This is a genomic window from Pseudomonas paracarnis, from assembly GCF_904063055.1.
Lineage (GTDB): Bacteria > Pseudomonadota > Gammaproteobacteria > Pseudomonadales > Pseudomonadaceae > Aquipseudomonas > Aquipseudomonas paracarnis.
This window is the reverse complement of sequence record NZ_CAJFCN010000010.1, coordinates 1-113,941: the sequence shown is the minus strand read 5'-3', so window position 1 is coordinate 113,941 and position 113,941 is coordinate 1. Positions and strand designations below refer to the sequence as shown.

Genomic DNA, 113,941 nt, shown 5'->3' with positions numbered 1-113,941 from the left:
CTCGCGAAACAGAGGTATTGTCCTGGACCAGCCTGGGCAAGACCTATAACGAAATAGCGCTCTTGGTCTCCATGAGCCCGCGTACGGTAAAGTTTCATATGAAGAATATCTTCAGCAAGTTGAATGTCACCAACGGCAAGTCCGCAATCCGTAAAGCCTTGCAACTGGGCTACATCCGCGAACAGGCCTGATCCGCAGGCCCCCCTCGTAAAAATACCGCGCTCGCCGATGATTTTTCATCGGCGAGCGCGCGCGTGCGCGCGTGATTTGGCGCTACCTGTCTAAAAGGGCAGCTTGTTCACTGTTAAGCGGTGCTTTAGTTTTTTTGCAGCCGATGAGTCTAGCTCAGGCAAAAAAACAATAGGCGCAGCACTCAAAAAATCATCTTCGCCCTGCGCGGATCGAGTGCTGCAGCGCGCCGCTTAATTATGGAGTGATTATGCTGGTCGATAAAAACAAAGAACCTGCTAGCGAATACGCTGCCGGTATTTCCCGGGAAACATTCGGGATGCTTAAACACTTGTGTAAAAAAGATAACTATCACTGGGCCATCGCACTGGGTAAGGACTATGCAATTATTGCGTTTGCCATTTACCTGTCGTTGGGCATCAGCTATTGGTTCTACCCGGTTTCGCTGTTTCTAATCGGCACCACCCAACGTGCTTTGACTAACGTACTACATGAGTCAACCCACAAGGTGTTGGCAAAAAACCGTGCGATCAACTGGTTTGCCGGTACGTTTCTTTCTGGGTATCTGGTCTTCCACTTGTACCAGTCCTACAGCACTTCGCACATCAAGAACCACCACGTGCACTTGGGGCATCCAGAAAAAGACCCTGACTACAATTTCCATCTCAAGTGCGGCCTGTATGACCTTCAACAAAGCGAGCGCGAGTTCTTCTTGAAGAACGTCGTGATGGCGCTATCCGGCTACAGAACCCTTCAGTACATCAAGTATGTGGTCAAGGACCGTGTCCAGGGGCAAGACCCGCGCATCCGCAAGGAACGCATGATGATGTGGGCTTATTGGGCGGTAATTTTTGCTGTGGTCGCCTGGTTTGGGGTGGTCGCTGAATGGGTGTTGTTCTGGCTGGTGCCGCTGTTTACCACCGCCGTGGCCGTAGGCTGGATCATCGAGTTGGCCGAGCATTATCCGATGCCGGCGGTTGAGACCGACAAGTTGTTGCTGACCCGCAACCGTAAAGGCAATGTTTTGGAGAACTTCTTTTTCGGTCGCCACGACGACAATTACCACCTCGTGCACCACCTACATCCGTCCATTCCCCACTGGAATATGCGCAAGGCTCATAAGCTGCTGATGACTCACCCTGAGTACGCGCGCTGGGACAACCTGTGGGCCGGGATCTTTACCCGTGATCGGCAGAGCCGCCACAAGGAAACGTTGCTCAGTTACGCGTCCAAGTTCCGCGCTCACAAGATTGCCAACCACACCGACGATTCGAGTTTCGCACGTCGTATGCTCAACCAGTCCTACGGGGTTTAATGCCATGAACACGACCGACAACAGTCTGCTGGCAACCCTGGCCCTGAAGAAACTGGCGGCGAACAAAACCTATCGCGATTTGTTCCTGCAGAGCGAGACGCTGCGCGATTTCCTGCGGCCCGCCGCTCTTCGTTACATCATCTCCGAAGATCGCCTGGAGATGCTTGATAAGCTTGGGGCCCTGCTGGAGAAAGGCTATCGCACCGGTGTCGAGTTCGTTGGCGAGGAAGCGACGACATTAGCCGAGGTCACCACGGCTACCGATGAGTACCTGAAACTCATCGACTTGATTGCACAGCATCCCAAGCTTGAAGAACCCCCGCAGCTGGGGTTCGACCTGTCCAACGTCGGCACCATCATTTCCCGCGAACTGGCGATTGAGAACTGCTCGAAGATCCTCACCCATGCAGCCGATAAGGATATCGGTGTGATCATCAGTATGGAGCGTTCTCAATGGACGGATTCGATCCTCGATATCTTCCTGCAACTGAGCGGGGGCTTTCCCAACGTGGGTATCACCTTGCAGGCGCAATTGAATCGAACCCCGGATGACCTCGGGGCGGTCCTGGAAACTGGCTGCAAAGTACGCTTGGTCAAAGGCGTCTATGCTGAGCCTGCCGCGATTGCTTTACCGCGTGGCAATGCGCTCAACGAGCGTTACCTGGGGTTGCTGGACCGAATCAATGGCGGCCGTGGCCCGTTCGCTTTCGCGACCCAGGACCCACAGCTGGTTGAAGAAATCCTCACCAGCCGCATCGCCGACCGAGGCGAGCTGGAGATGCTTCACGGTGTGCGCCCTGAATTGATTCAGAAGGTGAAAAACCAGGGTCAGGTCAAGGCCCGCGTGTCGGCGGTGTATGGCATCAATTGGTACCTGCACCTGTTGCACCGTGTGGCTGAGTTTCCGCAGAACATTTTCCTGGCGCTGGATGACGTGGCTTCGCCACGGGCCTCTGAAACCGCCACTCATTACTGAAAAAGGACATTCTTATGAAGCAGTACGTCGCATTGGTGGATGTCTACTCGAGCGGTAATTTCCTGCCGCAATATTTTCGGGATGCGGGCTTCAGCCTGATCCATGTACAGAGTACCCCAGAGTTGATGCCGAGCATGCTCGGGCCGAATCTGTCGGAGTTCGAACACAATTTGGCGTTCAACGACAACGCTGAAGAGATCGTGCAACGCCTGCGCGAATTCAACGTAGTCGCCGTCATTGCTGGCCAGGAGCCAGGCGTGCCATTTGCCGACTACTTGAGCGAACAACTGCAGTTGTCCACTTCCAACGGCAGCGCGGGGTCACGTGCGCGCCGCGACAAGTTTGAGATGATCAATAAAGTCGCGGCCGCGGGCCTGTTGACCGCCCGCCAGATCAAATCCTCGGACCCCCAGCAACTGCTGGCTTGGGTAGAGGCCGGCCATGTGTTTCCGTGCGTGATCAAACCGCTGAGCTCGGCTTCGACAGACGGCGTCTCGATCTGCCACAACGTCGAGGACGTCAAGCGCGCCTGTGAGGAAGTCATATCCAACCTGGATATCTTCGGCCTGGCCAACACCGAAATTCTTTGCCAGTCCTACCTCAAGGGCCCGGAGTATATCGTCGATACCGTCAGCCGTGATGGGCAGGCCTACGTCTGTGGGATCTGGCGTTATGTGAAGCGTGAAATCAGTGGCGGCAAGAACATCTATGACCGTGACGTTCTGATTGCGCCGGACAGTGCCGAGGCCAACGTACTGGTCGATTACATCGTGCAGGCGCTCAAGGCGTTGGGTATCAATAACGGCCCAGCCCATTCGGAAGTGATCCTCACTGAAGCCGGCCCTGCGCTGGTAGAAGTCGGTGCTCGCTTGAACGGCAACATGGAGCCCCGATTCCACGACATCAGCCTGGGCGGCAACCAGGCGCAGCTCACCTATCTGGCGTACTGCGATGGTGAGGCGTTCAAGGCAAACTATGCCGGCAAGCGCTATCAAAAGCTCAAGGAAGCCTGTGTCATCAACACCGATACTACGCTGCAAGGTGAGGTCACTGGCTTCAACGACTCAGCTATCCAACTGATCGAGGCGCTGCCCTCGGTGCATAAGCTGAGCGTCAAATACAAGGCCGGCAAGTTGATGAAAAAGACCGTGGACCTGCTCAGCAGCCCTCTGCGGGTGTTTCTGGTATCGGAGAGCCAGCGCAGTATCGACGAGGATTACGAGCAGATTCGCCAGAACAAAGACCACGTCTATGTGATCCGCTGATGATGGGCACCTATCGCGCTTTACGTGGGCTCAATGCCCGCTTGCAGTTGCTGTTCCTGATCACCTTGGTGTTCCGCATGGGCACCATGGCGTTCCCTTTCTATGCGGCGTACCTGATTCATCAGCACGCCGTATCGGCGGGCACCGCAGGTTTGCTGGTGGGCGTGTATGGCGCGGGTGCGTTGTTTGTGGACTTGATCATCGGCGGGGTGATCAAGCGTTTTTCTGCCAATCGGGTGATCCTCGGTTCGTTACTGCTCAATGCGGTGCTGCTGCTGATCATTCCGTCGGTGGATAACACCGTGGTGTTGTTTGTGCTGTCGTTTCTATGGGGGGGCTGCTACGAAGCATTCACCCCCGCCACGTTCTCCGAAACAGTGGCTCACAGCAGTAGCGAATCGCGCAAAGTGGCGTTCTCCTGCAACCGCCTGGCGATCAACATCGGCATGGCAATCGGGCCGCTCTTGGGCAGCCTGATTTTCCTGAGTAACGCCGATGCGGTGTTCTACCTCAACGCAGCGTTGTCCCTTGTCGCCTTTATCGCCTGCCTGTGGTTTGGGCGTACGGTGCCGGTGACACAAGGGGCTGGCGTTGCCAGTAAAGGCAATGGGCTGCCGGAAAGCGCAATGCACGAGCGTTCGCGCTTGCTGGTGATTCTGCTGGCAGCGTTGCCGGTGCACATCGCCTATGCGCTGCCGCCAACGTTTCTGTCGGCCTACATCATCAACTACACCGAGTTGCCGGCCTACTACGTCGGCATCATCTTTTTTATCAATGCACTGCTGGTGATTCTATTCGAAGTACCGATTAACCAACGCATGTCGCACCTGTCGAGCAGTCGCTCACTGGTGGCGGGTTTCCTGATGGCCGGCGTAGGGTTTTTCCTGATGGGCTTCAGCCATATCGGTGCATTGTTGCTGGCCGCCACCGTGCTCTGGAGCCTGGGGGAGATGGTTGTGTTCCCCGGTATCACCCACTACGTCAGCAGTATCTCCAGCCGTCACACCGTTGACCGCAACCTCGGCTATTACTCGGCGGGGGTGAATATCGGCGTGATGATCACACCGCCGCTGGCGTTCATGCTGATGTCACAGCCATCCCTGCCTTCGCCGTGGCTGCTGGCGGCTACGGTATTGCTGTTGTTCGCAGTGGCAGTGGGCGTGATGAAAGGATCGGCTGTTTTGTGGAACAAGGAAGCATGAAATGAATAGGGTGCATTTGAACACCGCCGGTGCGGGCCTGATGTCGTCGGCCACGCTCAATGCTATACAGCGTTTTACCTCCATTGAAGCGCAGATAGGCAGCTATGAAGCCGAGCTTGCCTATGAAGAGTTGCTCAACGTCGACTTGTACCGAGTGATGGCCGGTCTGTTGAATGCTCAGCCTTCACAGATTGGTTTTTTCAGCAGTGCCACCGAAGCCTGGACCAGCATCCTCGGCAAACTGCAATTTCCCCGGGGCAAGCGGGTCTGGGTATCAACTTCTGAGTACGCGGCCAACCTGATCTTCTTCAACTACCTCAAGTTATCGAGTGACATTCGCGTCGAAGTGATCCCCACCACGGCCACCAGCCCGCTGGATCTGGAGTGGGTGCGGCGTCATTTGGACGATGATGTGTTCCTGGTCAGTGTGTCGCACCTGCCTTCGTGCTGTGGGGTGATCAATCCGGTGGAAGCGCTGGGCGCGTTGCTCAAGGACGCGAATGCGTTGTATGTGGTGGATGCCTGCCAGTCGTTGGGGCAGTTACCGCTGGATGTGCGGGATATCCATTGTGATTTGTTGACAGGTGCGGGCCGCAAGTTTCTCTGCGGGCCCCGTGGCAGTGGGGTTGCTTACGTGTCGCCACGCTTGCTTGGCCAATTGCAGCTCAATTTTGCCGACTTGCACGCCGCCAGCACCGATGGCCAGGTCAACCGGCTGGACGTGGCCAGTGCGCGGGTGCTGGAAATTGCTGAAAAAAGCCTCTCGGCTCAGGTGGGCATGCATACGGCGCTGCAGGAGTATGTGCAGGTCGGCGGCGGGCAGGTGAGTACAGAGCCCTATGCGCTGCTGGCGAAGGAATTGCGGCGCCTGCCGCAGTTGACGCTAATGTGCGACCAGTTCGAGCAGACTGGAATTGTCTCGTTTGTGCCGCACAACCTGCCGGCCAAGGCATTTGTCGGCCAAGCCCGCGAGCTGGGGCTCAACTTGTGGGCAGGCACCACCGCTCACACTCCGTTGTTGCTTAAGGACCTGGGCGTCACACACTTTGTGCGTGCCTCGGTGGGCCGGCATATCACTCTCGCCCAGGTCGAGCAGGCTCTGTTGACCCTGCGAAGTTTGTAGTGTTGGGCACTTACTGGGCGGCGATGGCGTAGCCGTCAAAGGCGCTTTGCTGTTGCAGCGCGGTCACGATGCTCTTGCGCGTGACCGGCTGCTCGGCGCCGCTGTTGTCGATGAAGGTTTCGCTCGCAAGCTCCGCCTCGCTGCCTTCGCCTACAAAGGTGAAGCCCAGGAACTCCAGTGCTTCGCGGTCCACATTGAGCTTGGAGCGCGGCGTGCGCAGCGGCAGGGTGACGCTGATGCCATCTTTGCTGATCACAAACACTTCGCTGTCTTTCTTGGCGCGTGCAGCTTTGCCCTTGCCGGCGCTCGGGTTGCTGATGGCCTGGTGCGACTGGTTAAGTACCTTGAGGGCCAGGCCATAGACCAGTTCCTGGAACTCGGGATCGTCCTTGAAGCTGGACAGGATGCGGCTGATCGAGAACTGACTGCTCAGGTGTTCCAGGGCGGCGTTGTCTGCGGCTTCGGCGTCTTTCAATTGCTTGAGCTGGCCCATCAGCTCATAGGCTTTGTCATCATCGAAGGCATCGTGGGCCTGGCGGATGGCAACGCGCAGCTCGCGGATCTGGTCGCTTTCCTTGGAGGTGTGAAACGCGTCCAGCACCATCTCGCTGATGATCTTGGCGGCTGGCACATGCTGTGAAAGATTGATGGCGTTTTCGTATTCGGCTTTGGCGTGCAGGGCGACTACGGATTCTTCGGCGGATTTTTCGGTGTAGGAATCAGACATTAAAATTTCACTGCGTAGTATGCGGAGAGACAAAAAACGTCGGGCATTTTCAGCGGGTGGGGGGATCAGGTCAAGGTGGCTGGGGCGTCAGAATAATTTCAGTAGTGGTAGCGGCACATCAATATTTGTACTTCATCATCCTCGATGCCATAAACCAAACGATGCTCCGCGGTGATTCGTCGAGACCAGAAACCACTCAGGTTATGTTTGAGGGGTTCAGGCTTCCCCACGCCGCCGAACGGGTCTCTTTGTATGGCCTTGATCAAGAGATTGATGCGCTTGAGCCCGGCTTTGTCGTTCTGTTGAAACCAGAGGTAGTCGTCCCAGCCTTCAGGGGTAAAGAGTATTTTCATTCTTCAATCAACCGCCTTGGCTTGGCTTTGCCTGCTCGTAAGCTGTTGACTGAGTTAATGAGACGTTCGGCATTTTTAGGCGAGCGCAGCAGGTAAGCCGTCTCTTCCAGAGCATTGAACTCTGATAACGAGATCATCACCACGGGCTCGCCTTTTTGTCGAGTCAGTAGAAGTGGGACGTGATCATCGTTGACGCGGTCCATCGTTTCGGACAGATGGGCTCGGGCGTTGGTGTAGTTGATAGTTTCCATGGGGACTCCTTGTTGGGTGGGGTTAACGTACAGAAATACGTACATATCCACAACGGGAATCTTATCAACGGTCATCCACCTCGCCCGGACTTCACGAACAAGCTCAACGACTGAGTGGAGCAGCGTCAAACCTGTTGATACATGTTACTCGTCCAGTTCTTCGAGGCACGCCTGGAGAATATCCAGACCTTCCTCCAACACCTCAGGCTCAATGGTCAGCGGGGCCAGCAAGCGCACGATGTGCCGCGACTTGCCGCTGGGCATCAGCAACAAGCCAGCCTCTCGCGCCAGCTCCAGCAGTTGCGCCAGTTGCTTGGGGGCGGGTGTGCCGTCGGCATGGGCCAGTTCAATGCCCCGCATCGCGCCGACACCGGTGAGGCGGCCCAGGTAGGGCGACAGTTGCTGTGCGCGCCAGGCTTCATAGCGGCCCACAATCGCGGCCGCCTGCGCGACGCCCCAGGCGTGCAGGTTTGTGTCGCTCATCACCTCAAGGGTCGCCAGCGCCGCCGCACAGGCGATGGGATTACCCGAGTAGGTACCGCCCAGGCCGCCTTTGGGCAGGTTGTCCATCAGCGCCTTGCGCCCGACCACCGCCCCCAGCGGCATGCCGCCGGCGATGCTTTTGCCGAGCAGCAGCAGGTCCGGCTCGATGCCCAGGCGCGAGAAGGCGAAACGCTGGCCGGTGCGACCAAAACCCGACTGGATTTCATCAATGATCAGCAGGATGTTGTGCTGGTCGCAGAAGCGCCGCAGCGCCTGGGCGAACTCAGTGTCCAGGGCGAGAAAACCGCCTTCGCCCTGTACCGGCTCGATGATGAAGCAGACCACATCGGTTACGTCGATCTCCACGCTGAACAGACGCTCCATGGCCTTCAGCGCTTCGGCGCAGGACACGCCGTTATCGGTACTGGGGTAGGGCAGGTGATACACAGGGCCGGGCAGTACACCGACCTTCTGCTTGTAGGGCGCGACCTTGCCGTTGAGGTTGAGGGTCGCCAGGGTGCGCCCGTGGAAGGCGCCGTCAAAGGCGATCACCGCCGTGCGCCCGGTGGCACCACGGGCGATCTTCAGGGCGTTTTCCGCCGCCTCGGCACCGCTATTGGTGAGCATGCCGCTGACGGGGTAGCTCACCGGGATAAAGGCGCAGAGGCGTTGCATCAACTCGATGTAGGGCGTATGCGGTGCGGCGTTGAACGCGTAATGGGTTAGCCGGGTGGCTTGCTCGCAAATGGCCGCCACCACGGCCGGGTGGCAATGGCCCAGGTTGAGTACGCCGATACCGCCGACAAAGTCGATGTAACGCTTGCCCGCCGTGTCCCAGACTTCGGCGTTTTTACCGTGGCTCAGGCTGATGGGGTGAACGATGGAAATCGACTGGCTGATGCTAGCGTGGCTCATGACTCGGAGACTCGGCAGTGGTGGGCGCAGCGCTATCTAAGCCGCGCGCCTGGCCTTGCCGCAAACGAAATAAAGTTGCCGGGTCATTCCACCTTGGAAGGAGCTGCGGCCTATTCCGACACCCCATCCTTGCCCGCCGCCTTGGATCGGTACAAGGCTTGATCGGCCCGCGCCATCAGCGCCGCCGGAGATTCCCCCATGCGCCGCTCTACTACGCCCAGGCTCAGGGTAACGTTCAACGCGCCCAAGGGGGCCGCCGCCTTGATTTTATGGCGAATCCTTTCGGCCAACTCTTTGGCCGTGTCCAGGCTGCTTTTGGGCAGCACCACCATAAACTCGTCGCCGCCCCAACGCGCCAGCAAGTCGCTTTTACGTACGCAGGCTTCCAGGTGTTCCACTACCCGTATCAGCGTCTGGTCGCCGACGCCGTGGCCGTATTGGTCATTGATCGGCTTGAAGTCATCGACATCCATGGCCACCAGTGCCAAGGGCAGGCGGAAGCGCTCGGCGCGGTCGCATTCCTCCAGCAGCACCTTTTCCAGGCGGTACCGATTGGCGATGCGCGTCAGGGCGTCCCGCTCGGCCAAAGAGCGGTTTTCGTCCAGTTGCAATTGCAGTTGCTGGTTGACGCGCGACAACTCGAGGGTGCGCTCCGTAACCAGTGCTTCCAGGGACTGGTTGCGCTTTTGCAACTGTTCGATGGAGCATTTGCGCGTATGAATATCGCGGTGTGCGCCGACCATGCGCGCCACGGAACCGTCGGGGTTGCGGGCAATGACGTAGCCGCGGTCCTCGATCCAGAGGTACGTACCGTCTTCTTTTCGGCAACGGTATTCGGCCCGGTAATGAGCGGCGCGTTGGCTGATGTAGTCATCGAACACCGCCATCACGCGAGGGTAATCCTCGGGGTGGATCACGTTCTCCCAGGTGAAGACGCTGTTTTCCAGGGAGTGGTGGGAGTAGCCAAGCATTTCGTACCAGCCGGGATTGCGGTAGACGAAGCCGGTATTGGCGTTCCAGTCCCAGATGCCATCACTGACCAGTTCCATGATGGCGTGCAACAGGTCGACGTTAAGGTCGGACACTTCATTGCGTAGCGGTTCTTTGCCGGATGTATCGTCCATCTGCGCGCTTCCTGCGGAGGGCTGGCGCCCAAGGCCAGTCATGGTTGACGCCGATACTCCGTGGCTGGCGCTACTGTACATCGGCGCTTGCGCGCTTTGAATAGGGCAGGTGTGCTGCTTATGACGAGTGGCGAAACGCTATTTTTCTGGCGCCATCATCTGTGTCCGAGGCCTTCCATCCGCGTTGTGCTGGTAAATGGCCTGCGGTTGGCCCTGCTCATTGAAAAACACCTGGCCAATGCCCGCCGAGTTCCACAACCGCTCACCCGCTTCGGCATGCTCTGGGATATAAGGCATCACCTGCATGGTGCGGCGGCGGGTAAACCAGTTGAGGGGCGAGCGCGGGGAGTAGAGCCAGCGGTTGAGGCGATCGAACCATTCCAGCAGGCGCGGCGGGAACTCGTTCTTGATGCCACTGCTGGTGATTTGCCAGATCTTGGGGCCGCCGTTGCGGTGGCGGATCAGCACTTGGTAGACAAACGAGTAATGCACGTCACCGGAAAGGATCACGTAGTTACCTGGCGTGCGTGAGTGGCGGAAGATATTCAAAATCACTTGGGCGGCGCCGCGGTGGGCCATCCAGTTCTCGGCGTCCACCAGCAGGGGAAAACCGCACCAGCTGAAGACCTTTTGCACCGTCTCGATCAGCTTGACGCCAAAGACCGGCGCGGCCGAGACGATGATGGCGGATGGATGGTCCAGCAGCGCTTGTTGCAGTTCGCTCAAGGCTTCCCAGTCCAGCAGGCCGGAAGGTTGCTTGAGGGTGAACTCGCTGCGCCAGCGTCGGGTGCGGGTGTCGAGTACCACCAGCGCCGGGGTGGTGGGCAATACGTAGTGCCACTGCTGGAATTTCAGCAAGGCCTCCAGCAACGCGTCTTGCGCCGTCGCCTCGAGATGATTGGCCTGTACCCGGCCGGTCAGTGCCTGGGTCTGGTCCAGCAGTTCGCCAAACACCTGGGGCTGGTTGCCCCAGCCCTGGCATAACAGATACGCCAGCAAGGCATTGCCGATGATGCGCTTGGAGAAGGGGTGGCCGTAGGCGGTTTCTTCCCACTGGGCGCTGAGGTTCCAATCGTCAGTGATGTCGTGATCGTCGAACATCATCAGCGTCGACAGGTGCGCGAACACCCGCGCTACCCCAGGCAGGCCGTCGCGGAACTGATCGATATGAACCTGTTCGCGGGCATAGCGTTGTTGTTCTTGCGCACTCAGCGGCGGCGGTTCTGGTGCGATCAGCGTCCAGGGTACCGGCGACCAGGCCAGCAGGTACATGGCGATCACTTCGGCAAAGGTCACCAGGTGATTATCGGCGGTGCTGCTGGTGAAGATGGGTTTCTTCACACCGCCGAAAAAGCGTTCGCGCAAGGTCTCGTTACTGTCCAGCGCAGGGAGCAGGTCGGCCCGGTGGTAATAGCTGGCGCGATGCCCATAAAGGCTGGCGCTGTCGCTCACCACCGCACCCTCTAGAAACTCATCGAACAGGCCCAGGCGCGCAATCAGCCCGTGAATGGCTCGCAGCATGGGCCCTGCGACGTCGTCGGCGTAGATCTGGTCGCCATTCATCATCAGCAAGGCTGGGCGTTCGAGCGGTGTGCGGGCGTCCCCCAACAGACGGTCGACACACAGCAAGCCTTCGTCGGCACGATGGTGGGGTTTGCGGCACGAGCCATGCACCAAGTGATGGATGCGGCTATGCAGCACGAAGCTTGGCGTAGTCGCGTCGCCATACAGCAAGTGCGGTGCCCATTGTGCAATGCCGAGGCCGTCGATCAACAGGTCGTAACCGATGATTTCATCCTGTGGCAGGGCGTGGCTCAGGGCTATGTCGATCAGGTGGATAACGGCATGGCGGCCGACGGGCACGACTTGGCAGTGCGTTGCATCGAGCGGGATATCCAGCGCCTCGCCCGAGGGTAATTGCAGCCGCAAGCACAGGGGCAGGGCACGACTGCCCACCAACCAGATAACCAGGCGCTGTGGTTCCAGGCGTCTTAGCAAGGGGCCGGCGATCACGGCAGGCAGGATTTCAGGTTGACCCATGAAGAATGCAGCTCATACCAAGTGGGACTGGAAAGGATAACGCAGAGGATGTCAGTGTTTTGTTAACGCAAGTGCAGCGCGTTGCGTTGCACTCGTTGCCGGTGACTCCTAACGGTTTAAAGCAGTTTGCCTCCTCCGAGAGAGGTCATACCCGAATCTTTGGGTTTTGGTCGCGTGTCCTGCCCCTGTGGGGGGCTGCCAATCGGCGAAGAGGTGGGGGCGGGATTGGCTGAAGGCTGGTTAGCTTTCATGCCTTGCTGGATGTTATAGCTCAAGCTGTCAAACGAATTGCCAATGATCATCGGTAAACCCCTTACTCAATTGGAGGACTGTTGTCGCACCAATACTCCCTTTGAGTGCGCACCGTTTCAGTGGCATTGGCCGGGTTGTTCGTTCCCGGCCAAAGGTATCCGCATGTTGGGTTTAGAAAATGGGCGCGTTTCAGGCAGGCTTTGGCACCGTAAACCTGAACTCACTACCGCACCCCAACTCACTTTCGGCCTCGATGCGCCCACCATGAGCCTGGACAATCCCCTGGGTGATATACAGCCCCAACCCGCTGCCGGTGGGGTTGTTTTCAGTCTGGGTCCAATAGCGATCGAACACATGGGGCAAATCGTCCGGTGCAATGCCTTCACCGGAGTCTCGCACCGAAAATACAATCTCCTCACCGTTGCTCATGGCGCTGATGCCGATGTTGCCTTGGCGTGGGGTGAACTTGATCGCATTGCCGATCAGGTTCGACAGCACCTGGAACAGGCGCTCCGGGTCGGCCTTGATCTGCAGGCCGGGCTCGACATTGAACGACAGGTCGATGCCTTTTTCCGAGGCCAGGGGGGCCAGCAACGAATACGCTTCTTCAAAGATCTGGCTGACGTCCAGCGCCACCGGCTTGACCACATAGCGCCCGGCCTCGATCTTCGAGGTGTCGAGCAAATCTTCCAGCAACACATTCATGCGCCCGGCGGCCTGTTGCATGGTGTCGATCGCGGAAGAGATACGGCGTGAGGTGTGTGGACCATCGGAGCTGAAGGCTTTTTGCATCATGCCGCAGAGCATGGAGATGACGGTCATGGGGTTGCGCAGGTCGTGGGAAACCACCGCGACCAGCTCGTCCCGCGCACGCACCGCTTGTTGCTCGCGCAGCACTTGGCGGGACAGGTCGTTCTCCAGGGCCGAGCGGCGCAAATCGTTGGCGGCAAACAGGTCGCCATGGCTCCATTTGGTGGAGATGCCGGCCATCTCCACCTTCCAGATTTCAAACGAGGTGCGTGGGCGAAGGCGCATGCCCGCGTCGCAGGTTTCCAGATTCAGCGGCTTCTGCGGGTCGCCACTCCAGTGGATGTTCTCTTTGACTTCCGGGCGAAACCACAACACACCGTTATCCACAGGCTTGGGCAAGCTCATGGCGAGCACGCCGCTGGCCACGCTCTGGAACTCAGCGGCAGGCGGGTAAACCGAGGCCAGGTTATGGCTGGAAAATACCGGTTCACCGTTGGCCTGCAACCACTTGTGCAGCGCGCGTATCTGCGCCGGTTCCGGGCAATTGCCGTAGCGGTGCAGTTGTTTATCTTCGATGATCGCCACGCCGCCGGAGAGGGTCAGGTCCATCAGCATTCGGCCTTGTTGGGCCAGGCCGTCGAAGACGTTATTGGCAGAGGCTTTCATCGCCAGGTCCAGCAGCGCCAGCGCTTGGACTTTCTCGTCGCGCTGGCGGGTCAGCTCCAGGGCCTCCATGGCACTGATCTGCAATGACAGCACCTGGCCGATGGTCTGGCAGGCCATGCGCAGGTCATTAGGTACCAGCAGCGGCTCACGGTTGCCGCAGCTGATCAGGCCCCAGAGTTTGTCGCCCTTCATCAACGAAATACTCATGGACGACAACACGCCCATGTTCTGCATGTACTGGCAGTGAATCGGCGACACGCTGCGCAGGGTGGCGAAGCTCAGGTCCAGGGGCTGCCCGGTGTCCGGGCGCAATTTGGGCACCAGCGGTACCGGTTCGTAGGACGCATTCGGGATGATCCGTAGCCAGTTGGTGCGATACAGCTCCCGAGCCTGCTCGGGGATGTCGGACGCGGGGAAGAACAGCCCGTTGAACAATTCCATTGACGGCGCCGAGGCCTCCGCGATCACCTGGCCATGGCCTTCCTCTTCGAAGCGATAGATGAGCACCCGGTCATAACCGGTCATGGCCTGGATTTCGTTGACGGTGATGGCGTAGAGCGCCTCCAAGGTCTTTGCCGATTGCAGGCGGTGCAGCATCTTGCCCAGATCGCTGGTGCGGCCATTGTGCGCTCGGGGTTTGAAATCCTTGAGCCGTGGTTCGAATTCCAGCACTAACACGCCCTGGTGGCGATGCAACAGGCCTTCGAACTGCTCACCCTTGAAGGTGATCAGCAGGGGCGGCGAGTCCAGGAATGCGCTGTCCTCGGCCATGGTTCGCACGGCCTGGGCGTACTCCTCGCCAATCAATCTGTGCAACGGTTGATCCAACAGCGCCTCGGGGGCGTGGCCGAACAACGTACCGACGTTGGCACTTACCTGAATAATGTTCAGGCCAGGTTCCGACAAAGTCAGCAGCACGCCGTGGGGCTGGATGGCCCCCGGAAAACGAATGGGTTCGTCGGCGCAGTTGGCAAGCAGCTCTTCAAAATCTTCGGGTTTCATAGCAATACCTCCTGGCTGTCGAGCCATTGCTCAAAGCCGCTGAATGTCGAACGGGCCGCCATCACCGCGCGCGCGGCGGCATCTGTATCCAGTGGCTGGCGGCTCAGATAATCGAGGAAATCTTTCCAGCGCCGTCCGGTCTCGGCGCCGTATACATTGAGAAAGGCACCGCCGTTGTCGGCGTTCACATCCAGGCGCAGGGCCATTTCCCGGCGCAGCACTTGGCCACCCAGGGTGGCGCCTTCCAGCACATACAGGGCGCCGAGACACGCAGCCGGCGTGTCTAATACGGGGAGTTGGGCACAGCGAGGCAGGGCATGGATGGCGTGGTCAGTCAGGCCGAGTGCGTCCAGGTCATGGACCAGTGTTGGCGTTTTCACACGCAACACAGGCTCATATCCATCGGGAATCAAACCGCTGTCATACAGCGCCGCTTCCATCGGCTGATAAAAGCCGTAGTACGCTTGCAGCAGGCGCCGATACCACTGGGCATCCAGGCGCTCGGAAAAAAACGGCAGGCGCTGTTCCAACGCCACATGCAGCAGGCCCGTGCCCGTGCGCAACGTTTCCAACAAGGAGGGCGCACTAACGTCATGGGCCTGTGAATGCATTCAATGAGCTCGAACTGTGGGCCTGTCGGCCATGAATGACGCGTGAAAATGGGCGACGATTCTACACAACTCATTGTCGTCAGCTGAACGCAGAAGCGAAAAGGCTGACCAGTGGATCAGAAAAGTCGCTCCCTGCACCTTACATGACCGCAGAACTGGCCCTCAAGTTCGGTTGAAATGATATCGCGCTGCTATCAACGCAGGGGCAGGCCCTAGTGCGTCAATGCTGTCTGCACGCACTCAAGCAAGTGGTCGGTACTCCAGGGCTTGGGCAGAAACCGCACGGAACTGCCCAACTCGGCGGCGATTTTCGTATTACCTGAGGTCAGCACTACTTGTACTTCAGGCCAGCGGTGGGCGACCACACGGCTCAAGTCATAACCATTGAGCAAGCCGGGCATTTGAATATCACTGACAATCAAATCCACCGGGTCATCGCCGCGCTCCAGGTAAATCATCCCTTCGTCTGCCGATGCAAACGATGTCACCACCGCACCAAAGTCTTCCAGCACATCTACCATCAACGCCCGAATGATCTCGTCGTCTTCCAATACCAAAATCGATGGCTGAGCCATGATCCTTACTCCACCATCAGGGGGTTCAGTAAGGTGGAGTGGACGGTGGCCGGATAGGTTCGATTGGATGTTTTTTAATCGATGGGTGGTCGTTTGACTGCTTGTGAGCCATGGGCACGACAATCCGTTAAGGTGAACGCCACCCCGCCGTCCCAAGGAATGCCATGTTTAACCGTAACCCGCTCGTGCCGGAACTGATCGTCACTCGCCTCAGTGTCAGCCTGGCGTTCTGGGTAGAACAGTTAGGCTTCACCATCGCCTACCAGCGCGCTGAAGAAGGCTTTGCCTACCTCGACCTGCACGGCGCGCAAATCATGCTCGAACAATACGACCCCGACGCCGGCCAGTGGCTGACCGCACCGTTGCAGCCACCGTTCGGGCGCGGCATCAACCTGCAAATCGATGTGCCCGCCGTGGCGCCTATCCTGCAACGGTTGGCGCACATTGGCTGGCCATTGTTCCGCGATGTTGAAGATGCCTGGTACCGAGCCGGTGACGTGGAGGCCGGGCAGCGCCAGTTCATCGTGCAAGACCCGGACGGTTATCTGGTGCGTCTGGTGCAGCGGCTGGGAGAAAGGCCGGTCGAACAGGCATAATCCACGGCAACAGCCGATAGGGATACGTGAATGAAGTATGTGTTATTGACCCTCGTCCTGACCGTTATCGCCGCACCAGCGTTCGCTGCGGGCGACGCCGACGCGGGCGGCAAACTCTTCACCAAGACCTGCGGTGGCTGCCACAGCATTGGTGAAGGCGCGCGGGGTGGTTTTGGCCCGGAACTGAACGGCATCATTGGCCGGCCTGCCGGTACTACCACGGACTATCAGTATTCGGATGCGATGAAGAACTCAGGCGTGGTGTGGACACGGGAAAAACTGGCGGCCTACATTGAAGATCCGAAGTCGGTGGTGAGTGGCACGCGGATGATCTTCTGGGGGATCAGTGACCAAGAGAAGATTGAAAATATCCTGGCGTACTTAGCGACATTCCAGCCCAAGTGAGGCGCCCAGGCTGACGGGCATCAGTAGCGAACCCGCGACGCAAGGTCAGGGTAATGGGTCGCGAGCTCAGCCAAGCACTGCCGCAGCATCTTGGCATCGTGAGGTAGGCACTCTGAAAAAATATCCCAACCAGAAAACTCAAGCGTCTCGGGCATTTCTACCAAGCCGGTGATGGCGTCCCAAAAAGCATCCCAGTTCTGGCCATACCAGGTGGGGAAGTTGAGTGAAGTGCCCAGCGTGGCGTGAAGCTCTTTGGGGTTCTGAATGCGGGTCAGGTCTATTTTTATGATGGATGTTCGGGTCACTTGTGCACCATTTGCTTTTTCATCTACTACAGCTCAGGCTGAATTCTTTGAGTCTGCATTACTCGTTTGCAACTTCGTAATCAAATGCGATGAAGTAGTCACTTTCTGAAAGAGCAATTTCATGAAAAAAGTGTGGCTGTATCACTGATAGCCATTCCCTGCGCAATTCAAACATGCCGTTATTGACGTCCACTGCGCTCAACAACCCGAGCGTGGAAATCACCGAGTAGTCATCTCCGCAGTCCGCTGAACTCTCCGTTCCGTTTAGCCTCTCTGTAGTTCTGTCGAACCATTCCAACCTTATTTTTAGTCCCATGTAGCCCTCACAGATATTTTTTGATGTTTCGTTTTCTGATTGGCCCTTTTAGCTGCTCGCCGCTTATGTGGTTGAACGCACCTATATGGCTCCCATCACTCGCTAGATAAACCTCCAGCTCTCCGTGCTGAGAGTCCCATTCATAGATCTTCCGACCTTTTTCCTCAATCCAGCGTTCTCTCAGCCCGGCGCCTCCTTGTCTGGGAGTCTTGGGTTTTGCTTTTATCAGTTTTTCAAAGCCAGTTATTTGTTCAGTGTCAGGCGCTTTGTGGTACTTGTGATCCCCAGACTTGGCACCTACCACCACATACAGCGGCCGAACCCCCGACCCCGCCGGAAACACCAGAATAAAATCCCGATAGGCCGGTGGGTAAATAGGGTTAACCAGAATCTGCGCCGCCGTCTCAGTCGGTGGGTAGATCCAGATCACGGGTGCGTGCGGCGCAGCCTCCAATGCCGGAACACCTAAGGTGTCATTTGGATCAACGGAGGGCGTCCAGATCAGCTCTACGCCATTATTCAAATCTGCTATTAACTGGCCGCTGCGGTTTTGAAACTGCACCACGTCAATCATCTGCCAATCGGCATTGTTACCTGTGTAAAACCCATACCCCTTAAGCGTGCCGTCGTCGCGTTGCTCGATATGCAGCCGCATTTGCGAACGCGCTCGTTGCAGCGAACGCAACTGTTCCTCGTTGTAGAGCGCGCTATCATTTAGATCCGACGGCCAAGCCAGCGCTACCAATCCTGTCAACAGGCTACCAGCGACGGATGCGCTGACTGTCGCCGCCGACTCCAAAAACGCTGAACGCAATGCCAACTGCCCTAAGCCGGCTGGCAGTGCGCTGCCACTGATCTTGCGCAAGGCAACCGCGCCCCGGGCGTCCACTTCGCGCCCGCCCAACAGACTTACATGGCCGTACTCCTTGATCAGTTCCAGTGGGACAAAACCGGTGGGGCTCGAGTAATGAGCGATACCGTCAGGCAGTTGGCATGGTTTTATGAAAACGCAGCTTGGAGGTTGGGCTGGTGTAGGTGGCTGGGCAGGGGATGGCTCGAAAAAATCGATAGTAGGCGAATACGGCACACGCGACGGTTGCCGGGTGAGGATTCGTCGCTTGAGTAACGCTTGTTCGGTGGGTGGATAAAAGCGTTCTGACATGACCGATTCACTTCCTTGTGCGAGGGAGTGAGCCTATGAGGGGGAGTCAGAAACCGATATCAGCTCAATTTGTCAGTTGATGTGGGAAAAGTTGACTGGTACGTGAGTCGCCAGCATTGTTTCGAATATTGCGATTTTCGTTTGTTTCGTTTAGCGTTGACCTCAACTGAATTGCGTAAGGCCGGAGTTGCATCATGACCATCAACAATCTTCCCAAAACGATCCTTCCGCTGGAAAAAGAAGTCGAGGCGGCAGTGCAAGGTCAGCGTGAATTAGCGTCCCTATTGTCGACCAAATTTGAAACCCAGCGCATCGATATCTTCGACAAAGAAGACAAGCCACACAGGCTTGTCCTACCAACCTCCGCACTGCGTCTGCTGGTCGATATTCTGGGCGAATTGGCGCTGGGCAATGCCGTCAAGGTAGTGCCGGTTCATGCCGAGTTGACCTCGCAGGAGGCTGCCGACCTGCTTAATGTGTCACGCCCGCATTTGGTCAAGATGCTGGAGGAAGGAGCCATCCCCTTTACAAAAACGGGCCGACATCGGCGAGTCCGTTTTTCGGATTTGATGGCGTTCAAGCAACGGCGTGACGAGCAAAGCCAAGAGGCAATGAAAGCGCTGGTTCAACAGGCCCAAGAGTTGGGAATGGGGTATGACGGATGAGGTGTTCGCCCTTTACTGCGGTGTACGATGCTTGTGTTCTCTATCCTGCGGCACTTAGGGACTTACTCATGTGGCTTGGTTTGTCTGGTTTGTATCGAGCGCGATGGACTGGCCAGATTCAGGATGAGTGGAAGCGCAACGTACTTAAGAACCGACCCGATCTTACGGCGGCTCAGGTGGACTGCACGTCGGCGCTAATGGACATTGCTATACCTGACGCGTTGGTGACGAGATATGAGGATCTGTGTTCGAGTTTGGATTTACCAGACCCGGATGACCGGCATGTGTTGGCGGCGGCAATTCGGAGTAAAGCTGAGGTCATCGTGACCTTCAATTTGAAAGACTTTCCACCTCATATATTGGCTGCCTATGACATTGAACCGATGCATCCGGATGACTTTATTTCGGATCTCTGGGATTTGGATCAGGCGGCAGTGTGGGGAGCGGCGCAGAAGCAGAGGAGGGCGTTGAAGAAGCCCGCGATGGAGGCGGGAAGTTATCTTGAGATGTTGATGCGGCAGGGCTTGGTGCAGACTAGCAAGGCAATGGGACCCTATGAAATGATGCTGTGAGCAGGATGAGCCCGGTGTACGTCAGCTGAACCGCAATAAAAAAGACCTTGAAACACCAAGGTCTTTTGGGTGCCTGCGGATCAACTCAGCAGATGCTTGGAAATCAGCCGGGAGATTTCCACGATCGAAGTCTTGCCAGTGAATTCGAATTTCACCTTCCCCAACGACGAAAAATAAATCTCCAACTCCGAATCCAAGTCAAACGTCCCGGACGTTTCCACCGAGTACGCCACGATGTTTTTGTACGGCAATGAGGTGAAGTCCTTCTTGCTGCCGGTAATCCCTTGCACGTTCACCGCGATGATGCGTTTGGTGGTGAACACGACGCCGTCGCGCATGGCCTTGTACGCGTCGACCACTTCTTCGCCGTCCAGCAGCAGGGCCGCTACGCGTTCGGCGTATTCGTTGTTTTGCTTGAGCTTGAAGAAACCTTTGTTGTTGAAGTCGATCATGTGCCTGTCCTGGGTAAGTGGTGCCGTCGGTGTATGACGTTTTGCCTGCGGATCTGTATCTAACGCCCTGGCCTGCAAGCCCCTAGCATGACGCTCAACACGACCGCGTCGGCGAAGGATTTCACGCTGGCAGCCTAAAAAACCAGGAGCCAATCCATGCCTGATATGTCCAGCTTGCTCGCCTACGGCCTGATTTCACTCGGCATGGTACTGACTCCCGGGCCGAACATGATCTACCTGATTTCCCGCTCCATCTGCCAGGGGCGCACGGCCGGGTTGATTTCCCTGGGCGGGGTGGCGCTGGGGTTTGTGGTGTACATGGTGTGCGCGGCGCTGGGTATCACGGCGTTGGTGATGGCTGTGCCGTTTGCCTACGACGCGCTGCGGCTCGGCGGGGCGTTGTATCTGGTGTATCTGGCCTGGCAGGCGGTCAAGCCGGGTGGGCGCTCGCCATTCCAGGTGCGCGACTTGCCCAAGGACAGCCCGCGCAAGTTGGTGACCATGGGCTTGGTCACCAACTTGCTCAATCCCAAAGTGGCGGTGATGTATTTGTCGTTGCTGCCCCAGTTCATCGACCCGAACGGTCATGGCAGTGTGCTGGTGCAATCCCTGGCGCTGGGCTCCCTGCAGATTCTTATCAGCGTGAGCGTCAACGCGGTGATTGCCTGCATGGCGGGTTCCATCGCGGTGTTCTTCGTCACCCGGCCTGGTTGGCAGGTGCTGCAGCGCTGGCTGATGGGGTCGGTGTTGATGGGTTTGGCGGTGCGGATGGCGGTAGAGGGGCGCAAGTAAGGCTGCTTTCAGCGCGCCATGACGTTGACAATCACATGCAGGATGAATGCTGGCCCGTAGCAAGGCTGCCCATGTTCATCTTCGATACGCCAGATTGAGGTGACGGTACTGGTCTCCCTCGGGGCTCCGAACTCCACGGTGATATGCACTGGCTGGCCGGGCAAAGTATCTGCTATCGGAATATCGTTATTCAGGCTTCGCAGATGGCTATCCATCACCACTTCCAATGGCTCCCCCGAAGCGGTTCGACGGGCGATCACGTACTCACCGTCCACTCTCACCAATCGCCGCCCGCGCCAGGGGCGAATCCCGAGGTTCTGGATCTCCCAGGTTTTCTGAAAGGTTTCACCGGGCAGCACTACGGTCTGGTCAGGCGTGGTCACGTCTGCATTGAATACGGCAATGTCAGATGGGTCGTGCAAGCCAATGGCCCGGTTGGTGATAGCCATTGAGTAAGCATCAGTTGGAGCACCGGTCAGGTCGGCAAAGTAGCGAAACAGCAGCAGCGGGGAGACACGTAGCGCTTTGGCTAATTTGATCAGGGTACGTACGGACGGATCTTTTGAAGCACCGTCCGCCAATGCATAAAGGTAGGTTCTGGAGATGCCAGCCTCCTTAGCCAGGTTAGTCAGGGGTTTTCCCAGTTCTCGGCTGCGTCGTACAACAAGCGCTCGAAGAGTATCGCCAGTTTTGATGCTCATATTTTGCAAACCCGTTTCCAGTGGAAGTCGTCATCTTGTAAGCCAAAAAGGACAACCTGCCCGCCGTCACGGTTACATAGCGATTCAGACTTTGGTCTTGCTGGCGACGTTGTGAAAGACATGGATAGGTCCCGGTTTGGTTGGCATATCCAGTGTCGCGGTTTCTCACATGCTTGCGAACCTTGTGTGTGTTGCATTCCTTTACATCTATCTGTGGATATAGCTATGAGTCCAATGAAAGCGTGCTGTGAATCCAGTGCCCGATCAGGCTTTGGCATCCTGCAAATTCCTGATGCGATGTTGCAGGACTACAAAAAGATCATTGATGGCTATTCGGCCATTCCCCAGGCCATCAAGGATGAGTTTTCCTTTGCCCAGGACACGGATGGTTTTTTCCCTTTTGGCGCCGAGTACTCCCTTGCCGAGGAGCACCCGGACCTGTGCGAGCGGTTTTGTTACTGGCCCGCGCACGCTTCAAAAAGAACCGCTTTCGAATTCACCCGAAGTACTTTCGTTGTCGCAGTCGGCAGTTTTGAACGACAGATGAGCGAGTTGGCCCAGGGAGTTATGGATGGCATTTGCGAGGAATTTGGCGTTGCCCCCTTGGCCCCCTTTCGCGCGGCATCGTACATCCAGCTGTGTGTCTATGGTCCACAGGCGAAAGACCATTCTCGTCAATATGCCCAGGATCCTCATGAAGACGGGCATATGCTTTCGTTTATCAAGCCTACCCGCGAAGGGCTGGTTTTGATGAAAGGACGATCGTTGGAGCCGGTACGCCTTCTGGAGAACGAGGTCGCGGTGCTGGCGGGTTCCTTGCTGACAGAGCTCTCCGATCATGCCGTGCCTGCCGCCTACCATGCTGTACTTGCGCCCAGCAAACCGGTCGCCAGAAGCTCATTGATCTACTTTGCAAATCCCAATCCGGATCAGTTGCTGACGACCTTTTACCGCCAGAAATCCATTGACCTGGGCAGTACTGTGAATGCTCGTCATACCGGTTTCGGTAATCAACCGATTCAACTGCGCTAAATAGTCCTGGAGGGCTCGAACAGTCCATGTTTCCTCACTTCAATGTCCTTTACATCGAAGGTTTGCTCTTGGGTATCGGACTGTTCGCCGCCCCTGGCCCGAAAGACACCTTGGTGATCCGCCAAGGTGTCGGTCGCGGGCCGATCTGGGGCGTTGTCGCTATTTGCGTAATGGCCGATATTTTCCTGATCGCTTTCGGGGTCACGGGTTTAGGTTCGTTGTTGGGAAGCCGGCCTGAGGTGATGGCACTATTGCTGTTGTCCGGCGCTGCGTATCTGCTTTGGTTTGGTGGCCAACGTCTGTTGGCCTGCATCCGGGATCAGTCCATGCCGGACGCTCAAGGCGGCAACTCGCAAAGAGGGCTGTTGCGCTCGGCGGTCATACTCGGCTTTGCCAACCCTTACGCCTGGCTCGATACCGTGGTGTTGATTGGTTCCATCGGTGCCACGAAACCTGCGGGCCAACAGGCGCTGTTCGCGACAGGCGCCATGACGGCATCACTCGTGTGGTTCGTGGTGTTGGCGCTGTGCTGTCAGCGATTGACGGTATTGTTTCGCAAGCCTGCGGTCTGGCGCTGGCTGGATGCAGGGGTGGCGGTGTTGATGGTTTACCTGGCCGTTACCCTGATTACCGATTCATTGCACATCTTTCAGATAGCTCTTTAGTACGGTCAGCGGGCAGGTCAACTCATCAAGACGAGCGATGTTTTGCACATCGGTGGATAGCCTTTGCAATTCACGCCCGAGAACGCTGTCCGCTCCACCCAATGCAATCAACGCCTGGGTGATGCACTCATCGAGCTTCAACTGGATCTCGGCCAGGTTTCCCTGGCGCACCAACAACCCAAACACCTCGCGATCATAGCCTTCCATCACGGGATCATCGCGCAGCAACGGGCTGCCGTGGTCAGTCTCATACACCAACTTCAGCGCGAACAACGCAACCGCTTCAAGCGTCAACTCCATGGTCCCGCTCCCTCCACTGCCACGCCTGGCACTTTTTTGCAGGCGAAAAAAAAGACCTTGAATTTCAAGGTCTTTCTTTAAGATGGTGCCCCGAGGGAGACTCGAACTCCCACTCCTTTCGAAAACGGATTTTGAATCCGCCGCGTCTACCAATTCCGCCATCAGGGCTCAATGGCGGCGAAGTATAGAGATGAGATTACCGTTGGTCAATCACGTTTCATGGTCTATTTTCACTATTTCCGCTAGACTTCCCGGCCCTGCTAGACGAACCCCATCATGCGCGTTGCTGACTTTACTTTTGAGCTCCCTGATTCGCTGATCGCTCGCCACCCTTTGGCCGAGCGTCGCGCCAGTCGACTGCTGACCCTGGACGGGCCCAGCGGTGCCCTCGCACACCGTCAATTCACTGATTTGCTTGAGCATTTGCGCCCAGGCGATTTGATGGTTTTCAACAATACCCGGGTGATTCCGGCGCGGCTGTTTGGCCAGAAAGCGTCCGGCGGCAAGCTGGAAATCCTGGTGGAGCGGGTGCTGGACAGCCACCGCGTGCTGGCCCATGTGCGCTCCAGCAAGTCGCCCAAACCGGGGTCGAGCATCTTGATCGAGGGCGGTGGCGAAGCCGAGATGGTGGCGCGCCACGATGCCTTGTTCGAGCTCAAGTTTGCCGAAGAAGTGTTGCCGCTGTTGGAGCGCGTCGGCCATATGCCGTTGCCTCCTTATATAGACCGCCCCGACGAAGACGCGGACCGCGAGCGCTATCAGACCGTGTACTCACAGCGCCTCGGCGCCGTCGCCGCACCGACTGCCGGGCTGCATTTCGACCAGCCACTGCTGGATGCGATTGCCGCCAAGGGCGTCGACACCGCCTATGTAACCCTGCACGTGGGGGCCGGGACGTTTCAGCCGGTGCGTGTGGATAACATCGAAGACCACCATATGCACAGCGAATGGCTGGAGGTCAGCCAGGACGTGGTGGATGCGGTGGCGGCGTGCAAGGCGCGTGGCGGTCGAGTGGTTGCCGTGGGCACCACCAGTGTGCGTTCGCTGGAGAGTGCAGCGCGTGATGGCGTGCTCAAGCCGTTCAGTGGCGACACCGATATTTTCATTTTTCCAGGGCGACCCTTTCATGTGGTCGATTGCCTGGTCACCAACTTCCATTTGCCCGAATCCACGCTGTTGATGCTGGTGTCGGCGTTTGCCGGTTACCCGGAAACCATGGCTGCCTACCAGGCCGCCATCGCTAACGAGTACCGTTTTTTCAGCTACGGTGATGCGATGTTTATCACCCGTAACCCGGCGCCGCGCGGCCCTGAGGACAACTTATGAGTCGTATGTCGTTTGAATTGCTCGCTACGGACGGCAAAGCCCGTCGCGGCCGCCTGACCTTCCCGCGCGGCACTGTGGAGACCCCGGCCTTCATGCCGGTCGGCACCTACGGCACCGTCAAAGGCATGTTGCCCCGCGACATCGTCGCCACCGGTGCCGAGATTATCCTCGGCAATACCTTCCACCTGTGGCTGCGCCCGGGCACGGAAGTGATCAAGAAGCACGGCGACCTGCATGACTTCATGAAGTGGCAAGGGCCGATCCTTACCGACTCCGGTGGTTTCCAGGTGTTCAGCTTGGGCGCCATGCGCAAGATCAAGGAAGAGGGCGTGACCTTTGCCTCGCCGGTCGACGGCGCCAAGGTGTTCATGGGCCCGGAAGAGTCGATGCAGGTACAGCGCGATCTGGGTTCGGACATCGTGATGATTTTCGACGAGTGCACGCCGTACCCGGCCGATGAAGACGTGGCGCGTATCTCCATGGAGTTGTCGCTGCGTTGGGCCCAGCGTTCGAAGAATGCCCATGGCGATAACACCGCGGCGTTGTTCGGTATTGTCCAGGGCGGCATGCATGAAAACCTGCGCAAACGCTCGCTGGAAGGCCTCGACAAGATCGGCTTCGACGGCCTGGCCATCGGCGGTTTGTCGGTGGGCGAGCCCAAGCATGAAATGATCAAGGTGCTGGATTACCTGCCGGGCCTGATGCCCGCAGACAAACCTCGTTACCTTATGGGCGTTGGCAAACCGGAAGATCTCGTAGAGGGTGTGCGCCGCGGTGTGGACATGTTCGATTGCGTGATGCCAACCCGTAATGCCCGCAATGGGCATCTGTTCATCGATACAGGCGTGCTGAAGATCCGTAACGCGTTCCATCGCCATGATGATTCGCCGCTGGATCCTACCTGTGACTGCTACACCTGCCAGAACTTCTCCCGTGCTTATCTGCACCATCTGGACAAGTGCGGGGAAATGCTGGGTAGCATGTTGAATACCATCCACAATTTGCGTCATTACCAAGTCCTGATGGCTGGTTTGCGCGAGGCTATTCAACAGGGTACATTGGCCGCCTTCGTCGATGCCTTCTATGCCAAGCGTGGCCTCCCTGTGCCGCCCTTGGACTGAGTTTTCCGACCCTAAGATTCACTATTTGCAACTGGAGTGCTAAATGAGCTTTTTTATCTCTAACGCCATGGCTGACGCCGCTGCGCCTGCTGCTGCCGGCCCTATGGGCGGTGGTTTCGAGTGGATTTTCCTGGTCGGCTTCCTGGTCATCTTCTACCTGATGATCTGGCGTCCACAGGCCAAGCGCGCCAAAGAGCAGAAAAACCTGCTGGGCAGCCTGCAAAAAGGCGACGAAGTCGTGACCACTGGCGGTATCGCCGGCAAGATCACCAAGGTTTCCGATGCTTTCGTGGTACTGGAAGTCTCCGACACCGTGGAAATGAAGTTCCAGAAGGGCGCCATCGCCGCCACGCTGCCTAAAGGCACGCTCAAAGCGATCTGAGTAACAACCTTTACCAATCGACGGGGCGCGCAAGGCGCCCCGCGTTATAAGCGGGCGGCGTGATGCTGAACAAATACCCTCTGTGGAAATACGTACTGATCCTGGCGGTGCTGGCGATCGGTTTTATTTATTCCGCTCCCAATCTCTATCCTGATGACCCGGCGATCCAGATCTCTGGCGCCAGCACTTCGCTGCAGGTCAATCAGGCTGACCTGGACCGTGCGAGCAAAGCGCTCACCGACGCGGGTATCCAGGTTAAAGCGGCAACCTTGGCGGCTGGATCCAAAGGCGGCTTGTTGCGCCTGACCAAGCAAGAAGACCAATTGCCGGCCAAAGATGTCGTACGCAAGGCCATGGGTGACGACTACGTTGTCGCGCTCAACCTGGCCCAGACCACGCCACAATGGCTGCGCAGCATTGGCGCGCACCCGATGAAGCTGGGTCTGGACTTGTCCGGCGGTGTGCACTTCCTGCTGGAAGTCGACATGGACAAGGCCCTGGATGCACGTCTGAAGGTCTACGAAGGCGACGTGAAGAGCCTGCTGCGCAAAGAGAAGCTGCGCTATCGCAGCCTGCCGCAGCTCAACGGTGCCATTCAGCTGGGCTTTGCTGATGAAGCTTCCCGCGAACAGGCCCGTGCGCTGATCCGCAAGAACTTCAATGACTTCGACATCGTGCCTGCCGACCTGAATGGCCAAGCGGTACTGCGTCTGGCGATGAGCCCGGCCAAGATCGCTGAAATCCGCGAATACTCCATCAAGCAGAACCTGACCACGGTCCGTAACCGCGTCAACGAGCTGGGTGTGGCAGAGCCGATCGTGCAGCGCCAGGGTGCCAACCGCATCGTGGTTGAGCTGCCAGGCGTACAGGACACTGCTGAAGCCAAGCGTATCCTCGGCAAGACCGCCAACCTGGAGTTCCGTCTTGCGGCAGACCCAGGCGCTACGCGTGCAACTTCCGAAGAATTCGAATTCCGTGAAGGCAACCGTCCTCCTGCGCTGATCGAGCGTGGCTTGATCATCACCGGTGACCAGGTGACCGACGCCAAGGCCGGTTTCGGCGAGCACGGCACGCCTGAAGTGAACATCCGTCTGGATGGTCATGGTGGCGAACTGATGAGCCGCGCCACGCGCAGCAACGTTGGTCGCAGCATGGCGGTGATCTTCATCGAGCAGCGCCCGGTGACCACCTACACCAAGCAAATGGTCAATGGCGTCGAGAAAGACGTGCCGGTGCAGACCTTCAAGGAAGAGAAGAAGATCATCAGCCTGGCGACCATCCAGTCGCCGCTGGGTGCTCAGTTCCGTATCACTGGCCTGAACGGCCAGGGCGAGTCTTCCGAGCTGGCGTTGCTGCTGCGTGCCGGTGGCCTGGCTGCACCGATGTACTTCGCTGAAGAGCGTACCATCGGCCCGAGCCTGGGTGCCGACAACATCACCAAGGGTGTCGATGCCGCGCTGTGGGGCATGCTGTTCGTGTCGCTGTTCATCATCGCCATCTACCGCTTCTTTGGTGTGATCGCCACTGTCGCCCTGGCGGGCAACATGGTGATGCTGCTGGCGTTGATGTCGTTGCTGGGCGCCACACTGACCCTGCCAGGTATCGCCGGTATCGTACTCACCATGGGTATGGCGGTGGACGCCAACGTGCTGATCTTCTCGCGGATTCGTGAAGAGATCGCCGCCGGTATGACCGTGCAGCGTGCAATCAACGAAGGCTTCGGCCGGGCATTTACCGCGATCCTCGACTCCAACCTGACCACACTGTTGGTCGGCGGGATTCTCTTCGCCATGGGCACAGGCCCGGTGAAAGGTTTTGCGGTGACCATGTCCCTCGGGATCTTTACCTCGATGTTCACGGCCATCATGGTGACCCGCGCAATGGTCAACCTGATCTTTGGCGGGCGTGACTTCAAGAAGTTGTGGATTTAAGGGGCTGCCATGTTACGTACAATCAACTTCATGGGCGTTCGCAATATTGCGTTCGGCGTCACCGTGCTCCTTACCGTTCTGGCGTTGTTCAGCTGGTTCCATAAGGGCCTGAACTACGGCCTGGACTTCACCGGCGGTACGCTCATCGAGCTGACCTACGAGAAGCCGGCCGACGTTACCCTGGTGCGCAGCGAGCTGGTCAAGGCCGGCTATCACGAAGCCGTGGTGCAGAGCTTTGGTGCCACCACCGACCTGCTGGTGCGCATGCCTGGCGAAGACCCGCAACTGGGTCACCAGGTAGCCGAGGCCTTGCAGAAGGTGGGCGGCGATAACCCGGCGTCGGTCAAGCGCGTCGAGTTCGTCGGCCCGCAAGTGGGTGAAGAACTGCGCGATCAGGGCGGCCTCGGCATGCTGATGGCGCTGGTCGGCATCATGATCTACTTGGCATTCCGCTTTCAGTGGAAGTTCGGTGTCGGCGCCATTGTGTCGCTGATCCACGACGTGATCGTGACCGTGGGTATCCTGGCCTACTTCCAGATCACCTTCGATCTGACCGTATTGGCAGCTGTGCTGGCGATCATTGGTTATTCGCTCAACGACACCATCGTGGTCTTCGACCGGGTTCGTGAGAACTTCCGGGTGCTGCGCAAGGCGACGTTGATCGAGAACATCAACATCTCCACCACGCAGACCCTGCTGCGGACCATGGCGACGTCGATCTCCACCTTGCTGGCGATTGCTGCGCTGATGATCTTCGGTGGCGATAACCTGTGGGGCTTCTCCCTGGCGCTGTTTATCGGCGTTCTGGCGGGTACCTACTCGTCGATCTACATCGCCAACGTGGTGCTGATCTGGCTGAACCTCAACAGCGAAGACTTGATCCCTCCTGCCGCTACCGACAAGGAGGTCGACGACCGTCCTTGATGGGCGTTTGTTGATCCGCTGTTACAAGAAAGGCGCGAGTATTGAACTCGCGCCTTTTTTTTTGCTCCAAGGCTGGGTATAGCGCGGATCTTTCGGTCCGCTTGTGATGGTCAGGAGGTTCATGTGAACAAGTCGTTGCTGGTTGGTGCGGTATTGGGTGCTGTCGGTGTGACTGCCGGAGGCGCTGTTGCCACCTACAGCCTGGTAAAAAGCGGCCCTGAGTATGCGCAAGTACTGGCGGTACAGCCGGTGAAAACCCAGATCAAAACCCCGCGTGAGGTCTGCAAGGACGTCACCGTGACCCGACAGCGTCCGGTGCAGGACCAACATCAAATCGCCGGTACCGTGGTGGGCGCCCTTGCGGGTGGCCTGCTGGGCAACCAGATTGGTGGCGGTAACGGTAAGAAGCTGGCCACCGTGGCCGGTGCGGTCGGTGGCGGTTATGCCGGTAACAAGGTTCAGGAAGGCATGCAGAACCGCGATACCTACACCACCACACAAACTCGCTGTAACACCGTTAACGACATCAGTGACAAGGTGGTCGGTTATGACGTGCGTTACAACCTGGATGGCAAGGAAGGTACCGTGCGTATGGAGCGTGACCCTGGCAGCCAGATTCCGGTGGATAAGGAAGGTCGTTTGATCCTAGGTCAGAACCAGCAGTAATCCCAAGCCTTGCAAGGTTCAAGTGTGGGAGCTGGCTTGCCTGCGATGGCGGTGGGTCAGTAACCCGTGAGTTGGCTGGCAGGCTGTTATCGCAGGCAAGCCAGCTCCCACATTGGATTGTATTGAGTCAGTTGGAATTGGTTTTTTGCTAAATTCCAGGCATAAAAAAAGCACCCCGAGGGGTGCTTTTTTTGTGCTCGCTCGCTTAGCGCTTCAGCGAAGCCGGCAGGTGCGGCTGGATCGCCGTCAGTACTGCCTTGAAGCATTTGGTGTTGCCAGCCACGACGTGACCTTTCTCCAGGAAGTCATGACCGCCGGTGAAGTCGCTCACCAGGCCGCCCGCTTCCTGAATCAGCAGGGCGCCTGCTGCCATGTCCCATTCGGACAGGCCCGACTCCCAGAACGCATCAAAGCGACCGGCGGCTACATACGCCAGGTCCAGGCTGGCTGCACCGGCGCGGCGGATGCCGGCGGTCTGGCCAACCAGGGCGCGGAACATACCCAGGTAGTTTTCCAGATTGTCCATCTGGTCGTCACGGAATGGGAAGCCGGTACCCAGCAGAGCGCCTTCCAGGCTGGTGCGGCCGCTGACACGCAGGCGACGACCGTTCAGTTGGGCGCCACGACCACGGCTGGCGGTGAATTCTTCCTGGCGAACCGGGTCCAGCACGACGGCGTGTTCCAGGCGGCCACGGTATTTACAAGCGATGCTCACGGCAAAGTGCGGGATGCCGCGCAGGAAGTTGGTGGTGCCATCCAGTGGGTCGATGATCCACAGGTAGTCTTCGCCTTCACCGCTGCCTTTGTGCAGGCCGGTTTCTTCACCGAGGATGCCGTGGGTAGGGTAGGCCTTGCGCAGGGCGTCGATGATTTTCTGTTCGGCGGCGCGATCCACCTCGGATACATAATCCTTGGCGTCTTTTTCGTCGACCTTGATGGTATCCAGGCGCTCGATGGAGCGGAAGATCAATTCACTGGCGCTGCGGGCGGCGCGCAGCGCGATATTCAGCATGGGCTGCATGGATAGGTCACCTAAGGTTGTTAAAGAAAGCCGAGCATTCTAGCAGAAACTTTCCTCAGGTGAAGGGCGACGTTTGCTTTCATGGCATAACCTTAGGCGGTTCTGTAAGATTTGCTCCCCTTTCCTGTGTCCGCGAGCGCCTCCCTTGCTGCAAAACATTCGTGTCGTCTTGGTCAATACCAGTCATCCCGGCAACATCGGCGGGGTGGCGCGAGCCATGAAAAACATGGGGCTGACGCGCCTGGTGCTGGTCGAACCGCGGGTATTCCCGCACCACGAGGCGGATGCCCGTGCGTCCGGCGCCAATGACTTGCTTGAAAATGCCCAGGTGGTCGCCACCTTGGAGGACGCCTTGGTCGGCTGCAATCTGGTGCTCGGCACCAGCGCCCGTGACCGTCGTATCCCTTGGCCGCTGCTGGATCCGCGCGAATGCGGCACTAAAGTGGTGGAGGAGGCTGCTGGCGGTGCTGAAATCGCCTTGGTATTCGGCCGTGAGGACTCCGGCCTGACCAACGAAGAGCTGCAGCGATGTCATTACCACGTGCATATCCCATCAGACCCTGAGTTCAGCTCGCTGAACCTCGGGGCTGCGGTGCAGGTGCTGACTTATGAAGTGCGCATGGCCTGGCTGGCCGCTGCCGGCCAGCCGAGCAAGGTGGAAAAGGAAGAGGTTGCATCGACCAAAAGTGGCGAGTTGGCCACCATGGACGAGCTGGAGCGGTTCTATGAGCACCTGGAGCAAACCTTGGTCGCCATCGAATTCCTCGACCCTGAAAAGCCACGGCACTTGATGGCGCGCCTGCGTCGTTTGTACGGCCGCAGCTCGGTGAGCCGGGCTGAAATGAACATATTGCGTGGCATCCTCACGGAAACCCAGAAAGCGGCCCGTGGTGAGCTTCTTAAGCGGAAGGATTAAAAATGTTCGAGCGTTTGCGAGAAGATATCCAGAGTGTTTTCCACCGTGACCCGGCGGCGCGCAACGCCTTTGAAGTGCTGACCTGCTACCCGGGCATGCACGCGATCTGGATCCACCGCTTGTCCGGCGCCCTATGGGGCATGGGCTGGAAATGGCTGGCGCGGCTGGTATCGAACTTCGGGCGCTGGTTGACCGGTATCGAGATCCACCCGGGTGCCAAGGTGGGCCGTCGGTTCTTTATCGATCACGGCATGGGCATCGTGATTGGCGAGACAGCCGAGATCGGCGATGACGTCACCCTCTATCAAGGCGTGACCCTGGGCGGCACCACCTGGAATAAGGGTAAGCGCCACCCAACGCTGGGCGATGGGGTGGTAGTAGGGGCGGGCGCCAAGGTGCTCGGGCCGTTTACCGTGGGTGCGGGCGCGAAGGTTGGCTCCAACGCGGTAGTGACCAAGGCTGTGCCGCCGGGTGCCACGGTTGTGGGTATTCCAGGCCGCATCATCGTCAAGCCGCAAGACGGTGATGAGCAAGAGGCCAAGCGCAAGGCGATGGCCGAAAAGATTGGTTTCGATGCCTATGGCGTCAGTGAAGATATGCCCGACCCGGTGGCTCGTGCGATTGGTCAATTGCTTGATCATTTGCAGGCGGTGGACGGCAAGCTGGAGGGTATGTGCGGGGCGCTGAAGGAGTTGGGCAGCCCGTACTGTGCCAAAGACTTGCCTGAACTGCGTGAGGAAGATTTTGCTGAAATCAAGGACGAAGCCGCTACCACCAAGGCGGGCTGAGCGCGGTCTCTTGTGGGAGCTGGCTTGCCTGCGATTGCGGTGGGCCAGCAACCGATAAGCAAGCTGATAGACAGCTATCGCAAGCAAGTCAGCCCCCACATTTGATCTCCATTGGCTCGGTGGTCTTGCAGCAGGCCTGGTTGCGCTGTTCGATCCCACCCCATCCTGCTATGATTCGCGCGCCCTTTTTACGGGTATTCCTGACTAAAGTACTAGGTCTTATAGTTGACTTAAATACTCGGGAATCGCATACTTGCTCCCATTCTGAAACACCTTGGTACTTGTCCATGAGACTGACTACAAAAGGCCGATACGCGGTGACCGCCATGCTCGACTTGGCCTTGCACGCGCAAACTGGGCCGGTGTCCCTGGCCGATATCTCCGAGCGCCAAGGCATTTCCCTGTCCTATCTCGAGCAGTTGTTCGCCAAATTGCGCCGTAGCAATCTGGTTTCCAGCGTTCGCGGTCCGGGTGGTGGCTATCAGTTGTCCCGCGACATGCAGGGCATTCAGGTGGCCCAGGTGATCGACGCGGTCAACGAATCCGTCGATGCCACCAAATGCCAGGGTTTGGGTGACTGCCATGCCGGTGACACCTGCCTGACGCACCACTTGTGGTGTGACTTGAGCCTGCAGATCCATGAGTTTTTGAGTGGTATCAGCTTGGCTGATCTTGTGACTCGCCGTGAGGTGCAAGAAGTAGCCCAGCGTCAGGACCAGCGCCGTTGCAACACCAAGGCGCCGCGTCTGGACAAGATTGAAGCGTCCGCCGTCGAGTGACAGCCGAAGAGCTAACGGCACGCCAGCCAGCCTGATTTAGGAGAAAGTCCATGAAATTGCCGATTTACCTTGATTACTCAGCGACCACCCCGGTTGATCCGCGTGTCGCGCAAAAAATGAGCGAATGCCTGCTGGTCGACGGAAACTTCGGCAACCCGGCCTCCCGTTCCCACGTATTCGGCTGGAAAGCCGAGGAAGCGGTCGAGAACGCTCGTCGCCAAGTCGCTGACCTGGTCAATGCCGACCCGCGCGAAATCGTCTGGACCTCTGGTGCCACCGAGTCCGACAACCTGGCTATCAAGGGCGCGGCGCATTTCTACGCGACCAAAGGCAAGCACCTGATCACCACCAAGATTGAGCACAAGGCTGTCCTGGACACCATGCGCCAACTGGAGCGCGAAGGTTTCGAGGTTACCTACCTTGAGCCAACCACCGACGGTATCGTCACCCCGGCCATGATCGAAGCCGCGATGCGTGAAGACACCATCCTGGTTTCGGTGATCCACGTGAACAACGAAATCGGCACTATCAACGACATCGCCGCCATCGGCGAGCTGACTCGCTCCAAGGGCGTGTTGCTCCACGTCGACGCTGCTCAGTCCACTGGCAAGGTCGATATCGACCTGTCCAAGCTGAAAGTCGACCTGATGTCGTTCTCGGCCCACAAGACTTACGGCCCTAAAGGCATCGGTGCTCTCTACGTAAGCCGCAAGCCGCGCGTACGTATCGAGGCCACCATGCATGGCGGCGGTCACGAGCGCGGCATGCGTTCGGGCACCCTGGCGACCCACCAGATCGTCGGCATGGGCGAAGCTTTCCGTGTGGCCAAGGAAGACATGGCTGCCGAAAACGTGCGCATCAAGGCCCTGAGCGATCGCTTCTACAAGCAGGTCGAAAACCTTGAAGAGCTGTACATCAACGGCAGCATGACCGCTCGTGTACCGCACAACCTGAATTTGAGCTTCAACTACGTCGAAGGCGAGTCGCTGATCATGGCGCTCAAGGACCTGGCGGTATCGTCCGGTTCGGCCTGCACCTCGGCGTCCCTTGAGCCTTCGTACGTACTGCGCGCCCTGGGCCGCAACGACGAACTGGCCCACAGCTCGATCCGCTTTACGTTCGGCCGCTTCACCACCGAAGAGCAAGTCGACTACGCCGCGCAGAAGGTCTGCGAAGCCGTCAACAAGCTGCGCGTTCTGTCGCCACTGTGGGACATGTACAAAGACGGTGTCGATATTTCCAAGATCGAGTGGGCGGCACACTAACTATAGAAGCCGCCACCCAAGCTCTGTAGGAACGTGGCGGAAAACGCAGGCGTTTCTACAGGGTTCCAGAGCGGCCCTGATGAGTGAGGATTCAGTACCATGGCTTACAGCGAAAAGGTCATCGACCACTACGAAAACCCGCGCAACGTCGGCAAGATGAACGCGGAAGATCCAGATGTCGGCACCGGCATGGTCGGCGCCCCGGCGTGCGGCGATGTAATGCGCCTGCAGATCAAGGTCAATGATGCTGGCGTTATCGAAGACGCCAAATTCAAGACTTACGGCTGCGGTTCGGCCATCGCCTCCAGCTCCCTGGCGACCGAATGGATGAAAGGCAAGACCCTGGATGAGGCTGTCACCATCAGCAACACCCAGCTGGCCGAAGAACTGGCGTTGCCGCCAGTGAAAATCCACTGCTCCGTACTCGCTGAAGATGCCATCAAGGCAGCTGTTCGCGACTACAAGCAGAAGAAAGGCTTGATCTAAGCATTTGGCGACGAGTAAGGAGTCAACGATGGCTATCAGCATGACAGAAGCGGCTGCGCAGCACATTCGCCGCTCCCTGAATGGGCGCGGTAAAGGTGAGGGGATTCGTCTGGGTGTACGCACCACGGGCTGTTCCGGCCTTGCCTACGTGCTGGAGTTTGTCGACGAGGTGGTTGAAGAGGATCAAGTGTTCGAAAGTCACGGCGAGAAAGTGATCATCGACCCCAAGAGCCTGACCTACCTGGACGGCACCGAACTCGATTTCGTCAAGGAAGGGTTGAACGAAGGTTTCAAGTTCAACAACCCTAACGTGCGCGGTGAATGTGGCTGCGGCGAAAGCTTCAACATCTGAGGCTACTCGTGGGTACTCCTTGTCATTTCGCTTTATTCGAGCTGCAGCCGAGCTTTCGGCTGGACCTTGAGCAGCTCGCCACGCGCTACCGTGAATTGGCGCGTGGGGTGCATCCGGACCGCTTCGCTGACGCTTCCGAGCGTGAGCAGCGCTTGGCCCTTGAGCAATCGGCCAGCCTCAACGAAGCCTATCAGACGCTCAAAAGCCCCCCCAAACGCGCGCGCTATTTGCTGGCGATGAAGGGCGGTGAGTTGCCGATGGAAGTCACCGTGCATGATCCGGACTTCCTGATGCAGCAGATGCAATGGCGTGAAGAACTCGAAGAACTGCAGGACGAAGCCGATGTGGCGGGTGTCGCGGTCTTCAAGCGTCGTCTGAAAACCGCCCAGGATGAGCTCAACGAAAGCTTCGCAGCCTGTTGGGATGATGCGGCGCAACGCGAACAGGCCGAGCGCCTGATGCGGCGCATGCAGTTTCTCGACAAGCTCACCTACGAAGTGCGCCAGCTAGAAGAGCGCCTCGACGATTAACCCAGTGCTGCCCGTGATGCACGCCTGATAGACAGATAAGACCTGATTACCATGGCTCTACTGCAAATCGCCGAACCCGGCCAAAGCCCTCAACCGCACCAGCGTCGCCTGGCGGTCGGGATTGACCTGGGCACCACCAATTCCCTGGTTGCTGCCTTGCGCAGCGGCCTGTCCGAGCCACTGCCTGACGCCGATGGGCAGGTGATCCTGCCGTCCGCTGTGCGTTATCACGCAGATCGCACTGAAGTGGGCGAGTCGGCCAAGCTCGCCGCGTCCGCAGACCCCTTGAACACGGTGTTGTCGGTCAAGCGCTTGATGGGTCGTGGGTTGTCCGACGTCAAGCAATTGGGTGACCAACTGCCGTACCGCTTTGTCGGCGGCGAGTCCCATATGCCGTTCATCGACACCGTCCAGGGGCCCAAGAGCCCGGTCGAAGTGTCGGCCGATATTCTCAAGGTGCTGCGCCAGCGTGCGGAAAATACCTTGGGTGGTGAGCTGGTAGGGGCGGTTATCACCGTTCCGGCGTATTTCGATGACGCCCAGCGTCAAGCCACCAAGGACGCGGCGAAACTTGCCGGCCTGAACGTGCTGCGCTTGCTCAACGAGCCGACTGCGGCAGCTGTGGCTTACGGCCTCGATCAGCACGCTGAAGGCCTGGTCGCTATTTATGACCTGGGCGGCGGTACCTTCGATATTTCGATCCTGCGCCTGACCGGCGGTGTGTTCGAAGTGCTCGCGACCGGCGGCGACAGTGCCCTGGGTGGCGATGATTTTGATCACGCCATTGCTGGCTGGATCATCAGCAGTGCCGGCTTGTCGGCTGATCTGGACCCAGGCGCGCAACGCAATCTGCTGCAAACTGCCTGCGCGGCCAAAGAGGCGCTGACTGACGCTGCTTCTGTTGACGTTTGCTACGGTAATTGGTCGGCCCCACTGACTCGCGAAGCCTTTGATGCGCTTATCGAGCCGATGGTCGCCCGCAGCCTCAAGGCCTGCCGTCGTGCTGTGCGTGATTCCGGTATCGAGTTGGAGGACGTTGGCGCAGTGGTCATGGTAGGCGGCTCCACCCGCGTGCCGCGCGTGCGTGAAGCGGTAGCCGAAGCCTTTGGGCGCCAACCACTGACCGAAATCGACCCGGATCAAGTCGTCGCCATCGGCGCTGCCATCCAGGCCGATACCCTGGCTGGTAACAAGCGTGATGGCGGCGAATTGCTGTTGCTCGACGTGATTCCGCTGTCGCTAGGCCTGGAAACCATGGGCGGCCTGATGGAGAAGGTGATTCCGCGTAACACCACCATCCCCGTCGCGCGCGCCCAGGACTTCACCACCTACAAAGACGGTCAGACAGCCATGATGATTCATGTGCTGCAAGGTGAGCGCGAGCTGATCAGCGACTGCCGTTCCCTGGCGCGCTTTGAATTGCGTGGCATTCCGGCGATGGTCGCGGGCGCGGCGAAAATTCGCGTGACCTTCCAGGTCGATGCCGATGGCCTGCTCAGTGTCGCTGCGCGCGAACTGGCGTCTGGCGTTGAAGCCAGCATCCAGGTCAAGCCGTCCTACGGCCTCACCGATGGCGAAATCGCCAAGATGCTCAAGGATTCATTCCAGTATGCCGGTGACGACAAGGTCGCCCGCGTATTGCGCGAGCAACAAGTGGATGCCCAGCGCCTGCTCGAAGCGGTGCAGGGCGCCCTTGAAGCCGACGGCGAGCGCTTGCTGGATGCCGAAGAGCGCATGGTCATTGACCTGCAGATGCAGGAACTGGCCGAACTGATGAAAGGCAACGATGGTTACGCCATCGAGCAACAGACCAAGCGCCTGTCGCAAGTCACTGATGCCTTTGCTGCCCGCCGTATGGATCAGACGGTTAAAGCCGCGCTGGCGGGCCGCAACCTGAATGAAATTGAGGAATAACTGATGCCGCAGGTCACTTTTCTACCGCACGCCGAACATTGCCCTGACGGCATGGTCGTGGAGGCTGAGACCGGCAAGTCCCTGCTTGACGTCGCCCATGACAACCACATCGAGATCGAAAGTGCTTGTGGCGGCGTGAATGCCTGCACCACGTGTCACTGCGTCATTCGTAAAGGTTTCGACAGCCTCAATGAGGCTGACGACCTGGAAGAAGACTATCTTGATCGGGCGTGGGGCCTGGAGCCGACGTCGCGCCTGAGTTGTCAGGCGAAAGTGGGGACTGAAGACCTCACCGTCGAAATCCCGAAATATTCGCTCAACCATGCAGCCGAAGCGCCGCATTGATTCAAGGAAATGTCATGAGCCTGAAATGGGTTGATGTACAAGAAATCGCTATACAACTTGCGCAAGCTCATCCTGAGGTCAATCCTCTTACCGTGAACTTCGTCAAGCTGCGCGACCTCGTAATGGCACTGCCGGATTTTGACGACATCCCTGACCGGGGTGGCGAAAAGGTCCTTGAGGCGATTCAAGGCCTGTGGATCGAAGAAGCAGACTGAGCCGCCTTTTTACGCAGTTAGGCAATACCCAATAACCCGCGTATAATTCGCGGGTTTAATTTTTCGTAAATTACCGTTTCTGGAGTTACACCATGGCTGTTCAACGTACTTTCTCCATCATCAAGCCTGACGCTGTTGCAAAAAACGTCATCGGCGAGATCACCACTCGTTTCGAAAAAGCCGGCCTGAAGGTTGTAGCTTCGAAACTCAAGCAACTGTCCAAGGCTGAAGCTGAAGGCTTCTACGCTGAGCACAGCGCTCGTGGCTTCTTCGGCGACCTGGTTGCCTTCATGATCTCCGGTCCTGTTGTTGTTCAGGTTCTGGAAGGCGAAAACGCTATCGCTCTGAACCGTGAGCTGATGGGCGCTACCAACCCTAAAGAAGCTGCTGCCGGCACCATCCGTGCTGACTTCGCTGAATCCATCGACGCCAACGCTGTTCACGGCTCGGACTCCGAAGCTGCCGCTGCTCGCGAAATCTCGTACTTTTTCGCTGCTACTGAAGTAACCGCTCGCTAAGCATCGGCTTAAAGAGTGAGGGTGAATCCATGACTACATCGACTGTTAAAACCAACCTGCTGGGTCTGACTCAGCCGGAAATGGAGAAATTCTTCGACTCAATCGGGGAGAAGCGTTTCCGTGCCGGTCAGGTAATGAAGTGGATTCACCACTTTGGCGTCGACGATTTCGACGCCATGACGAACGTCAGCAAGGCCCTGCGCGACAAGCTCAAGGCCATTGCCGAGGTGCGTGGTCCCGAAGTGGTCAGCGAGGACATTTCCAGCGACGGTACCCGTAAATGGGTGGTGCGCGTGGCGTCCGGTAGCTGTGTCGAGACCGTGTACATTCCCCAGGGCAAGCGCGGCACTTTGTGCGTTTCGTCCCAGGCAGGCTGTGCCCTGGACTGCAGTTTCTGCTCCACCGGCAAGCAAGGCTTCAATAGCAACCTCACCGCCGCCGAAGTCATCGGCCAAGTGTGGATTGCCAACAAATCCTTTGGCAGCGTCCCGGCGACCGTCGACCGTGCCATCACCAACGTGGTGATGATGGGCATGGGTGAGCCGCTGCTGAATTTCGACAACGTGATTGCGGCCATGCATTTGATGATGGACGACCTGGGCTACGGCATCTCCAAGCGCCGTGTGACCCTGTCGACCTCCGGCGTGGTACCGATGATCGATGAGCTGGCCAAGCACATCGACGTCTCCCTCGCGTTGTCGCTGCACGCACCTAATGACGCATTGCGTAACCAATTGGTGCCGATCAACAAGAAGTATCCGCTTAAGATGCTGCTCGAATCGTGCCAGCGTTATATGGCGACCCTGGGTGAGAAGCGTGTGCTGACCATTGAGTACACCATGCTCAAGGACGTCAACGACAAGCTGGAGCACGCGGTCGAGATGATCGAATTGCTCAAGGACACCCCGTGCAAGATCAACTTGATCCCGTTCAACCCGTTTCCTCATTCTGGTTACGAGCGGCCGAGCAACAACGCCATCCGTCGTTTCCAGGATCAACTGCACCAGGCCGGCTATAACGTCACTGTGCGAACCACTCGTGGTGAAGACATCGATGCCGCCTGTGGCCAATTGGTAGGGCAGGTGATGGACCGCACCCGCCGCAGTGAACGTTATATCGCCGTGCGCGAACTTAACGCCGCTGAAGATTTGCCGCAAATCGCTGTGAATCGAATCTGAGAGGATCTCTATGCCCTTGCGCCTTGCGCTGCTTTTACTGTTTACCGGCCTCGTGGCCGGTTGCGTTTCATCGGGCCATGACAGCCCGTTGCGCACTGATAAAGGCCGTGATGAGGCGCGGGTTGCCTATGTGCAACTGGGTTTGGGGTACCTGCGCCAAGGCATGAGCGAGCAGGCCAAGGTGCCGTTGAAAAAGGCCCTTGAGCTGGACGCTGATGATGCCGATGCCAACGCCGCGCTGGCCCTGGTGTTTCAGGCTCAGGCCGAGCCCGAGCTGGCCGACCGCTATTTTCACAAGGCCCTGGCCTCCCGCCCTGCCGATCCGCGGCTGCTGAATAACTACGGCAGTTTCCTGTTCGAGCAGAAACGGTATGACCTGGCGTCACGTTATTTCCAGCAAGCCGCCACCGATACTCTCTACCCGCAGCGTTCGCGGGTGTTCGAGAACCTTGGTGTGACCTCGATGCGCCTCGGCCAGCGCGACAGCGCCCGCCAGCAACTGGAAAAAGCCCTGCACCTGAACAGTCGCCAGCCACGGGCATTGCTCGAAATGGCTGAGTTGTCTTACGAAGACAGGCATTATGTGCCGGCACGTGACTATTACGAGCGTTTTAGCCTGCTCAGCGGGCAAAATGCACGTAGTCTATTGCTCGGTGTGCGCCTGGCGACGGTTCATGAAGAACACGACACGGCCGCACGTTTTGGCCAGCAACTCGAACGACTCTATCCCGGTACGCCGGAATATCAGCAATACCTGTCGGAGCAATGATGAAAGCCGCGCACCCGGAAGATGTAGCAGCTAATCGCGTCAACCCAGGCGAAACCTTGCGCCAGGCCCGCGAAAGCAATGGTTGGTCGCTGGCGGAAGTGGCCCTCAAGCTCAATTTGACCAGCACCTCCCTGGCCAACCTGGAAGCCGGCGCGTTCGATAAGCTGCCTGGGCATACCTTTGCCCGCGGCTATATCCGCGCCTACGCCAAATTGTTGGGTATCGACCAGGCCGTACTGGTGCAGGAATTCGACCAGTTCACCGGTACCGATGCACAGGGCAGTAATGTCCATGGCCTTGGGCGCATCGAAGAGCCAACGCGGGTTTCCCACACGATTTTGCGGATTGTCAGCCTGTTGTTGCTGGTTGCCGTGGTCGGCGGCGGTTTCGTCTGGTGGCAAGACCAAGCCTCCCTGCGCAGCAAAGACCTGACCAGCAACGCCATGGAGCACGTCGAAGTCGAAAGCGCCGATGGCACCACCCAGATTCATCCGCTGGACGAGCCGGAAGACCAGGCCGTGGTAGAAGGGCAAGCCGCGCCGCAAGCGCCGGCCACTGCCGAACAGCCCACGCCAGATGCTGGCGTGGACCCTGCTGCGGTACCGGCTCCGGCTGTTCCGACCGCTCCCGCAGCACCCGTGGCACAGGCTCCGGCGGCTCCTGCACCTGCGACCCCTGCACCTGCGACCCCTGCGCCAGCCGCACCCGCAGCGCCGGCGATATCGCCTCCCACCACTCCGGCGTTGATCGCCGGTGACGGGCGCGTACAAATTACCTTCATCGCTGACTGCTGGACGCAAGTTACCGATGGCAACGGCAAAGTGCTGTTCAGCGGTTTGAAGCGTAAGGGCGATACGCTTGACCAGGGCGGCAAGCCTCCTTTGACGCTGCGTCTGGGCTTCGCCCGTGGCGCGCAAGTGGCCTACAACGGCCAGCCTGTAGACGTGGCGCCGTTCACCAGTGGCGAGACCGCTCGCCTCAAGTTGGGACAATAGTCATGCACGGCGAATCTCCAATCAAACGTCGCGTATCTCGCAAGATATGGGTCGGCTCGGTGCCGGTAGGTGGCGATGCCCCTATCGCAGTGCAGAGCATGACCAACAGCGACACCAACGATGTAGCGGCCACCGTGGCCCAGATCAACCGTCTGGAAGCGGCCGGTGTGGACATCGTGCGGGTGTCCGTTCCGGACATGGACGCAGCCGAGGCCTTTGGTCGTATCAAGCAGTTGGTCAAGGTACCGCTGGTTGCCGACATTCACTTCGACTACAAGATCGCGTTGCGCGTGGCCGAACTGGGTGTGGACTGTCTGCGTATCAACCCCGGCAACATCGGGCGTGAAGACCGCGTGCGTGCTGTGGTGGACGCTGCCCGTGATCGCGGTATTCCGATCCGCATCGGCGTCAACGCCGGCTCCCTGGAAAAAGACCTGCAAAAGAAATACGGCGAGCCCACTCCGGCAGCGCTGGTCGAGTCGGCCCTGCGCCACGTTGAACACCTTGAACGTCTGAATTTCCAGGACTTCAAGGTCAGCGTAAAAGCTTCCGACGTGTTTATGGCGGTAGAAGCCTATCGCCTGCTGGCCAAGGAAATCGTGCAGCCGCTGCACTTGGGTATCACCGAAGCTGGCGGTTTGCGCTCAGGCACAGTGAAATCTGCGGTGGGTCTCGGTATGCTGCTCGCCGAAGGGATTGGCGATACTATCCGCATCTCCCTGGCGGCAGACCCCGTTGAGGAAGTGAAGGTCGGTTACGACATTCTAAAATCCCTGCGTTTGCGTTCCCGTGGTATCAACTTCATTGCCTGCCCGAGCTGCTCGCGGCAGAACTTCGACGTGGTGAAAACCATGAACGACCTGGAGTTGCGCCTCGAAGACCTGCTGGTGCCGCTGGATGTCGCAGTGATTGGTTGTGTGGTCAATGGGCCGGGCGAGGCCAAAGAGGCTCATGTGGGCCTGACCGGTGGTACACCAAACCTGATTTACATCGACGGCAAGCCGTCGCAGAAGCTAACGAATGACAATCTGGTGGACGAGCTGGAAAAGCTGATCCGCGAGAAAGCGGCCGAGAAGGTCGCCGCTGACGCAGCGCTGATCGCTCGCGGCTGATTGAACGAATTTAAGGATCTGATGTGAGCAAGTCTCTGCAAGCCATTCGTGGCATGAACGACATCCTGCCGGAGCAGACGCCACTGTGGCGCTACTTCGAGAGCACTGTCGCGCGCCTGCTGGATAACTACGGTTACAAGCAGATCCGTATGCCGATCGTCGAGTTCACCGAGCTGTTCAAACGCTCCATCGGTGAAGTGACCGACATCGTCGAAAAAGAGATGTACACCTTCGAAGACCGCAACGGCGACTCCCTGACCCTGCGTCCGGAAGGCACGGCCGCGTGCGTGCGTGCCGTACTGGAACATGGCATCACCGGTGGTGGCCAGACCCAGAAGCTCTGGTACATCGGCCCGATGTTCCGCCACGAGCGCCCGCAGAAAGGCCGTTACCGCCAGTTCCACCAGATCGGTTGCGAAGTTTTCAACCTGGACGGCCCGGACATCGACGCCGAGCTGATCGTGCTGACCTGGCGCCTATGGGGCCAACTGGGCATCCGCGATGCGGTCAAGCTTGAACTCAACAGCCTGGGCACCAGCGAGTCCCGGGGTCGCTATCGCGAAGCCCTGGTCGAATATCTGTCGGCCCACCTGGACAAGCTGGACGAAGACAGCCAACGCCGTCTGAAGACCAACCCGTTGCGCGTGCTGGATACCAAGAACGCCGACACCCAGGCCGTGCTGGTCGATGCGCCGAAAATGGCTGATTACCTGGACGACGAGTCCCGCGTGCATTTCGAGGGCCTCAAGGCTCGTCTGGATGCAGCCGGTATTCCCTACGTGATCAACCCCAAGCTGGTGCGTGGCCTCGACTACTACAGCAAGACCGTGTTCGAGTGGGTCACCGACAAGCTCGGCGCCCAGGGCACCGTGTGTGCCGGTGGTCGCTACGACGGCCTGGTCGAGCAAATGGGCGGCAAGCCGACCCCCGGCGTAGGCTTTGCCATGGGCATCGAGCGGCTGATCCTGCTGCTGGAAACCTTGGAGCAGGTTCCGGAAGAGATTTCCCGTCAGGTGGACGTGTACCTGTGCGCTTTCGGCGAGGCTGCCGAACTGGCGGCCCTGGCCTTGAGCGAAAAAGTACGTGACCAGTTGCCCAACCTGCGCCTGCAGATCAATGCCGGCGCTGGTAGCTTCAAGAGCCAGTTCAAGAAGGCCGACAAGAGCGGTGCGCTTTACGCACTGATCCTCGGCGATGACGAGCTGGCCCAGCAAGTGATAGGTTTCAAACCCCTGCGTGGCCAGGGTGAACAACAGAACATTGCCTTTGATGCGCTCGCTGCGCACTTGGCCACCTGCATCGTGCAGGGTTGAAGCTGTCGAACAGCCGAATTTAGCGATTAAGGAGTATTGGGGTGTCGAGTACTGATGATGAGCAACTGGCCGAGTTCAAGGACTGGTGGCAGCGTAACGGCAAGCCCCTGGTCACAGGCGGCCTGCTGGCGCTAGTGGTGGTGTTCGGCTGGCAAGCCTGGACCAAGTATCAGGCCAACCAGTCCCAAGGTGCCTCGATCGTTTATCAGCAACTGCTGGAAACTACCCTGACCCCGGACGGCAAGCCTGACCCTGCGCAGGTGGCGGATCTGGCCGGCAAGCTGAAGAACGAATTCGGCGGTAGCACCTACGCCCAGTACGGCAGCCTGTTCGTCGCGAAAGTCGCGGTCGATACCGGCAAGCTGGATGACGCCGTCACCGAGCTGAAGGCCATTGCCGACAAGCCGACCAACCCGACCCTGGGTGAAATCGCACGTCAGCGCCTGGCACAGGTATTGGCGGCACAGAACAAGGCTGACGAAGCACTCAAACTGCTCGACGGCGATGCTGACAAGGCATTCGTGGCCACTCGCGAAGAGCTCAAGGGCGACCTGTTGGTCCAATTGGGTCGTACCGACGAAGCCCATGCTGCGTACCAAAAAGCCAAGGCGGCGCTGTCTGATGAAGCGGCGGTCGGTGGCTTACAAATCAAGCTCGACGACTTGGCCAAAGGGGATGCGTGACGTGATCCGTTGGAAACATGCAGCATTGCTGGCTCTGGCCGTTTTGGCCGCGGGTTGCAGCAGCAACAGCAAAAAAGAACTGCCTCCTGCCGAGCTGACCAGCTTCAAGGAAGAAGTGGTCCTGCAAAAACAATGGAGCCAATCCATTGGTGATGGGCAGGGCGACCTCTACAACCTGTTGCAGCCGGCGATTGACGGCGACAACATCGTGGCTACTGATTCCACTGGTGTCGTGGTTGCCATGGATCGCATGAGCGGCGACGTCAAGTGGAAGAAAGACCTCGAACTGCCGGTTTCCGGCGGTGTGGGCGTCGGCTACGGCATGGTGCTGATCGGTACCCTCAAGGGTGACGTGGTCGCGCTGGACTCCAGCACCGGTGAAGAGAAATGGCGCGCTCGCGTGACCAGTGAAGTGCTCTCGGCACCGGCGACCAACGGCGATATCGTCGTGGTGCAAACCCAGGATGACCGCGTGATCGGCCTGGATGCCTCCACCGGCGACCAACGCTGGTTGTACGACAGCACCCCAGCGGTGTTGACCCTGCGCGGTACCAGTGGTCCGATTGTGACCAACAACCTGGCCGTTGCTGGCCTGTCGACCGGTAAAGTGGTTGCCCTGAATACCCAGAACGGCGTGCCGGCCTGGGAAACCCGTGTGGCCATCCCGCAAGGTCGTTCCGAACTGGATCGCGTGGTCGACATCGACGGCGGCTTGCTGCTGTCGGGTGAAACCCTCTACGTCGCCACCTACCAGGGTCGTGTTGCCGCGTTGGACCTGCAAAGCGGTCGCATCAACTGGCAGCGTGATGCTTCCAGCTATGCGGGTGTCGCCCAAGGGTTTGGCAGCGTCTATGTGAGCCTTGCATCCGGCACCGTTGAAAGTGTGGATGAGCGTTCCACCACTGCACTGTGGAGCAATGACTCCCTGGCTCGCCGTCAATTGTCGGCACCGGAAGTCTTTTCCAGCTACGTCGCGGTGGGTGACTTCGAAGGCTACCTGCACCTGCTGAGCCAGGTGGACGGTCGTTTTGTCGGTCGCCAGCGTATCGACAGCGACGGCCTGCGTGCGCGTCCGCTGGTGGTGGGTAACATGCTTTATGTGTATGGCAACGGCGGCAAGCTGGAAGCCCTGACCATCAAGTAAAGGTTTGACTATGCTTGGGGTAACCCCCAGGCGGCCCTGCTTCGGCGGGGCATGCGGCATCTGACGATGCTGCCCCGAGCACCAGCCGCTGCCCTGCAGCGGCTTTTGTATTTTCTGAAATAACGAAGTGGAGAGCCGCATGGTTCCCGTAATCGCCCTGGTGGGCCGACCTAACGTCGGCAAGTCCACCCTGTTCAACCGCCTGACCAGGACTCGCGACGCCATTGTCGGCGACTTGTCCGGTCTGACCCGTGATCGCCAATACGGTGAGGCAAAGTGGCAAGGGCGCTCCTACATTATTGTCGACACCGGTGGTATCTCCGGTGACGAGCATGGCATGGACGAAAAAATGGCCGAGCAGTCACTGCTGGCCATTGAAGAAGCCGATGTCGTGTTGTTCCTGGTGGACGCCCGCGCGGGCTATACCGCTGCCGACCAGATGATTGGCGAGCACCTGCGCAAGCGCAACAAGCGCTCCTATCTGGTCGCCAACAAGATCGACAACATCGATCCTGAGGCAGCCCGTGCCGAATTCAGCCCGATGGGCCTGGGCGATGCGATCCCGGTCGCCGGTGCCCACGGTCGCGGCATCACCCAGATGCTGGAAATCGCCCTGCGCGACTTCCCCAAGGATGACGTCGAGGAAGAAGAGGGCGAGGAAGAGATCGTCGCTGAAGGTGAGGAAGCCAAGCGCATTCCTGGCCCGAGCGAAAAAGACGGTATCAAGATCGCTATCATCGGCCGCCCGAACGTCGGCAAGTCGACCCTGGTCAACCGTATGCTCGGTGAAGACCGCGTTATCGTCTATGACCAACCCGGCACCACGCGCGACAGTATTTACATCCCGTTTGAGCGTAACGACGAGAAGTACACGCTGATCGACACCGCCGGTGTGCGCAAGCGCGGCAAGATCCACGAAGAAGTTGAAAAGTTCTCCGTGGTCAAAACCCTGCAAGCGATCAAAGACGCCAACGTGGTGATCTTCGTAATGGACGCCCGCGAAGGCGTGGTGGACCACGACCTCAACTTGCTGGGCTTTGCCCTGGAAGCCGGTCGCGCCCTTGTGATCGCGATCAACAAGTGGGACGGCATGACGCCGAGCGAGCGCGATTTCGTCAAAATCGAGCTGCAGCGTCGGTTGTTCTTCGTCGAGTTCGCCGATATCCACTTTATCTCGGCACTGCACGGCACCGGCGTGGGCAACCTCTACGCGTCCGTACAGAACTCGTTCAAGTCCGCGGTTACCCGCTGGCCGACCAACCGTCTGACCCAGATCCTGGAAGACGCGGTGGGCGAGCACGCGCCGCCGATGGTCAACAACCGCCGGATCAAACTGCGTTACGCCCACTTGGGTGGTGCCAACCCGCCGATTATCGTGATCCACGGTAACCAGATCGAGAAGGTGCCCAAGTCCTACGTGCGTTACCTGGAAAACACTTACCGCCGTGTCTTGAAACTGGTCGGTACACCGATCCGTATCGAGTTCAAGGGTGGCGAGAACCCATACGAAGGCAACAAGAACACACTGACTGACCGTCAGGTGAACAAGAAGCGTCGTTTGATGACTCACCACAAGAAAGCCGACAAGAAGCGCCGCGACAAGAAATAACGGCAGCTTTGCGTTGTAAGCGACACGCTGCAAGAGAGGGCTCCTTTGGAGCCCTTTTTTATGCGCGACCGTTTGTGCCTTGACCCGATGCAGTGGGCAGCTTAAAACTTGTGGCTCACCTGCAGGGGCTTCCGATGATCACCAGCAAGCTGCCGAATGTCGGCACGACCATTTTCACCACCATGTCGCAACTCGCCGCTGAAACCGGCGCACTCAACCTGTCCCAGGGCTTCCCGGATTTCAATGGCCCGCAAGGTTTACTCGATGCCGTGGGCAAGCATATCGCCCTCGGCCATAACCAATACGCACCGATGACCGGCCTGCCCGTGTTGCGTCAGCAAGTGGCGGCCAAGATCGCCCGCAGTTATGGCGTCACAGTGGATGTCGACAGCGAAGTGACCATCACCCCAGGCGCCACCGAGGCGATCTTTTGCGCGATCCAGGCGGTCATCCGCAACGGCGATGAAGTCATCGTGTTCGACCCCAGCTACGACAGCTACGAGCCGTCGGTCGAGCTGGCCGGTGGTCGCTGCGTGCATGTGCAATTGAGCCTGCAAGGCTTCGCCCTCGACTTTGACAAGATCAAGGCCGCGCTCTCACCGCGCACGCGCATGATCATCATCAACTCGCCACATAACCCCACCGGCGCGCTGATCAGCCGCGCCGAGCTGGACCAGTTGGCCGAACTGATCCGCGACCGTGATATTTATCTGATCAGCGATGAGGTCTACGAACACCTGGTATTCGACGGTGTGCCCCACGTCAGCATATTGGCCCATCAGGAACTGTATCAGCGCGCCTTTGTGGTCAGCTCCTTCGGCAAGACCTATCACGTGACCGGCTGGAAAACCGGTTACGTGGTCGCCCCGCCGGCCCTGACAGCTGAACTGCGCAAGGTGCATCAATATGTCAACTTTTGCGGCGTGACCCCTTTGCAGTACGCTTTGGCAGACTTCATGGCCGAACATCCGGAGCATGTCGACGAACTGCCGGCTTTTTACCAGGCCAAACGTGACCTGTTCTGCGACCTGCTGGCGCCATCGCGCTTGAGCTTTACCCGGGTGACCGGCACTTACTTCCAACTGGTGGATTACTCGCAGATTCGCCCAGACCTGGATGACGTCGCCATGTCCCTGTGGATGACCCGCGAACATGGCGTGGCGACCATTCCGGTTTCGGTGTTCTACCAGCACCCACCCCAAGGCCAGCGCCTGGTGCGCCTGTGCTTTGCCAAACGCGAGGAGACGTTGCGACAAGCGGCGGAAAAACTATGCGCGATCTGAGTGCACTGCCCAATCTGAACATTGCCCTGGTGCAGACGAGCCTGGTCTGGCATGACCGCCAAGCCAACTTTGAACACTTCGAGTTGCTGCTGGAGCAGGCCAAAGGCGCCGACTTGATTGTGCTGCCAGAGATGTTCACCACCGGTTTTTCCATGGAATCAGAAGCCCTCGCCGAGCCGGAAAGCGGCCCCACCCATCATTGGCTCCAAGCCCAAGCGGCAAAGTATCAGGCCGTGATTACCGGCAGTGTGATCATCCAGGCCGCCGATGGCAGCCACCGCAACCGTCTGCTGTGGGCGCGGCCGGATGGTGAGGTCTTGCATTACGACAAGCGCCACCTGTTCCGCATGGCCGGTGAACATGACCATTACACCCCCGGCGAGCGCCAGGTGCAGTTCGAGTTGAAGGGTTGGCGCATTCGCCCGCTGATCTGCTATGACCTGCGCTTCCCGGTGTGGAGCCGCGACGCCCAGGATACGGACCTGCTGCTGTACACCGCCAACTGGCCGGGCGCTCGGCGTCAGCATTGGAATCGGCTGTTGCCGGCACGGGCCATTGAGAACCTGTGTTACGTGGCGGCGGTGAACCGGGTGGGCACCGACGGCAAGGGGTTTGCCTACACCGGCGATAGCCAGGTGTTGGATTTCCAGGGTGAGACTTTGCTGAGTGGAGGGGAGGCGGATGGGGTGTTCCAGGTGATCCTGGATGCGACGGAGCTGGCGGCTTACCGTACACGATTCCCGGCGAATCTGGATGCCGATAGCTTTCAGTTTGTCTGAGGCTCTGAGATTGCTCCCACGCTCTGCGTGGGAACGCCTCTTGGGACGCTCTGCGTACCGCTTCTAAGGGCGGACGCAGAGCGTCCAGGGCTGCATTCCCACGCAGAGCGTGGGAACGATCAGGCCCCTGGATTCTCACCCAGGGGCCTTTTGCATTACGGCAATGCTTACGCCGCTTTGGCTTCCAACTGGCTCAACGAGCGGTTCAGCGCACTGAACAGCGCCTTGAAGCTGGCGGTAGTGATGTTTTCATCGATCCCCACCCCATGCACCGGGCGTTCGCCGTTCACGCGCAGTTCAATGTAAGCCGCCGCCTTGGCATTGGTACCCGCACCAATCGCATGCTCGTTGTAGTCCATGATTTCAACGCCAATCGGCAAGCCGGCCACCAAGGCTTCCAGCGCGCCGTTGCCTTTGCCTTTCCAGTGCAGGTTGGTTTCGCCCTGGCCTTTGCCGGAGACTTCCACCTCGACAAAGCTGTTGCCGTTCTCTTCCTGCAGGCGGTGGCTGACCAGCGCGTACGGCGTGTTGGCTTGCAAGTACTCACGCTGCAGCAAGGCGTAGATCTGTGGCGCGGTCATCTCCAGGCCCACGCGATCGGTTTCGGCCTGTACCACCTGGCTGAACTCGATCTGCATGCGACGGGGCAAACTGATGTCGTATTCCTGCTCCAGCAAGTAGGCGATGCCGCCCTTGCCTGACTGGCTGTTCACACGGATCACGGCCTCGTAGCTGCGGCCAATATCGGCCGGGTCGATCGGCAAGTACGGCACTTCCCACAACGCATCGTCTTTCTGCTGGGAGAAGCCCTTGCGGATCGCATCCTGGTGCGAGCCGGAGAATGCGGTATGGACCAGGTCGCCGACATACGGGTGACGTGGGTGCACCTGGATCTGGTTGCATTCCTCGACCACTTTGCGCACGCCGTCAATGTCCGAGAAGTCCAACTGCGGGTCCAGGCCCTGGGTGTACATGTTCAGCGCCACGGTGACCAAATCGACGTTCCCGGTGCGCTCGCCGTTGCCAAAAAGGCAGCCTTCCACACGATCAGCGCCGGCCATCAGGCCCAACTCGGTGGCCGCCACGCCAGTGCCACGGTCGTTGTGGGTGTGCAGGCTGATGATCACGCTGTCACGACGGTTGATATGGCGACCGAACCACTCGATCTGGTCGGCATAGATGTTAGGGGTGGCGCATTCAACCGTGGCGGGCAGGTTGAGGATCATCTTGTGCTCAAGCGTGGGGTTCCACACCTCGATCACCGCGTCGCAGACTTCCTTGGCGAACTCAAGCTCAGTGGCGCTGAAGGTCTCTGGGGAATATTCGAAGGTCCACTGGGTTTCCGGCTGCTGGGCGGCGTATTTGACGAACAGCTTGGCGGCGTTGACCGCGATGGCCTTGATGCCGTCCTTGTCCTGGTTGAACACGATGCGGCGGAACGACGGCGAGGTGGCATTGTACAAGTGCACAATGGCTTTCTTCGCGCCGCGCAGAGATTCGAAGGTGCGTGCGATCAAGTCTTCACGACCCTGGGTCAGCACTTGGATGGTGGTGTCCTCGGGGATGTGGTTGTCTTCGATCAGGGTGCGCACGAAGTCGAAGTCGGTTTGCGACGCGGCAGGGAACGAGGCTTCGATTTCCTTTACGCCAACGGCCACCAGGGTCTTCCAGAAGCGCAGCTTTTTCACCGCGTCCATCGGCTCGATCAGCGACTGGTTGCCATCACGCAGGTCGGAGCTGCACCAGATCGGCGCTTGGGTGATGGTCTTCGACGGCCAGGTACGGTCCGGGATGTCGATGGTCGGGAACGCGCGGTATTTCGAAGACGGGTCTTTGAGCATGCTCATCGGAAAATCCTTGGTTGTAGGGGCCGAAAAAAGGCGGCCTGCCGTAGAACTGTTATTGGGGATAAAACTTTAGGACGAGGCAGATCGATTCAGCCTGGCAGTCGTGCGCTGACAAGGCACAGGCTGCGGTGCTGGCGGAGCTGAATGAGGGTGTGAGAGGTTTTCATAAGCTCAACCCTAACCGCCGGGGTGAAAGATGGCAAGCAGTCAAGAAAAATTGAGATAAGTTCTTTTGCTGTCTCGAAAATCGAGATTTTATTGCCGTAATTTCGAGTGGTGTGTGTTTTTGTTGCTGTGGGTTTGTCAGGTGCGCAATTGAGGCGACGGCTTGCACCATCGCAGGAAAGCCAGCTCCCACACTGGGCAGCCTTCCAATGTAGGAGCCGGGCTTGCCCGCGATGAGGCCCGTAGTTTCACATTTGATATCAGGGTTGGAACGCGCCGATAAAGATCGCTGGATCTACACGTGCATCGTTCAGGCTGACGTTCCAGTGCATGTGCGGGCCAGTCGCCCGGCCAGTCGCACCCACCTTGCCCACCACCGCGCCGCGCACCAGTTGCTGGCCCACCTTCACGTCGATTTTGGACATATGGCAGAACATGCTGATAAAACCCTGGCCATGGTCGACGAACACCGTGTTGCCATTGAAGAAGTAATTGCCCACCAGAATGACCTTGCCGTTGGCGGGCGTCTTGATCGGCGTACCGGCCGGCACGGCGAAGTCCAGGCCCGAGTGCGGGTTGCGCTCTTCGCCGTTGAAGAAGCGTCGCACGCCAAACTTGCTCGACAGCGGCCCGCTCACCGGTTTATCCAGCACCAGATTGCTCGGCAAGTTCGGGCTGAAACTGCGGTAAGCCTTGAGCTGCACAGCCAGTTCGCCTTCGATGCGCTTGAGCTGGGCCGGGTCAGGGTTGACCTGGCTCTTGTTCTTCAAAGTGATGCGCTGTTCCGGATACTTCTTGTAGCCGACGATAAACGGCAGGTTGCGCCCACCGCTGCTGATGCGCTCGTTGCCGGGCTTGACCGTCAACGGGATGCCGACAATGGCCAGCCAGTTGTCCTGCTCTTTGACCACCAGCACCGGCTTGCCCTGGTAAGTGGCTTTCGGCGCCGTGGCCGAAGGGCCCAGTTCGACGACGGCCACGCCGCCAGGCACCGGTTTGTTCAGGGTTCGCGTGATGTAGCTGTCGGCGTGGGCATTAAGCGTGAGGCACAACAGCATCAACAGGCTCAGTAGGCGTGGCATCGATCAATCCAATAATGAAAGGGTGACGGGTGTCAGGTGGTTGTCTTCCACCCGCACTTGCAATTGGCCTTCACCCAGGCGCGCGGTGAGGCGCTGGCCGGTGTGGGTTTGCGCGGCATTGCGAATCGCCTGGCCGCGCTCGTCTAACAGGATGCTGTAGCCGCGGCCCAGGGTCGCCAGCGGGCTGACCACCTGCAATGTCTGCACTTGGCTCTGCAGTTGCAGACGCCGAGCCTTGAGACCTTCGCGCATGGCGCGGGGCAGGCGTTCGGCGAGGCTGTCCAGGCGCTGGCGCAAGAGTGCCAGTTGACGGCCCGGGTGCTGGCCGGCGAGGCGGGTCTCCAGGCGGATCAAGCGCTCGCGACGGGTATTGAGGCTGCGCTCAAAGGCACGACGCAAGCGCATGTCCAGGTCATCCAGACGCTGGGCCTGCTGGCGCAAGCGCTCGCCCGGATGACGCAGGCGCCGGGCCATGCCTTCCAGGCGCAGGCGGCTGTGGCTCAGGCGGTTGCGCATCAGCATCACCAGGCGGCGCTGCAGGTTTTCTACCTGGCGTACCAGATGGCTGGCGTCGGGAGCCAACAACTCGGCGGCGGCGGAGGGAGTAGGGGCGCGGACGTCCGCCACGAAGTCGCTGATGGACACATCGGTTTCATGACCAACGGCGCTGACGATAGGGGTAACGCAGGCATCAATTGCGCGGGCCACCGCCTCTTCGTTGAAGCACCACAAGTCTTCAAGGGAGCCACCGCCACGGGCCAGGATCAGCGCGTCGAAACCACGAGCGTCGGCGAGTTTCAGCGCCCGCACGATCTGCGGGATTGCTTCGCGGCCTTGCACGGCGGTAGGGATCAGGGTCAGTTCAACGTTCGGCGCGCGGCGGCGGAACACGCTGATAATGTCGCGAATCACCGCGCCGGTGGGCGAGCTGATAATGCCGATGCGCCGAGGATGCACCGGCAGCGCCACCTTGCGTTCGGCACTGAACAGGCCTTCGGCGCTCAGCTTTTCCTTCAGTGCATCAAAGGCCAGGCGCAGCGCACCGTCACCGGCTGGCTCCACGGTATCGAGGATCAGTTGGTAATCACCACGGCCCTCGAACAACGAGACCTTGCCGCGCACCTTCACCGCTAGCCCGTCCTTCAACGCCTGGCGTACCCGCGCCGCGTTATTGCGAAACAGCGCACAACGTACTTGGGCGCCACTGTCCTTGAGCGTGAAATACACATGGCCGGAGGCTGGGCGAGCGAGGTTGGAGATCTCGCCTTCCACCCAGATATTGGTGAACACGTCTTCCAGCAACACCCGCGCACGGCCGTTGAGCTGGCTGACAGTCAGGACTTCGCGGTCCAGGCCCAAACGGGCAAAAGGATCTTTAATCATGGGCGGCAGTTTATAGGCATTCGTGCAGGGTTTGACAGAATTGCTCCACCAGCGGGCTCTGCACTTGCGCGCAGGCCAGGGCCACGGTGCTGTGGCAGTCCGGGTCGGCCAGGGGTAAAAAGTGCAGGTTGGCGGGGGCGATGTCCTGCATGGATTTTGGTAACAAGGCAATACCGAAACCGGCCTGGATCAATTGCAACTGCGTGGTCTTGCGCGACATCACCCGTGCGGCCTTGGGGAAAAAACCTGCACGCATGCACAATTCGGCCGACAGATAACTCAGCCCGCCGCGTTGGGGATGGGGGATCGAGATAAACGCTTGGTCCTTTAGCTGTGCCAACTCCACCGGCGCGTCGCTGCGTGCCAACGGATGATTCGGCGGCACCGCCAGCACCAACGGCTCCGTGTACAACGGCAGCACACGCACGCCGTCGCGCTGGCGCAGTACGGGCAAGCGTAGCAGGCCGACGTCCAGGCGACCCTCGGCGATATCCTCCAACTGAGCTTCGGAGGAGAGCTTGGCAATATCCACCGACACGCCCGGACAGCGCTCTAGCCAGTTGCTGATGCCGTGCAATAACGCGCCGCTCATCGGCACGGTGCTCGAGTGACTCAGGCGCAGCGTGCCAAGCTGGCCATTGCCTACGAGGGTCGCCACTTCGCTGGCCTTGAGCAACTCACTCAACAAATTGCGCGCCCGTGGGTAGAACGCTTCACCGGCCGCTGTGAGCCGCGGTTGGCGTGCGGTGCGTTCGAACAATGGGGTTTGAAGTTGATTTTCCAGTTCCTTGATCTGCCGGCTCAAGGCCGACTGCGCCACAAACAGGCGTTCGGCCGCGGCACTGAAGCTGCCGCTCTCGGCGATTTCGACGAAGTAACGCAGTTGCCGCGTGGAGATCACGAGTCATGCCTTTTTGAGATGAGTGGCTGGCTTTGAAGATATTAGTCGCAACAGTAGACAATGGCTAAAGTGAAGGCCATGTCCAACAAGGAATAACCCATGAGCCTGGTTGAGTTGATGAGTCAGTGGTCGTTCGGGGCTGTGGATTGGCTGGTGATCGGCCTGGGTGTGGTGCTGGCCTATGTGGTGTTTGGCATTGCCGGGTTCGGGACGGCCTTGGTCGCCGGGCCAATCCTGATTCTATTCATGCCGCTGTCGAAGATCATCCCGTTGCTGGTGCTGCTGGATTTTGTCGCGGCGTTTGGCGGCCTGCTGCAAGCGCGGCACGATGTGAACAAGCCGGAACTGTTGCGGTTGCTGCCCTGCATGGCCATCGGCTGCAGCCTGGGCGTGGGGTTTTTGCTCAACTTGCATTCGGACTTGTTGCTGTTGTTGATGGGGCTGTTTATCAGTGCCTACGCGATTTACAGCCTGGCGGTGAAAGCGCGGCCGACTCAATTGGCGGCGGGCTGGTCGATTCCCATGGGCACTGTGGGTGGCCTGTTTGGTGCGCTATTTGGTAGTGGCGGCTTTTTATATGCGATTTACCTTAACAGCCGTTTACCCAAAGACGAGGCGCGGGCCACGCAAAGCGCGCTGATCAGTTGCAGCACGGTCGTGCGTTTGAGTTTGTTCCTGATTGCCGGGGTGTATGCAGATTTGCCGTTATCGATGTTGGCGGTTTGTCTGTTGCCGGCGATGGCCCTGGGGCTGTGGTGTGGGCGCAGGCTGACGATGCGGCTGTCCCGGGAGGCGTTCGTGCGGTTGGTGACCTGGTTGGTATTGGCCAGTGGTATTGCGTTGATCGGGCGGTATGTGAGTACTTGACCTGATTTTTTCAGGGATTAAGCTGCCGTCCTCCCGGGCGTCATCGCGGGCAAGCCCGGCTCCCACATTGGAATGCGATCAACTGTGGGAGCCGGGCTTGCCCGCGATGGCGCCAATAGCCACACCGCAGGACTCCCATGAACTCCCAAAGCATCCTTGTCCCGAAAATCTCCACCTTGCCCGTCCACGAACCCCGCGCCCGGGCGATTGTGCGCTGGCTGGTGCGCAAGAACATCATCAAGGAAGAACTCACCACTTGCGGGCGTACCGGCAACCGCATGGGCTACGCCCTGGCCGATGGCGCCCGCGCCGTGGTGCTGCACCCCGAGGCGCTGCCGTTCAACGAGCCGGTCAATGGCCTGGAGATCATCTACAAGCGTTGCATCTATACCCCGGCCAAGGGGTTTCTTGAAGAAGCCGGTTGCCCGGAATGCCTGAAGGAAGTTGGTGAGGCGCTGTTCGAAAGCCTGGAAGACTGGATGCCTGGCCACACCGACAACTTCACCTGCCCGCTGTGTGGGCATGAAGATGACATCAACGGTTTTCTGTTCCTGCAGGAATGCGGGTTTTCCAACCTGGGGTTCATCTTCAACAACTGGGCGGAGGCGGGGTTCAAGCAGAGCTTTATCGACGAATTTGCCGATTGGTTGGACCAGAAAATGAGCTGGGTCAAAGTCGAGCTTTAATCCATCTATCAGTATTACCAAGTTTGTCAGAGTTTTACATTGAGCCGGGCAGGGTGCATGTATATAATGGCGCGCTTCCATTTTCCCGCTCGGGAGCCCCCGCGATGCTGCGTATCAGCCAAGAAGCTCTGACATTCGACGACATTCTCCTAGTGCCCGGTTATTCCGAGGTGCTTCCTAACGAAGTCAGTCTCAAGACCCGCCTAACCCGTGGCATCGAGCTGAATATTCCCCTGGTTTCCGCTGCCATGGACACCGTCACCGAAGCCCGTCTGGCCATTGCCATGGCTCAGGAAGGCGGCATCGGCATCATCCACAAGAACATGACCATCGAGCAGCAAGCTGCCGAAGTGCGCAAGGTCAAGCGTTACGAAGCCGGCGTGGTGAAAGATCCGATCACCATCGAAGCTGACGCCACCGTGCGTGACCTGTTCGAACTCACGCGTATGCACAACATCTCCGGCGTCCCGGTGCTGCACGATGGCGACCTGGTCGGCATCGTCACTTCCCGTGACGTGCGTTTCGAGAACCGCCTTGAAGTCACCGTCCGTGAAGTGATGACGCCTAAAGAGCGCCTCGTCACCGTCAAGGAAGGCGCCGACAAGAACGATGTGCGCGAACTGCTGCACAAGCACCGCATCGAGCGCGTGCTGATCGTCGACGACAAATTCGCCCTCAAAGGCATGATGACCGTCAACGACATCGAAAAAGCCAAGGCTTACCCGCTGGCCAGCAAGGATGACCAAGGTCGTCTGCGTGTTGGCGCTGCCGTCGGTACCGGTAAAGACACTGGTGATCGGGTCTCGGCCCTGGTCGCCGCCGGTGTTGACGTGGTAGTGGTCGACACCGCCCACGGCCACTCCAAAGGCGTGATTGACCGCGTGCGTTGGGTCAAGCAGAACTTCCCTGACGTGCAGGTGATCGGCGGCAACATCGCCACCGGCGCTGCCGCCAAGGCCCTGGCCGAAGCGGGCGCCGACGCAGTCAAGGTCGGTATCGGCCCAGGTTCCATCTGCACCACGCGCATCGTTGCCGGTGTGGGCGTGCCGCAGATCAGCGCCATCGCCAACGTCGCCGCCGCCCTTGAAGGCACGGGCGTACCCTTGATCGCCGACGGCGGCATCCGGTTCTCCGGTGACCTGTCCAAGGCCATCGTCGCCGGTGCCTCCTGCGTGATGATGGGCTCGATGTTCGCAGGTACCGAAGAAGCGCCGGGCGAGATCGAACTGTTCCAGGGTCGTTCGTACAAGGCTTACCGTGGCATGGGTTCGCTGGGCGCCATGTCCCAGGCGCAAGGTTCTTCCGACCGTTACTTCCAGGACTCCTCGGCAGGCGCCGAGAAGCTCGTACCGGAAGGCATCGAAGGCCGTGTGCCGTACAAAGGCACCCTGAGCGCGATCATCCATCAACTGATGGGCGGCCTGCGTTCCTCGATGGGCTACACCGGCAGTGCCGACATCGAAGAAATGCGCACCAAGCCAGAGTTCGTGCGGATCACCGGCGCCGGCATGGCTGAATCCCATGTCCACGACGTGCAGATCACCAAGGAAGCGCCAAACTACCGTGTAGGTTGAGCCTTCCAGCAAAATGTTAAGTAACCGGGGCTGTTCTTCAGCCCCGAGTTGTTTCTGATTCATTAGACGAGACTGACTTCATGGCCCTCGACATTCACGCCCACCGCATCCTGATCCTCGACTTCGGTTCCCAGTACACCCAACTGATCGCCCGCCGCGTGCGTGAAATCGGCGTGTACTGCGAACTGCACCCGTTCGACATGGACGATGAAGCGATCCGCGAATTCGCACCCAAAGGCGTCATTCTCGCCGGTGGCCCCGAGTCCGTTCACGAAGCCAACAGCCCGCGCTGCCCGCAGGCGGTATTCGACCTGGGCGTGCCGGTGTTCGGCATCTGCTACGGCATGCAGACCATGGCCGAGCAACTGGGCGGCAAGGTTGAAGGTTCCGAGTTGCGTGAATTCGGTTATGCCCGTGTAGACGTGGTCGGCAAGAGCCGCCTGCTGGACGGCATCGAAGACCACATCGACGCCGACGGCCTGTTCGGCCTCGACGTGTGGATGAGCCACGGTGACAAGGTCACCAAAATGCCGGAAGACTTCCACATCCTGGCAAGCACCCCGAGCTGCCCGATTGCCGGCATGTTCAGCGACGAGCGTCGCTACTACGGCGTGCAATTCCACCCGGAAGTGACCCACACCAAGCAAGGCGGGCGCATCCTGTCGCGTTTCATCCTCGACATCTGCGAGTGTGAAGCCCTGTGGACCCCGTCGAAAATTGCTGAAGATGCCATCGCCCAAGTGCGCGCCCAGGTCGGCACTGACAACGTATTGCTTGGCCTGTCCGGCGGCGTTGACTCCTCGGTTGTAGCGGCACTGCTGCACAAGGCCATCGGCGACCAACTGACCTGCGTGTTTGTCGACAACGGCCTGCTGCGCCTGCACGAAGGTGAGCAAGTGATGGCCATGTTCGCCGAGAACATGGGCGTCAAGGTGATCCGCGCCAACGCTGAGGACCAGTTCCTCAACAACCTGGCCGGCGAGTCCGACCCGGAGAAGAAGCGCAAGATCATCGGCCGCACCTTCATCGACGTGTTCGATGCCGAGTCCAACAAACTGGACAACATCAAGTACCTCGCCCAGGGCACCATCTACCCCGACGTGATCGAATCGGCCGGCGCCAAAAGCGGCAAGGCCCACGTGATCAAGTCCCACCACAACGTGGGTGGCCTGCCTGAGGAAATGAACCTCAAGCTGGTAGAACCGCTGCGCGAACTGTTCAAGGACGAAGTCCGCCGTCTGGGCCTGGAACTGGGCCTGCCGTACGACATGGTCTACCGCCACCCATTCCCAGGCCCGGGCCTGGGTGTGCGTATCCTGGGTGAAGTGAAGAAGGAATACGCCGACCTGCTTCGCCGCGCCGACCACATCTTCATCGAAGAACTGCGCAAGGCCGACTGGTACCACAAGGTCAGCCAGGCGTTCGTGGTGTTCCAGCCGGTGAAATCGGTGGGCGTTGTCGGCGATGGTCGTCGTTACGCATGGGTTGTTGCGCTGCGCGCCGTAGAGACCATCGACTTCATGACAGCGCGTTGGGCACACCTGCCTTACGAACTGCTGGAGACGGTCAGCGGCCGTATCATCAATGAGATCGAAGGTATCTCCCGCGTGACGTATGACGTGTCGAGCAAGCCGCCGGCGACGATTGAGTGGGAGTGATGGGACGTCCGGCATTGCCGGGCCCCCACTAGAAAGAAATACCCTGGAGCCCGCGTAATTGCGGGCTTTTGGCTTTTTGGGTCTGGCAAATTCTGGCAGCCTTGTGCATCGCCAAGTACCTTGTGTCTTTTCGCTGACGGATTACCGGCGGCCTTCGCAAACGGGTGATTCGCCGATGCGGCCTTCCTTGCAAAGGTCAATGTTATCTGTGCGCTTGAAACCTGCGTCTTTCATGCAATAAAACCGCGTGAGCACCTGGTCAATCGGGGTTCTGTCGCCCGTCCCTATCAGGTTGGTATAGCCGCATGCGGTCATGGCGTGTTTGACGTCCTCTTCAGACACCCCGATCTTCTTCCAATTGGTAAATTCCGGCGGCGGTGGTTGAAAGCCTCTGCCGGTGCAGCCGATCAATAGCAACGCGTACATACTCGACACCAGGCTCTTCCTGAACATCGTATTCTCTCCCTTGGTTTGACTCGAATAATGTGTACGGCGTCTGCGCAACAGTTAATGCAGTCACTACGAAGAAGGTTTTTCGTGAAGGGTATTTTTCGTGGTGTCAGTGGGTTTCACGGCTTACGCTTACCGCCGCGCTATATCCGAAAAATAAAACTTATCCAACGTATGCCGCGACTCGGTGTACTCGAACTGCGTTCCATCCTGCAAGAACGTCTGGTTACTCACCACAATCACATGGCTTTGCCCATCCAGATCCAGATGCGCCTGGTCGTCCTTGCTGCGCGGCAGGGCTTCGATGGTGCGCTGTGCATAGCTGATCTGCAGCTCCAGCGTTTGCTCTATAAACGCGTAGATGGACTGCTCGGCAATCGAGCGGTCCAGGCCGGGGAGCAGGTCGGCGACGAAGTGGTTGATGTCGAGAATCACCCGCTTGCCGCCGATACGGCGTACCCGTTTGATGCGGGTGATCAGTGTGCCCGGCTCGGCTTCGATGTGTTGTAGCAGAGAACCTTCCAGCGGGAATTGGGTGAACTCGACGACGTCAGTACGTACGTCATCGCCCAGGTCGGCGTGGGTTTCGTGGAAGCTGACGATGCCGCCCAGTTGGAACTCGATCGGGTTGGGCGATAACACAAAGGTGCCCTTGCCGTGGATCTTTTGCGCAAAGCCACGTTCCTGCAACTGCTCGATGGCGCGCCGTACGGTGCCACGGCTGGCCTGGTAGGCGTCCATCAGTTCGGTTTCGGAGGGAAGGCGCGTACCGCGTTGCAGGCGCTCGGTGGTGATGCTGGCAAGCAGATCCGTATAGATCTGGTTGTATTTGCTCATGGGATGGCTCTTGCCCGGCGTTATGAAGGTGGACTGCGCGTTCAAGGCAGGAACCATAGTGGCAGAGGTGGGGTTTGTCCATTGGACAGCGGTGCGAGCCGGGGAAAAATCTGACAGAAAGCTCGCAGGCATAAACAAAAGTGTAACTCGTACAGACGAGTTGTTGATTTAACTCGTACAGACGAGTACTTTTCCCTCCTCGGCGTGCTGCCAACGACTGCCACCCATAAAAACAATCACAGTGGAAAACGAGCATGAGCCACGACTATTCAACGATTGCCCGCGAGATTCTCGACAACCTCGGGGGCCGCGAAAACCTTGAGCAGGCCGCCCATTGCGTGACCCGCCTGCGCCTGGCGCTCAAGGACCCCAGCCTGGTCAACAGCAGTGCCCTGAACCAGGTCGATCTGGTCAAGGGCTCGTTCTTTACCGGTGGCCTGTTCCAGGTGGTGATCGGCCCCGGCGAAGTGGAAAAGGTCTACGCCGCCCTGCGCGAGCTGACCGGCCTGGCCGCGTCGACCATTGCCGACGTCAAGAAAGCCGGCGGCGACAAGACCAACCCCATGCAGCGTCTGGTGCGGGTGTTCTCCGATGTGTTCATGCCGATCCTGCCCGCGCTGATCATTGCCGGCCTGTTGATGGGCGTGAACAACCTGATGGGCGCCAAGGGCATGTTCATCGAAGGCAAGACGCTGCTGGAGGCCTACCCGAACCTGGATGGTCTGTGGAGCCTGATCAACCTGATGGCCAACACCTCCTTCGTGTTCCTGCCGGCACTGGTGGGCTGGTCGGCGGCCAAGCGGTTCGGCGGCAGTGAAATCCTCGGCATCGTGCTGGGCCTGATGCTGGTGCACCCGGACCTGCTCAACGCCTGGAACTACGGCAAGGCGGTTGCCGGCCTCGACGGCCAGAGCCTGCCGTACTTCGATATCTTCGGCTGGTTCCAGATCGAGAAAGTCGGTTACCAGGGGCAGATCCTGCCGATCCTGATGGCGGCCTTTGTCATGAGCGTGATCGAAAAGTGGCTGCGGGCGCGGGTGCCGAATGCCATTCAACTGCTGGTGGTGCCGATCACCACTATCGTCGTCACCGGCGTGCTGGCCCTGGCGATTATCGGCCCGGTGACCCGTCACCTTGGCATCCTGATCACCGAAGGTTTGGTGACCCTGTTCGAGATCGCCCCGATGATCGGCGGCGCGATTTTCGGCCTGCTCTATGCGCCGCTGGTAATCACCGGCATGCACCACATGTTCCTCGCCGTCGACCTGCAGTTGATCTCCACTCAGGGCGGCACCTTTATCTGGCCGATGATCGTCATGTCCAACCTGGCCCAGGGCAGCGCCGCGCTCGGGGTGTTCTACATGACCCGCAATGCTCGGGACAAAAGCATGGCCTCCACCTCGGCGATTTCCGCTTACTTCGGCATCACGGAGCCGGCGATGTTCGGGGTGAACCTGCGCTTCAAATTTCCGTTCTATGCCGCGCTGCTGGGCTCGGCGCTGGGCAGCATTTTCCTGTCGTTGAACAAGGTGCAGGCCTCGGCCATCGGCGTCGGCGGGTTGCCCGGGTTTATCTCGATCGTGCCGAGCGCGATTCCGATGTTCGTGATCGGCATGGTCGTGGCGATGGTCGTGCCGTTTGCGCTGACGTGCATGTTGAGCATGAAGATCGTTCGGCCTGGTTACCGGGTCGCCTGAAGATCGCTATCGCAGGCAAGCCAGCTCCCACAGTGATGTGTGAACACATTCAAGTGTGGGAGCTGGCTTGCCTGCGATGAGGCCAGAAGGGCCAGCACCCAACTCTACTGAAGGAGCCCACCATGCAAACCTGGCAACACTCGGTGATCTACCAGATCTACCCCAAAAGCTTCCACAGCCACGCGGGTAACGCCACCGGTGACCTGTTGGGCATCGTGGACAAACTCGACTACCTCAAATGGCTGGGCGTGGATTGCCTGTGGGTCACCCCGTTCCTGCGTTCGCCCCAGCGCGACAACGGCTACGACATCAGCGACTACTACGCCATCGACCCCAGCTACGGCACTATGGCCGACTGCGACCTGCTGATCAGCGAAGCCGCCAAGCGTGGTATCAAGCTGATGCTCGATATCGTGGTCAACCACACCTCCATCGAACACGAATGGTTCCAGCAGGCGCGCAGCAGCCTCGACAATCCCTATCGTGACTTCTACATCTGGCGCGACCAGCCGAACAACTGGGAATCCAAGTTCGGCGGCTCGGCCTGGGAGTACGAAGCGCAGACTGGCCAGTACTACCTGCATCTGTTCGACCATACACAGGCCGACCTCAATTGGGACAACCCCCAGGTGCGCGCCGAAGTGTTCAAGATGATGCGCTTCTGGCGCGACAAAGGCGTGGGCGGCTTCCGCCTGGATGTGATCAACCTGATCTCCAAGCCCGCCGACTTCCCCGAGGACAACAGCGACGGCCGCCGCTTCTACACCGACGGCCCGAACGTGCACCAATACTTGCAGCAAATGCACCGTGAAGTCTTTGAAGGCCATGACCTTATCAACGTGGGCGAGATGTCATCCACCCGCCTGGAACACTGCATTCGCTACTCGAATCCAGCGTCTAAAGAACTGTCGATGACCTTCAACTTCCACCACCTGAAAGTCGATTACCCCAACCTGCAAAAGTGGGTGAAGGCTGACTTCGACTTCCTGCAACTCAAGCAGATTTTCTCCGACTGGCAGATGGGCATGCAGGCCGGCGGCGGCTGGAACGCGTTGTTCTGGTGTAACCACGACCAGCCACGGGTGGTCTCGCGCTTTGGTGACGACGGCCAATACCGCGTGGTCTCGGCCAAGATGCTCGCCACGGCGCTGCACTTTCTGCAGGGCACGCCGTATGTGTATCAGGGCGAAGAGTTGGGTATGACCAATCCAGGCTTCGACAGCATCTCGCAATACCGCGATGTGGAAACCCTGAACATCTTCCGGCTCAAGCGCGACGCGGGAGAGTCCGAAGCCTCGAGCATGGCGGCGATCATGCAGAAGTCCCGCGATAACGGGCGTACGCCCATGCAGTGGAGCACCGAAGCGAACGCGGGGTTCAGCCGCGGTGAACCCTGGATCGGCATTCCCGCGAATGCTGCGCAGATCAACGTCGCAAGCCAGGTGGATGACACGGATTCGGTGCTGCATCACTACCGCAGGCTGATCGATCTGCGCCGTCGCGAACCGCTGATACAGCAAGGCGTTTACCGCCCGATGCTGCAAGACCATCGCCAGGTCTGGGCGTACCTGCGTGAAGGCCACGGCGAGCGCCTTTTGGTACTCAACAACTTCTATGGATCGCCATGCGAGATCCAGCTGCCAGAAGGCGTGATCAACGCCGAGAGCGAGCAACGCCTGTTGATCAGCAACTACCCCGACTGCCCCCTGCGCACGAGCACTGTGCTGTTACGTCCTTATGAATCCTTCGTGCTGCACCTGACTGATTGAAACACCCCCTGTAGGAGCGAGCTTGCTCGCGAAGATCGTCAACGAAAACGCGCCCCTCCAGGTGTTGCGTGGAGGCAGGAAGTTTTTCGCGAGCAAGCTCGCTCCTACAGGGATCGCGTCATGCAAGACAGTAAGAAAAAACAATAAAAATAAAAGGAGCGTTTCATGAAAACAACAATAAAGCTGGGCCTTATTGCCTCCTGCCTCACGGTGCCTTTTGGCGCGCAAGCCCTGGAGTTTGCCGGGTATTTGCGCAGCGGCGTGGGCACGTCAACGGGCAGCGGCAAGCAGCAATGTTTCCAACTGCCGGGTGCGCAAACCAAATACCGCCTGGGTAACGAATGCGAGCAGTACGCCGAGCTGGAACTGCGTCAGGATTTGCTGACCCTCGACGACGGTTCTGTGTTCAGCGTCGATGCCATGGCGTCCCTCTACAACCGGTACGACCGCGCCCTGAAGTTCCAGGGTGAAAACAACGGCTCGGCGCGCATGCCGCAGATGTATGCGCAATGGTCCAACCTGCCCAGTCTCAATGGCGGTTCGCTGTGGGCCGGGCGGCGTTACTACAAACGTAACGACATCCATATTTCCGACTTCTACTACTGGAACCAGAGCGCCACCGGTGGTGGGATCGAGGACGTGTTGATCGGCGGCTTGAAATACAGCTACGCCCTGTCGCGCAAGGACAACCTGTACCAGAAGGAATACGCCACCCGTCACGACTTCAACGTCGCAGGTTTCAAGACCAACCCCGGTGGCGAACTGGAACTTGGCTTGAGCTACATCGCCAAGGCCGGTGGGCGTGACACCAACAGTGGCTGGGCGCTGACGGCGCAGCATGTACAAGCGGCTTTCCTGGGAGGCAAGAACAAGTTTGCCCTGCAGTACGGCGAAGGCCCTGGCACCGGCCTGGGTTACACCGGCAATACCACGTTGGACAAAAGCAGCAAAAGTTACCGCGCCGTGGAGTTCTTTGATTGGCAAGTGACTCCGCGTTTCGGCGGGCAAGTCGAGGCGGTGTACCAGAAAGATGTGCGCCCTGGGCGTCAGGATCAGAACTGGATGTCCCTGGGTGTACGCCCGGCGTATGCGCTCAGCGAGCAATTCAAACTGGTCACTGAGCTGGGGCACGATCAGGTCGAGGCCACCGGCGGTACGCGCAAATTGAGCAAATTTACCTTCGCCCCGACCTGGTCGCCCAAAGGCCCTGAGTTCTGGGCGCGGCCGGAAGTACGGCTGTATTACACCTATGCGTCCTGGAATAAAGCGGCCAAGCGTGCGGCCAATGAGCTGGCGGCGGGCTCGGCTTTGTCCGACACCGGCGCCTATGGCACGGCGCGGCATGGGTCGAACGTCGGTGTGCAGGTCGAATATTGGTGGAAGTAATCCGCGCTTGTGTGGGAGCGGGCTTGCTCGCGAATGCAGTAGGTCAGTCAATGAATGTGTCGCCTGATACACCGCTTTTCGCGAGCAAGCCCGCTCCCACCTTTGATCTTCGTCATCCTCAACCTTGCATCGACTCAATGATTTTTAAAGAACAACACAAACAGGTGAAGTCATGACCACATCTCAACCCCTGGAACTGCTGGCACCCTTGTCCGGGGTTTTGCTGGCGCTGGATCAGGTCCCCGACCCGGTATTTTCCGGCCGCGTGATTGGCGATGGCCTGTGCATCGACCCCACTTCGCAGACCCTCTGCGCGCCGTTGGCCGGGGTGGTCAGCAACATTCAGGACAGCGGCCACGCCGTCAGCGTCACCGCCGATAACGGTGTGCAGATATTGCTGCATATTGGCCTGGACACGGTGAACCTGGCGGGCCAGGGCTTCACCCGGCTGGTCGAGGAGGGCCAGCGGGTGGAGGCCGGGCAGCCGCTGATCGAATTCGATGCCGACTATGTGGCGCTCAATGCACGTAGCCTGCTGACGTTGATGCTCATTGTAAGCGGCGAGCCGTTTGTGCCGTTGGTGGCCGGTCAGGCGCTGGTCGAGTCCGGCCAGCCACTGTTGCAGGTCTCACCGGGGCAGATACCCGCAGAGGTGGACGAGGAGGAGGGCAATGCGCTGTTCTCCAAGCCAGTAACCCTGCCCAACGCCAGCGGCTTGCACGCCCGCCCTGCGGCGGTGTTTGCTCAGGCGGCGAAGGGGTTCAGTTCAAGCATATTTCTGCACAAGCAAACCCTGAGCGCGAATGCCAAGTCGCTTGTGGCGATCATGGCGCTGCAGACCTCCCAGGGCGACAGCGTGCAAGTGAGCGCGGCGGGGGAAGATGCCGAGGCGGCGATCCAGGCGCTGGTGGCGTTGTTGCTCGACGGCTGTGGCGAGACGCTGCCGGTAGCCGTCGAGAAAATCAGCAAGCCCGCTGCGTCGGCGTCTTCGGCGTCCGTGTTGCGAGGCGTCTGTGCGTCGCCGGGCTCGGCGTTCGGCCAGGTGGTCCAGGTGGCTGAACCGACGCTCGACATTCCCGAAGCCGGTGCGGGAGAAACCTTCGAACGTACCGCATTGGCCCGTGGCCTGCGGGCGGCAAACGAGGCGCTGCAAGCGTTGCAGGCCAAGGCGGCCGGCAGCGCCCAGGCCGAGATTTTCCGCGCCCACCAGGAACTGCTCGAAGACCCGACCCTGCTTGAACAAGCTCATAGCCTGCTGGCCGAAGGCAAGAGCGCGGCCTTTGCCTGGAATACGGCCACGGTGGCGACCGCCAGGCTCTTCGAAGGCTTGGGTAAAACGCTGCTGGCTGAGCGTGCGGCGGATTTGGCCGACGTCGGCCAGCGCGTGCTCAAGTTGATCCTGGGGGTGCCGGAGCGTTCCATGGAGCTGCCGGAGTGCGCCATTCTGGTCGCCGAACAACTGACCCCCTCACAAACCGCCGGCCTGGATACCAGCAAAGTGCTGGGCTTCGTCACGGTCGCCGGTGGGGCTACCAGCCACGTGGCCATCCTCGCCCGGGCCCTCGGCCTGCCATCCCTTTGCGGTGTACCCAGTCAAGTATTGGCCTTGGCCAACGGCAAGCGGGTACTGCTCAATGCCGATAAAGGCGAGCTGCAGCTGGAGCCGAATCTGGCTGAAATCGAGCAACTGCAGGCGGTTCGTCAACAGCAAAAGCTACGGCTGCAGCGTGAAGTGGCACAGGCCTCACAGGCGGCGGTCACCCGCGACGGTCACCACATCGAGGTCACAGCCAACGTCGCCTCATTGCAGGAAGTGGAACAGTCACTGACCCTGGGCGCTGAAGGCGTGGGGCTGCTGCGTTCGGAGTTCCTCTACCTGGAACGCAACCGTGCCCCGAGCGCAGAGGAGCAGGCCGACACCTACAGCGCCATCGCCCGCGCCCTCGGCACCGAGCGCAATCTGGTGGTGCGTACCCTGGATGTGGGCGGCGATAAACCCTTGGCCTATGTACCGATGGAAAGCGAGACCAACCCATTCCTTGGCCTGCGCGGGATCCGCCTGTGCCTGGAACGTCCCGAACTGTTGCGTGAACAGTTGCGTGCGATTCTTGCCAGTGCAGGTTTGGCGCGGCTGCATATCATGTTGCCGATGGTCAGCCTGCTGTCGGAGCTGCATCTGGCGCGCAAAATGCTTGATGAGGAAGCGCAGACGCTTGGCCTGAGTGAACTCCCCAAGCTGGGCATCATGATCGAAGTGCCGAGTGCGGCGTTGATGGCGGATGTGTTTGCGCCCCATGTGGATTTCTTCTCCATCGGCACCAACGACCTCACCCAATACACCCTGGCCATGGACCGCGATCACCCGCGCCTGGCCAGCCAGGCCGACAGTTTTCATCCGGCGGTGCTGCGGCTGATCGACATGACCGTCAAGGCGGCCCATGCCCACGGCAAGTGGGTGGGCGTATGTGGTGCGCTGGCGTCCGAAACCCTGGCGGTGCCGGTGTTGATCGGCCTGGGCGTGGATGAGCTGTCGGTCAGCGTGCCGCTGATCCCCACCATCAAGGCCACCGTGCGCGAGTTGGACCTGCACGACTGCCAGATCATTGCCCGCCAAGTGCTGGGCCTGGAAGAAGCCGACCAAGTGCGCGAGGCCCTGCGCCTGTACCACGCGGCCACCGTTGAAACCTCACCTGTCATGGAGCACTGAACATGTTCGAGAAATTGCAGCGGGCGTTCTGGAAAGCCCTGACGCCTGATTTGGTGGCCGAGACGGTCACGCCGACGACGCCGAGCCTGTTGTCGGCCGATGTGGTGAGTGCATTGGGCGGGGAGGGGAACGTCACGTCACAGCAGCGCGTGGCACTCACGCGGGTGCGCGTGCAATTGCGCGAGGCGGGGCGTTTGGATGAGTCGGCGTTGAAGGCCGCGGGTATACCCGCCGTGATGGTACTGCCGGGCGGCGTGCTCCACCTGCTCACCAGCCTATAAGGCGACGATGATCAAATGTGGGAGCCGGGCTTGCCCGCGATAGCGGTGTGTCAGGCGCCGAATACCTTGACTGTCAGGCCGCCATCGCGGGCAAGCCCGGCTCCCACAGAGATTTGCTGTGTGCGGGCTGTCGTGATCAGAGTTGCGGGGTGTCTTGCGGTGGCTTGGTCTTGTCCACGCCCGGCACATGCAGGTTGCCTTCCACCACCTGGTTACCCTCCAGCTGCGGCTGGGTCACCCAGGTGAGGATGTCGTAGTAACGCCGGATGTTCGCCACAAAATGCACCGGCTCGCCGCCGCGGGCGTAGCCGTAGCGGGTCTTGCTGTACCACTGCTTCTGCGACAGGCGTGGCAGCATCTTCTTCACGTCCAGCCACTTGTTCGGGTTTAGGCCTTCTTTTTTCGCCAGGAGGCGTGCGTCGTCCAGGTGGCCGGTGCCCACGTTATAGGCGGCGAGGGCGAACCAGGTGCGGTCGGGCTCGGCGATCTTGTCGTCCAGCTCATCCTTGATTCTGGCCAGGTACTTGGCGCCGCCCATGATGCTCTGCTTGGGGTCCAGGCGGTTGGACACGCCCATGGCTTGCGCGGTGTTCTGGGTCAGCATCATCAGGCCGCGCACGCCGGTCTTGGAGGTGACCGTGGGTTGCCACAGCGATTCCTGATAACCAATGGCTGCCAGCAGCCGCCAATCGACTTTCTCGGCCTTGGCATACGCACGAAAGTGTTTCTCATACTTGGGCAGGCGTTGTTGCAGGTGCTGGGCAAAGGTATAGGCGCCGACATAGCCGAGTACATCGACGTGCCCGTAGTAGCGGTCCTTCAGGCGTTGCAAGGTGCCATTCTTCTCGACCTTGTCCAGGTAACTGTTGATCTCGTTGAGCAGGCTGTTGTCGTCGCCTGCTGCCACGGCCCAGCTTTGATTGCTGGCATTGCCGAGGTCGAAGGCCACGCGCACGTTGGGGAAGTACACCTGGTTCATGGCCACTTCGTTGGAGTCCACCAGGGTCAGGTCGATTTGCCCTTCGTCGACCATGCGCAGCAAATCCACCACCTCAACGGCATCGGATTCTTCGTATTCAATCGCCGGGTTCTGTTTTTTCAGCGCCGCCAGTTGTTCAGCGTGGGTGCTGCCCTTGAGCACCATGATCTTCTTGCCCACCAGGTCGGCGGCATTGGTGGGACGCGATTGGCCGTTGCGGTAGATAATCTGTGGGGTGACTTCAAGGTACGGGTGGGAGAAGCGCACCTGCTGCTGGCGCTGGTCGCTGCTCACCAGGCCGGCGGCGGCGAGTACCGGGCCATTGGGTTTGCCCAGCCGGCTGAACAGGTCGTCGAGGTTGTCGGCCGTCTCGATTTCCAACTTCACCCCCAGGTCGTCGGCAAAGCGCTTGACCAGTTCGTATTCGAAGCCGGTCTCACCGTTGCGATCCTGGAAATACGTAGCGGGACTGTTGCGAGTGACCACCCGCAATACGCCATCCTCCTTGATTCGCTCCAGTGTGCTGGGTTTATCAACACAGGCACTGAGCATCAGGAAGAGCAAGGTGGCGATGAGCCATTTGACGCATCGCAGGCGCGAAACAGTTGGGAAGAACATCTGCGCAGTATACGCAAACGGCTCACGGCGCCATATCTCGACAGCGGCGCACTTGTCTGCTAGCCAGCGTAAAACTGTGCTGCAGCCCGCAGAAACGGGGCTTGGCGAGTGATTGTGACGGTTAAAATAACTGCGCCCAATACCCTGCATCACGCCGTGATCGCAGGCAAAGCGTGCCAACTGACGTTCGGCGGCGGCCACCGGTAGCGTTTCGGGTGCCGTTGGCGAAGGTTTACGCTAGAATGCACGGCCTCAAAGCACACCCCTTCCCGAGGCTGTCCCGAAGATGTTGATCCTGCGCGGCGCTCCTGCCCTTTCTGCCTTTCGCCACAGCAAACTCCTTGAGCAACTGAGCCAGAAGGTTCCAGCTGTTACAGGCCTGTACGCTGAATTTGCTCACTTCGCCGACGTAACCGGCGTCTTGACCGCCGACGAACAGCAAGTGCTGGCACGCCTTCTGAAGTACGGCCCAAGCGTTCCCGTTCAAGAGCCGACTGGCCGCTTGTTCCTGGTTCTGCCACGGTTCGGCACCATCTCGCCCTGGTCGAGCAAGGCCAGCGACATCGCCCGCAACTGCGGCCTGGACAAAATCCAGCGCCTGGAGCGTGGGATCGCCTTCTACGTCGCCGGGCAGTTCAGCGACGCCGAGGCCGAGCTGATCGCCAGCAGCCTGCATGACCGCATGACCCAGATCATCGTCAGCCAGCTGGAACAGGCTGCCGGCCTGTTCAGCCATGCCGAACCCAAGCCGCTCACCGCGATTGACGTGCTCGGCGGTGGCCGCGCCGCCCTCGAGAAGGCCAACACCGAACTGGGCCTGGCCCTGGCCGAAGACGAGATCGACTATCTGGTCAACGCCTTCACCGGCTTGAAGCGCAACCCCCACGACATCGAACTGATGATGTTCGCCCAGGCCAACTCCGAGCACTGCCGTCACAAGATCTTCAACGCCAGTTGGGACATCGACGGCCAAAGCCAGGAAAAAAGCCTGTTCGGCATGATCAAGAATACCTACGTGATGCACAGCGAAGGCGTTCTGTCGGCTTATAAGGACAACGCCTCGGTCATCGTCGGCTCCGTCGCCGGTCGCTTCTTCCCGGACCCGGAAACCCGCCAGTACGGCGCGGTGCAGGAGCCGGTGCACATCCTGATGAAGGTTGAAACCCACAACCACCCGACCGCGATTGCCCCGTTCCCGGGCGCAGCCACCGGTTCAGGTGGCGAAATCCGTGACGAAGGCGCCACCGGCCGTGGTGCCAAGCCCAAGGCGGGCCTCACCGGTTTCACCGTGTCCAACCTGCAGATCCCGGGCTTTGAACAGCCGTGGGAAGTGCCGTATGGCAAGCCTGAGCGCATCGTCACCGCGCTGGACATCATGATCGAAGGCCCGCTGGGCGGCGCCGCGTTCAACAACGAATTCGGGCGCCCGGCGCTCACCGGTTACTTCCGGACCTTCGAGCAGTCCATCACCACCCCGCGTGGCGATGAAGTGCGCGGCTACCACAAGCCGATCATGTTGGCCGGCGGCATGGGCAACATCCGTGAAGAACACGTCAAGAAAGGCGAGATTCTGGTCGGCTCCAAGCTGATCGTGCTCGGCGGCCCGGCGATGCTGATCGGCCTGGGCGGCGGTGCGGCCTCTTCCATGGCCACCGGCACCAGCTCGGCAGATCTGGACTTTGCTTCCGTACAGCGCGAAAACCCTGAGATGGAACGCCGTTGCCAGGAAGTCATCGACCGTTGCTGGCAGTTGGGTGACAAGAACCCGATCAGCTTCATCCACGACGTCGGCGCTGGCGGTTTGTCCAACGCCTTCCCGGAACTGGTCAACGATGGCGACCGTGGTGGCCGTTTCGAGCTGCGCAACATTCCAAACGACGAGCCGGGCATGGCCCCGCACGAAATCTGGAGTAACGAATCCCAGGAACGCTACGTACTGGCCGTCGGTCCTGAAGACTTCGCACGCTTCCAGGCCATCTGCGAACGCGAGCGTTGCCCGTTTGCCGTGGTCGGCGAAGCCACTGCCGAGCCGCAACTGACCGTCACCGACAGCCACTTCGGCAACAGCCCCGTGGACATGCCGTTGGAAGTGCTGCTGGGCAAGGCCCCGCGCATGCACCGTTCGGCCAACCGTGAAGCTGAACTGGGCGATGATTTCGACCCAAGCACGCTGGACCTGGCCAACAGCATCGAACGCGTGCTGCACCATCCGGCCGTGGCGAGCAAAAGCTTCCTGATCACCATCGGCGACCGCACCATCACCGGCCTGGTTGCCCGTGACCAAATGGTCGGCCCATGGCAGGTGCCGGTGGCCGACGTTGCCGTCACCGCCACCAGCTTCGACGTGTACACCGGTGAAGCCATGGCCATGGGCGAGCGCACGCCGCTGGCCCTGCTGGACGCTCCGGCGTCGGGCCGCATGGCCATTGGTGAAACCCTCACCAACATCGCTGCCTCGCGTATCGGCAAGCTGTCCGACATCAAACTGTCGGCCAACTGGATGTCCGCTGCCGGCCACCCGGGTGAAGATGCGCGCCTGTACGACACGGTTAAAGCCGTCGGCATGGAGCTGTGCCCGGAACTGGGTATCACCATTCCGGTGGGCAAGGACTCCATGTCCATGGCCACCCGTTGGAACGAAGACGGCACCGACAAGAGCGTCACGTCGCCGCTGTCGTTGATCGTTACCGGTTTCGCGCCGGTCACCGACATCCGCCAGACCCTGACCCCGCAACTGCGCATGGACAAGGGCACCACCGACCTGATCCTGATCGACCTGGGCCGTGGCCAGAACCGCATGGGCGCCTCGATCCTGGCGCAAACCCACGGCAAGCTCGGCAAGCAGGCCCCGGACGTCGACGACGCCGAAGACCTCAAGGCCTTCTTCGCCGTGATCCAGGGCCTGAACGCCGACGGCCACCTGTTGGCTTACCACGACCGTTCCGACGGTGGTTTGCTGACCAGCGTTGTCGAAATGGCCTTCGCCGGTCACTGCGGCTTGAACATCGTGCTCGACAGCGTTGCCGAGGATGCTGCCGAAATCAACGGCATCCTGTTCAACGAAGAGTTGGGTGCGGTGATCCAGGTGCGCCAGGACGCTACCCCAGACGTGCTCGCGCAGTTCAGCGCCGCTGGCCTGGCCGAGTGCGTGGCGGTGATTGGCCAGCCGATCAACAACGGCGAAGTCAATATCTCCTTCAACGGCGACACGGTCTTTACCGGTCAGCGTCGTTTGCTGCAACGCCAGTGGGCCGAGACCAGCTATCAGATCCAGTGTCTGCGCGACAACGCCGACTGCGCCGAGCAGGAATTCGACGTGATCCTGGAAGAAGACAACCCGGGCCTGAGCACCATGCTCAGCTTCGACGTCAACCAGGACATCGCAGCGCCTTACATCAAGAAGGGCATTCGCCCACAGGTTGCCGTACTGCGTGAGCAAGGCGTCAACGGTCAGGTGGAAATGGCGGCGGCGTTCGACCGCGCCGGCTTCAATGCGATCGACGTGCACATGAGCGATATCCTCGCTGGTCGCGTTGACCTCAATGAGTTCAAAGGCCTGGTGGCCTGCGGTGGTTTCTCCTACGGCGACGTGCTGGGTGCCGGTGAAGGCTGGGCCAAGTCGGCCCTGTTCAACAGCCGTGCCCGCGATGCGTTCCAGGGCTTCTTCGAACGCAACGACAGCTTCACCCTGGGTGTGTGCAACGGTTGCCAGATGATGTCCAACCTCAGCGAACTGATCCCGGGCAGCGAGTTCTGGCCGCACTTTGTGCGTAACCGTTCCGAGCAGTTCGAAGCCCGTGTCGCCATGGTGCAGGTGCAGGAGTCCAACTCGATCTTCCTGCAGGGCATGGCCGGTTCGCGTATGCCAATCGCCATCGCCCACGGTGAAGGCCACGCCGAATTCAGCAGCGAAGAAGCGCTGCTTGAAGCCGACCTGTCCGGCACCGTGGCCCTGCGTTTCGTCGACAACCACGGCAAGGTCACCGAGAGCTACCCGGCCAACCCGAACGGCTCGCCGCGCGGGATCACCGGCCTTACCAGCCGCGACGGCCGCGTGACCATCATGATGCCGCACCCGGAGCGCGTGTTCCGCGCCGTGCAAAACTCGTGGCGCCCGGAAGAGTGGAACGAAGACGGCGCCTGGATGCGCATGTTCCGCAACGCTCGCGTGTGGGTGAACTAAGGCCGTGTACAAGCTCGCCTTCTTCGTACCCGACAGCCATGTGGAGACGGTAAAAACCGCCGTCTTCGCAGCCGGCGGCGGGCGCATCGGCGACTACGACAGCTGCGCCTGGCAAGTGCTGGGCCAGGGCCAATTCCGCGCGTTGGACGGCAGCCAGCCGTTTATCGGGCAGGTCGGCCAGGTTGAAGTGGTTGAAGAGTGGAAGGTTGAGCTGGTGGTGGCGGATGAGTTGATTGCGGCTGTCGTGGCTGCTTTGAAACTCAGTCACCCGTATGAGACACCGGCGTATGAGGTGTGGCAGTTGGCGGATTTTTGATTCGTGGGCTGTATAAACAAGAAACCCGCTGGGCCAGTTTGGTCAGCGGGTTTTTTGTTGGCTGTGAAGGCCTCATCGCGGGCAAGCCCGGCTCCCACAGTTTGATCGTGTTGTCCTGTCATGCATCAACCCACTGTGGGAGCTGGCTTGCCTGCGATGGCGCCGGTGCAGGCGCCTCAGAACTTTCCGACAAGCCTTTCAGGTTGTCCCTCGGAACGGGTACCACTGACCTTCGTCAGTCGCTGCCAATTCAGCGACCGGGACTGCAAGCCCGCCGAAACCTCACCAGTTAGTCACAAGCGCCTTTATAATTGCGGCGCTTTTTCATGGTCGCCATTTATGGCGGCTGTGTGCGGGAGACCTTCGGGTCTACCGAGACTTGCTGGTGATTCTCGGTCTTGCAGGCCCGCACACAGCTGCCACCCATCATCTGCAAGTGATGCTGGTAGTTCTTACTTCACACCAGAGGTTTACCATGATCAAAGACAGCCCAAATCCCCCATCTGATTCCCAGCCCACCGACCAAATCTTCACCATCCTAACCAACCTGAACAGCGAAACCCTGCTCGCCAACGCCTCCCAAGACCTGGCATCCGTGCAGGCACTGGCGGGTCAACTGGCTTTTGATGTCGACGGCCCCCTGCGTGATGCAGTGCTGGGGATTCATCGGATGGAGGAAGGGATCCAGTTGATGGTGGATCGGGTGCTGGATCTTCACGAAGTGTCAGCAGCCACGGCTAACTGATCGTTCCCACGCTCCGCGTGGGAATGCATCCTGTGACGCTCAGCGTCACCCTTGCGCAGGGCGGGACGCAGAGCGTCCGAGGCGGCATTCCCACGCAGAGCGTGGGAACGATCGGTCGAGGCCTGGCATCCGTGCAGGCACTGGCGGGTCAACTGGCTTTTGATGTCGACGGCCCCCTGCGTGATGCAGTGCTGGGGATTCATCGGATGGTGGAAGGGATCCAGTTGATGGTGGATCGGGTGCTGGATCTTCACGAAGTGTCAGCAGCCACGGCTAACTGATCGTAACTGATCGTTCCCACGCTCCGCGTGGGAATGCATCCTGTGACGCTCAGCGTCACCCTTGCGCAGGGCGTGACGCAGAGCGTCCGGGGCGGCATTCCCACGCAGAGCGTGGGAACGATCGGTCAGGCGTTGATAGGGCGGGTAACCAACCGCTCCAAAGCCTCACCCAAACCTAAAGCCTTGTCACCAATCAACAAGTGCCAAACCCCGCTATCCAGCTGGCTCACACCCTTGCAACCCAGCGCAGTGAGGTCCGCTTCAGACAGCACCGAATCATCCCCCAACTCCACCCGCAACCGGGTCATCGCTACCGCTTCCAGTTGGCGCACATTCTCTCGGCCGCCCAGGGCATTCAGCCACTTTTCGGCCTCGTGTACATTCACCGCCACCGGCTTATCCACAGGCGCAACCGCTACAGGCGTTGCGGCAACAAACCCCGGCATCGCCAAGCGAATCTCATCAGCAATGCTATCGGCCATCGGCCCAACCACCACCTGCAAACTGCCGCCGTTACCCGGGCGCACTACAGCCATGGCACCCAGCGCTTTCAGTTCAGCATCCACCGCCTTGTTGCGATCCACCATGTCCAAGCGCAGGCGCGTAGTGCAAGCGCCGACACTGAGCAGGTTCTGCGCACCACCCAACGCCTGGATATAAGCCGTCGCACGCTGGTTGTCACTCATCGCTTCGGCCTGCACCACCTGGATATCTTCACGCCCCGGTGTCTTCAGGTTGAAGCGGCGGATGCAGTAGCTGAACACCGTGTAGTAGATCACCGAGTAGGCCAGGCCCACCGGTACCACCAGCCAGCCATTGGTGGACTTGCCCCAGCCCAGCACCATGTCGATAAAACCACCGGAGAAGGTAAAGCCGAGGTGGATATTCAGCATATTGGTCACGGCCATCGACAGGCCGGTCAGCAGCGCATGCAGCAAGTAGAGGAACGGTGCGAGGAACATGAAGGCGAATTCAATCGGCTCGGTCACCCCGGTCAGGAACGAGGTCAGCGCCATCGAGAGGAAGATCCCGCCCATGACCTTGCGCCGCTCCGGCAACGCGTTGCGGTACATCGCCAGGCACGCCGCCGGCAGGCCGAACAGCATCACCGGGAACATACCGGTCATGAACTGGCCGCCTTTCGGGTCGCCGGCGAAGTAGCGGGTCAGGTCGCCGGTCACCACCGCGCCGGTTGTCGGGTCGGTAAACGTGCCGAACACGAACCACGCCATATTGTTGAGGATGTGGTGCAAGCCAGTGACGATCAGCAGGCGGTTGAATACGCCGAATACGAACGCACCCAGACTGCCGCTTTCCATCAGCAATACGCCGAAGCTGTTGATGCCGTGCTGGATCGGCGGCCAGATCAGGCCAAAGATTACGCCCAGGCCCACCGCCGAAAAGCCGGTGACAATCGGTACAAAGCGTCGTCCGCCAAAGAACGCCAGGTACTCCGGCAGCTTGATGTCTTTGAAGCGGTTATACAGCGCGCCCGCCATCAGGCCGCTGGCGATACCGGCGAGCATGCCCATGTTGATGGACGTGTCCATCACCTTGAGTGTGGAGATCATCACCAGGTAGCCAATCGCCCCGGCCAGGCCGGCGGTGCCGTTGTTGTCGCGAGCAAAACCCACGGCAATGCCGATGGCGAAGATCAGCGCCAGGTTGGCGAAGATCGCCTGCCCGGCATCGTGCATCACCGCGATGTTGAGCAAGTCGGTGTCGCCCAGGCGCAGCAGCAAGCCGGCGATTGGCAGGATCGCAATCGGCAGCATCAGTGCGCGGCCCAGGCGTTGCAGGCCTTCGATAAAGTGTTGGTACATGGCGTGTCTCCCTATTCTTGTTGTTTTCAGCTCAGCGGCCAGTGGTGTTGACAGGCTTGGCGAACGGCCTTGGCGCTGCTCAGGTCGAGCAGCTCAAGGCTCCGTTGCCGACATTGCGCCGCGTCCAGGTGGCGGACGCGGTCCTTGATTTCGCCGATCTGCGGCGGGCTTACCGACAGCTCGGTGACTCCCAGGCCAACCAGTACTGGCGTGGCCAGCGGGTCCGACGCCAGGGCACCGCACACGCCGACCCAACGGCCGTGTTTCGCCGCACCGGCGCAGGTCTGGGCGATCAGCCGCAGCAGCGCCGGGTGCAGCGCGTCAACACGGGCGGCCAAGCCTGCGTGGTCGCGGTCCATGGCCAGGGTGTACTGGGACAGGTCATTGGTGCCGATGGACAAAAAGTCCGCGTGTTCAGCCAACTGTTCAGCCATCAGCGCGGCGGCGGGCACTTCAATCATCACGCCCAGTTCGGGGCGTTGTGTCAGCTCCAACTCCGCGCACAGTTCATCCAGGCGCTGGCGGATCTGCAGCAGTTCATCCACCTCGCTGACCATCGGCAGCAGGATGCGGCAACGCGCCAGCGGGGTAACTTGCAGCAGGGCGCGCAGTTGCTGGTCGAGCAGTTCCGGGCGTACCTGAGCCATGCGAATACCGCGCAGGCCCAGTACCGGGTTGGCCTCGACGGGCAGCGGCAGGTAGTCGAGCTGCTTGTCGCCGCCCACATCGATGGTGCGGATGATCACCGACTTGTCGCCCATGGCATCCAGCACGGCCTGATAAGCCTGGCGCTGTTCTTGCTCATCCGGCGCGGTGCGACGGTCGACGAAGAGGAATTCGGTGCGCAGCAGGCCGACGCCGTCGGCGCCGTTGTCAAACGCCACTTGGGCTTCGGCGCTGGAGGCGACATTCGCCGCGACTTCAACCGTCACGCCGTCAGTGGTGTTCGCCGATTGCCGGGCTTGGACCTGTTGCTGCTGGCGTCGCAACTTCTGTGTTTCGCGAATCTGGTGAACTTCGGCGTGGCGCGCTTCGCTGGGGGCCAGTTCCAGGCGGCCGTTGGCGGCATCGAGCACCACCCGTTGGCCTTGGGGTACGTCGAGCACTTCATTGCCCAGGGCGACGAGACATGGCAGGCCTTTGCCCCGGGCCAGAATCGCCACATGGGAGGTCGCACCGCCTTCGGCCATGCAGATGCCCGCAGCCTGTTGCGCGCTCAATTGCAGGAGGTCCGAAGGTGTCAGCTCATGGGCACTGACAATCGCCCCCGCCGGCAATTCGAAATGCCAGGCTTCACCCAGCAACGCCCTTAGCACCCGTTGTTGCAGGTCGCGCAGGTCGTTGGCGCGCTCGGCAAACAGTGGCTTGCCCAATGCCAGCAGCACGGCGCACTGGGCCTGGATCGCATCCCGCCAGGCGTGGGTGGCGGCGCTGCCCTGTTCGATGGTTGCGCTGGCGGCGTCGAGTAACGTCGGGTCTTCCAGCAGGGCGAGGTGCGCGGCGAAGATCTCCTCTTCTTCGACGTTCTTGCGTTGGCGGGCCAGTTCCAGAGTGTTGCGGATTTCGCCACGCACTTGCTCAAGAGCCACATCCAGTCGTTGCAGTTGTTCGTCGACGTTATGGGTGTCGGTGTCTTCCGGCAACTCGATGCCCGCCAGGCGGAACAGCGGCCCACATACCAAGCCCGGAGCGGCGCAGACGCCTTGCAGCACATTGGCTTCGGTATTCGCCCGGCGTGGTGTGGCGGCGACCGGCGTGTGGTGTTCCTCGTGGATCGCCACGGACAGCGCGGCGACCAATGCCTGTAACGCCGCCTCGCCATCCTTGCCGCGACAGCTCACCCGTACCTCGTCACCTTCACCAATACCCAGCCCCATCAGGCCGATCAAGCTGTCGCAAGCCGCCGTCTTATCACCGAAGTGCAGCTGTGACTGGCTGCTGAAACCCTGAGCAGTCTTGCGGATCAGTGCAGCAGGGCGTGCATGCAATCCGCCACGGTGTGTGATGCGCACTGTAGCGCTCACTTGCGCGTCCGAGTTATCCACAGCGGTGTTAACCGGTGCGGATGTGCGCACGGCAATCCGCATCAGCGCGTCACCGACCTTCACCGTCTTGCCTGCAATCGGTTGCAGCTCAAAGCGCTCACTGTTGGTCAGGATGATCAAGCTCACCAGGCTCTTGCACTGGCGCGCAATGCGGTCTAGATCAAACTGCACCAACGGCTGACCCTCGCTCACCCGTGCGCCTTCCTTCACCAGCAAGGCAAAGCCTTCGCCATTGAGTTCCACGGTGTCGATGCCCACATGCATCAGTACTTCGGCACCGTTATCAGCGCGGATGGTCAGGGCGTGCCCGGTGCGGGCGACGTGGATGATCACGCCGTCACAGGGCGCCTGCAGGCAGTCGTTCAGCGGGTCGATAGCGATACCGTCGCCCATGGCGCCGCTGGCGAACACTTCGTCGGGGACGCGGTTCAGGGCCAGCACCGGCCCACTCAAGGGGGCGCTAAGGGTCAATGGATTATTGTTGTTGGGCATGGGCACGGTACTCATCAGGAAAACGCCGCTTTAGTGCGTGCGGGTGACTTTGCTCAGGTGGCGCGGCTGGTCCGGGTCCATGCCCCGTGCCTGCGCCAGGCCTGCGGCCATCACGTAGAAGCTCTGGATCGCCAGGATCGGGTCCAGGCTCGGGTGTTCGGCGCGGCTCAGCGTCAGGTCGCGTTCGGCGATATCGTCCGGCGCGGCCAGCAACACGCGGGCGCCGCGTTGGCGCATGTCGGCGGCCAGGCTCAGCAGGCCGGCCTGCTCGGCGCCGCGTGGGGCGAACACCAGCAGAGGGTAGTTCTCGTCGATCAAGGCCATCGGCCCGTGGCGCACTTCGGCGCTGCTGAACGCTTCGGCCTGGATCGCCGAGGTTTCCTTGAGCTTGAGCGCGGCTTCCTGGGCGATGGCAAACCCGGCGCCACGGCCGATCACCATCAAGCGCTGGCTGCCTTTGAGGGCGTCGACGGCCAGGTGCCAATCCTGTCTGGCGGCGTCACGCAGGCCCTCGGGCAAGGCCTGACAGGCTTGCAGCAAGTCGGCTTCTTGATTCCAGTGGCCGACCAACTGTGCACTGGCGCTCAGGGTGGCGATGAAGCTCTTGGTGGCGGCCACGCTGAGTTCCGGCCCGGCGCACAGCGGCACATGAAATTCACACGCGGCTTCCAGCGGTGAGTCTTCGGCGTTGACCATCGAGATGCTCAAGGCACCCCGCTTGCGTAGCAGGCGCAGGCTGTTGACCAGGTCCGGGCTCTGCCCAGATTGGGAGAAACCAAACGCCACTTGGCCGCTGACTTTCATCGGCGCCTGCAACAGGGTCACCACCGACATTGGCAGCGACGCCACCGGTATGCCCACGTGTTGCATGGCCAGGTAGGCGAAGTAGCTGGCGGCATGGTCGGAGCTGCCGCGGGCGATGGTCATCGCCACCTGTGGTGGCTGGCGGCGCAGGCGGCCGGCGATTTCTTCCAGCATCGGGTCCAGGCGTTGCAGTTGGGCCGCGACGGCGTCGCAGGAGGCCAGGGCCTCTTCAAGCATTTTTGAAGTCAATGGTGTCTCCTTCGACCATTACGTCGGTGAGTGTCAGGGAGCGGTCCAGGCGCACGCAGTCGGCAAAGCTGCCCGGTTGCAGGCGGCCGCGTTCTTGCAAGCCCAGGTAGTCCGCAGGAAATTGCGACAGGCGTTGTGAGGCTTCACTGATGGGCAGGCCGATTTTCACCAGGTTGCGCAGCGCCTGGTCCATGGTCAGGGTGCTGCCGGCCAGGGTGCCATCGGCCAGGCGCACGCCGCCCAGGCATTTGGTCACGGTGTGGCTGCCCAGCTTGTACTCGCCGTCGGGCATGCCGGCGGCGGCGGTGGAGTCGGTGACGCAATACAGGCAGGGAATCGAGCGCAACGCCACGCGCATGGCGCCAGGGTGCACATGCAGCAAGTCCGGGATCAGCTCGGCGTACTGGGCGTGGGCCAGCGCGGCGCCGACGATGCCGGGTTCGCGGTGATGCAGCGGGCTCATGGCGTTGTACAAGTGGGTGAAACTGGTGGCGCCAGCGGCCAGGGCGGCAACGCCTTCTTCATAGCTGCCCAGGGTATGGCCGATCTGCATGCGCACGCCGCGTTCGCTGAGGGCGCGGATCAGGCCGTCGTGGCCGGCGATTTCCGGGGCGATGGTGATCACCCGGATCGGCGCCAGGCGCAGGTAGGCTTCCACTTCCTGCATCAACGCGGTGTGGGCGAAGTTGGGTTGGGCGCCGAGTTTGCCCGGATTGATGTAGGGGCCTTCCAGGTGCACGCCGAGTACGCGGGCGCTGCCGGCTGGGCGCTGTTCGCAGAACGTGCCGAGCTCACCAAGCACGCGGGAGATTTCTTCCACCGGCGCCGTCATGGTGGTGGCCAGCAGCGAGGTGGTGCCAAAACGCACGTGGGTACGGGTAATGGTCTCGAAGGCGCCCGCACCTTCCATGATGTCCGCGCCGCCACCGCCATGCACATGCAGGTCGATAAAGCCCGGCAGCAGGTAGGGCAGGTCGTTGTCGGCCGGGTCGCACGGCGTGCCGTCAATGGCGACAACCTTGCCGTGCTCGTGCACCAGGCGACCACGCATCCAGCCGCTGGGCGTGAGGATATTGTCTTCAGTCATGGGCAGTTCTCTAAGTTCGCAATTCGGCGGAATAATCATGGCGGCGCAGTTCTGCGACAAAGTCGTAGTAATCGTTGCGGCAGTAGGTGTCGGTGATTTCAATCGGCGTGTTATCGGCGGTATAGCCCACGCGGGTCATCAGCAGCATGGCGGTGCCGGGGGCGATGCCGACCAGCGCGGCGAACTCATCCGAGGCATTGATCGCCTGGATATGCTGCAAGGCGCGCACGATGGGCTTGCCGATGCTTTCCAGGTATTCGTACAACGAATTGCCGATGGCCTGGGGATGGGGCAACACCGAGGCCGGCATGGCGGTCATTTCAATCGCCATCACCGTGTCATCGGCTTTGCGCAGTCGCTTGAGGCGCGCCACTTTGTCGGTGGGCGACAGGCCCAGGCGGATCAGTTCTTCATGGGTCGGCGGGGTGATGTCGCGCTCCAACCACTGAGACGTGGGCACAAACCCCTTGAGCCGCAGCATTTCGCTGAACCCCGACAGGCGTGACAAGGGTTGTTCCAGGCGCGGCGTGATGAAGGTGCCGGAGCCTTGGCTGCGACGGATCAGGCCTTGAGCCAACAACACTTCCAACGCTTTACGGGCGGTGACCCGCGAGATGCTCAGTTGCTCGCTGAGGGCGCGTTCCGAAGGCAGGGCCTGTTCGGATTTCCACTGGCCGGCATGGATCGCTGCTTCAAGGCTGCGGGCCAGTTGCAGGTACAGCGGCGTGGATTGCTTATCGTCGGGGCGCAGGGCCAGGATGGGGTTCATCTGTCAGGTTTCCGATGCGTTATTGGAGTGTTGTCGCCCGGTAATGGCCGAAAACTAATACCACTTAAATACCATGTCAATGCTACCAAAACGGTGCGAATCCCGGTTTCAGGGCGCTTTAATGGGGCTTGGGGTCAAGTGGTATTAGAGAGGTCTTTGTGGCGCGCACAGGTGCAGGGTCCCGCGCGGTGAACTGGTATTCACCGGCAGGCGCTGCCTGGGGCAGGAATTATTTTCGAATTATTTTACGAACGGCACGCGATTACGGCCGAATCTCGATGAGGGTGCCGTCTTTGACCAGATTCCACACTTCGCGCATATCCACATTGCGCATGCCGATGCAGCCGTCGGTCCAGTCCAGGGTGTGGAACCACTGTTCCGGGTAGTCTTCGGTGTCGGGGGTGCCGTGGATCATGATCATGCTGCCTGGCTTCACGCCTTCGCGGCGGGCGCGGGCGGCGTCGCTGATGTTCGGGTAGGAAATGTGCATGGCCAGGTTGAAGCGGTCGCTGGTCTTGCGCCAGTCGATCCAGTAGAGGCCTTCGGGTGTGCGGCGGTCGCCTTCGATCAGCTTGTGGCCCTTGGGGTTCTTGCCCAGGGAAATGCGGTAGGTTTTGAACGGCTTGCCGTCGTTGATCAACTGCAGCTGGTGGGCGGACTTGAGTACCAGGACTTTCTCGACCGTTTTACCGCCAAGGGTTTGCACCGTGGAGGCCGGGGACAGCGTGGCGAACGACAGGCAGATCAGAGCAAGCAACCAACGCATTGAAACGGTATCCCTTTGGCGACATTGGCCGGCTTGTTATTGGGCGGGCTTGGACAGCGGTGGCACAGATTCGCTACGTACCGGGTACGCCTGTTGGCGACGGTCAGCGAAGAAGCATTCTAAGGTACGCCCGACCGTGCGGAAAGCCAGCTCGGACCAAGGGATGTCGGCTTCGTCGAACAGCCTCACTTCCAGGCTCTCCTGGCCAGCTGCGAAGTCCAGGTCGATCAGTTCGGCGCGGTAGAAGATATGCACCTGGCTGATGTGCGGCACGTTGATCAGGGTATAGATGCTCAGGTTGCGCACCCGGGCGCAGGCTTCTTCCAGGGTTTCACGCATGGCGGCCTGTTCGACGGTCTCGCCATTTTCCATAAAGCCTGCGGGCAGGGTCCAGTAACCCAGGCGTGGCTCAATGGCGCGGCGGCACAGCAGCACTTGGTCGCCCCATACCGGCACGGTACCGGCGACGATATTGGGGTTCTGGTAATGAATGGTCGAGCAGTGGTCGCATACATAGCGCAGGCGTGCGTCGCCTTCGGGAATGCGTTGGGTTACCGGTTTGCCGCACTGGCTGCAGAAATTCATGCTGGGGTTCCTGGACAATGGGCACATCTTGGCTCGGTGCCGGGCGTTCCTGCAAGTTGTCGTTTCGCGACAGCGCTGCGGTTTTGGGGTTGGGCGCTCGCACGCTTTGGTGCATGATGCAAGGTAGCCAACAGACCGAGATGACTCATGCTGGACGAGCTACTTCGCCGGGTAAGCAACCACACCCCCCACACTCTGGAAACCGACGGGCGTTTCCCCGAGGCTGCGGTGCTGGTGCCGATTACCCGCAGTGACGAACCCGAGCTGATCCTGACCCTGCGCGCCAGCGGCCTGTCGACCCACGGTGGCGAAGTGGCCTTTCCCGGCGGGCGCCGCGACCCCGAAGACCCGGACCTGATCTTTACCGCCTTGCGCGAAGCCGAAGAAGAAATCGGCCTGCCGCCGGGGCTGGTTGAAGTCATCGGCCCGTTGAGCCCGCTGATTTCCCTGCACGGCATCCGCGTAACGCCCTATGTGGGCGTGGTCCCCGATTACGTCGAATACCTGGCCAACGACGCCGAGATTGCCGCCGTTTTCAGCGTGCCTTTGGACTTTTTCCGACAGGACCCACGCGAACATACCCATCGCATTGATTACCAGGGCCGCAGTTGGTATGTGCCCAGCTACCGGTTCGGTGAATACAAAATCTGGGGGCTGACGGCAATCATGATTGTCGAGCTGATCAACCTGCTCTATGACGATGCCAAGATCAGCCTGCACCATCCGCCCAAGAGCTTCATCAATCTATAAGCCATCGTTTAAATGGCATGCCGTGAGGAAAAACCATGAAATACCGCCTGGGCGACGCCCGCGTCGAGACCCATCCCAACAGTTGGGTTGCACCGAATGCCACGCTGGTGGGCAAGGTCAAGCTGGAGGAGGGCGCCAACGTCTGGTTCAACGCGGTGTTGCGTGGCGATAACGAGCTGATCCTGATCGGCAAGAACAGCAACGTGCAGGACGGCAGCGTGATGCACACCGACATGGGCTACCCGCTGACCCTTGGCACCGGCGTGACCATTGGCCATAACGCCATGCTGCACGGCTGCACCGTCGACGACTACAGCCTGATCGGCATCAACGCAGTGATCCTCAATGGCGCCAAGATCGGCAAGCACTGCATCATCGGCGCCAACTCGCTGATCGGTGAAGGCAAGGAAATCCCCGACGGCTCGCTGGTCATGGGTTCGCCGGGCAAAGTGGTGCGTGAGCTGACCGAGGCGCAAAAGCGCATGCTTGAAGCCAGCGCCGCGCACTATGTGCATAACTCGCAGCGTTATGCCCGTGACCTGGTCGAGCAGGAATGAGCACGATTGAACGACCGGTCGCCTCGCCCTGCGTCAGCGTTTGCGCACTGAATGATGACGATATCTGCACCGGCTGCCAGCGCAATGTGGATGAAATCACGCGCTGGAGCCGCATGGACAACGCCGAGCGCCGGGTGGTGCTGGGGTTGTGCCATGAGCGGGCGGTGGCGAGTGGGATGGTGTGGATGACCCCTGGAAAATCTGGCGCCTGACAGGCCGCCATCGCAGGCAAGCCAGCTCCCACCCTTGATGTGTGAATACCCTCACATGTGGGAGCTGGCTTGCCTGCGATGAGGCCCTGCCAGACGACATCCTTGTAATTGTGTACCCTGTGCGGCATTGCCCACAGGTCCATTCTCCATGTTTTTCCTGATCGCCTACATCAGCAGCGTCGTGCTGATCAACTTCGCCTTCTCCACCGCCCCACACCTGGACATCATCTGGTCCGCCTGGGGCGGCCTGGTATTTATCCTGCGCGACATGGTGCAAACCCGCTTCGGCCATGGCGCAATCATCGCCATGCTGGCGGCACTGGTGCTGTCCTATATCACCTCCGACCCGTCCATCGCCCTGGCCAGTGCCACGGCGTTTGCGGTGTCCGAATGCATCGACTGGCTGGTGTTCAGCATCACCAAGCGCCCGCTGCATGACCGCCTGTGGATAAGTTCGGCGCTGAGCATTCCCCTCGATACCTTTATCTTTTTCGGCCTGATCGGCGCACTGACGCCGGCGGTGGCGGGCACGGCGTTGGTGTCCAAGTTCGCCGGTGTCACCGTGGTCTGGCTGATCATGGCCTGGCGCATCCGCCGGCGGGCTGTCGCCAACTGAGGCCAATTTTTACAGTTCATGTAAAATGCCGGCCTTTCTCCCCCATGATCCGCTCCCCTGAGGACCTGAGATGACCCGAATCGGAACTCCATTGTCGCCAACCGCGACCCGCGTTTTGCTGTGTGGCTGCGGTGAGCTGGGCAAGGAAGTGGTAATCGAACTGCAACGCCTGGGCGTTGAAGTGATTGCCGTGGATCGCTACGCCAACGCGCCGGCCATGCAGGTGGCGCACCGTAGCCATGTGATCAACATGCTTGACGGGGCCGCATTGCGTGCGGTGATCGAGGCGGAGAAACCGCACTTTATCGTGCCGGAAATCGAAGCCATCGCCACCGCGACCCTGGTGGAACTGGAGGCCGAAGGCTTTACCGTCATTCCGACCGCCCGCGCCACGTCGTTGACCATGAACCGTGAAGGCATCCGTCGCCTGGCCGCCGAAGAACTGGACCTGCCGACCTCGCCGTACCACTTCGCCGACACCTTCGAAGACTACAGCAAGGCCGTCCAGGACCTGGGTTTTCCGTGCGTGGTCAAGCCGGTGATGAGTTCGTCGGGCAAGGGCCAGAGCCTGTTGCGCAGCACTGATGACGTGCAGAAAGCCTGGGACTACGCCCAAGAGGGCGGGCGTGCCGGCAAGGGCCGGGTGATCATCGAAGGTTTTATCGACTTCGACTACGAAATCACCCTGCTGACCGTGCGCCACATCGGCGGTACCACCTTCTGCGCGCCGGTAGGGCATCGCCAGGAGAAGGGCGACTATCAGGAGTCCTGGCAGCCGCAGGCCATGAGCCCCATTGCCCTGGCAGAGTCAGAGCGCGTAGCCAAAGCCGTGACCGAAGCCTTGGGCGGTCGTGGTCTGTTTGGTGTGGAGTTGTTCATCAAAGGCGATCAGGTGTGGTTCAGCGAAGTGTCGCCGCGCCCCCATGACACTGGCCTGGTGACCCTGATTTCTCAGGACCTGTCGCAGTTTGCCTTGCACGCGCGCGCCATCCTCGGCCTGCCGATCCCGTTGATCCGTCAGTTCGGGCCTTCGGCGTCTGCGGTGATCCTGGTGGAAGGGCAGTCCACCCAGACGGCGTTTGCCAACCTCGGCGCCGCGCTGAGCGAGCCGGATACAGCGTTGCGTCTGTTTGGTAAACCTGAAGTGAACGGCCAGCGCCGCATGGGCGTGGCACTGGCGCGGGACGAGTCGATTGAAGCGGCTCGTGCCAAGGCGACCCGTGCTTCCCAAGCAGTTGTTGTAGAGCTCTAAGCCGCCACGCTCGTTCCCACGCTTTGCGTGGGAATGCCTCTTGTGACGCTCTGCGTCGCGCTTGGGGACGCAAAGCGTCCCTAACTGCATTCCCACGCAGAGCGTGGGAACGAGCATGGGGTCAGGCGACCTTGTTCAAGTCGTTATCCCGCGTCTCTTTCAGGCACAGCACCGCAATCAAACTCAGCAACGCTGCCGCCGACACATACCCACCGACATAACTCAGCCCGCCCATCGCCACCAGCTTGGTCGCGAAGAACGGCGCCGCCGACGCCCCCACGATTCCACCCAGGTTATACGCCGCCGATGCGCCGGTATAACGCACGCGGGTCGGGAACAGTTCTGGCAGCAGCGCGCCCATCGGTGCGAACGTCACGCCCATCAAAAACAGCTCCAGGGCCAAAAATAGCGCCACGGCCCAGGTCGAGCCATGGGTCAGCAGCGGCTCCATGGTGAAGCCCGACAGAATTGCCAGGACCGCGCCGACAATCAGCACCGGCTTGCGCCCGTAGCGATCACTGGCCAAGGCGGCCAATGGCGTTGCCAGCCCCATGAACAGCACCGCAAAGCACAGCAGGCCGAGGAAGGTTTCACGGCTGTAGCCCAAGGTGGAAACGCCGTAGCTCAACGAAAACGCCGTGGTGATGTAGAACAGCGCATAGCACACCACCATCGACGCGGCGCCCAGCAGTACCGGCAGCCAATGCTGGCTGAACAGTTCCACCAGCGGCACTTTCACGGGTTTTTCCTTGGCCACTGCATTGGCGAACACCGGCGTCTCATGCAGTTTGAGGCGCGCATACAGGCCCACCATCACCAGCGCGGCGCTGAGGATGAACGGAATGCGCCAGCCCCAGCTGCGAAATTGCTCGTCATTCAGGCTCATGGCCAAAATCAGGAACAAACCGTTGGCCGCCAGGAAGCCTATCGACGGGCCCAGTTGGGGAAACATGCCGAACCAGGCGCGCTTGCCCTTGGGGGCATTCTCGGTCGCCAGCAAGGCCGCGCCGCCCCATTCTCCACCCAGGCCGAGGCCTTGGCCGAAGCGCAAAACACACAAGAGAATCGGGGCCCAGGCGCCGATGCTGTCGTAGCCCGGCAACAAGCCGATCAAGGTGGTGCACACCCCCATCAGCAGCAGCGAAGCCACAAGGGTTGATTTACGGCCGATGCGGTCGCCGAAGTGACCGAACAACGCCGACCCCAGTGGCCGGGCGATAAAGGCGATGCCGAAGGTCAGAAACGACGCCAGCATCTGTGCGGTGCTGGAGGTCTGTGGGAAAAACACCGGGCCGATCACCAGGGCGGCAGCCGTGGCGTAGATGTAGAAATCGTAGAACTCAATGGCGGTGCCGACGATGCTCGCCGTGGCGACGCGGGCGGTCGAGTTGGCAGGTGCGGCGCTCGCGGCCTCTTGGTAGGTGGTGCTCATAACGTTATCCCTGACGGTTATTGCGCGTTTGGACGCGGATTATTATTGGTCGAACACCCATGGATCAGGGCTATGCGCGGAGCGGCTCGGGATGGGAGCAAACGCCGGTCGGACATGGTAAGGCGGTGCCAGGACACGCTGAGTGCGGGTAGCACGCGGTCGGGCGGGGCTTGGGTAAGCCGCAGGGATTATAGGAAGGGGGCTAAGGATCCAACAAGGGGCTGGTGAGGATCTATGGCCTGGAACTGGATCAATGTGGAAGCTGGCTTGCCTGCGATAGCATCACCTCGGTTCAACTGAAGGACCGAGTCGCCTGCATCGCAGGCAAGCCAGCTCCCACATTGACCGGGTTGAGCCTGCTGAGGTCAGGCGGCCACTGGCACGTGGCTGGTATGCCAGATCAATACTTTGCTCACCCGGTTGTCCTCGGTCTCGAGAATTTCCAGGCGATAGCGGCCGACTTTCAGGCACACCGCGCAATCGGGGATGGTTTCCAGCGCTTCGGTCACCAGGCCGTTGAGGGTCTTGGGACCGTCGCTGGGCAGGTGCCAGCCCAGGCTTTTGTTCAGTTCGCGGATCGAAGCGGCGCCGTCGATGATGTAGCGGCCATCGGGCTGGGCTTCGATATGCGGGTTATCCACCGCCTGATCGCTTTCGAATTCGCCGACGATCTCTTCCAGAATATCTTCCAGGGTGACGATGCCCAGCACTTCACCGTACTCGTCCACTACCATGCCCAGGCGCCGCTGTTGTTTGTGGAAGTTCAGCAGTTGCAGCTGCAACGGCGTGCTTTCCGGCACGAAGTAAGGCTCGTGGCAGGCAGCGAGCAGGGCCTCTTTGGTCAGGCTGGCGTCAGGCAGCAGGTGTTGGACCTGCCGGGTGTTGAGCACGGCCTGCACCTGGTTGATGTCGCTGTGGAACACCGGCAGGCGTGTGCGCGGCGAGGTGCGCAACTGTTCGATGATGTTTTCTATTGGCTCATCGAGGTTGATGCCGTCCACTTCACTGCGCGGCACCAGGATGTCGTTGACCGTGATGTTGTCCAGGGCATGGATACCGGGCAGGCCGGGAGTGCGGTCGGCGTCGGTATCGGGCTCTGGGTTGTCATCATGGTCGGGCAGGGGCTCGTCGCTGTTTTTCGCCACGCCGGATTTGCGTGCAAACGGGCGCAATAACAGCAGGCTGATGCCATTGAGCAGCCAGGCCAGGGGGTAGAGGATTTTCAGCGGCACGCCCAGCAATGTATTGCCAAAGCCCAGCACTGCCTGAGGGTGACGGGTGGCCAGGGCGCGGGGCAGGTAGTCGGCCAGCACCAGCAGCGCTGCGCAGGAAATCAGCCAGCCTAGCCAGGGCCCGTTCTCTGCCCAGGCATAGATTGCCAGCAGGGTGCAAAGAATCACCACGGCGGCGCGACACAGGCTGTTGCACAGGATCAGGCTATGGCGCGGGAAGCTGAGGCGGGCGGCCGCCTTGTCGCCCTGGCGGGTGCCAGGGCGCAGGGCCAGCAGGTGTTGTTGCGCAGCTTCTATGGCAGTAAACAGCGCCGCCCACAAGATCAGCAGGGCAATTACGGCGAGCATCGGCCCTAAGGGCAAGTTGTCCATGATCACTGCCCGTCAGATATGCAGGATGTATTCGCGAACCAGCTTGCTGCCGAAATAGGCCAGCATCAACAGGCAGAAACCGGCCAGGGTCCAGCGGATGGCCTTGTGCCCGCGCCAGCCGAGGCGGTTGCGCCCCCACAGCAGCACGCTGAACACGACCCACGCCAGGCACGCCAGCAAGGTTTTATGGACCAGGTGCTGGGCAAACAGGTTTTCGACGAACAGCCAGCCGGAGATCAGCGACAGTGACAGCAGGGTCCAGCCGGCCCACAGGAACCCGAACAGCAGGCTTTCCATGGTTTGCAGGGGCGGGAAGTTCTTGATCAGCCCCGACGGGTGCTTGTGCTTGAGCTGGTGATCCTGCAGCAGCAGGAGCAGGGCCTGGAACACCGCGATGGTGAACATGCCGTAGGCGAGGATGGACAGCAGGATGTGAGCGAGGATGCCCGGCTCCTCGTCGATCACCTGTACGGTGCCGGTGGGGGTGAACTGCGCCAGCAGCACCGTGAGCATTCCCAGGGGGAATAGCAGCACCAGCAGGTTCTCCACCGGAATCCGGTAGCAGGCCAGCAGCGTCAGCGCGATGACGGCCGCGGCGATCAGGCTGGCGGCGCTGAAAAAGTCCAGGCCCAGGCCGACCGGGGTCATCAGGTGGGTGAACAGGCTGGCGGCATGGGCTAGCAGGGCCAGCACGCCAAGGCCGACGAGCAGACGTTTGTCCGCTTTGGCGCCTTGGGCCAGACGAGTGCCCTGATAGAGGGTCGCAGCGGCATACAAAATGGCGGCGGCGAGGCTGGGTAGCAAACTGGGTGACAAGGGGAGCATAAATCCTGGTAGGCAAGCCCGAAAGGCGTTGAGTTTGGCACACACCTGCGTTGCACGAAAGACTCCCGGGCCAGACAGCGGGTGTGCATGGGCGCAGTCTTCGCTATAATCCGCGACCTGCCCACGCCGCAGGCTCGGCGAACGCTGTTTTTAATAGCGATTTCCCCCAGCCTGGGCCGCCATTACCTCGGTCTACCTGCATTTCGATGAATAGGGCCTGAAAGGATCGCGCATGTTTGAAAACTTGACTGACCGTCTCTCGCAGACGCTGCGCCACGTTACCGGCAAGGCCAAGCTGACCGAGGACAATATTAAAGACACCCTGCGTGAAGTGCGCATGGCGTTGCTGGAAGCCGACGTGGCTTTGCCGGTGGTGAAGGACTTCGTCAACTCGGTCAAGGAGCGTGCGGTCGGCACCGAAGTGTCCCGCAGCCTGACCCCGGGCCAGGCCTTTGTGAAGATCGTCCAGGCCGAGCTCGAAAGCCTGATGGGCGCGGCCAACGAAGACCTGAACCTCAGCGCCGTGCCGCCAGCCGTCGTGCTGATGGCGGGTCTGCAAGGTGCGGGTAAAACCACCACCGCCGGCAAACTGGCGCGCTTCCTTAAAGAGCGCAAGAAGAAATCCGTGATGGTGGTGTCGGCCGACGTGTACCGTCCGGCGGCCATCAAGCAGTTGGAAATGCTCGCGGGCGAAGTGGGCGTGACCTTCTTCCCGTCCGACCTCAGCCAGAAGCCGGTCGACATCGCCAACGCGGCTATTAAAGAAGCCAAGCTCAAGTTCATCGACGTGGTCATCGTCGATACCGCCGGTCGCCTGCACATCGACGAAGAGATGATGGGCGAGATCAAGGCGCTGCATGCCGCGATCAACCCGGTCGAGACCCTGTTCGTGGTCGACGCCATGACCGGCCAGGATGCGGCCAATACCGCCAAGGCCTTTGGTGACGCACTCCCGCTGACCGGCGTGATCCTCACCAAGGTCGACGGCGACGCCCGTGGCGGTGCCGCGCTGTCGGTACGTGCCATTACTGGCAAGCCGATCAAGTTCATCGGTATGGGCGAGAAGAGCGAAGCGCTCGAGCCGTTCCACCCTGAGCGTATCGCCTCGCGCATCCTCGGCATGGGTGATGTGCTCAGCCTGATCGAGCAGGCCGAAGCCACGCTCGACAAGGACAAGGCCGACAAACTGGCCAAGAAGCTGAAGAAGGGCAAGGGCTTCGATCTCGAAGACTTCCGCGACCAGCTGCAACAGATGAAGAACATGGGCGGCCTCGGCGGCCTGATGGACAAGCTGCCCAGCATCGGCGGTGTGAACCTGGCGCAAATGGGCAACGCCCAGGGCGCGGCAGAGAAACAGTTCAAGCAGATGGAAGCCATCATCAACTCCATGACCCCGGCCGAACGCCGCGACCCTGAGCTGATCAGCGGTTCGCGCAAGCGCCGGATCGCCATGGGTTCCGGCACCCAGGTGCAGGACATCGGTCGCTTGATCAAGCAGCACAAGCAGATGCAGAAGATGATGAAGAAATTCTCCGCCAAGGGCGGTATGGCCAAGATGATGCGCGGCATGGGCGGTATGTTGCCCGGCGGCGGCGTGCCTAAAATGTAAAGTATTCGAGCGCAAGCCTTGCTTGCGCTCCGCCCCACAGGGATGTGGGATCTCCAGCAAACCCGCCGTTGGCGGGCGCTGACTCGCCGTTTTAACCGACGGCTCTATAGCAGATCTGAATGGCACGCTGATAGGCGCCAGAAAAAGACATTTGCAAAAGTCCGGATATTCCTTAGAATATGCGGCCTTTCGGGCACCTATGCCCGCTGTGCATTTAGATTTGCAGCACCGACTACAGGAACGATGTTCACATGCTAACAATCCGTCTTGCCCTTGGCGGCTCCAAAAAGCGCCCGTTTTACCACTTGACCGTAACCGACAGCCGCAACCCGCGTGACGGTTCGCACAAGGAACAGGTTGGTTTCTTCAACCCTGTTGCTCGTGGTCAAGAAGTTCGTCTGTCCGTGAACCAAGAGCGCGTAGCCTACTGGCTGAGCGTTGGCGCACAGCCATCCGAGCGCGTTGCAAAACTGTTGAAGGACTCGGCTAAGGCCGCAGCCTGAGCAATATGAACGCGACGCCAGCTGTTGCTGATGATTTGATCGTTATCGGCAAGATTTACTCTGTTCATGGCGTTCGCGGCGAAGTGAAGGTGTATTCCTTTACTGATCCGACTGAAAACCTGTTGCAGTACAAAACCTGGACGCTCAAGCGCGAAGGGAGTGTGAAGCAGGTTGAGCTGGTCAGTGGACGCGGGAGCGACAAGTTCCTGGTCGCAAAGCTCAAGGGTCTTGATGATCGTGAAGAAGCTCGTCTTCTGGCCGGTTATGAGATCTGCGTGCCGCGCAACCTGTTCCCTGAATTGACCGACGGCGAGTACTACTGGTACCAGCTCGAAGGTCTGAAGGTTATTGATCAACTCGGGCAATTGCTGGGGAAAATCGATCATCTTCTGGAAACCGGCGCCAATGATGTAATGGTGGTCAAGCCTTGCGCTGGCAGCCTGGATGACCGTGAACGCCTGTTGCCCTATACCGAGCAATGCGTGTTGGCCGTCGACCTGGCAGCGGGCGAGATGAAGGTGGAATGGGACGCGGACTTCTAAGCGTGGCTAATTTGCGCATTGAAGTGATCAGTTTGTTTCCCGAGATGTTTTCCGCCATCAGCGAGTACGGCATCACCAGTCGGGCGGTGAAACAGGGGCTGTTGCAGCTCACCTGTTGGAACCCGCGAGACTACACGACGGATCGACATCACACTGTGGACGATCGCCCATTTGGCGGTGGCCCGGGCATGGTGATGAAGATCAAGCCCCTGGAAGATGCGTTGGTTCAGGCCAAGGCAGCCGCCGGGGAGAAGGCGAAGGTAATTTACCTGTCCCCTCAAGGCCGTCAGCTGAAACAGGCGGCGGTACGCGAACTGGCGAATGAGGAAAGTTTGATCCTGATTGCCGGTCGCTATGAAGGCATTGACGAGCGTTTTATTGAAGCTCATGTCGATGAAGAGTGGTCGATTGGGGACTATGTCCTGTCTGGCGGCGAGCTGCCGGCGATGGTCCTGATAGATGCGGTTACACGACTGCTGCCCGGAGCTTTAGGGCATGCGGACTCCGCGGAGGAAGATTCCTTCACGGATGGTTTGCTGGATTGCCCGCACTACACCCGTCCGGAGGTGTATGTGGATCAGCGTGTTCCCGACGTATTGCTAAGTGGCAATCACGCACACATCCGGCGTTGGCGTTTACAGCAGTCCCTTGGTCGGACCTATGAACGACGCGCCGATCTTCTGGAAAGCCGCTCGCTTTCTGGAGAAGAGAAGAAGCTGCTCGAGGAATACATCCTCGCGCGGGACGATAGTTAACAACGTATCGATGGTAGGTCCATTGACTTACCTTAGGAGCACAGCATGACTAACAAAATCATCCTTGCACTCGAAGCAGAGCAGATGACCAAAGAGATCCCTACCTTTGCCCCGGGCGACACCATTGTCGTTCAGGTGAAAGTGAAGGAAGGCGACCGTTCGCGTCTGCAAGCGTTCGAAGGCGTGGTAATCGCCAAGCGTAACCGTGGTGTGAACAGTGCTTTCACTGTTCGTAAAATCTCCAACGGTGTTGGCGTAGAGCGTACTTTCCAGACCTACAGCCCGCAAATCGACAGCATGGCCGTCAAGCGTCGCGGTGACGTACGTAAAGCCAAGCTGTACTACCTGCGTGACCTGTCCGGTAAAGCAGCTCGCATCAAGGAAAAACTGGCTTAAGTCCAGCTTCCCGATGCAGAAAAAAGCAGCCTACGGGCTGCTTTTTTGTGCCTGAAATTTGCCTATCTGCCGGTATTGACCCATGACCACCCGCCTCGAAGAAATCCAGCGCCGCACCGACCTGTCCGTCACCCACGTGACCAAGGCCGTGTTCCCGCCCACCACCAACCATCACAACACCCTGTTCGGCGGCACTGCCCTGGCCTGGATGGACGAAGTGTCGTTCATCACCGCCACGCGTTTCTGTCGCTTACCTTTGGTGACGGTCTCCACCGACCGTATCGACTTCAACCATGCGATCCCGGCTGGCTCTATCGTTGAGCTGATCGGTCGGGTGATCAAGGTCGGCAACACCAGCCTCAAGGTCGAGGTTGAAGTGTTCGTCGAGAGCATGAGCGCTGATGGCCGTGAAAAGGCGATCCAGGGCGTATTCAGCTTTGTCGCGATTGACGCAGATAAACGCCCTGTCCCAGTACTGCCTGGCTTTGTTGACTGATTACTCGGCGGTGCTGGCCTGCGGTTGAATGACCGCCAGCAAGGTCCAGCCCGCTACGGGCTTCAAATTGCTCTCGGGCGAGACCACGTGCACCCAGCCGCTGGTGTCCCTGGCAAACAGCAAGGTGGCGCGCTCGCCGTGCAACGCCTGGTACTGCTCCCAGCCAAAGCCGTCGGTGAGGCTGGTGCTGTACAACTCGGCGCCTTGGCCCAGCAGGCTGGCCAATTTGGTGTAGCTCAAGGGTTGGCTGCCCAGCAAGTGTCCGCGGTGTTCATGACTGGCCTTGTGCTTGTCGGTGCGACGGTTTTCCTGGCTGCTGGCCAGGGCGAACAGGCGATGGCCGAAGTCATGGCGAAAACGCATGGTGGCCAAGGCATTCAGTTCGCCAGAAGGCGAGAGGGCGAGCAGGTGCCCCAGGCCGACCAGGTCCAGATGGGATTCGGCATGCTGGGAGGCCGGGTTGCCGAAGTACGTAGGCAAGCCTTCCATACGACTGGCGCGGATGTTTTCCCAGCTGGAATCCGTCAGCAACACGCGGCTGCCCAATTGCTGCAACGCCTTGCCGAGTGCTCGCGCCGGGCCGTTCGCACCCACGATCAAAAAGCCGCTAGGCGCCGGCTCAGCGACTTTGAGCAGGCGGGCCAAGGGGCGTGCCGTGGCGCTTTGCAGCACCACGGTGCCGATGATCACCGCGAAGGTCAGCGGCACCAGCAACAACGCGCCTTCGTGGCCAGCCTCATCCAGGCGGATCGCAAAGATCGCTGACACCGCCGCCGCCACAATGCCCCGTGGGGCGATCCAGGCCAGCAGTGCGCGCTCGCGCCAGTTCAACCCCGAGCCAAAGGTCGAAAGCGCCACGTTCAACGGGCGTGCAATGAATTGGATGATCAACAGCAGGATCAACACGAACGGCCCCAGGGCGATCATGGCGTTCAGGTCCAGGCGTGCCGCCAGCAGGATAAACAGCCCGGAAATCAGCAACACGCTGAGGTTTTCCTTGAAGTGCAGGATGTGCCGTACATCCACGCCTTTCATGTTCGCCATCCACATGCCCATCAGCGTGACCGCCAGCAGGCCGGACTCATGCATCACCTGGTTGGAAGCGATGAAGATACCCAGCACGCCCGCCAGTGTCGCCAGGTTATGCAGGTATTCCGGCAACCACTGGCGGCGCATGATCTGCCCCAGTACCCAGCCACCGGCGATGCCGAACAGGCTGCCGCAGAGGATGACGCCGCCGAAGGTCAGCAGGCTGTGGCTCAAACCATCGCCCGACGCACTGGCGATGATAAAGCTATACACCACTACCGCCAGCAGTGCGCCAATCGGGTCGATGACGATGCCTTCCCAGCGCAGGATATTGGCGATGGACGCTTTGGGGCGCACCACACGCAACATGGGCACGATCACGGTTGGGCCGGTGACCAGTGTCAGGGTGCCGAACAGCAGTGCCAGCATCCAGTCGAAACCCAGCAGCCAGTGGGTGGCCAGGGTGATCACCGCCCAGGTCGAGAGTGCGCCGACGGTGACCAGCCGGTGGACGACGCTGCCGATTTCCTTCCATTCCGACAGGTGCAGGGTCAGGCTGCCCTCAAACAGGATCAGCGCCACTGCCAACGACACCAATGGCATCAACAGAGGGCCGAACATTTCCTGCGGGTCGAGCCATCCGAGTATCGGCCCTGCCAGAATCCCGCTCAGCAGAAGAAACAGAATCGCCGGCAGTTTCAGGCGCCAGGCCAGCCACTGGCAGCCGAGTGCGGCCACGCCGATACCGCCAAAAGCCAACAAAATCTGTTGTTCGTTCATTAAAGCTTCCTGTTCCTTGAATTAGCGGGCTATGAAAGACTAATGGCTCTTGCCACAGTTCACTAAATAATTCGCGTATTGCCTTGTGCTGCGTTGCTTGAGTGCCCATGCCTGCCATTGACCATCCCCTGATCGACCGCTTCCTCGACGCCCTCTGGTTGGAAAAAGGCCTGTCGGACAACACACGCCAGGCCTACCGCAGTGACCTGGCGCTGTTTAACGGCTGGCTGCAGGAGAAAAAACTTGAGCTGAAAAATGCCGGGCGCGAGCTGATCCTCGATCACCTGGCCTGGCGCCTGGAGCAGAACTACAAACCGCGCTCCACTGCGCGATTCCTCTCCGGCGTGCGTGGCTTTTATCGCTACCTGCTGCGGGAAAAACTCATTGCCGTCGACCCGACCCTACAAATCGACATGCCGCAACTCGGCAGGCCGTTGCCAAAATCCTTGTCGGAAGCCGACGTCGATGCCCTGCTCGCGGCCCCGGACCTGAGCGAGGCCATCGGCCAGCGCGACCGTGCCATGCTGGAGGTGCTGTATGCCTGCGGCCTGCGCGTCACCGAACTGATCAGCCTGACGCTGGAGCAGGTCAACCTGCGCCAGGGCGTGTTGCGCGTGATGGGCAAGGGCAGCAAGGAGCGGCTGGTGCCCATGGGCGAGGAGGCGATTGTGTGGGTCGAGCGCTACATGCGCGATGCGCGCCACGAACTGCTGGGTGGGCGCCCCAGCGACGTGCTGTTCCCCAGCCAGCGCGGCGAGCAGATGACCCGCCAGACCTTCTGGCACCGCATCAAGCACCAGGCCAAAGTGGCCGGGATCGGCAAGGCGCTGTCACCCCACACCTTGCGCCATGCCTTCGCCACCCACTTGCTCAACCACGGCGCGGATTTGCGCGTGGTACAGATGCTGCTCGGCCACAGCGACTTATCCACAACCCAGATCTACACCCATGTGGCGCGCGCACGTTTGCAGGATATGCACGCCAAGCATCACCCGCGCGGATAAAACCGTCAGAAATGGCCCATTTTACCTGTCGCGGTCTGCCCTCCCGCCCAACTGTGGTAGGCTTTGCCGGTTCGCAAAGGGGACGGCATCCATTGTGGTCCAGATCAGTATTCTGCTCCCGTCCCTGCCTCTGCCTTCAGGAGTTCCCATGCGCTTGACCCAGATTATTGCCGCCGCAGCCATTGCGTTGGTTTCCACCTTTGCGGTCGCCGATGATGCGGCCGAGCAGACCATTCGCAAGAGCCTGGCCAACCTGGCGCTCGATACCCCGATCGAAAGCATCAGCGCCAGCCCCATGGCCGGCCTGTATGAAGTCAAGCTCAAGGGCAGCCGTGTGCTGTACGCCAGTGCCGATGGCCAGTACATCGTCCAGGGCTACCTGTTCCAGCTCAAGGACGGCAAGCCGGTCAACCTGACCGAGAAGGCCGAGCGCCTGGGTGTGTCCAAGCTGATCAACGGTATCCCGGTGGCTGAAACCGTGGTGTACCCGGCCATCGGCGAGACCAAGACCCACATCACCGTGTTCACCGACACCACCTGCCCGTACTGCCACAAGCTGCACGCTGAAATCCCGGCACTGAACAAGCTGGGCGTGGAAGTGCGCTACGTCGCGTTCCCGCGCCAGGGCCTGGGTTCGCCGGGTGACGAGCAGTTGCAAGCCGTATGGTGTTCGGCCGACAAAAAGGCGGCCATGGACAAGATGGTCGACGGCAAGGAAATCAAATCGGCCAAATGCGCCAACCCGGTTTCCAAGCAGTTCGCCCTGGGCCAGTCCATTGGTGTGAACGGTACACCGGCCATCGTTTTGGCCGACGGCCAGGTGATTCCGGGCTACCAGCCGGCGCCGCAAGTTGCCAAACTGGCACTGGGTGCCAAGTAAGCATTTATCGTTGAGCCTTTGACGATCATGGCCCGCCGAACCGTCGGCGAGTCATTAATTGAGAGCCGCAGTTGTGCGGCTGTTTTCACGGCCGACCTAGCGTCGGCCGTTTCATGGGGAGTTCTTCAGTGAAACCGGTCAAAGTAGGCATCTGTGGGTTAGGGACCGTCGGTGGCGGTACCTTCAACGTACTTCAGCGTAACGCTGAAGAAATTTCCCGCCGCGCAGGTCGCGGGATTGAAGTGGCGCAGATTGCCACGCGTTCGCCAAAGCCTCAGTTCGAAACGACCGGTATTGCGATTACCAACGATGTGTTCGCCGTGGCCACCAACCCTGAGATCGATATCGTCATCGAACTGGTTGGCGGCTACACCGTGGCCCGCGAGTTGGTGCTCAAGGCCATTGAGCACGGCAAGCACGTGGTCACCGCCAACAAGGCGCTGATCGCCGTGCACGGCAACGAGATCTTCGCCAAGGCCCGCGAGAAAGGCGTGATCGTGGCGTTCGAAGCCGCGGTGGCCGGTGGTATCCCGGTGATCAAGGCAATCCGCGAAGGCCTGTCCGCCAACCGCATCAACTGGGTGGCCGGCATCATCAACGGCACCGGTAACTTCATCCTCACCGAAATGCGCGAGAAGGGCCGTACCTTCGAAGACGTGCTGGCCGAAGCCCAGGCCCTGGGTTACGCGGAAGCCGACCCGACCTTCGACGTGGAAGGCATCGACGCGGCCCACAAGCTGACCATCCTGGCGTCCATCGCTTTTGGTATCCCGCTGCAATTCGACAAGGCCTACACCGAAGGCATCACCAAGCTGACCACCGCCGACGTGAACTACGCCGAAGCCCTGGGCTACCGCATCAAGCACCTGGGCGTAGCGCGCAGCACCCCGGCCGGTATCGAATTGCGGGTGCACCCGACGCTGATCCCGGCCGACCGCCTGATCGCCAACGTCAATGGCGTGATGAACGCGGTGATGGTCAACGGTGACGCCGCCGGTTCCACCCTGTTCTACGGCGCCGGTGCCGGCATGGAGCCGACCGCTTCGTCAGTGATCGCCGACCTGGTGGACGTGGTTCGCGCCATGACCAGCGACCCGGAAAACCGTGTGCCGCACCTGGCCTTCCAGCCGGACTCGCTGTCGGCCCACCCGATCCTGCCGATCGAAGCCTGCGAAAGTGCCTACTACCTGCGCATCCAGGCCCAGGACCATCCAGGCGTGCTGGCCCAGGTGGCCAGCATCCTGTCGGAGCGCGGTATCAACATCGAGTCGATCATGCAGAAGGAAGTCGAGGAACAAAACGGCCAGGTGCCGATGATCCTGCTGACCCACCGCGTGCTCGAACAGCACATCAACGATGCCATCCATGCCCTGGAAGCCTTGCAAGGCGTGGTCGGCCCGGTGGTGCGGATTCGCGTCGAACACTTGAACTAACCGATTTGTTCCAGGGGCCCCGTCCATTCGGCGGCCCCTGTTCGAGAATGTTTTAGAGGAGCCAGTCATGCGTTACATCAGCACCCGCGGCCAGGCACCGGCCCTGAATTTCGAAGACGTTCTGCTGGCAGGCCTTGCCACCGACGGCGGCCTGTATGTGCCCGAAAACCTGCCACGCTTCACCCAGGAAGAAATCGCCTCCTGGGCCGGCCTGCCGTATCACGAGCTGGCTTTCCGAGTGATGCGCCCGTTCGTCACCGGCAGCATTCCGGATGCGGATTTTAAAAAGATCCTGGAAGAGACGTACGGCGTGTTTGCCCATAGCGCCATCGCACCTCTGCGCCAGTTGAACGGCAACGAGTGGGTACTGGAGCTGTTCCACGGCCCGACCCTGGCGTTCAAGGACTTTGCCCTGCAACTGCTCGGTCGCCTGCTCGACTACGTGCTGGAAAAGCGCGGCGAGCGCGTGGTGATCATCGGCGCCACCTCCGGCGACACCGGCTCGGCGGCCATCGAAGGGTGCAAGCACTGCGAAAACGTCGATATCTTCATCCTGCACCCGCACAAGCGCGTGTCGGAGGTGCAACGTCGGCAGATGACCACCATCTTCGGTGAGAACATTCACAACATCGCCATCGAAGGCAACTTCGACGACTGCCAGGAAATGGTCAAGAACAGCTTCGCTGACCAGAGCTTCCTCAAGGGCACGCGTCTGGTGGCGGTGAACTCGATCAACTGGGCGCGGATCATGGCCCAGATCGTCTACTACTTCCATGCATCGCTGCAGTTGGGCGGCCCGGCGCGTTCGGTGTCGTTCTCGGTGCCGACCGGCAACTTCGGCGACATCTTCGCCGGTTACCTGGCACGCAACATGGGCCTGCCGATCAACCAGTTGATCGTCGCCACCAACCGCAACGACATCCTGCATCGCTTCATGAGCGGCAACCAGTATGTGAAGGAAACCCTGCACGCCACGCTGTCGCCGTCCATGGACATCATGGTCTCGTCGAACTTCGAACGCTTGCTGTTCGACATGCACGGTCGCAACGGCGCAGCCCTGGCCGAGTTGATGAACAGCTTCAAGCAAGGTGGCGGTTTCAGCGTCGAGCAAGAGCGCTGGACCGAAACCCGCAAGCTGTTCGATTCCCTGGCCGTGGACGATGCGCAGACCTGCGAAACCATCGCGCAGGTCTATGCCGAAACCGGCGAAGTGCTCGACCCGCACACGGCTATCGGCGTGAAAGCCGCCCGCGAATGCCGCCGCAGCCTGGATATTCCAATGGTGATCCTCGGTACCGCGCACCCGGTCAAGTTCCCGGAAGCGGTCGAGAAAGCCGGCATTGGCAAGGCCCTGGAGTTGCCGGAGCATTTGACCGACCTGTTCGAGCGCGAAGAGCGCTGCACCGTATTGGCCAATGACCTGAAGACAGTGCAGGCGTTTGTCAGCCAGCATGGCAATCGGGGCAAACCGCTCTAATCAAGAATGGGGTAGCGGGTTTGTGTGGGAGCTGGCTTGCCTGCGATGCAGGCGCCTCGGTACGACTGAATACCCAGGCGTCTGCATCGCGGGCAAGCCCGGCTCCCACATTCAGCTAACTCACCCGCTGACCCTGAGGCGGATATCAGGCTGCTACAGGTATGCATTCAGCTTTTTGCAGTCGGCCAAGCCCGTCCTCGTGACGGGCTTTTTCATTCTGGCGAGCCATACTTGCCCAGTCGCCCAATCAAGGAAACCCAACCGGTGCAGGTGTTGATCCAATGGACGTTGAAGCTGGTGTGCCTGTTGTGGCTCATCCAGGTGCCCATGAGCCTGGCCGCCGTCAGCCTGCCGTTCAAACTGGTCCCGGCGTTTATCCCGCTTGAACCTATGCCGCTGGCGCCAACGGAGCAGCAGTGGTTGGCGGCGCATCGGACACTCAAAGTGGGTATCTCGATAGATGACTACCAGCCGATCGATATCACCCGCGACCGCAATCGCTACCAGGGCATCAGCGCCGATTATTTGAGCCTGGTTGGCGCGCGGCTGGGTGTGCCCATGCAAGTGCTGGGCTTCTCCGAGCGCGCCCAGGCGGTCGAAGCGCTGCGCAACGGCACCATCGACATTCTCACCAGTGCCAATGGTTACGAGCGTGACGTACCTGGCCTGCAATTCACCCCGGACTACATGCCCGACCGCTCGGTGGTGGTGCTGCGTCGCGACGATACCCAAGGCGACGATCTGGCTGGCAAGAAGCTGGTGTTGCTCGACGGCTACGCCAACGTGCAGAAGGTTCACGCGGCGTATCCCGACAGCCACATCATGCTCGCCCCCAACCTCTACAGCGGCCTCGAAGCCTTGAAGCAAGGTGACGTCGATGCGTTTATCGGCAACGAAGTGATTGTGCGCGCCTATAAATCGCTGCGGCCTTACCTGGGGTTGCAGATCAAGGAGCAGAGCCGGCTGGCGCCCATCGGTTTTGCCTTCGCCACCCGCCAGGCAGATCCGTTGCTGGGGGCCATGATGAATCGCGCGCTGGCAAGCCTCGACGAGTCGGTGCAGCGCGAAATTCTCGCGCGCTGGACCACCGGGCTCGGCGTCGGTATCAGTGGTGAGCGCGTTGCGTTGTCGGCGTCGGAGCAGGCCTGGGTGCGTGAGCATCCCCATGTCGTGGTGGTGGCCCAGCAGATGTCGCCTTACATTTTCAGGGACAAGGACGGCCAGTGGGTTGGCCTGAATGTCGACCTGTTGAATCGCATCTCGCGCATGACCGGTTTGCAGTTCGTCTATGAAGAGGTGGGTTCTACTGCGCAAACCCTGGAATGGCTGGAAACCGGCCGGGCACAGATGAACACGACCCTGGCTGTGAATCAGGAGCGCAGTGCGTTGCTCAACTTCAGTCATGGTTTTGGCGGGTCCGGCTGGGTGTTTATCGAACGTGCCGATGCCTCGCCCCTGACGGGCTTGAACCAGTTGGACGGCAAGGTGCTGGCATTGCCGGCGCGCCACGTCTTGGAGAGCCAGATTCGCCATGCGCATCCGAACATCACCTTGCGCCTGGTAGACAATTACAACCAGGCCCGTGAGCTGGTACGACGGGGCGAGGCGGCCGCTACCATTCAAACTGAAGTGGAAGTGCAGAGTTACCCGGAAGATGGTCTGCGTATCGGACGCAGTGTCGATGGCAAGTGGTCGTCCAACTGCCTGTCGGTGCGCAAGGACCAACCTGAGCTGCTGAGCATTCTGAACAAGGCCCTGGAGGCGTTGCCGGTGGCTGAGCTGAGTGCGTTGCGCCTGCGTTGGATCGGTGCCGTGGCGATTCCGCTGCCGGCCTGGCAACGCGTACCGCCATGGGCCTATTGGACGGTGGCCACGGCGCTTCTGTTTGTGTTGGTGTCGCTGGTGTGGAACAGCCGGCTCAAGCGCCAGATTCGCCAACGGCTGGAGGCCGAGCAACGGCTCAACGACCAGTTGGCGTTCAAGCGCGCACTGCTCGACGGCATGCCCAACCCGCTGTTCGTCCGCGACCTGGACGGGCGCCTGGTGACCTGCAATAAAAGTTATGAACAGCAATTGGCGACCCGGCTGGAGCTGATCCAGGGCCTGACGCTGATGGAGAGCAAGGTCGTGCCCGACGCCACAGCGGCACGCCTGCACGAAGGCCACATGGAGCAATTGGCCACGCAGCAGCCGTTGTTTGTCGACCGGCAATTGGAACTCAACGGCGGCAGTTATCACGTCTACCAGTGGACCGTGCCTTTTTTTGACGCCCAGGGCCGCCTGCAGGGGTTGTTGGGCGGTTGGATCGATATCAACGAACGCAAAGACCTGGAGCGCCAGTTGATGGACGCACGCCAGGCCGCCGACGAAGCGAACTACGCCAAAAGTGCATTTCTCTCGGCCTTGAGCCACGAGATTCGCACTCCCATGACTGCCATCATTGGCTTGCTCGAACTGGAGCAAGAGCGTTGCCTGGCAAGCGGCCAGCCGGTTTCCGAGGCGCTGCAGGTGGCCCATCGTTCGGCGCGCGAGCTGATTGCGCTGATGGGCGACAGCCTGGACTTGGCCAAGATCGAGGCCGGCCACCTGCAACTGGCGCCACAGACCACCGAGTTGAAGCGTTTTTTCGAGGGCATTCAGAGCCTGTTCGAAGCCACAGCGCAAAAGAAGGGCCTGCACCTGACCCTGGCGTTTGATCCGGCTGCTCAGGGTTATTACTGGTTCGACCCGCTGCGGTTACGCCAGGTGATGCACAACCTGTTGGGCAATGCGCTCAAATTTACCGAGCGGGGCGGGGTTCACCTCAGCGTGACTTGCCAACGGGATGAGACCGATAGCGAATACCTGCACCTGTGCGTCAAGGACAGTGGCCCGGGCATCAGCGCCGAGCAACAGCCGCGGGTGTTCAAGCCTTTTACTCAGGTGAGCGCCTTGACCGCTGCGCAACACGGTGGCACCGGGCTGGGCCTGAGTATCTGCAAGCAACTGGTGGAATTGATGGGCGGCAGCATTCACCTCGATAGCGTGGTGGGCGAGGGGACGGTGGTGTGCATTGACCTGCGCCTGGACCGGGTCAGCACCGATGATGTGCCGGCAACGCCCACCGCGACGTTGTTACCGACGGGGCGCAGCCTGTCGATACTGGTGGTGGATGATTTGGCGGCCAACCGCCTGGTGCTGGCGCAGCAGTTGCAGTTCCTCGGTCATCAAGTGGTCGCCCTGGAGTCGGCCGAGGCCGCGTTGCAACGCTGGCGTGAGCAGCGTTTTGACGTGTTGGTCACCGATTGCCAGATGCCCGGCATGTCCGGTTATGCCTTGAGTGCGACGATACGGCGCCTCGAAGCCGAGGAGCAACGGCCTCGTAGCGCGCTGGTGGGTTGCACCGCGAACGCCATGAAAGATGAACAACGCCGCTGCGAGGACGCCGGTATGGATGAACTGCTGGTCAAGCCGGTGACCTTGGAACACTGGACCCAAGTGCTGGCACGCCTGGCACCCCAGCGTTCGTTCGATATCGAGGCCCTGCGCACCATGACCCAGGCCGATGGCCCGGTGCTGCAAAGCATGTTGCAGGAACTGGCCAAGAGCCTGGACCACGAACACGAGGTGTTGGCGGGTGCCCTGGCCGAGCGCGACGTGGCACGCTTGAATGCATCGCTGCACCGGCTCAAGGGCATTTGCTCGCTGGTGGACGCACTGCCACTGGCCAAGGCCTGTGTCGCCCTTGAGCAATGCGCCCGTGAACAGCGCGGCGCCGAGCTTGAAGAACCCTGGTTGCGCTTGTCCGAGGTGCTCAAGGCGTTTCGTCGCGACCTGCAACCTTATCTGGATGCGTAACCCAGCCCGTATGCCGATCAGCCAAGCGAACGCAATGCTCAAGGCAACGAAGATCAAATGTGGGAGCTGGCTTGCCGGCGATAGCGGTAGTGCAGTAACAGATGTAGCGACTGACACACCGCCTTCGCAGGCAAGCCAGCTCCCACAGGAGGTCTGCGCTTGACCGACAAGGCTTGCCCCTCCCACATTTAAAGAAGCTTTTAGGACACGTCCTATGGGACACGGCGCAGCGTATGGCTACTGTGCAGGTCTTTCTCTGTACCGACACCCTTACCCATGCGATCCCTCAACGTCCTGATCCTCGAAGACAACCCGTTTCAACTGATGGCCCTGCACCAGATGCTCAATGCCAACGGTGTGTTCAATGTGCGGGCCGCGGAAACGGTCGAAATTGCCCGCCAGTCCCTGGACAGCAAAGGCCCGGTGGATATCGCCATCTGCGATCTGTACCTGGAGCAGGGCGATGGCCTGGCGTTGATCCGTGAGTTGGCGGAACGCCGCCTGGCCCAGGTGTTGATCCTGCTCAGCAACGCCGAGCCCGACGTGCTGGAAGGCGTGGCGAACATGGCCCGCCAATTGGGGCTCAAGGTCTTGGCGTGCTTGCCCAAGCCGGCCTCGGCCAAGCTGATCGGGCAAGTATTGAGCGATTGTCAGGAGCACTTGCGTCCAGGGCCAGCGGTGCTGTCCTGGGAGCGCGTCCGTCAACTGCTGAGCTTGAGCGAGCAGGAACAACTGCCGCCCTCGGCGGATGTCAGCCAGGCGACTATCGCAGCTTGTGGCAGGGTCTGGTACCAGCCCATCGTCAGTCAGGCCGGTGTGTTGCAAGGGGTGGAGGCGCTGGCGCGTTGGCAGTTGCAGGACGGTGAGCTATTGCTGCCTGACGAGTTCCTGCCAGTGCTGGAGTTTGCCGGCATGGAAGAGGCGTTTACCTGGCATGTGCTGGAGCAGGCGCTTGGCCTGGCGAACCAGGTGATGGGCGAAAGCGGCCGAGTGCTGCCGGTAGCTGTGAACATTCCCGGGCGTATGCTGGAGCGCGAGCACTTCCCCCAGGTGCTGCAAGGTTTGCTGCAACTTCATGGTGTGCCCGCCCATAGCCTGACCCTGGAGTTGGTGGAAACCTCGACGCTGAAAACCGACAGCGCCCATGTCACTGGGTTGCTGCGCTTGCGCATGTTGGGTTGCCAGTTGTCCATCGGCGACTTCGGCATGGGCGGCACCAGCCTGCAGCATTTGCTGGAACTGCCTTTTACCGAGCTGAAAATTCCCCCGGCGTTTGCCTGTGGGATGGCCAATGATGATCGCAAGGCCGCTGTGGTGGCGGGCGCCATGAGCATGGCGGCGCGCCTGGATGTCGCCGTGGTGGTCACCGGCGTGGAAACCGCCGCCGATTATCACGCCGTGGGCGAACTGGGCGCGGCGTGGCTGCAAGGTTGCTTTATCGCCCGGCCGATGGAGGCCGAGACGCTCAAGCAATGGATCGCGTTCCAGGCTAGGCCAGCCCGTGTTCCTGCACGTAAATAAACAGGGCGGCATCGTTGACCAGCCCCAGCTTGCGCATGGCGCTGACTTTTTGCGCGCTGACGGTCTGCTTGCTGCGGTGCAGGTGCGCGGCGATCTCGCCCACCGTCATGCCACTGGCCAACAGGCGAATCACCTCCAGTTCCCGGGGTGACAGGTGCTCCTGGGAGTGCAGGCGATCAGCGCCGACTTCCCCGGCCAGGCTCAGCGCCTGGCGGATGGTCTGGGCCACATAGGTACGTTGCTGGCGAACCTGGCGGATCGCCTGGGGCAGCTCATCGGCCAGGCTGGCCTTGCTCAGCAAGCCCATCACGCCCAACGCCAGGATGGAATGAAACAACCCGGCATTGTTGAGCATGGTCACCACCACAATGGGCAGGTGCGGATAGTGCCGGCGCAGTTGCTCGATCAAGCGCAACCCGTCGGCTTGGGGCTCGACGGGCATCATGAAGTCGGTCACCACCACATCGCAGGCACAGTGTTGCAACAACGCACTGAGGGCCTGGGGGGAATTGGCCTCGCCGACGATGCTGATGTGCGTGTCACGCTCGAGCACGGCGCGCAGGCCAATCAGGAAAATCGGGTGATCGTCGGCAATCACGATACGCAAGGGCGGTTCAGACGCAGCTCTCAAGGCAGGCTCCCGGGACAATCCAGGGATTCTAGCCTGTGCGCCGTTGTTTTTTCTCTGTCATCTTTTCCGTGCATGCTCGTTTTCCTCAAGCAGTGGATTACACAAAAGGTAGAACTTTCTGCTTTGAGCACGGGTCACTTGAATGTCAGCCTCTTCGTGACATTTTTGTTTTTCGAACCTTTTTCGAATGATTGAGTGGTGATCGAGATGGAAAGTATCAACCTATTGCTCAGCCAAGCACTGAGCCCTTATCAGGTTACGCTGACCTCTGCCGGTATGCGCGACGACTGCCTGGTAACCGTGAAGAACCCCGGTGGCGCCATCGTGGTTGAACGTGAAGTCGATCGTGCGCAATTGAGCGACAAGCGCGCGCTGGTGGATGTGGTGGATTGCCTGCTCCGCGACCTGAAAATCGCCGAAGGGCGCCTGGAACCTTCAGTCATCGCTGCCTTGCGCAACGCCTCCCAAACCCGTGGCGGCGCACTGGCATGAAACATTATTTTTCTTCGGAACCTTCCTACAAGGTGGTCAGTCAGAGTTTGTAACAGCAAGAGCAGGCATTGTGCTCCGGTGTTTGTCGCTTGCTGTGCGGGTCTTTTTGTAGACCACGTTTAACCCCGAGTTGTCTCCCCACTGCTCGGGGTTTCTTTTTGCCTGGGATTTGTCAGATCGCGCCATCCTCGCGCAGGCGAGTGATAGCCGCCGCGTCGTAGCCCAAGGCATTGAGCACCAGGCTGTTGTGTTCACCCAGTTGCGGCCCCACCCATTCGCAACTGCCCGGTGTGTCCGAGAGCTTGGGCACGATGCCGGGCATCTTGAAGTCCTTGCCGCCCGGCAACTGCGCCTTGAGGAACATTTCCCGGGCCAGGAATTGCGGGTCGCCCAGCATGTCTTCGGCGCTGTAGATGCGGCTGGCGGGCACCTCGGCTTTGTTCAGATGCTCAATCACCTGGTCGAGCGATAGCGAATTGACCCAGCGATCAATCACGCCGTACAGCTCATCGCGGTGAGCGTCACGCCCGTCATTGCTGGCCAGTGCAGGGTCGTTCGCCAAATCGTCACGGCCGATCACCCGCATGAAGCGCTTGAAGATTGCATCGCCATTGGCGCCGATCTGCACATGCTTGCCGTCTGCGGTGGTGTGGATCGAGGACGGGGTGATGCCGGGCATGATGTTGCCGGTGCGCTCACGGATAAACCCGAACACATCGAACTCGGGGATCATGCTTTCCATCATGGCGAAGATGGCTTCATACAGCGCCACATCCACCACTTGGCCCAGGCCGCCGTTGACTTCGCGGTGACGCAGCGCCATCAGCGCGCCGATCACTGCCCACAACGCGGCAATCGAGTCGCCGATGGAGATACCGGTGCGCACGGGCGGGCGGTCCTCGAAGCCGGTGATATAGCGCAAGCCGCCCATGGACTCGCCCACCGCGCCAAACCCCGGCTGGTCCTTCATCGGGCCCGTCTGGCCGAAGCCCGAGAGGCGCACCATCACCAACTTGGGGTTGAGGGCGTGCAGGGTTTCCCAGCTCAGGCCGAGTTTCTCCAGCACGCCTGGGCGGAAGTTTTCGATCAGGATGTCGGCGTCGGCCAACAGTTGCTTGAGGATCGCCAGCCCCTCAGGGTGCTTGAGGTTGAGCGTCAGCGACTGCTTGTTGCGCGCCTGCACGAACCACCACAGCGAAGTACCTTCATACAGCTTGCGCCATTTGCGCAGCGGGTCGCCGCCGTCCGGGGATTCGACCTTGATCACCTCGGCGCCGAATTCAGCGCAAATGCGTGAGGCAAACGGGCCGGCGATCAGGGTGCCCAGTTCGATGACTTTCAGGCCGGCAAGTGGTTTGGCAGTGAGCGACATGGGGATCCTTACGAGCGCGGGACGATGATGTCCTGCTTTTTAACATAGGCGAGCCGCGCGGATGCAGCGCAGTATTCGTTCAATGCCCTCGCCATCGGTTAGACTGGCCGCCTTTCCTTGTCTTTAGAAGCCCGTTCATGGCCCAGCCGTCCACGACCTACAAATTCGAACTCAACCTCACCGACCTCGACCGCTCGGTGTACGAGAGCGTCAAACAGACCATCGCCCGCCACCCTTCGGAAACCGAAGAGCGCATGACCGTGCGCCTGCTGGCCTACGCCCTCTGGTACAACGAGCAATTGGCGTTCGGGCGTGGCCTGTCGGATGTGGACGAACCGGCCCTGTGGGAAAAGAGCCTGGATGATCGGGTTTTGCACTGGATCGAAGTCGGCCAGCCAGATGCCGACCGCCTGACCTGGTGCTCGCGCCGCACCGAACGCACCAGCCTGCTGGCCTATGGCAGCCTGCGCGTGTGGGAAGGCAAGGTGGTGCCGGTGGCCAACAACCTGAAAAACGTGCACATCGCTGCCGTGCCCCAGGAAGTCTTGGAGACCCTGGCCAAGGACATGCCGCGGGTGATCAAGTGGGACGTGATGATCAGCGAAGGCACGATCTTTGTGACCGATGACCGTGGCCAGCATGAAGTGCAACTGCAATGGCTGGTCGGCGAGCGCGGTTGAAAAGGTGGGAGCTGGCTTGCCTGCGAGGGCATCCACTCGGTGTGTCTGATGTACCGAGTCGTATGCATCGCAGGCAAGCCAGCGCCCACACTTGATCTCTGCTGCGTTCACTTTCTGTGTTTAACCGATGTATTAGAAGAGAAGCTCCCGTCACCCCATGCGTATCGATCCCCGCCCATTGCCCGCCGTCCTGCCTTTTCTCGGTGAACTGCCGCCGCTGTTGACCCGCCTTTACGCCGCACGCGGGGTGCAGTCGGAGGCCGAGCTGGACAAGAGCCTGGCGCGGTTGATTCCCTATCAGCAGCTCAAGGGCATCGATGCGGCGGTGGACTTGCTGGTGACGGCCCTGGAGCAACGCCAGCGCATCCTGATCGTCGGTGACTTCGACGCCGATGGCGCCACGGCGAGTACCGTGGGCACCCTGGGCCTGCGTTTGCTTGGCGCGGCCCATGTCGATTACCTGGTGCCCAACCGCTTCGAATACGGCTACGGCCTGACCCCGGAAATCGTCGCGGTGGCGCTGGAGCGCGAGCCGCAGTTGCTGATCACGGTGGACAACGGTATCTCCAGCGTCGAAGGCGTGGCGGCGGCGAAAGCGGCGGGGTTGCAGGTGCTGGTGACCGACCACCACTTGCCCGGCGATGAACTGCCGGCCGCTGACGCCATCGTCAATCCTAACCAGCCGGGCTGCACATTTCCCAGCAAGGCCCTGGCCGGCGTCGGCGTGATCTTCTATGTATTGATGGCCCTGCGTGCACGGTTGCGCAGCCTGGGTTGGTATGACAACAAGCCCCAGCCGAACATCGGTGAACTGCTTGATCTGGTGGCCCTGGGCAGCGTCGCTGACGTGGTGCCGCTGGACGCCAACAACCGCATCCTCGTGCACCAGGGGCTGGAGCGTATTCGGGCCGGTCGGGCGCGGCCGGGGATCAAGGCGATCCTGGAAGTGGCCAAGCGTGATCATGCGCGTATCACCTCCACCGACCTGGGTTTCATCCTCGGCCCGCGTCTGAACGCGGCCGGACGCCTGGATGACATGAGCCTGGGCATTGAATGCTTGCTTACCACGGACTTCGCCGCCGCACGGGAAATGGCCGCGCAACTGGACGGCATGAACCAGGACCGTAAATCCATCGAGCAAGGCATGCAACGCGAGGCCCTGGCCCAGCTCAAGGACCTGCCGGTGGAGTCGATGCCGTACGGTCTGTGCCTGTTTGACCCGGAGTGGCACCAAGGGGTGATCGGGATCCTCGCGTCACGCATGAAGGAGCGTTATTTCCGCCCGACCATCGCCTTCGCCGATGCCGGTGATGGCCTGCTCAAGGGCTCTGGACGCTCGGTGCAAGGCTTTCATATCCGCGATGCGCTGGCGGTCGTCGCCAGCCAGCACCCCAACCTGATCACCAAGTACGGCGGCCACGCCATGGCGGCGGGGCTGACCTTGCCCGAGGCCAATTTCCCGTTGTTTGCGCAAGCCTTCGATGCCGAAGTGCGTCGGCAATTGCGCGAAGAAGACCTCACCGGCCGCCTGCTTTCAGACGGCACCCTGGCGGTGGAAGAATTTCACCTGGAACTGGCCCGCGCCCTGCGCCATGCCGGCCCGTGGGGGCAGCACTTTCCCGAGCCGTTGTTTCACGGGGTATTCCAGTTGGTGGAGCAGCGGGTGGTGGGCGAGCGGCATTTGAAAGTGGTGCTCAAGAGCGAGTGCGGGTCGGTGAAGCTCGATGGCATCGCCTTTGGTGTGGACCGCGAAGTGTGGCCAAACCCGACGGTGCGTTGGGTGGAATTGGCCTACAAGCTGGATGTGAATGAATTTCGTGGCAATGAAACCGTGCAACTGATGATTGCGCACATCGAACCGCGCTAGTTTTCATCAACACCACGTACCACTGTGGGAGCGGGCTTGCCCGCGATGACGGAGTGTCAGTCAACGCTACTGTGACTGAGCCAGCGCTATCGCGGGCAAGCCCGCTTGTATGCTAGGACTTGAAGGGAGGAGAAGGGACAAAGCCCGATTCTGACTGTTGACGCAGTACAGACCGTGGGAGATTTCGCCCCTCCTCCTTTCACCCAAGCGCCGATAAAGAATGCATCTGGC

The 113,941-nt window shown here is 60.0% G+C and carries 109 protein-coding genes and 1 tRNA gene (1 of these 110 cut by a window edge); 73 read left to right on the top strand and 37 right to left on the bottom strand.

The features are described from left to right. The 6 genes from JMV15_RS20735 to JMV15_RS20710 all read left to right on the top strand — a co-directional run. Positions 1–191: the end of a helix-turn-helix transcriptional regulator gene (locus tag JMV15_RS20735; RefSeq protein WP_014719860.1), read on the top strand. The gene continues 526 nt to the left of window position 1, outside the view; 191 of the gene's 717 nt are visible here — the last part of the coding sequence; its start codon lies off the left edge, out of view; the stop codon is at positions 189–191. A 248-nt stretch (positions 192–439) separates the two neighbouring features. After that, positions 440–1,504, top strand: a complete 1,065-nt coding sequence (locus JMV15_RS20730; RefSeq protein ID WP_014719859.1) for a fatty acid desaturase family protein — start codon at positions 440–442, stop codon at positions 1,502–1,504. Between the two features lie 4 nt (positions 1,505–1,508). After that, the gene (locus tag JMV15_RS20725; protein WP_014719858.1) at positions 1,509–2,480 is read left to right on the top strand and encodes a proline dehydrogenase family protein; all 972 of its coding nucleotides are present in this window, start codon (positions 1,509–1,511) and stop codon (positions 2,478–2,480) included. Between the two features lie 14 nt (positions 2,481–2,494). Beyond that, a complete protein-coding gene (locus tag JMV15_RS20720) occupies positions 2,495–3,745 on the top strand; it encodes an ATP-grasp domain-containing protein (RefSeq protein WP_014719857.1) in 1,251 nt (416 codons plus the stop codon). Then, positions 3,745–4,947, top strand: a complete 1,203-nt coding sequence (locus tag JMV15_RS20715; RefSeq protein WP_235991962.1) for an MFS transporter — start codon at positions 3,745–3,747, stop codon at positions 4,945–4,947. Before JMV15_RS20720 ends, JMV15_RS20715 begins: the two co-directional genes overlap by 1 nt. Before the next feature lies 1 nt (position 4,948). Then, positions 4,949–6,070 (top strand): aminotransferase class V-fold PLP-dependent enzyme, encoded by a 1,122-nt coding sequence (locus JMV15_RS20710; RefSeq protein ID WP_014719855.1) that lies wholly within the window; start codon positions 4,949–4,951, stop codon positions 6,068–6,070. Between the two features lie 10 nt (positions 6,071–6,080). Here JMV15_RS20710 and JMV15_RS20705 read toward each other — a convergent pair whose 3' ends face one another. The 9 genes from JMV15_RS20705 to JMV15_RS20665 all read right to left on the bottom strand — a co-directional run bounded on the left by JMV15_RS20705 (position 6,081) and on the right by JMV15_RS20665 (position 15,819). Beyond that, the gene (locus JMV15_RS20705; protein ID WP_014719854.1) at positions 6,081–6,797 is read right to left on the bottom strand and encodes a hypothetical protein; all 717 of its coding nucleotides are present in this window, start codon (positions 6,795–6,797) and stop codon (positions 6,081–6,083) included. Between the two features lie 98 nt (positions 6,798–6,895). Then, positions 6,896–7,150 (bottom strand): Txe/YoeB family addiction module toxin, encoded by a 255-nt coding sequence (locus JMV15_RS20700; RefSeq protein WP_014719853.1) that lies wholly within the window; start codon positions 7,148–7,150, stop codon positions 6,896–6,898. Continuing rightward, positions 7,147–7,401: a type II toxin-antitoxin system Phd/YefM family antitoxin gene (locus tag JMV15_RS20695; protein ID WP_003194039.1), complete on the bottom strand. Its 255-nt coding sequence runs from the start codon at positions 7,399–7,401 to the stop codon at positions 7,147–7,149. Before JMV15_RS20695 ends, JMV15_RS20700 begins: the two co-directional genes overlap by 4 nt. A gap of 144 nt (positions 7,402–7,545) precedes the next feature. Next, on the bottom strand, positions 7,546–8,799 hold the full coding sequence (locus tag JMV15_RS20690) for a 2-aminoadipate transaminase (RefSeq protein WP_201491890.1): 1,254 nt from the start codon (positions 8,797–8,799) through the stop codon (positions 7,546–7,548). A gap of 110 nt (positions 8,800–8,909) precedes the next feature. Beyond that, positions 8,910–9,923, bottom strand: coding sequence for a sensor domain-containing diguanylate cyclase (locus tag JMV15_RS20685; RefSeq protein ID WP_137270799.1), 1,014 nt, complete (start codon positions 9,921–9,923; stop codon positions 8,910–8,912). Positions 9,924–10,061: 138 nt separating this feature from the next. Then, positions 10,062–11,963: an alkaline phosphatase D family protein gene (locus tag JMV15_RS20680; protein WP_137270798.1), complete on the bottom strand. Its 1,902-nt coding sequence runs from the start codon at positions 11,961–11,963 to the stop codon at positions 10,062–10,064. 441 nt (positions 11,964–12,404) lie between these two features. Next, positions 12,405–14,633 (bottom strand): ATP-binding protein, encoded by a 2,229-nt coding sequence (locus JMV15_RS20675; RefSeq protein ID WP_014719849.1) that lies wholly within the window; start codon positions 14,631–14,633, stop codon positions 12,405–12,407. After that, positions 14,630–15,244 (bottom strand): biliverdin-producing heme oxygenase, encoded by a 615-nt coding sequence (locus JMV15_RS20670; RefSeq protein WP_106110944.1) that lies wholly within the window; start codon positions 15,242–15,244, stop codon positions 14,630–14,632. Before JMV15_RS20670 ends, JMV15_RS20675 begins: the two co-directional genes overlap by 4 nt. 212 nt (positions 15,245–15,456) lie before the next feature. Beyond that, the gene (locus JMV15_RS20665; protein WP_003194033.1) at positions 15,457–15,819 is read right to left on the bottom strand and encodes a response regulator; all 363 of its coding nucleotides are present in this window, start codon (positions 15,817–15,819) and stop codon (positions 15,457–15,459) included. A gap of 164 nt (positions 15,820–15,983) precedes the next feature. Here JMV15_RS20665 and JMV15_RS20660 point away from each other — a divergent pair, with 164 nt between their 5' ends. Together JMV15_RS20660 and JMV15_RS20655 are read left to right on the top strand one after the other, a co-directional pair. Next, a complete protein-coding gene (locus JMV15_RS20660) occupies positions 15,984–16,415 on the top strand; it encodes a bleomycin resistance protein (RefSeq protein WP_019817491.1) in 432 nt (143 codons plus the stop codon). A gap of 30 nt (positions 16,416–16,445) precedes the next feature. Further along, positions 16,446–16,820 carry a c-type cytochrome gene (locus JMV15_RS20655; protein ID WP_019817492.1) on the top strand — a complete coding sequence of 125 codons (375 nt, stop codon included), beginning with the start codon at positions 16,446–16,448 and terminating at the stop codon, positions 16,818–16,820. A gap of 20 nt (positions 16,821–16,840) precedes the next feature. On the opposite strand, the gene JMV15_RS20650 is transcribed toward JMV15_RS20655, so the two are convergent. From JMV15_RS20650 to JMV15_RS20640, 3 genes are read right to left on the bottom strand one after another with little or no spacing between them, the layout of a single operon-like run. Next, positions 16,841–17,125, bottom strand: a complete 285-nt coding sequence (locus JMV15_RS20650) for a barstar family protein (RefSeq protein ID WP_019817493.1) — start codon at positions 17,123–17,125, stop codon at positions 16,841–16,843. Between the two features lie 58 nt (positions 17,126–17,183). Next, entirely contained in the window at positions 17,184–17,441 is a 258-nt protein-coding gene (locus JMV15_RS20645) for a colicin E3-like toxin immunity protein (protein ID WP_014719844.1), read from the bottom strand. 7 nt (positions 17,442–17,448) lie between these two features. Further along, complete coding sequence (locus JMV15_RS20640) at positions 17,449–18,603, bottom strand: S-type pyocin domain-containing protein (RefSeq protein WP_201491889.1); 1,155 nt, start codon at positions 18,601–18,603, stop codon at positions 17,449–17,451. Between the two features lie 194 nt (positions 18,604–18,797). Between JMV15_RS20640 and JMV15_RS20635 the strand changes: the two genes are divergently transcribed. After that, on the top strand, positions 18,798–19,268 hold the full coding sequence (locus JMV15_RS20635; RefSeq protein WP_137270796.1) for a helix-turn-helix domain-containing protein: 471 nt from the start codon (positions 18,798–18,800) through the stop codon (positions 19,266–19,268). Beyond that, positions 19,265–19,840: a PIN domain-containing protein gene (locus tag JMV15_RS20630; protein ID WP_201491888.1), complete on the top strand. Its 576-nt coding sequence runs from the start codon at positions 19,265–19,267 to the stop codon at positions 19,838–19,840. The genes JMV15_RS20635 and JMV15_RS20630 overlap by 4 nt, the downstream gene beginning before the upstream one ends. A gap of 80 nt (positions 19,841–19,920) precedes the next feature. Here JMV15_RS20630 and JMV15_RS20625 read toward each other — a convergent pair whose 3' ends face one another. Beyond that, a complete protein-coding gene (locus tag JMV15_RS20625; protein WP_014719840.1) occupies positions 19,921–20,292 on the bottom strand; it encodes a PH domain-containing protein in 372 nt (123 codons plus the stop codon). Between the two features lie 156 nt (positions 20,293–20,448). Here JMV15_RS20625 and JMV15_RS20620 point away from each other — a divergent pair, with 156 nt between their 5' ends. After that, positions 20,449–21,084 (top strand): LysE family translocator, encoded by a 636-nt coding sequence (locus JMV15_RS20620; protein WP_054922017.1) that lies wholly within the window; start codon positions 20,449–20,451, stop codon positions 21,082–21,084. 8 nt (positions 21,085–21,092) lie between these two features. On the opposite strand, the gene JMV15_RS20615 is transcribed toward JMV15_RS20620, so the two are convergent. After that, positions 21,093–21,785, bottom strand: a complete 693-nt coding sequence (locus JMV15_RS20615) for an NBR1-Ig-like domain-containing protein (RefSeq protein WP_020302004.1) — start codon at positions 21,783–21,785, stop codon at positions 21,093–21,095. 225 nt (positions 21,786–22,010) lie between these two features. On the opposite strand from JMV15_RS20615, the gene JMV15_RS20610 reads away from it, so the two are divergent. Further along, positions 22,011–22,817 (top strand): 2OG-Fe(II) oxygenase family protein, encoded by an 807-nt coding sequence (locus JMV15_RS20610; protein WP_201491887.1) that lies wholly within the window; start codon positions 22,011–22,013, stop codon positions 22,815–22,817. Positions 22,818–22,843: 26 nt separating this feature from the next. Continuing rightward, entirely contained in the window at positions 22,844–23,482 is a 639-nt protein-coding gene (locus JMV15_RS20605) for a LysE/ArgO family amino acid transporter (RefSeq protein ID WP_201491886.1), read from the top strand. On the opposite strand, the gene JMV15_RS20600 is transcribed toward JMV15_RS20605, so the two are convergent. After that, positions 23,453–23,782, bottom strand: a complete 330-nt coding sequence (locus JMV15_RS20600) for a hypothetical protein (protein ID WP_168426305.1) — start codon at positions 23,780–23,782, stop codon at positions 23,453–23,455. The genes JMV15_RS20605 and JMV15_RS20600 overlap by 30 nt on opposite strands. An 83-nt stretch (positions 23,783–23,865) precedes the next feature. After that, positions 23,866–23,950 (bottom strand) — tRNA-Leu (locus JMV15_RS20595). 108 nt (positions 23,951–24,058) lie between these two features. Here JMV15_RS20595 and queA point away from each other — a divergent pair. The 6 genes from queA (at position 24,059) to JMV15_RS20565 (ending at position 30,132) form a co-directional block, all read left to right on the top strand. Continuing rightward, positions 24,059–25,108, top strand: a complete 1,050-nt coding sequence (gene queA, locus JMV15_RS20590) for a tRNA preQ1(34) S-adenosylmethionine ribosyltransferase-isomerase QueA (RefSeq protein WP_003194027.1) — start codon at positions 24,059–24,061, stop codon at positions 25,106–25,108. 5 nt (positions 25,109–25,113) lie between these two features. After that, complete coding sequence (tgt, locus tag JMV15_RS20585) at positions 25,114–26,229, top strand: tRNA guanosine(34) transglycosylase Tgt (protein WP_161937012.1); 1,116 nt, start codon at positions 25,114–25,116, stop codon at positions 26,227–26,229. A 43-nt stretch (positions 26,230–26,272) separates the two neighbouring features. Beyond that, positions 26,273–26,611 carry a preprotein translocase subunit YajC gene (gene yajC, locus JMV15_RS20580; RefSeq protein WP_003175975.1) on the top strand — a complete coding sequence of 113 codons (339 nt, stop codon included), beginning with the start codon at positions 26,273–26,275 and terminating at the stop codon, positions 26,609–26,611. 62 nt (positions 26,612–26,673) lie between these two features. Then, entirely contained in the window at positions 26,674–28,542 is a 1,869-nt protein-coding gene (secD, locus tag JMV15_RS20575) for a protein translocase subunit SecD (protein WP_014719826.1), read from the top strand. A gap of 9 nt (positions 28,543–28,551) precedes the next feature. Continuing rightward, positions 28,552–29,466 carry a protein translocase subunit SecF gene (secF, locus tag JMV15_RS20570; RefSeq protein ID WP_014719825.1) on the top strand — a complete coding sequence of 305 codons (915 nt, stop codon included), beginning with the start codon at positions 28,552–28,554 and terminating at the stop codon, positions 29,464–29,466. Positions 29,467–29,589: 123 nt separating this feature from the next. Then, complete coding sequence (locus JMV15_RS20565; protein ID WP_003194023.1) at positions 29,590–30,132, top strand: glycine zipper 2TM domain-containing protein; 543 nt, start codon at positions 29,590–29,592, stop codon at positions 30,130–30,132. A gap of 205 nt (positions 30,133–30,337) precedes the next feature. Here JMV15_RS20565 and suhB read toward each other — a convergent pair whose 3' ends face one another. Next, on the bottom strand, positions 30,338–31,153 hold the full coding sequence (gene suhB / locus JMV15_RS20560; protein ID WP_005791195.1) for a type III secretion system regulator SuhB: 816 nt from the start codon (positions 31,151–31,153) through the stop codon (positions 30,338–30,340). 145 nt (positions 31,154–31,298) lie between these two features. On the opposite strand from suhB, the gene trmJ reads away from it, so the two are divergent. The 21 genes from trmJ to JMV15_RS20455 all read left to right on the top strand — a co-directional run bounded on the left by trmJ (position 31,299) and on the right by JMV15_RS20455 (position 50,126). After that, positions 31,299–32,069, top strand: coding sequence for a tRNA (cytosine(32)/uridine(32)-2'-O)-methyltransferase TrmJ (trmJ, locus tag JMV15_RS20555; RefSeq protein ID WP_014719824.1), 771 nt, complete (start codon positions 31,299–31,301; stop codon positions 32,067–32,069). 2 nt (positions 32,070–32,071) lie between these two features. Further along, positions 32,072–32,857: a serine O-acetyltransferase gene (gene cysE, locus JMV15_RS20550; RefSeq protein ID WP_014719823.1), complete on the top strand. Its 786-nt coding sequence runs from the start codon at positions 32,072–32,074 to the stop codon at positions 32,855–32,857. A gap of 287 nt (positions 32,858–33,144) precedes the next feature. Then, positions 33,145–33,636, top strand: coding sequence for a Fe-S cluster assembly transcriptional regulator IscR (iscR, locus tag JMV15_RS20545; RefSeq protein ID WP_003194020.1), 492 nt, complete (start codon positions 33,145–33,147; stop codon positions 33,634–33,636). A 50-nt stretch (positions 33,637–33,686) separates the two neighbouring features. Next, complete coding sequence (locus JMV15_RS20540; RefSeq protein ID WP_003194019.1) at positions 33,687–34,901, top strand: IscS subfamily cysteine desulfurase; 1,215 nt, start codon at positions 33,687–33,689, stop codon at positions 34,899–34,901. Between the two features lie 99 nt (positions 34,902–35,000). Then, the gene (iscU, locus tag JMV15_RS20535; RefSeq protein ID WP_003175965.1) at positions 35,001–35,387 is read left to right on the top strand and encodes a Fe-S cluster assembly scaffold IscU; all 387 of its coding nucleotides are present in this window, start codon (positions 35,001–35,003) and stop codon (positions 35,385–35,387) included. A gap of 28 nt (positions 35,388–35,415) precedes the next feature. Then, a complete protein-coding gene (gene iscA / locus JMV15_RS20530; RefSeq protein WP_003209680.1) occupies positions 35,416–35,739 on the top strand; it encodes an iron-sulfur cluster assembly protein IscA in 324 nt (107 codons plus the stop codon). 8 nt (positions 35,740–35,747) lie between these two features. Beyond that, positions 35,748–36,269: a co-chaperone HscB gene (hscB, locus tag JMV15_RS20525; protein WP_014719822.1), complete on the top strand. Its 522-nt coding sequence runs from the start codon at positions 35,748–35,750 to the stop codon at positions 36,267–36,269. A gap of 51 nt (positions 36,270–36,320) precedes the next feature. Then, the gene (gene hscA, locus JMV15_RS20520) at positions 36,321–38,183 is read left to right on the top strand and encodes a Fe-S protein assembly chaperone HscA (RefSeq protein WP_014719821.1); all 1,863 of its coding nucleotides are present in this window, start codon (positions 36,321–36,323) and stop codon (positions 38,181–38,183) included. Between the two features lie 3 nt (positions 38,184–38,186). Beyond that, positions 38,187–38,528 carry an ISC system 2Fe-2S type ferredoxin gene (fdx, locus tag JMV15_RS20515; protein ID WP_019817222.1) on the top strand — a complete coding sequence of 114 codons (342 nt, stop codon included), beginning with the start codon at positions 38,187–38,189 and terminating at the stop codon, positions 38,526–38,528. A gap of 14 nt (positions 38,529–38,542) precedes the next feature. Beyond that, the gene (gene iscX, locus JMV15_RS20510; RefSeq protein ID WP_014719820.1) at positions 38,543–38,743 is read left to right on the top strand and encodes a Fe-S cluster assembly protein IscX; all 201 of its coding nucleotides are present in this window, start codon (positions 38,543–38,545) and stop codon (positions 38,741–38,743) included. A gap of 92 nt (positions 38,744–38,835) precedes the next feature. Then, positions 38,836–39,261, top strand: a complete 426-nt coding sequence (gene ndk / locus JMV15_RS20505; protein WP_003175956.1) for a nucleoside-diphosphate kinase — start codon at positions 38,836–38,838, stop codon at positions 39,259–39,261. A gap of 29 nt (positions 39,262–39,290) precedes the next feature. Further along, a complete protein-coding gene (gene rlmN, locus JMV15_RS20500) occupies positions 39,291–40,439 on the top strand; it encodes a 23S rRNA (adenine(2503)-C(2))-methyltransferase RlmN (protein WP_003194014.1) in 1,149 nt (382 codons plus the stop codon). A gap of 10 nt (positions 40,440–40,449) precedes the next feature. Next, entirely contained in the window at positions 40,450–41,208 is a 759-nt protein-coding gene (pilW, locus tag JMV15_RS20495) for a type IV pilus biogenesis/stability protein PilW (protein WP_014719819.1), read from the top strand. Then, on the top strand, positions 41,208–42,203 hold the full coding sequence (locus JMV15_RS20490; protein ID WP_201491885.1) for a RodZ domain-containing protein: 996 nt from the start codon (positions 41,208–41,210) through the stop codon (positions 42,201–42,203). The genes pilW and JMV15_RS20490 overlap by 1 nt, the downstream gene beginning before the upstream one ends. Before the next feature lie 2 nt (positions 42,204–42,205). Then, on the top strand, positions 42,206–43,315 hold the full coding sequence (gene ispG, locus JMV15_RS20485) for a flavodoxin-dependent (E)-4-hydroxy-3-methylbut-2-enyl-diphosphate synthase (protein WP_003175952.1): 1,110 nt from the start codon (positions 42,206–42,208) through the stop codon (positions 43,313–43,315). A gap of 23 nt (positions 43,316–43,338) precedes the next feature. After that, on the top strand, positions 43,339–44,628 hold the full coding sequence (gene hisS, locus JMV15_RS20480; RefSeq protein WP_019817223.1) for a histidine--tRNA ligase: 1,290 nt from the start codon (positions 43,339–43,341) through the stop codon (positions 44,626–44,628). A 41-nt stretch (positions 44,629–44,669) separates the two neighbouring features. Beyond that, positions 44,670–45,311: a YfgM family protein gene (locus tag JMV15_RS20475; protein WP_014719816.1), complete on the top strand. Its 642-nt coding sequence runs from the start codon at positions 44,670–44,672 to the stop codon at positions 45,309–45,311. Then, positions 45,304–46,455: an outer membrane protein assembly factor BamB gene (bamB, locus tag JMV15_RS20470; RefSeq protein WP_014719815.1), complete on the top strand. Its 1,152-nt coding sequence runs from the start codon at positions 45,304–45,306 to the stop codon at positions 46,453–46,455. Before JMV15_RS20475 ends, bamB begins: the two co-directional genes overlap by 8 nt. A 139-nt stretch (positions 46,456–46,594) precedes the next feature. Then, a complete protein-coding gene (der, locus tag JMV15_RS20465) occupies positions 46,595–48,064 on the top strand; it encodes a ribosome biogenesis GTPase Der (RefSeq protein ID WP_005791167.1) in 1,470 nt (489 codons plus the stop codon). 134 nt (positions 48,065–48,198) lie between these two features. Beyond that, positions 48,199–49,347 (top strand): pyridoxal phosphate-dependent aminotransferase, encoded by a 1,149-nt coding sequence (locus JMV15_RS20460; RefSeq protein WP_014719814.1) that lies wholly within the window; start codon positions 48,199–48,201, stop codon positions 49,345–49,347. Next, a complete protein-coding gene (locus tag JMV15_RS20455; protein ID WP_201491884.1) occupies positions 49,335–50,126 on the top strand; it encodes an amidohydrolase in 792 nt (263 codons plus the stop codon). Before JMV15_RS20460 ends, JMV15_RS20455 begins: the two co-directional genes overlap by 13 nt. 167 nt (positions 50,127–50,293) lie before the next feature. Here the strand turns inward: JMV15_RS20455 and leuA are convergent, their stop codons facing one another. From leuA to JMV15_RS20435, 4 genes are all read right to left on the bottom strand, one after another. Then, positions 50,294–51,973: a 2-isopropylmalate synthase gene (gene leuA, locus JMV15_RS20450; RefSeq protein ID WP_201491883.1), complete on the bottom strand. Its 1,680-nt coding sequence runs from the start codon at positions 51,971–51,973 to the stop codon at positions 50,294–50,296. 425 nt (positions 51,974–52,398) lie between these two features. Next, on the bottom strand, positions 52,399–53,220 hold the full coding sequence (locus tag JMV15_RS20445; RefSeq protein ID WP_073842877.1) for a M23 family metallopeptidase: 822 nt from the start codon (positions 53,218–53,220) through the stop codon (positions 52,399–52,401). 3 nt (positions 53,221–53,223) lie between these two features. Next, the gene (gene xseA / locus JMV15_RS20440) at positions 53,224–54,603 is read right to left on the bottom strand and encodes an exodeoxyribonuclease VII large subunit (RefSeq protein ID WP_054918293.1); all 1,380 of its coding nucleotides are present in this window, start codon (positions 54,601–54,603) and stop codon (positions 53,224–53,226) included. A gap of 10 nt (positions 54,604–54,613) precedes the next feature. Then, on the bottom strand, positions 54,614–55,504 hold the full coding sequence (locus JMV15_RS20435; protein WP_020301375.1) for a LysR family transcriptional regulator: 891 nt from the start codon (positions 55,502–55,504) through the stop codon (positions 54,614–54,616). Positions 55,505–55,603: 99 nt separating this feature from the next. Here JMV15_RS20435 and JMV15_RS20430 point away from each other — a divergent pair, with 99 nt between their 5' ends. The 4 genes from JMV15_RS20430 to guaA all read left to right on the top strand — a co-directional run bounded on the left by JMV15_RS20430 (position 55,604) and on the right by guaA (position 60,289). Next, positions 55,604–56,371 (top strand): sulfite exporter TauE/SafE family protein, encoded by a 768-nt coding sequence (locus JMV15_RS20430; protein WP_201491882.1) that lies wholly within the window; start codon positions 55,604–55,606, stop codon positions 56,369–56,371. A gap of 137 nt (positions 56,372–56,508) precedes the next feature. Beyond that, the gene (locus JMV15_RS20425) at positions 56,509–57,057 is read left to right on the top strand and encodes a hypothetical protein (RefSeq protein ID WP_005791157.1); all 549 of its coding nucleotides are present in this window, start codon (positions 56,509–56,511) and stop codon (positions 57,055–57,057) included. Between the two features lie 104 nt (positions 57,058–57,161). Next, positions 57,162–58,631, top strand: coding sequence for an IMP dehydrogenase (gene guaB / locus JMV15_RS20420; protein WP_014719807.1), 1,470 nt, complete (start codon positions 57,162–57,164; stop codon positions 58,629–58,631). 80 nt (positions 58,632–58,711) lie between these two features. Next, positions 58,712–60,289, top strand: a complete 1,578-nt coding sequence (gene guaA / locus JMV15_RS20415) for a glutamine-hydrolyzing GMP synthase (RefSeq protein WP_014719806.1) — start codon at positions 58,712–58,714, stop codon at positions 60,287–60,289. A 141-nt stretch (positions 60,290–60,430) separates the two neighbouring features. Here guaA and JMV15_RS20410 read toward each other — a convergent pair whose 3' ends face one another. Together JMV15_RS20410 and treR are read right to left on the bottom strand one after the other, a co-directional pair. After that, entirely contained in the window at positions 60,431–60,742 is a 312-nt protein-coding gene (locus JMV15_RS20410) for a hypothetical protein (protein ID WP_014719805.1), read from the bottom strand. A 129-nt stretch (positions 60,743–60,871) separates the two neighbouring features. Continuing rightward, the gene (gene treR / locus JMV15_RS20405) at positions 60,872–61,576 is read right to left on the bottom strand and encodes a trehalose operon repressor (RefSeq protein ID WP_014719804.1); all 705 of its coding nucleotides are present in this window, start codon (positions 61,574–61,576) and stop codon (positions 60,872–60,874) included. A 254-nt stretch (positions 61,577–61,830) separates the two neighbouring features. Between treR and treP the strand changes: the two genes are divergently transcribed. The 5 genes from treP (at position 61,831) to JMV15_RS20380 (ending at position 69,416) form a co-directional block, all read left to right on the top strand. Next, entirely contained in the window at positions 61,831–63,273 is a 1,443-nt protein-coding gene (gene treP / locus JMV15_RS20400) for a PTS system trehalose-specific EIIBC component (RefSeq protein WP_014719803.1), read from the top strand. 122 nt (positions 63,274–63,395) lie between these two features. Further along, the gene (treC, locus tag JMV15_RS20395; protein WP_019817229.1) at positions 63,396–65,042 is read left to right on the top strand and encodes an alpha,alpha-phosphotrehalase; all 1,647 of its coding nucleotides are present in this window, start codon (positions 63,396–63,398) and stop codon (positions 65,040–65,042) included. Positions 65,043–65,207: 165 nt separating this feature from the next. Beyond that, positions 65,208–66,428 (top strand): maltoporin, encoded by a 1,221-nt coding sequence (locus JMV15_RS20390; RefSeq protein WP_019817230.1) that lies wholly within the window; start codon positions 65,208–65,210, stop codon positions 66,426–66,428. 172 nt (positions 66,429–66,600) lie between these two features. Next, complete coding sequence (gene ptsP / locus JMV15_RS20385; RefSeq protein ID WP_019817231.1) at positions 66,601–69,135, top strand: phosphoenolpyruvate--protein phosphotransferase; 2,535 nt, start codon at positions 66,601–66,603, stop codon at positions 69,133–69,135. A 2-nt stretch (positions 69,136–69,137) separates the two neighbouring features. Then, positions 69,138–69,416: a PTS transporter subunit EIIB gene (locus tag JMV15_RS20380; protein ID WP_019817232.1), complete on the top strand. Its 279-nt coding sequence runs from the start codon at positions 69,138–69,140 to the stop codon at positions 69,414–69,416. A 136-nt stretch (positions 69,417–69,552) separates the two neighbouring features. Here JMV15_RS20380 and mltF read toward each other — a convergent pair whose 3' ends face one another. Further along, positions 69,553–71,013, bottom strand: coding sequence for a membrane-bound lytic murein transglycosylase MltF (mltF, locus tag JMV15_RS20375; protein ID WP_014719798.1), 1,461 nt, complete (start codon positions 71,011–71,013; stop codon positions 69,553–69,555). A gap of 286 nt (positions 71,014–71,299) precedes the next feature. Between mltF and purL the strand changes: the two genes are divergently transcribed. The 4 genes from purL (at position 71,300) to JMV15_RS20355 (ending at position 76,538) form a co-directional block, all read left to right on the top strand. Next, positions 71,300–75,196, top strand: coding sequence for a phosphoribosylformylglycinamidine synthase (gene purL / locus JMV15_RS20370; RefSeq protein ID WP_038451418.1), 3,897 nt, complete (start codon positions 71,300–71,302; stop codon positions 75,194–75,196). Between the two features lie 4 nt (positions 75,197–75,200). Next, positions 75,201–75,512, top strand: a complete 312-nt coding sequence (locus JMV15_RS20365) for an NIF3 1 (protein WP_014719796.1) — start codon at positions 75,201–75,203, stop codon at positions 75,510–75,512. A 475-nt stretch (positions 75,513–75,987) separates the two neighbouring features. Beyond that, the gene (locus JMV15_RS20360; RefSeq protein WP_038451416.1) at positions 75,988–76,257 is read left to right on the top strand and encodes a DUF6124 family protein; all 270 of its coding nucleotides are present in this window, start codon (positions 75,988–75,990) and stop codon (positions 76,255–76,257) included. A gap of 32 nt (positions 76,258–76,289) precedes the next feature. After that, the gene (locus tag JMV15_RS20355) at positions 76,290–76,538 is read left to right on the top strand and encodes a DUF6124 family protein (protein WP_019817235.1); all 249 of its coding nucleotides are present in this window, start codon (positions 76,290–76,292) and stop codon (positions 76,536–76,538) included. Positions 76,539–76,663: 125 nt separating this feature from the next. Here JMV15_RS20355 and nagE read toward each other — a convergent pair whose 3' ends face one another. The 7 genes from nagE to JMV15_RS20320 all read right to left on the bottom strand — a co-directional run bounded on the left by nagE (position 76,664) and on the right by JMV15_RS20320 (position 85,158). After that, positions 76,664–78,361 carry an N-acetylglucosamine-specific PTS transporter subunit IIBC gene (gene nagE, locus JMV15_RS20350; RefSeq protein WP_014719794.1) on the bottom strand — a complete coding sequence of 566 codons (1,698 nt, stop codon included), beginning with the start codon at positions 78,359–78,361 and terminating at the stop codon, positions 76,664–76,666. Between the two features lie 26 nt (positions 78,362–78,387). Continuing rightward, a complete protein-coding gene (ptsP, locus tag JMV15_RS20345; protein ID WP_014719793.1) occupies positions 78,388–80,898 on the bottom strand; it encodes a phosphoenolpyruvate--protein phosphotransferase in 2,511 nt (836 codons plus the stop codon). A 30-nt stretch (positions 80,899–80,928) separates the two neighbouring features. Further along, the gene (locus JMV15_RS20340) at positions 80,929–81,951 is read right to left on the bottom strand and encodes an SIS domain-containing protein (protein WP_093113937.1); all 1,023 of its coding nucleotides are present in this window, start codon (positions 81,949–81,951) and stop codon (positions 80,929–80,931) included. Continuing rightward, the gene (gene nagA / locus JMV15_RS20335; protein ID WP_014719791.1) at positions 81,932–83,038 is read right to left on the bottom strand and encodes an N-acetylglucosamine-6-phosphate deacetylase; all 1,107 of its coding nucleotides are present in this window, start codon (positions 83,036–83,038) and stop codon (positions 81,932–81,934) included. Before nagA ends, JMV15_RS20340 begins: the two co-directional genes overlap by 20 nt. Positions 83,039–83,048: 10 nt before the next feature. After that, entirely contained in the window at positions 83,049–83,807 is a 759-nt protein-coding gene (locus JMV15_RS20330) for a GntR family transcriptional regulator (RefSeq protein WP_003193978.1), read from the bottom strand. A gap of 262 nt (positions 83,808–84,069) precedes the next feature. Continuing rightward, on the bottom strand, positions 84,070–84,573 hold the full coding sequence (locus JMV15_RS20325) for a L,D-transpeptidase family protein (RefSeq protein WP_014719790.1): 504 nt from the start codon (positions 84,571–84,573) through the stop codon (positions 84,070–84,072). A gap of 36 nt (positions 84,574–84,609) precedes the next feature. Next, a complete protein-coding gene (locus JMV15_RS20320) occupies positions 84,610–85,158 on the bottom strand; it encodes an NUDIX hydrolase (RefSeq protein WP_003193976.1) in 549 nt (182 codons plus the stop codon). A 147-nt stretch (positions 85,159–85,305) separates the two neighbouring features. Between JMV15_RS20320 and JMV15_RS20315 the strand changes: the two genes are divergently transcribed. The 5 genes from JMV15_RS20315 (at position 85,306) to purT (ending at position 88,545) form a co-directional block, all read left to right on the top strand. Next, entirely contained in the window at positions 85,306–85,908 is a 603-nt protein-coding gene (locus tag JMV15_RS20315; RefSeq protein WP_014719789.1) for a CoA pyrophosphatase, read from the top strand. A gap of 35 nt (positions 85,909–85,943) precedes the next feature. Next, entirely contained in the window at positions 85,944–86,465 is a 522-nt protein-coding gene (locus tag JMV15_RS20310; RefSeq protein WP_014719788.1) for a gamma carbonic anhydrase family protein, read from the top strand. Further along, entirely contained in the window at positions 86,462–86,677 is a 216-nt protein-coding gene (locus tag JMV15_RS20305; RefSeq protein ID WP_201491881.1) for a DUF1289 domain-containing protein, read from the top strand. Before JMV15_RS20310 ends, JMV15_RS20305 begins: the two co-directional genes overlap by 4 nt. A 148-nt stretch (positions 86,678–86,825) precedes the next feature. After that, a complete protein-coding gene (locus tag JMV15_RS20300; protein WP_014719786.1) occupies positions 86,826–87,293 on the top strand; it encodes a preQ0 transporter in 468 nt (155 codons plus the stop codon). Between the two features lie 70 nt (positions 87,294–87,363). Continuing rightward, positions 87,364–88,545 carry a formate-dependent phosphoribosylglycinamide formyltransferase gene (gene purT, locus JMV15_RS20295; RefSeq protein WP_019817237.1) on the top strand — a complete coding sequence of 394 codons (1,182 nt, stop codon included), beginning with the start codon at positions 87,364–87,366 and terminating at the stop codon, positions 88,543–88,545. Positions 88,546–88,666: 121 nt separating this feature from the next. Here the strand turns inward: purT and JMV15_RS20290 are convergent, their stop codons facing one another. The 3 genes from JMV15_RS20290 to JMV15_RS20280 all read right to left on the bottom strand — a co-directional run bounded on the left by JMV15_RS20290 (position 88,667) and on the right by JMV15_RS20280 (position 92,406). Continuing rightward, on the bottom strand, positions 88,667–89,977 hold the full coding sequence (locus JMV15_RS20290; protein ID WP_038451411.1) for an MFS transporter: 1,311 nt from the start codon (positions 89,975–89,977) through the stop codon (positions 88,667–88,669). A 365-nt stretch (positions 89,978–90,342) separates the two neighbouring features. After that, positions 90,343–91,581: a transporter associated domain-containing protein gene (locus tag JMV15_RS20285; RefSeq protein ID WP_003193967.1), complete on the bottom strand. Its 1,239-nt coding sequence runs from the start codon at positions 91,579–91,581 to the stop codon at positions 90,343–90,345. A gap of 12 nt (positions 91,582–91,593) precedes the next feature. After that, the gene (locus tag JMV15_RS20280) at positions 91,594–92,406 is read right to left on the bottom strand and encodes a cytochrome C assembly family protein (protein WP_003193966.1); all 813 of its coding nucleotides are present in this window, start codon (positions 92,404–92,406) and stop codon (positions 91,594–91,596) included. A gap of 232 nt (positions 92,407–92,638) precedes the next feature. Here JMV15_RS20280 and ffh point away from each other — a divergent pair, with 232 nt between their 5' ends. The 6 genes from ffh (at position 92,639) to JMV15_RS20250 (ending at position 96,707) form a co-directional block, all read left to right on the top strand. After that, on the top strand, positions 92,639–94,015 hold the full coding sequence (ffh, locus tag JMV15_RS20275) for a signal recognition particle protein (RefSeq protein ID WP_038451409.1): 1,377 nt from the start codon (positions 92,639–92,641) through the stop codon (positions 94,013–94,015). Between the two features lie 251 nt (positions 94,016–94,266). Continuing rightward, entirely contained in the window at positions 94,267–94,518 is a 252-nt protein-coding gene (rpsP, locus tag JMV15_RS20270) for a 30S ribosomal protein S16 (RefSeq protein WP_003175899.1), read from the top strand. Between the two features lie 5 nt (positions 94,519–94,523). Next, positions 94,524–95,060 carry a ribosome maturation factor RimM gene (gene rimM, locus JMV15_RS20265; RefSeq protein ID WP_003175898.1) on the top strand — a complete coding sequence of 179 codons (537 nt, stop codon included), beginning with the start codon at positions 94,524–94,526 and terminating at the stop codon, positions 95,058–95,060. Then, the gene (gene trmD / locus JMV15_RS20260; RefSeq protein ID WP_153475158.1) at positions 95,042–95,815 is read left to right on the top strand and encodes a tRNA (guanosine(37)-N1)-methyltransferase TrmD; all 774 of its coding nucleotides are present in this window, start codon (positions 95,042–95,044) and stop codon (positions 95,813–95,815) included. Before rimM ends, trmD begins: the two co-directional genes overlap by 19 nt. A 45-nt stretch (positions 95,816–95,860) precedes the next feature. After that, the gene (gene rplS, locus JMV15_RS20255) at positions 95,861–96,211 is read left to right on the top strand and encodes a 50S ribosomal protein L19 (RefSeq protein ID WP_003175895.1); all 351 of its coding nucleotides are present in this window, start codon (positions 95,861–95,863) and stop codon (positions 96,209–96,211) included. Positions 96,212–96,293: 82 nt separating this feature from the next. Beyond that, positions 96,294–96,707, top strand: coding sequence for an acyl-CoA thioesterase (locus tag JMV15_RS20250; protein WP_003193963.1), 414 nt, complete (start codon positions 96,294–96,296; stop codon positions 96,705–96,707). On the opposite strand, the gene JMV15_RS20245 is transcribed toward JMV15_RS20250, so the two are convergent. Then, entirely contained in the window at positions 96,708–98,516 is a 1,809-nt protein-coding gene (locus tag JMV15_RS20245; protein ID WP_014719784.1) for a cation:proton antiporter, read from the bottom strand. Positions 98,517–98,623: 107 nt separating this feature from the next. Here JMV15_RS20245 and xerD point away from each other — a divergent pair, with 107 nt between their 5' ends. The 6 genes from xerD to JMV15_RS20215 all read left to right on the top strand — a co-directional run bounded on the left by xerD (position 98,624) and on the right by JMV15_RS20215 (position 108,668). Continuing rightward, the gene (gene xerD / locus JMV15_RS20240; protein ID WP_014719783.1) at positions 98,624–99,520 is read left to right on the top strand and encodes a site-specific tyrosine recombinase XerD; all 897 of its coding nucleotides are present in this window, start codon (positions 98,624–98,626) and stop codon (positions 99,518–99,520) included. Positions 99,521–99,668: 148 nt separating this feature from the next. After that, positions 99,669–100,400, top strand: a complete 732-nt coding sequence (locus JMV15_RS20235) for a thioredoxin fold domain-containing protein (protein WP_005791088.1) — start codon at positions 99,669–99,671, stop codon at positions 100,398–100,400. A gap of 128 nt (positions 100,401–100,528) precedes the next feature. Beyond that, the gene (locus JMV15_RS20230; protein WP_005791086.1) at positions 100,529–101,833 is read left to right on the top strand and encodes a homoserine dehydrogenase; all 1,305 of its coding nucleotides are present in this window, start codon (positions 100,529–100,531) and stop codon (positions 101,831–101,833) included. Between the two features lie 67 nt (positions 101,834–101,900). Further along, the gene (thrC, locus tag JMV15_RS20225; RefSeq protein WP_014719782.1) at positions 101,901–103,310 is read left to right on the top strand and encodes a threonine synthase; all 1,410 of its coding nucleotides are present in this window, start codon (positions 101,901–101,903) and stop codon (positions 103,308–103,310) included. Between the two features lie 264 nt (positions 103,311–103,574). Continuing rightward, the gene (locus JMV15_RS20220; protein ID WP_038451407.1) at positions 103,575–107,147 is read left to right on the top strand and encodes a transporter substrate-binding domain-containing protein; all 3,573 of its coding nucleotides are present in this window, start codon (positions 103,575–103,577) and stop codon (positions 107,145–107,147) included. A 276-nt stretch (positions 107,148–107,423) separates the two neighbouring features. After that, positions 107,424–108,668, top strand: coding sequence for an EAL domain-containing response regulator (locus JMV15_RS20215; RefSeq protein WP_014719780.1), 1,245 nt, complete (start codon positions 107,424–107,426; stop codon positions 108,666–108,668). Here the strand turns inward: JMV15_RS20215 and JMV15_RS20210 are convergent. Next, a complete protein-coding gene (locus JMV15_RS20210) occupies positions 108,637–109,299 on the bottom strand; it encodes a response regulator transcription factor (RefSeq protein WP_003193955.1) in 663 nt (220 codons plus the stop codon). The two genes, JMV15_RS20215 and JMV15_RS20210, sit on opposite strands and share 32 nt — an antisense overlap. Positions 109,300–109,506: 207 nt before the next feature. Here JMV15_RS20210 and JMV15_RS20205 point away from each other — a divergent pair, with 207 nt between their 5' ends. Next, a complete protein-coding gene (locus JMV15_RS20205) occupies positions 109,507–109,791 on the top strand; it encodes a DUF3509 domain-containing protein (RefSeq protein ID WP_020301357.1) in 285 nt (94 codons plus the stop codon). Between the two features lie 172 nt (positions 109,792–109,963). Here the strand turns inward: JMV15_RS20205 and JMV15_RS20200 are convergent, their stop codons facing one another. Continuing rightward, positions 109,964–111,163, bottom strand: coding sequence for a CaiB/BaiF CoA transferase family protein (locus tag JMV15_RS20200; RefSeq protein WP_038451405.1), 1,200 nt, complete (start codon positions 111,161–111,163; stop codon positions 109,964–109,966). A gap of 137 nt (positions 111,164–111,300) precedes the next feature. On the opposite strand from JMV15_RS20200, the gene JMV15_RS20195 reads away from it, so the two are divergent. Beyond that, entirely contained in the window at positions 111,301–111,843 is a 543-nt protein-coding gene (locus JMV15_RS20195; RefSeq protein WP_003193952.1) for a YaeQ family protein, read from the top strand. A 157-nt stretch (positions 111,844–112,000) separates the two neighbouring features. Then, the gene (gene recJ, locus JMV15_RS20190) at positions 112,001–113,710 is read left to right on the top strand and encodes a single-stranded-DNA-specific exonuclease RecJ (protein ID WP_014719777.1); all 1,710 of its coding nucleotides are present in this window, start codon (positions 112,001–112,003) and stop codon (positions 113,708–113,710) included. Positions 113,711–113,941: the final 231 nt, after the last annotated feature.

Excerpts from the sequence above, each read along its gene's own strand:
- JMV15_RS20730 (WP_014719859.1), top strand. The coding sequence starts at position 440 with ATGCTGGTCGATAAAAACAAAGAACCTGCTAGCGAATACGCTGCCGGT.
- JMV15_RS20725 (WP_014719858.1), top strand. The coding sequence starts at position 1,509 with ATGAACACGACCGACAACAGTCTGCTGGCAACCCTGGCCCTGAAGAAA.
- JMV15_RS20720 (WP_014719857.1), top strand. The coding sequence starts at position 2,495 with ATGAAGCAGTACGTCGCATTGGTGGATGTCTACTCGAGCGGTAATTTC.
- JMV15_RS20715 (WP_235991962.1), top strand. The coding sequence starts at position 3,745 with ATGATGGGCACCTATCGCGCTTTACGTGGGCTCAATGCCCGCTTGCAG.
- JMV15_RS20710 (WP_014719855.1), top strand. The coding sequence starts at position 4,949 with ATGAATAGGGTGCATTTGAACACCGCCGGTGCGGGCCTGATGTCGTCG.
- JMV15_RS20705 (WP_014719854.1), bottom strand. The coding sequence starts at position 6,797 with ATGTCTGATTCCTACACCGAAAAATCCGCCGAAGAATCCGTAGTCGCC.
- JMV15_RS20700 (WP_014719853.1), bottom strand. The coding sequence starts at position 7,150 with ATGAAAATACTCTTTACCCCTGAAGGCTGGGACGACTACCTCTGGTTT.
- JMV15_RS20695 (WP_003194039.1), bottom strand. The coding sequence starts at position 7,401 with ATGGAAACTATCAACTACACCAACGCCCGAGCCCATCTGTCCGAAACG.
- JMV15_RS20690 (WP_201491890.1), bottom strand. The coding sequence starts at position 8,799 with ATGAGCCACGCTAGCATCAGCCAGTCGATTTCCATCGTTCACCCCATC.
- JMV15_RS20685 (WP_137270799.1), bottom strand. The coding sequence starts at position 9,923 with ATGGACGATACATCCGGCAAAGAACCGCTACGCAATGAAGTGTCCGAC.
- JMV15_RS20680 (WP_137270798.1), bottom strand. The coding sequence starts at position 11,963 with ATGGGTCAACCTGAAATCCTGCCTGCCGTGATCGCCGGCCCCTTGCTA.
- JMV15_RS20675 (WP_014719849.1), bottom strand. The coding sequence starts at position 14,633 with ATGAAACCCGAAGATTTTGAAGAGCTGCTTGCCAACTGCGCCGACGAA.
- JMV15_RS20670 (WP_106110944.1), bottom strand. The coding sequence starts at position 15,244 with ATGCATTCACAGGCCCATGACGTTAGTGCGCCCTCCTTGTTGGAAACG.
- JMV15_RS20665 (WP_003194033.1), bottom strand. The coding sequence starts at position 15,819 with ATGGCTCAGCCATCGATTTTGGTATTGGAAGACGACGAGATCATTCGG.
- JMV15_RS20660 (WP_019817491.1), top strand. The coding sequence starts at position 15,984 with ATGTTTAACCGTAACCCGCTCGTGCCGGAACTGATCGTCACTCGCCTC.
- JMV15_RS20655 (WP_019817492.1), top strand. The coding sequence starts at position 16,446 with ATGAAGTATGTGTTATTGACCCTCGTCCTGACCGTTATCGCCGCACCA.
- JMV15_RS20645 (WP_014719844.1), bottom strand. The coding sequence starts at position 17,441 with ATGGGACTAAAAATAAGGTTGGAATGGTTCGACAGAACTACAGAGAGG.
- JMV15_RS20640 (WP_201491889.1), bottom strand. The coding sequence starts at position 18,603 with ATGTCAGAACGCTTTTATCCACCCACCGAACAAGCGTTACTCAAGCGA.
- JMV15_RS20635 (WP_137270796.1), top strand. The coding sequence starts at position 18,798 with ATGACCATCAACAATCTTCCCAAAACGATCCTTCCGCTGGAAAAAGAA.
- JMV15_RS20630 (WP_201491888.1), top strand. The coding sequence starts at position 19,265 with ATGAGGTGTTCGCCCTTTACTGCGGTGTACGATGCTTGTGTTCTCTAT.
- JMV15_RS20625 (WP_014719840.1), bottom strand. The coding sequence starts at position 20,292 with ATGATCGACTTCAACAACAAAGGTTTCTTCAAGCTCAAGCAAAACAAC.
- JMV15_RS20620 (WP_054922017.1), top strand. The coding sequence starts at position 20,449 with ATGCCTGATATGTCCAGCTTGCTCGCCTACGGCCTGATTTCACTCGGC.
- JMV15_RS20615 (WP_020302004.1), bottom strand. The coding sequence starts at position 21,785 with ATGAGCATCAAAACTGGCGATACTCTTCGAGCGCTTGTTGTACGACGC.
- JMV15_RS20610 (WP_201491887.1), top strand. The coding sequence starts at position 22,011 with ATGAGTCCAATGAAAGCGTGCTGTGAATCCAGTGCCCGATCAGGCTTT.
- JMV15_RS20605 (WP_201491886.1), top strand. The coding sequence starts at position 22,844 with ATGTTTCCTCACTTCAATGTCCTTTACATCGAAGGTTTGCTCTTGGGT.
- JMV15_RS20600 (WP_168426305.1), bottom strand. The coding sequence starts at position 23,782 with ATGGAGTTGACGCTTGAAGCGGTTGCGTTGTTCGCGCTGAAGTTGGTG.
- queA (WP_003194027.1), top strand. The coding sequence starts at position 24,059 with ATGCGCGTTGCTGACTTTACTTTTGAGCTCCCTGATTCGCTGATCGCT.
- tgt (WP_161937012.1), top strand. The coding sequence starts at position 25,114 with ATGTCGTTTGAATTGCTCGCTACGGACGGCAAAGCCCGTCGCGGCCGC.
- yajC (WP_003175975.1), top strand. The coding sequence starts at position 26,273 with ATGAGCTTTTTTATCTCTAACGCCATGGCTGACGCCGCTGCGCCTGCT.
- secD (WP_014719826.1), top strand. The coding sequence starts at position 26,674 with ATGCTGAACAAATACCCTCTGTGGAAATACGTACTGATCCTGGCGGTG.
- secF (WP_014719825.1), top strand. The coding sequence starts at position 28,552 with ATGTTACGTACAATCAACTTCATGGGCGTTCGCAATATTGCGTTCGGC.
- suhB (WP_005791195.1), bottom strand. The coding sequence starts at position 31,153 with ATGCAGCCCATGCTGAATATCGCGCTGCGCGCCGCCCGCAGCGCCAGT.
- cysE (WP_014719823.1), top strand. The coding sequence starts at position 32,072 with ATGTTCGAGCGTTTGCGAGAAGATATCCAGAGTGTTTTCCACCGTGAC.
- iscR (WP_003194020.1), top strand. The coding sequence starts at position 33,145 with ATGAGACTGACTACAAAAGGCCGATACGCGGTGACCGCCATGCTCGAC.
- JMV15_RS20540 (WP_003194019.1), top strand. The coding sequence starts at position 33,687 with ATGAAATTGCCGATTTACCTTGATTACTCAGCGACCACCCCGGTTGAT.
- iscU (WP_003175965.1), top strand. The coding sequence starts at position 35,001 with ATGGCTTACAGCGAAAAGGTCATCGACCACTACGAAAACCCGCGCAAC.
- iscA (WP_003209680.1), top strand. The coding sequence starts at position 35,416 with ATGGCTATCAGCATGACAGAAGCGGCTGCGCAGCACATTCGCCGCTCC.
- hscA (WP_014719821.1), top strand. The coding sequence starts at position 36,321 with ATGGCTCTACTGCAAATCGCCGAACCCGGCCAAAGCCCTCAACCGCAC.
- fdx (WP_019817222.1), top strand. The coding sequence starts at position 38,187 with ATGCCGCAGGTCACTTTTCTACCGCACGCCGAACATTGCCCTGACGGC.
- iscX (WP_014719820.1), top strand. The coding sequence starts at position 38,543 with ATGAGCCTGAAATGGGTTGATGTACAAGAAATCGCTATACAACTTGCG.
- ndk (WP_003175956.1), top strand. The coding sequence starts at position 38,836 with ATGGCTGTTCAACGTACTTTCTCCATCATCAAGCCTGACGCTGTTGCA.
- rlmN (WP_003194014.1), top strand. The coding sequence starts at position 39,291 with ATGACTACATCGACTGTTAAAACCAACCTGCTGGGTCTGACTCAGCCG.
- pilW (WP_014719819.1), top strand. The coding sequence starts at position 40,450 with ATGCCCTTGCGCCTTGCGCTGCTTTTACTGTTTACCGGCCTCGTGGCC.
- JMV15_RS20490 (WP_201491885.1), top strand. The coding sequence starts at position 41,208 with ATGAAAGCCGCGCACCCGGAAGATGTAGCAGCTAATCGCGTCAACCCA.
- ispG (WP_003175952.1), top strand. The coding sequence starts at position 42,206 with ATGCACGGCGAATCTCCAATCAAACGTCGCGTATCTCGCAAGATATGG.
- bamB (WP_014719815.1), top strand. The coding sequence starts at position 45,304 with ATGCGTGACGTGATCCGTTGGAAACATGCAGCATTGCTGGCTCTGGCC.
- der (WP_005791167.1), top strand. The coding sequence starts at position 46,595 with ATGGTTCCCGTAATCGCCCTGGTGGGCCGACCTAACGTCGGCAAGTCC.
- JMV15_RS20460 (WP_014719814.1), top strand. The coding sequence starts at position 48,199 with ATGATCACCAGCAAGCTGCCGAATGTCGGCACGACCATTTTCACCACC.
- JMV15_RS20455 (WP_201491884.1), top strand. The coding sequence starts at position 49,335 with ATGCGCGATCTGAGTGCACTGCCCAATCTGAACATTGCCCTGGTGCAG.
- leuA (WP_201491883.1), bottom strand. The coding sequence starts at position 51,973 with ATGAGCATGCTCAAAGACCCGTCTTCGAAATACCGCGCGTTCCCGACC.
- JMV15_RS20445 (WP_073842877.1), bottom strand. The coding sequence starts at position 53,220 with ATGCCACGCCTACTGAGCCTGTTGATGCTGTTGTGCCTCACGCTTAAT.
- xseA (WP_054918293.1), bottom strand. The coding sequence starts at position 54,603 with ATGATTAAAGATCCTTTTGCCCGTTTGGGCCTGGACCGCGAAGTCCTG.
- JMV15_RS20430 (WP_201491882.1), top strand. The coding sequence starts at position 55,604 with ATGAGCCTGGTTGAGTTGATGAGTCAGTGGTCGTTCGGGGCTGTGGAT.
- JMV15_RS20425 (WP_005791157.1), top strand. The coding sequence starts at position 56,509 with ATGAACTCCCAAAGCATCCTTGTCCCGAAAATCTCCACCTTGCCCGTC.
- guaB (WP_014719807.1), top strand. The coding sequence starts at position 57,162 with ATGCTGCGTATCAGCCAAGAAGCTCTGACATTCGACGACATTCTCCTA.
- guaA (WP_014719806.1), top strand. The coding sequence starts at position 58,712 with ATGGCCCTCGACATTCACGCCCACCGCATCCTGATCCTCGACTTCGGT.
- JMV15_RS20410 (WP_014719805.1), bottom strand. The coding sequence starts at position 60,742 with ATGTTCAGGAAGAGCCTGGTGTCGAGTATGTACGCGTTGCTATTGATC.
- treR (WP_014719804.1), bottom strand. The coding sequence starts at position 61,576 with ATGAGCAAATACAACCAGATCTATACGGATCTGCTTGCCAGCATCACC.
- treP (WP_014719803.1), top strand. The coding sequence starts at position 61,831 with ATGAGCCACGACTATTCAACGATTGCCCGCGAGATTCTCGACAACCTC.
- treC (WP_019817229.1), top strand. The coding sequence starts at position 63,396 with ATGCAAACCTGGCAACACTCGGTGATCTACCAGATCTACCCCAAAAGC.
- JMV15_RS20390 (WP_019817230.1), top strand. The coding sequence starts at position 65,208 with ATGAAAACAACAATAAAGCTGGGCCTTATTGCCTCCTGCCTCACGGTG.
- ptsP (WP_019817231.1), top strand. The coding sequence starts at position 66,601 with ATGACCACATCTCAACCCCTGGAACTGCTGGCACCCTTGTCCGGGGTT.
- JMV15_RS20380 (WP_019817232.1), top strand. The coding sequence starts at position 69,138 with ATGTTCGAGAAATTGCAGCGGGCGTTCTGGAAAGCCCTGACGCCTGAT.
- mltF (WP_014719798.1), bottom strand. The coding sequence starts at position 71,013 with ATGTTCTTCCCAACTGTTTCGCGCCTGCGATGCGTCAAATGGCTCATC.
- purL (WP_038451418.1), top strand. The coding sequence starts at position 71,300 with ATGTTGATCCTGCGCGGCGCTCCTGCCCTTTCTGCCTTTCGCCACAGC.
- JMV15_RS20360 (WP_038451416.1), top strand. The coding sequence starts at position 75,988 with ATGATCAAAGACAGCCCAAATCCCCCATCTGATTCCCAGCCCACCGAC.
- nagE (WP_014719794.1), bottom strand. The coding sequence starts at position 78,361 with ATGTACCAACACTTTATCGAAGGCCTGCAACGCCTGGGCCGCGCACTG.
- ptsP (WP_014719793.1), bottom strand. The coding sequence starts at position 80,898 with ATGCCCAACAACAATAATCCATTGACCCTTAGCGCCCCCTTGAGTGGG.
- nagA (WP_014719791.1), bottom strand. The coding sequence starts at position 83,038 with ATGACTGAAGACAATATCCTCACGCCCAGCGGCTGGATGCGTGGTCGC.
- JMV15_RS20330 (WP_003193978.1), bottom strand. The coding sequence starts at position 83,807 with ATGAACCCCATCCTGGCCCTGCGCCCCGACGATAAGCAATCCACGCCG.
- JMV15_RS20325 (WP_014719790.1), bottom strand. The coding sequence starts at position 84,573 with ATGCGTTGGTTGCTTGCTCTGATCTGCCTGTCGTTCGCCACGCTGTCC.
- JMV15_RS20320 (WP_003193976.1), bottom strand. The coding sequence starts at position 85,158 with ATGAATTTCTGCAGCCAGTGCGGCAAACCGGTAACCCAACGCATTCCC.
- JMV15_RS20315 (WP_014719789.1), top strand. The coding sequence starts at position 85,306 with ATGCTGGACGAGCTACTTCGCCGGGTAAGCAACCACACCCCCCACACT.
- JMV15_RS20310 (WP_014719788.1), top strand. The coding sequence starts at position 85,944 with ATGAAATACCGCCTGGGCGACGCCCGCGTCGAGACCCATCCCAACAGT.
- JMV15_RS20305 (WP_201491881.1), top strand. The coding sequence starts at position 86,462 with ATGAGCACGATTGAACGACCGGTCGCCTCGCCCTGCGTCAGCGTTTGC.
- JMV15_RS20300 (WP_014719786.1), top strand. The coding sequence starts at position 86,826 with ATGTTTTTCCTGATCGCCTACATCAGCAGCGTCGTGCTGATCAACTTC.
- purT (WP_019817237.1), top strand. The coding sequence starts at position 87,364 with ATGACCCGAATCGGAACTCCATTGTCGCCAACCGCGACCCGCGTTTTG.
- JMV15_RS20290 (WP_038451411.1), bottom strand. The coding sequence starts at position 89,977 with ATGAGCACCACCTACCAAGAGGCCGCGAGCGCCGCACCTGCCAACTCG.
- JMV15_RS20285 (WP_003193967.1), bottom strand. The coding sequence starts at position 91,581 with ATGGACAACTTGCCCTTAGGGCCGATGCTCGCCGTAATTGCCCTGCTG.
- JMV15_RS20280 (WP_003193966.1), bottom strand. The coding sequence starts at position 92,406 with ATGCTCCCCTTGTCACCCAGTTTGCTACCCAGCCTCGCCGCCGCCATT.
- ffh (WP_038451409.1), top strand. The coding sequence starts at position 92,639 with ATGTTTGAAAACTTGACTGACCGTCTCTCGCAGACGCTGCGCCACGTT.
- rpsP (WP_003175899.1), top strand. The coding sequence starts at position 94,267 with ATGCTAACAATCCGTCTTGCCCTTGGCGGCTCCAAAAAGCGCCCGTTT.
- rimM (WP_003175898.1), top strand. The coding sequence starts at position 94,524 with ATGAACGCGACGCCAGCTGTTGCTGATGATTTGATCGTTATCGGCAAG.
- trmD (WP_153475158.1), top strand. The coding sequence starts at position 95,042 with ATGGGACGCGGACTTCTAAGCGTGGCTAATTTGCGCATTGAAGTGATC.
- rplS (WP_003175895.1), top strand. The coding sequence starts at position 95,861 with ATGACTAACAAAATCATCCTTGCACTCGAAGCAGAGCAGATGACCAAA.
- JMV15_RS20250 (WP_003193963.1), top strand. The coding sequence starts at position 96,294 with ATGACCACCCGCCTCGAAGAAATCCAGCGCCGCACCGACCTGTCCGTC.
- JMV15_RS20245 (WP_014719784.1), bottom strand. The coding sequence starts at position 98,516 with ATGAACGAACAACAGATTTTGTTGGCTTTTGGCGGTATCGGCGTGGCC.
- xerD (WP_014719783.1), top strand. The coding sequence starts at position 98,624 with ATGCCTGCCATTGACCATCCCCTGATCGACCGCTTCCTCGACGCCCTC.
- JMV15_RS20235 (WP_005791088.1), top strand. The coding sequence starts at position 99,669 with ATGCGCTTGACCCAGATTATTGCCGCCGCAGCCATTGCGTTGGTTTCC.
- thrC (WP_014719782.1), top strand. The coding sequence starts at position 101,901 with ATGCGTTACATCAGCACCCGCGGCCAGGCACCGGCCCTGAATTTCGAA.
- JMV15_RS20215 (WP_014719780.1), top strand. The coding sequence starts at position 107,424 with ATGCGATCCCTCAACGTCCTGATCCTCGAAGACAACCCGTTTCAACTG.
- JMV15_RS20205 (WP_020301357.1), top strand. The coding sequence starts at position 109,507 with ATGGAAAGTATCAACCTATTGCTCAGCCAAGCACTGAGCCCTTATCAG.
- JMV15_RS20200 (WP_038451405.1), bottom strand. The coding sequence starts at position 111,163 with ATGTCGCTCACTGCCAAACCACTTGCCGGCCTGAAAGTCATCGAACTG.
- JMV15_RS20195 (WP_003193952.1), top strand. The coding sequence starts at position 111,301 with ATGGCCCAGCCGTCCACGACCTACAAATTCGAACTCAACCTCACCGAC.
- recJ (WP_014719777.1), top strand. The coding sequence starts at position 112,001 with ATGCGTATCGATCCCCGCCCATTGCCCGCCGTCCTGCCTTTTCTCGGT.